Origin of the sequence: Streptomyces sp. NPDC006711, from assembly GCF_042869775.1 — a bacterium.
Lineage (GTDB): Bacteria > Actinomycetota > Actinomycetes > Streptomycetales > Streptomycetaceae > Streptomyces.
The window spans coordinates 1-111,426 of the sequence record NZ_JBIAGO010000006.1 but is presented as its reverse complement, the minus strand read 5'-3'; the positions used below and the strand labels follow the sequence as shown (position 1 = coordinate 111,426).

104 protein-coding genes, 1 pseudogene and 1 riboswitch are annotated in these 111,426 nt (G+C 72.0%); of the genes and pseudogenes, 46 read left to right on the top strand and 59 right to left on the bottom strand.

All coding sequences use genetic code 11. The features are described 5' to 3' along the window. Positions 1-15 precede the first annotated feature (15 nt). From ACFYM2_RS15030 to ACFYM2_RS15020, 3 genes are all read left to right on the top strand, one after another. Entirely contained in the window at positions 16-3,123 is a 3,108-nt protein-coding gene (locus ACFYM2_RS15030) for an amino acid adenylation domain-containing protein (protein WP_388836398.1), read from the top strand. 62 nt (positions 3,124-3,185) lie between these two features. Then, positions 3,186-3,851, top strand: a complete 666-nt coding sequence (locus ACFYM2_RS15025; protein WP_358999552.1) for a hypothetical protein — start codon at positions 3,186-3,188, stop codon at positions 3,849-3,851. A gap of 70 nt (positions 3,852-3,921) precedes the next feature. After that, positions 3,922-4,851, top strand: coding sequence for an SAM-dependent methyltransferase (locus ACFYM2_RS15020; protein ID WP_388836395.1), 930 nt, complete (start codon positions 3,922-3,924; stop codon positions 4,849-4,851). Here the strand turns inward: ACFYM2_RS15020 and ACFYM2_RS15015 are convergent. The 4 genes from ACFYM2_RS15015 to ACFYM2_RS15000 form a co-directional block, all read right to left on the bottom strand. Then, a complete protein-coding gene (locus tag ACFYM2_RS15015) occupies positions 4,844-6,058 on the bottom strand; it encodes an amidohydrolase family protein (RefSeq protein ID WP_358999547.1) in 1,215 nt (404 codons plus the stop codon). The two genes, ACFYM2_RS15020 and ACFYM2_RS15015, sit on opposite strands and share 8 nt — an antisense overlap. Before the next feature lie 83 nt (positions 6,059-6,141). Continuing rightward, the gene (locus ACFYM2_RS15010; protein WP_388457014.1) at positions 6,142-7,881 is read right to left on the bottom strand and encodes a flavin monoamine oxidase family protein; all 1,740 of its coding nucleotides are present in this window, start codon (positions 7,879-7,881) and stop codon (positions 6,142-6,144) included. A 134-nt stretch (positions 7,882-8,015) separates the two neighbouring features. Continuing rightward, entirely contained in the window at positions 8,016-8,669 is a 654-nt protein-coding gene (locus ACFYM2_RS15005; protein ID WP_358999541.1) for a hypothetical protein, read from the bottom strand. 496 nt (positions 8,670-9,165) lie between these two features. Further along, entirely contained in the window at positions 9,166-10,551 is a 1,386-nt protein-coding gene (locus ACFYM2_RS15000; RefSeq protein ID WP_388457017.1) for an MFS transporter, read from the bottom strand. A 125-nt stretch (positions 10,552-10,676) separates the two neighbouring features. Here ACFYM2_RS15000 and ACFYM2_RS14995 point away from each other — a divergent pair, with 125 nt between their 5' ends. Further along, entirely contained in the window at positions 10,677-11,570 is an 894-nt protein-coding gene (locus ACFYM2_RS14995) for a helix-turn-helix domain-containing protein (protein ID WP_388457018.1), read from the top strand. Positions 11,571-11,587: 17 nt separating this feature from the next. Here ACFYM2_RS14995 and ACFYM2_RS14990 read toward each other — a convergent pair whose 3' ends face one another. Both ACFYM2_RS14990 and ACFYM2_RS14985 read right to left on the bottom strand, forming a co-directional pair. Beyond that, on the bottom strand, positions 11,588-13,147 hold the full coding sequence (locus ACFYM2_RS14990) for a carboxylesterase/lipase family protein (protein WP_388836391.1): 1,560 nt from the start codon (positions 13,145-13,147) through the stop codon (positions 11,588-11,590). A gap of 87 nt (positions 13,148-13,234) precedes the next feature. Further along, complete coding sequence (locus ACFYM2_RS14985) at positions 13,235-14,200, bottom strand: MBL fold metallo-hydrolase (protein WP_388836388.1); 966 nt, start codon at positions 14,198-14,200, stop codon at positions 13,235-13,237. Positions 14,201-14,344: 144 nt separating this feature from the next. Between ACFYM2_RS14985 and ACFYM2_RS14980 the strand changes: the two genes are divergently transcribed. Further along, on the top strand, positions 14,345-15,241 hold the full coding sequence (locus ACFYM2_RS14980) for a helix-turn-helix domain-containing protein (protein WP_388836385.1): 897 nt from the start codon (positions 14,345-14,347) through the stop codon (positions 15,239-15,241). 68 nt (positions 15,242-15,309) lie between these two features. After that, positions 15,310-15,552 (top strand): annotated as a pseudogene (locus tag ACFYM2_RS14975) (hypothetical protein); the annotation flags it as partial. On the opposite strand, the gene ACFYM2_RS14970 reads toward ACFYM2_RS14975, so the two are convergent. Together ACFYM2_RS14970 and ACFYM2_RS14965 are read right to left on the bottom strand one after the other, a co-directional pair. After that, complete coding sequence (locus tag ACFYM2_RS14970) at positions 15,547-15,930, bottom strand: hypothetical protein (RefSeq protein WP_388836383.1); 384 nt, start codon at positions 15,928-15,930, stop codon at positions 15,547-15,549. The pseudogene ACFYM2_RS14975 and the gene ACFYM2_RS14970 overlap by 6 nt on opposite strands. Positions 15,931-15,936: 6 nt before the next feature. After that, entirely contained in the window at positions 15,937-16,218 is a 282-nt protein-coding gene (locus ACFYM2_RS14965; RefSeq protein ID WP_388836380.1) for a hypothetical protein, read from the bottom strand. 103 nt (positions 16,219-16,321) lie between these two features. Between ACFYM2_RS14965 and purB the strand changes: the two genes are divergently transcribed. Then, positions 16,322-17,764 carry an adenylosuccinate lyase gene (gene purB, locus ACFYM2_RS14960; RefSeq protein WP_388836377.1) on the top strand — a complete coding sequence of 481 codons (1,443 nt, stop codon included), beginning with the start codon at positions 16,322-16,324 and terminating at the stop codon, positions 17,762-17,764. A gap of 13 nt (positions 17,765-17,777) precedes the next feature. Then, positions 17,778-18,323 (top strand): G/U mismatch-specific DNA glycosylase, encoded by a 546-nt coding sequence (gene mug / locus ACFYM2_RS14955; protein ID WP_358999754.1) that lies wholly within the window; start codon positions 17,778-17,780, stop codon positions 18,321-18,323. 15 nt (positions 18,324-18,338) lie between these two features. On the opposite strand, the gene ACFYM2_RS14950 is transcribed toward mug, so the two are convergent. Further along, complete coding sequence (locus ACFYM2_RS14950) at positions 18,339-18,773, bottom strand: hypothetical protein (RefSeq protein WP_388457026.1); 435 nt, start codon at positions 18,771-18,773, stop codon at positions 18,339-18,341. A 230-nt stretch (positions 18,774-19,003) separates the two neighbouring features. Between ACFYM2_RS14950 and ACFYM2_RS14945 the strand changes: the two genes are divergently transcribed. Beyond that, on the top strand, positions 19,004-20,161 hold the full coding sequence (locus tag ACFYM2_RS14945; protein ID WP_358999519.1) for an ROK family transcriptional regulator: 1,158 nt from the start codon (positions 19,004-19,006) through the stop codon (positions 20,159-20,161). 83 nt (positions 20,162-20,244) lie between these two features. Here the strand turns inward: ACFYM2_RS14945 and ACFYM2_RS14940 are convergent, their stop codons facing one another. Beyond that, positions 20,245-21,009: a GntR family transcriptional regulator gene (locus tag ACFYM2_RS14940; protein ID WP_388836374.1), complete on the bottom strand. Its 765-nt coding sequence runs from the start codon at positions 21,007-21,009 to the stop codon at positions 20,245-20,247. Between the two features lie 384 nt (positions 21,010-21,393). Here ACFYM2_RS14940 and ACFYM2_RS14935 point away from each other — a divergent pair, with 384 nt between their 5' ends. The 4 genes from ACFYM2_RS14935 (at position 21,394) to ACFYM2_RS14920 (ending at position 26,233) form a co-directional block, all read left to right on the top strand. After that, the gene (locus tag ACFYM2_RS14935; protein ID WP_388836371.1) at positions 21,394-22,263 is read left to right on the top strand and encodes an alpha/beta fold hydrolase; all 870 of its coding nucleotides are present in this window, start codon (positions 21,394-21,396) and stop codon (positions 22,261-22,263) included. 491 nt (positions 22,264-22,754) lie between these two features. Next, positions 22,755-24,194 carry a GNAT family N-acetyltransferase gene (locus tag ACFYM2_RS14930; protein WP_388836368.1) on the top strand — a complete coding sequence of 480 codons (1,440 nt, stop codon included), beginning with the start codon at positions 22,755-22,757 and terminating at the stop codon, positions 24,192-24,194. A gap of 83 nt (positions 24,195-24,277) precedes the next feature. Then, positions 24,278-25,954 carry a DUF885 domain-containing protein gene (locus ACFYM2_RS14925; RefSeq protein WP_388836365.1) on the top strand — a complete coding sequence of 559 codons (1,677 nt, stop codon included), beginning with the start codon at positions 24,278-24,280 and terminating at the stop codon, positions 25,952-25,954. Positions 25,955-26,101: 147 nt separating this feature from the next. Next, positions 26,102-26,233 (top strand): hypothetical protein, encoded by a 132-nt coding sequence (locus tag ACFYM2_RS14920; RefSeq protein ID WP_358999504.1) that lies wholly within the window; start codon positions 26,102-26,104, stop codon positions 26,231-26,233. Positions 26,234-26,272: 39 nt separating this feature from the next. Here ACFYM2_RS14920 and ACFYM2_RS14915 read toward each other — a convergent pair whose 3' ends face one another. The 3 genes from ACFYM2_RS14915 to ACFYM2_RS14905 all read right to left on the bottom strand — a co-directional run bounded on the left by ACFYM2_RS14915 (position 26,273) and on the right by ACFYM2_RS14905 (position 31,287). Continuing rightward, complete coding sequence (locus tag ACFYM2_RS14915) at positions 26,273-29,290, bottom strand: AAA family ATPase (protein WP_388836361.1); 3,018 nt, start codon at positions 29,288-29,290, stop codon at positions 26,273-26,275. Beyond that, complete coding sequence (locus ACFYM2_RS14910; protein ID WP_388836358.1) at positions 29,287-30,441, bottom strand: exonuclease SbcCD subunit D; 1,155 nt, start codon at positions 30,439-30,441, stop codon at positions 29,287-29,289. Before ACFYM2_RS14910 ends, ACFYM2_RS14915 begins: the two co-directional genes overlap by 4 nt. A gap of 219 nt (positions 30,442-30,660) precedes the next feature. Further along, entirely contained in the window at positions 30,661-31,287 is a 627-nt protein-coding gene (locus tag ACFYM2_RS14905; RefSeq protein WP_388836355.1) for a YigZ family protein, read from the bottom strand. Positions 31,288-31,433: 146 nt separating this feature from the next. Between ACFYM2_RS14905 and ACFYM2_RS14900 the strand changes: the two genes are divergently transcribed. Together ACFYM2_RS14900 and ACFYM2_RS14895 are read left to right on the top strand one after the other, a co-directional pair. Next, complete coding sequence (locus ACFYM2_RS14900) at positions 31,434-31,841, top strand: CoA-binding protein (RefSeq protein WP_358999751.1); 408 nt, start codon at positions 31,434-31,436, stop codon at positions 31,839-31,841. Positions 31,842-31,939: 98 nt separating this feature from the next. Next, positions 31,940-32,803: an alpha/beta hydrolase gene (locus ACFYM2_RS14895; protein WP_358999492.1), complete on the top strand. Its 864-nt coding sequence runs from the start codon at positions 31,940-31,942 to the stop codon at positions 32,801-32,803. Positions 32,804-32,849: 46 nt separating this feature from the next. On the opposite strand, the gene fxsT is transcribed toward ACFYM2_RS14895, so the two are convergent. The 7 genes from fxsT to ACFYM2_RS14860 form a co-directional block, all read right to left on the bottom strand. Further along, positions 32,850-36,824, bottom strand: coding sequence for an FxSxx-COOH system tetratricopeptide repeat protein (gene fxsT, locus ACFYM2_RS14890; RefSeq protein ID WP_388457038.1), 3,975 nt, complete (start codon positions 36,822-36,824; stop codon positions 32,850-32,852). Further along, a complete protein-coding gene (locus tag ACFYM2_RS14885) occupies positions 36,817-38,163 on the bottom strand; it encodes a TIR-like protein FxsC (protein WP_358999486.1) in 1,347 nt (448 codons plus the stop codon). Before ACFYM2_RS14885 ends, fxsT begins: the two co-directional genes overlap by 8 nt. 194 nt (positions 38,164-38,357) lie before the next feature. After that, a complete protein-coding gene (locus ACFYM2_RS14880; RefSeq protein WP_388836352.1) occupies positions 38,358-40,784 on the bottom strand; it encodes an FxsB family cyclophane-forming radical SAM/SPASM peptide maturase in 2,427 nt (808 codons plus the stop codon). Positions 40,785-40,804: 20 nt separating this feature from the next. Then, complete coding sequence (locus ACFYM2_RS14875) at positions 40,805-40,996, bottom strand: hypothetical protein (RefSeq protein ID WP_358999483.1); 192 nt, start codon at positions 40,994-40,996, stop codon at positions 40,805-40,807. Between the two features lie 484 nt (positions 40,997-41,480). Then, complete coding sequence (locus ACFYM2_RS14870) at positions 41,481-42,053, bottom strand: XRE family transcriptional regulator (RefSeq protein ID WP_358999480.1); 573 nt, start codon at positions 42,051-42,053, stop codon at positions 41,481-41,483. A 123-nt stretch (positions 42,054-42,176) separates the two neighbouring features. Next, positions 42,177-42,920: an acyltransferase gene (locus tag ACFYM2_RS14865; protein WP_350229172.1), complete on the bottom strand. Its 744-nt coding sequence runs from the start codon at positions 42,918-42,920 to the stop codon at positions 42,177-42,179. 70 nt (positions 42,921-42,990) lie between these two features. Continuing rightward, positions 42,991-43,521: a gamma carbonic anhydrase family protein gene (locus ACFYM2_RS14860; protein ID WP_350229173.1), complete on the bottom strand. Its 531-nt coding sequence runs from the start codon at positions 43,519-43,521 to the stop codon at positions 42,991-42,993. Between the two features lie 148 nt (positions 43,522-43,669). On the opposite strand from ACFYM2_RS14860, the gene ACFYM2_RS14855 reads away from it, so the two are divergent. Then, entirely contained in the window at positions 43,670-44,113 is a 444-nt protein-coding gene (locus ACFYM2_RS14855) for an SRPBCC family protein (RefSeq protein WP_388836348.1), read from the top strand. Positions 44,114-44,387: 274 nt separating this feature from the next. Here the strand turns inward: ACFYM2_RS14855 and ACFYM2_RS14850 are convergent, their stop codons facing one another. The 4 genes from ACFYM2_RS14850 to ACFYM2_RS14835 form a co-directional block, all read right to left on the bottom strand. After that, entirely contained in the window at positions 44,388-45,623 is a 1,236-nt protein-coding gene (locus tag ACFYM2_RS14850) for an RICIN domain-containing protein (RefSeq protein ID WP_388836345.1), read from the bottom strand. 698 nt (positions 45,624-46,321) lie between these two features. After that, on the bottom strand, positions 46,322-46,969 hold the full coding sequence (locus ACFYM2_RS14845; RefSeq protein WP_358999471.1) for a DedA family protein: 648 nt from the start codon (positions 46,967-46,969) through the stop codon (positions 46,322-46,324). A gap of 74 nt (positions 46,970-47,043) precedes the next feature. Beyond that, positions 47,044-49,542 (bottom strand): beta-glucosidase, encoded by a 2,499-nt coding sequence (locus ACFYM2_RS14840; RefSeq protein WP_388836342.1) that lies wholly within the window; start codon positions 49,540-49,542, stop codon positions 47,044-47,046. A gap of 247 nt (positions 49,543-49,789) precedes the next feature. Then, positions 49,790-50,227 (bottom strand): DUF4442 domain-containing protein, encoded by a 438-nt coding sequence (locus ACFYM2_RS14835; RefSeq protein WP_350234465.1) that lies wholly within the window; start codon positions 50,225-50,227, stop codon positions 49,790-49,792. Positions 50,228-50,337: 110 nt separating this feature from the next. Between ACFYM2_RS14835 and ACFYM2_RS14830 the strand changes: the two genes are divergently transcribed. Together ACFYM2_RS14830 and ACFYM2_RS14825 are read left to right on the top strand one after the other, a co-directional pair. Continuing rightward, positions 50,338-51,378, top strand: coding sequence for a hypothetical protein (locus tag ACFYM2_RS14830; protein WP_388836339.1), 1,041 nt, complete (start codon positions 50,338-50,340; stop codon positions 51,376-51,378). A 59-nt stretch (positions 51,379-51,437) separates the two neighbouring features. After that, positions 51,438-52,742 (top strand): MFS transporter, encoded by a 1,305-nt coding sequence (locus ACFYM2_RS14825; protein WP_388457055.1) that lies wholly within the window; start codon positions 51,438-51,440, stop codon positions 52,740-52,742. Here ACFYM2_RS14825 and ACFYM2_RS14820 read toward each other — a convergent pair. The 3 genes from ACFYM2_RS14820 to tuf form a co-directional block, all read right to left on the bottom strand. Next, positions 52,704-53,495, bottom strand: a complete 792-nt coding sequence (locus ACFYM2_RS14820) for a spermidine synthase (RefSeq protein WP_388836737.1) — start codon at positions 53,493-53,495, stop codon at positions 52,704-52,706. The genes ACFYM2_RS14825 and ACFYM2_RS14820 overlap by 39 nt on opposite strands. A 65-nt stretch (positions 53,496-53,560) precedes the next feature. After that, positions 53,561-53,755, bottom strand: a complete 195-nt coding sequence (locus ACFYM2_RS14815; protein ID WP_388836337.1) for a hypothetical protein — start codon at positions 53,753-53,755, stop codon at positions 53,561-53,563. A 95-nt stretch (positions 53,756-53,850) separates the two neighbouring features. Continuing rightward, positions 53,851-55,035: an elongation factor Tu gene (tuf, locus tag ACFYM2_RS14810; RefSeq protein ID WP_388836335.1), complete on the bottom strand. Its 1,185-nt coding sequence runs from the start codon at positions 55,033-55,035 to the stop codon at positions 53,851-53,853. Positions 55,036-55,435: 400 nt separating this feature from the next. Between tuf and ACFYM2_RS14805 the strand changes: the two genes are divergently transcribed. After that, positions 55,436-56,149 (top strand): TVP38/TMEM64 family protein, encoded by a 714-nt coding sequence (locus ACFYM2_RS14805; protein WP_388836332.1) that lies wholly within the window; start codon positions 55,436-55,438, stop codon positions 56,147-56,149. A gap of 450 nt (positions 56,150-56,599) precedes the next feature. Then, complete coding sequence (locus ACFYM2_RS14800; RefSeq protein ID WP_388457058.1) at positions 56,600-57,472, top strand: undecaprenyl-diphosphate phosphatase; 873 nt, start codon at positions 56,600-56,602, stop codon at positions 57,470-57,472. 29 nt (positions 57,473-57,501) lie between these two features. Here ACFYM2_RS14800 and ACFYM2_RS14795 read toward each other — a convergent pair whose 3' ends face one another. Next, positions 57,502-57,879: a hypothetical protein gene (locus ACFYM2_RS14795; RefSeq protein WP_388836329.1), complete on the bottom strand. Its 378-nt coding sequence runs from the start codon at positions 57,877-57,879 to the stop codon at positions 57,502-57,504. 229 nt (positions 57,880-58,108) lie between these two features. Here ACFYM2_RS14795 and ACFYM2_RS14790 point away from each other — a divergent pair, with 229 nt between their 5' ends. The 3 genes from ACFYM2_RS14790 to ACFYM2_RS14780 all read left to right on the top strand — a co-directional run bounded on the left by ACFYM2_RS14790 (position 58,109) and on the right by ACFYM2_RS14780 (position 59,496). Further along, positions 58,109-58,285, top strand: a complete 177-nt coding sequence (locus tag ACFYM2_RS14790; protein ID WP_359005658.1) for a hypothetical protein — start codon at positions 58,109-58,111, stop codon at positions 58,283-58,285. Positions 58,286-58,442: 157 nt separating this feature from the next. Then, on the top strand, positions 58,443-58,643 hold the full coding sequence (locus tag ACFYM2_RS14785; RefSeq protein ID WP_388836326.1) for a hypothetical protein: 201 nt from the start codon (positions 58,443-58,445) through the stop codon (positions 58,641-58,643). 52 nt (positions 58,644-58,695) lie between these two features. Next, positions 58,696-59,496 (top strand): GNAT family N-acetyltransferase, encoded by an 801-nt coding sequence (locus ACFYM2_RS14780; RefSeq protein WP_359005664.1) that lies wholly within the window; start codon positions 58,696-58,698, stop codon positions 59,494-59,496. Positions 59,497-59,643: 147 nt separating this feature from the next. On the opposite strand, the gene ACFYM2_RS14775 is transcribed toward ACFYM2_RS14780, so the two are convergent. Continuing rightward, positions 59,644-60,429 (bottom strand): crotonase/enoyl-CoA hydratase family protein, encoded by a 786-nt coding sequence (locus ACFYM2_RS14775; RefSeq protein WP_388836323.1) that lies wholly within the window; start codon positions 60,427-60,429, stop codon positions 59,644-59,646. Between the two features lie 83 nt (positions 60,430-60,512). Between ACFYM2_RS14775 and ACFYM2_RS14770 the strand changes: the two genes are divergently transcribed. Further along, positions 60,513-60,992, top strand: a complete 480-nt coding sequence (locus tag ACFYM2_RS14770; protein ID WP_359005670.1) for a nuclear transport factor 2 family protein — start codon at positions 60,513-60,515, stop codon at positions 60,990-60,992. Between the two features lie 114 nt (positions 60,993-61,106). Continuing rightward, positions 61,107-62,678 (top strand): apolipoprotein N-acyltransferase, encoded by a 1,572-nt coding sequence (lnt, locus tag ACFYM2_RS14765; protein ID WP_388836320.1) that lies wholly within the window; start codon positions 61,107-61,109, stop codon positions 62,676-62,678. Here lnt and ACFYM2_RS14760 read toward each other — a convergent pair. Continuing rightward, positions 62,602-63,507: a Gfo/Idh/MocA family protein gene (locus tag ACFYM2_RS14760; RefSeq protein WP_388836317.1), complete on the bottom strand. Its 906-nt coding sequence runs from the start codon at positions 63,505-63,507 to the stop codon at positions 62,602-62,604. The genes lnt and ACFYM2_RS14760 overlap by 77 nt on opposite strands. Positions 63,508-63,657: 150 nt before the next feature. Between ACFYM2_RS14760 and ACFYM2_RS14755 the strand changes: the two genes are divergently transcribed. Both ACFYM2_RS14755 and ACFYM2_RS14750 read left to right on the top strand, forming a co-directional pair. After that, positions 63,658-64,185 carry a DinB family protein gene (locus ACFYM2_RS14755; protein WP_388836314.1) on the top strand — a complete coding sequence of 176 codons (528 nt, stop codon included), beginning with the start codon at positions 63,658-63,660 and terminating at the stop codon, positions 64,183-64,185. Between the two features lie 195 nt (positions 64,186-64,380). Further along, the gene (locus ACFYM2_RS14750; protein WP_388836311.1) at positions 64,381-64,827 is read left to right on the top strand and encodes a hypothetical protein; all 447 of its coding nucleotides are present in this window, start codon (positions 64,381-64,383) and stop codon (positions 64,825-64,827) included. Positions 64,828-64,904: 77 nt separating this feature from the next. Here ACFYM2_RS14750 and ACFYM2_RS14745 read toward each other — a convergent pair whose 3' ends face one another. The 7 genes from ACFYM2_RS14745 to ACFYM2_RS14715 form a co-directional block, all read right to left on the bottom strand. Beyond that, on the bottom strand, positions 64,905-65,369 hold the full coding sequence (locus ACFYM2_RS14745; protein WP_388457069.1) for a hypothetical protein: 465 nt from the start codon (positions 65,367-65,369) through the stop codon (positions 64,905-64,907). A gap of 197 nt (positions 65,370-65,566) precedes the next feature. Further along, the gene (locus ACFYM2_RS14740) at positions 65,567-66,250 is read right to left on the bottom strand and encodes a uracil-DNA glycosylase (protein WP_350229195.1); all 684 of its coding nucleotides are present in this window, start codon (positions 66,248-66,250) and stop codon (positions 65,567-65,569) included. Positions 66,251-66,389: 139 nt separating this feature from the next. Then, complete coding sequence (locus ACFYM2_RS14735) at positions 66,390-67,151, bottom strand: SDR family oxidoreductase (RefSeq protein WP_350229196.1); 762 nt, start codon at positions 67,149-67,151, stop codon at positions 66,390-66,392. Between the two features lie 17 nt (positions 67,152-67,168). Next, a complete protein-coding gene (fabG, locus tag ACFYM2_RS14730) occupies positions 67,169-67,930 on the bottom strand; it encodes a 3-oxoacyl-ACP reductase FabG (RefSeq protein WP_388457073.1) in 762 nt (253 codons plus the stop codon). A gap of 183 nt (positions 67,931-68,113) precedes the next feature. Next, entirely contained in the window at positions 68,114-68,497 is a 384-nt protein-coding gene (locus ACFYM2_RS14725) for a DUF3037 domain-containing protein (RefSeq protein WP_359005694.1), read from the bottom strand. After that, on the bottom strand, positions 68,494-69,408 hold the full coding sequence (locus tag ACFYM2_RS14720) for a HipA family kinase (protein ID WP_388457075.1): 915 nt from the start codon (positions 69,406-69,408) through the stop codon (positions 68,494-68,496). The genes ACFYM2_RS14725 and ACFYM2_RS14720 overlap by 4 nt, the downstream gene beginning before the upstream one ends. A 700-nt stretch (positions 69,409-70,108) precedes the next feature. Then, on the bottom strand, positions 70,109-70,333 hold the full coding sequence (locus ACFYM2_RS14715; RefSeq protein WP_388836734.1) for a hypothetical protein: 225 nt from the start codon (positions 70,331-70,333) through the stop codon (positions 70,109-70,111). A gap of 1,275 nt (positions 70,334-71,608) precedes the next feature. Between ACFYM2_RS14715 and ACFYM2_RS14710 the strand changes: the two genes are divergently transcribed. From ACFYM2_RS14710 to ACFYM2_RS14695, 4 genes are all read left to right on the top strand, one after another. Further along, positions 71,609-71,815, top strand: a complete 207-nt coding sequence (locus ACFYM2_RS14710) for a hypothetical protein (RefSeq protein WP_359005700.1) — start codon at positions 71,609-71,611, stop codon at positions 71,813-71,815. A gap of 230 nt (positions 71,816-72,045) precedes the next feature. After that, the gene (locus ACFYM2_RS14705) at positions 72,046-72,489 is read left to right on the top strand and encodes an NUDIX domain-containing protein (RefSeq protein WP_388836307.1); all 444 of its coding nucleotides are present in this window, start codon (positions 72,046-72,048) and stop codon (positions 72,487-72,489) included. Next, on the top strand, positions 72,486-73,019 hold the full coding sequence (locus ACFYM2_RS14700; protein WP_388457081.1) for an NUDIX domain-containing protein: 534 nt from the start codon (positions 72,486-72,488) through the stop codon (positions 73,017-73,019). The genes ACFYM2_RS14705 and ACFYM2_RS14700 overlap by 4 nt, the downstream gene beginning before the upstream one ends. Next, on the top strand, positions 73,016-75,049 hold the full coding sequence (locus ACFYM2_RS14695; RefSeq protein ID WP_388836304.1) for an ABC transporter ATP-binding protein: 2,034 nt from the start codon (positions 73,016-73,018) through the stop codon (positions 75,047-75,049). The genes ACFYM2_RS14700 and ACFYM2_RS14695 overlap by 4 nt, the downstream gene beginning before the upstream one ends. 22 nt (positions 75,050-75,071) lie before the next feature. On the opposite strand, the gene ACFYM2_RS14690 is transcribed toward ACFYM2_RS14695, so the two are convergent. Beyond that, the gene (locus ACFYM2_RS14690; protein WP_388836301.1) at positions 75,072-76,496 is read right to left on the bottom strand and encodes a sensor histidine kinase; all 1,425 of its coding nucleotides are present in this window, start codon (positions 76,494-76,496) and stop codon (positions 75,072-75,074) included. Next, positions 76,493-77,227 carry a response regulator transcription factor gene (locus ACFYM2_RS14685; RefSeq protein WP_359005714.1) on the bottom strand — a complete coding sequence of 245 codons (735 nt, stop codon included), beginning with the start codon at positions 77,225-77,227 and terminating at the stop codon, positions 76,493-76,495. Before ACFYM2_RS14685 ends, ACFYM2_RS14690 begins: the two co-directional genes overlap by 4 nt. A gap of 169 nt (positions 77,228-77,396) precedes the next feature. Between ACFYM2_RS14685 and ACFYM2_RS14680 the strand changes: the two genes are divergently transcribed. From ACFYM2_RS14680 to ACFYM2_RS14665, 4 genes are all read left to right on the top strand, one after another. Continuing rightward, positions 77,397-78,761, top strand: coding sequence for a ferredoxin reductase family protein (locus tag ACFYM2_RS14680; protein WP_359005789.1), 1,365 nt, complete (start codon positions 77,397-77,399; stop codon positions 78,759-78,761). A gap of 13 nt (positions 78,762-78,774) precedes the next feature. Next, positions 78,775-79,218: an FMN-binding protein gene (locus ACFYM2_RS14675; RefSeq protein WP_388457087.1), complete on the top strand. Its 444-nt coding sequence runs from the start codon at positions 78,775-78,777 to the stop codon at positions 79,216-79,218. Then, positions 79,211-79,978 (top strand): FAD:protein FMN transferase, encoded by a 768-nt coding sequence (locus tag ACFYM2_RS14670; RefSeq protein ID WP_388836298.1) that lies wholly within the window; start codon positions 79,211-79,213, stop codon positions 79,976-79,978. The genes ACFYM2_RS14675 and ACFYM2_RS14670 overlap by 8 nt, the downstream gene beginning before the upstream one ends. Before the next feature lie 162 nt (positions 79,979-80,140). Next, complete coding sequence (locus ACFYM2_RS14665; protein ID WP_388457090.1) at positions 80,141-80,605, top strand: Rieske (2Fe-2S) protein; 465 nt, start codon at positions 80,141-80,143, stop codon at positions 80,603-80,605. On the opposite strand, the gene ACFYM2_RS14660 is transcribed toward ACFYM2_RS14665, so the two are convergent. Beyond that, positions 80,592-81,242 (bottom strand): cysteine hydrolase, encoded by a 651-nt coding sequence (locus ACFYM2_RS14660; protein ID WP_359005726.1) that lies wholly within the window; start codon positions 81,240-81,242, stop codon positions 80,592-80,594. The genes ACFYM2_RS14665 and ACFYM2_RS14660 overlap by 14 nt on opposite strands. 136 nt (positions 81,243-81,378) lie before the next feature. Between ACFYM2_RS14660 and ACFYM2_RS14655 the strand changes: the two genes are divergently transcribed. Next, on the top strand, positions 81,379-81,855 hold the full coding sequence (locus ACFYM2_RS14655; protein ID WP_388836295.1) for a pyridoxamine 5'-phosphate oxidase family protein: 477 nt from the start codon (positions 81,379-81,381) through the stop codon (positions 81,853-81,855). 15 nt (positions 81,856-81,870) lie between these two features. On the opposite strand, the gene ACFYM2_RS14650 is transcribed toward ACFYM2_RS14655, so the two are convergent. Then, complete coding sequence (locus ACFYM2_RS14650) at positions 81,871-82,773, bottom strand: LysR family transcriptional regulator (RefSeq protein WP_388836292.1); 903 nt, start codon at positions 82,771-82,773, stop codon at positions 81,871-81,873. 74 nt (positions 82,774-82,847) lie between these two features. Here ACFYM2_RS14650 and ACFYM2_RS14645 point away from each other — a divergent pair, with 74 nt between their 5' ends. Beyond that, complete coding sequence (locus tag ACFYM2_RS14645; RefSeq protein ID WP_388836731.1) at positions 82,848-83,819, top strand: DMT family transporter; 972 nt, start codon at positions 82,848-82,850, stop codon at positions 83,817-83,819. Here the strand turns inward: ACFYM2_RS14645 and ACFYM2_RS14640 are convergent. Beyond that, on the bottom strand, positions 83,813-85,153 hold the full coding sequence (locus tag ACFYM2_RS14640) for an aminotransferase class I/II-fold pyridoxal phosphate-dependent enzyme (RefSeq protein WP_359005735.1): 1,341 nt from the start codon (positions 85,151-85,153) through the stop codon (positions 83,813-83,815). The two genes, ACFYM2_RS14645 and ACFYM2_RS14640, sit on opposite strands and share 7 nt — an antisense overlap. A gap of 35 nt (positions 85,154-85,188) precedes the next feature. On the opposite strand from ACFYM2_RS14640, the gene ACFYM2_RS14635 reads away from it, so the two are divergent. Then, positions 85,189-85,860 (top strand): pyridoxamine 5'-phosphate oxidase family protein, encoded by a 672-nt coding sequence (locus ACFYM2_RS14635; protein ID WP_388836288.1) that lies wholly within the window; start codon positions 85,189-85,191, stop codon positions 85,858-85,860. A 36-nt stretch (positions 85,861-85,896) separates the two neighbouring features. On the opposite strand, the gene ACFYM2_RS14630 is transcribed toward ACFYM2_RS14635, so the two are convergent. From ACFYM2_RS14630 to ACFYM2_RS14620, 3 genes are all read right to left on the bottom strand, one after another. Next, on the bottom strand, positions 85,897-86,907 hold the full coding sequence (locus tag ACFYM2_RS14630; RefSeq protein WP_388836728.1) for a DMT family transporter: 1,011 nt from the start codon (positions 86,905-86,907) through the stop codon (positions 85,897-85,899). Positions 86,908-87,097: 190 nt separating this feature from the next. Next, a complete protein-coding gene (locus ACFYM2_RS14625; protein WP_359005741.1) occupies positions 87,098-88,081 on the bottom strand; it encodes an EamA family transporter in 984 nt (327 codons plus the stop codon). A 133-nt stretch (positions 88,082-88,214) separates the two neighbouring features. Next, positions 88,215-88,733, bottom strand: a complete 519-nt coding sequence (locus ACFYM2_RS14620) for a Clp protease N-terminal domain-containing protein (protein WP_388457098.1) — start codon at positions 88,731-88,733, stop codon at positions 88,215-88,217. Positions 88,734-88,989: 256 nt separating this feature from the next. On the opposite strand from ACFYM2_RS14620, the gene ACFYM2_RS14615 reads away from it, so the two are divergent. After that, the gene (locus tag ACFYM2_RS14615) at positions 88,990-89,181 is read left to right on the top strand and encodes a hypothetical protein (RefSeq protein ID WP_359005744.1); all 192 of its coding nucleotides are present in this window, start codon (positions 88,990-88,992) and stop codon (positions 89,179-89,181) included. Positions 89,182-89,303: 122 nt separating this feature from the next. Continuing rightward, complete coding sequence (locus ACFYM2_RS14610) at positions 89,304-89,732, top strand: SRPBCC family protein (protein ID WP_359005747.1); 429 nt, start codon at positions 89,304-89,306, stop codon at positions 89,730-89,732. A 77-nt stretch (positions 89,733-89,809) separates the two neighbouring features. Here ACFYM2_RS14610 and ACFYM2_RS14605 read toward each other — a convergent pair whose 3' ends face one another. Beyond that, positions 89,810-90,415: a PadR family transcriptional regulator gene (locus ACFYM2_RS14605; RefSeq protein WP_388836284.1), complete on the bottom strand. Its 606-nt coding sequence runs from the start codon at positions 90,413-90,415 to the stop codon at positions 89,810-89,812. Positions 90,416-90,585: 170 nt separating this feature from the next. Between ACFYM2_RS14605 and ACFYM2_RS14600 the strand changes: the two genes are divergently transcribed. Then, positions 90,586-90,834, top strand: coding sequence for an SCO4226 family nickel-binding protein (locus ACFYM2_RS14600; protein WP_388836282.1), 249 nt, complete (start codon positions 90,586-90,588; stop codon positions 90,832-90,834). A gap of 170 nt (positions 90,835-91,004) precedes the next feature. Further along, positions 91,005-91,820, top strand: a complete 816-nt coding sequence (locus ACFYM2_RS14595) for a PhzF family phenazine biosynthesis protein (RefSeq protein ID WP_388836279.1) — start codon at positions 91,005-91,007, stop codon at positions 91,818-91,820. 67 nt (positions 91,821-91,887) lie between these two features. Here the strand turns inward: ACFYM2_RS14595 and ACFYM2_RS14590 are convergent, their stop codons facing one another. Next, a complete protein-coding gene (locus tag ACFYM2_RS14590; RefSeq protein ID WP_388836725.1) occupies positions 91,888-92,670 on the bottom strand; it encodes a CPBP family intramembrane glutamic endopeptidase in 783 nt (260 codons plus the stop codon). Positions 92,671-92,853: 183 nt separating this feature from the next. Between ACFYM2_RS14590 and ACFYM2_RS14585 the strand changes: the two genes are divergently transcribed. Beyond that, complete coding sequence (locus ACFYM2_RS14585) at positions 92,854-94,098, top strand: substrate-binding domain-containing protein (protein WP_388836276.1); 1,245 nt, start codon at positions 92,854-92,856, stop codon at positions 94,096-94,098. Here ACFYM2_RS14585 and ACFYM2_RS14580 read toward each other — a convergent pair. Then, positions 94,080-95,609 (bottom strand): glutamate--cysteine ligase, encoded by a 1,530-nt coding sequence (locus ACFYM2_RS14580; protein ID WP_359005760.1) that lies wholly within the window; start codon positions 95,607-95,609, stop codon positions 94,080-94,082. The genes ACFYM2_RS14585 and ACFYM2_RS14580 overlap by 19 nt on opposite strands. A 487-nt stretch (positions 95,610-96,096) precedes the next feature. On the opposite strand from ACFYM2_RS14580, the gene ACFYM2_RS14575 reads away from it, so the two are divergent. After that, on the top strand, positions 96,097-96,684 hold the full coding sequence (locus ACFYM2_RS14575; protein ID WP_359005763.1) for a hypothetical protein: 588 nt from the start codon (positions 96,097-96,099) through the stop codon (positions 96,682-96,684). Between the two features lie 330 nt (positions 96,685-97,014). Beyond that, on the top strand, positions 97,015-97,221 hold the full coding sequence (locus ACFYM2_RS14570) for a DUF5999 family protein (protein ID WP_275901355.1): 207 nt from the start codon (positions 97,015-97,017) through the stop codon (positions 97,219-97,221). Between the two features lie 118 nt (positions 97,222-97,339). On the opposite strand, the gene gcvP is transcribed toward ACFYM2_RS14570, so the two are convergent. After that, positions 97,340-100,225, bottom strand: a complete 2,886-nt coding sequence (gcvP, locus tag ACFYM2_RS14565; RefSeq protein WP_388836272.1) for an aminomethyl-transferring glycine dehydrogenase — start codon at positions 100,223-100,225, stop codon at positions 97,340-97,342. Positions 100,226-100,419: 194 nt separating this feature from the next. Further along, a riboswitch (glycine riboswitch) is annotated at positions 100,420-100,527 on the bottom strand. 136 nt (positions 100,528-100,663) lie between these two features. Between gcvP and ACFYM2_RS14560 the strand changes: the two genes are divergently transcribed. After that, positions 100,664-101,047: a PRC-barrel domain-containing protein gene (locus tag ACFYM2_RS14560; protein WP_350229226.1), complete on the top strand. Its 384-nt coding sequence runs from the start codon at positions 100,664-100,666 to the stop codon at positions 101,045-101,047. Here the strand turns inward: ACFYM2_RS14560 and ACFYM2_RS14555 are convergent. The 10 genes from ACFYM2_RS14555 to ACFYM2_RS14510 form a co-directional block, all read right to left on the bottom strand. After that, positions 100,957-102,597, bottom strand: a complete 1,641-nt coding sequence (locus ACFYM2_RS14555; protein ID WP_388836269.1) for a DNA polymerase IV — start codon at positions 102,595-102,597, stop codon at positions 100,957-100,959. The two genes, ACFYM2_RS14560 and ACFYM2_RS14555, sit on opposite strands and share 91 nt — an antisense overlap. A gap of 90 nt (positions 102,598-102,687) precedes the next feature. Then, positions 102,688-103,275 (bottom strand): MerR family transcriptional regulator, encoded by a 588-nt coding sequence (locus ACFYM2_RS14550; protein ID WP_359005773.1) that lies wholly within the window; start codon positions 103,273-103,275, stop codon positions 102,688-102,690. A gap of 224 nt (positions 103,276-103,499) precedes the next feature. Continuing rightward, positions 103,500-103,973: a bifunctional nuclease family protein gene (locus ACFYM2_RS14545; protein ID WP_006123076.1), complete on the bottom strand. Its 474-nt coding sequence runs from the start codon at positions 103,971-103,973 to the stop codon at positions 103,500-103,502. A gap of 53 nt (positions 103,974-104,026) precedes the next feature. Further along, positions 104,027-104,770 carry a MerR family transcriptional regulator gene (locus ACFYM2_RS14540; protein ID WP_359005776.1) on the bottom strand — a complete coding sequence of 248 codons (744 nt, stop codon included), beginning with the start codon at positions 104,768-104,770 and terminating at the stop codon, positions 104,027-104,029. Between the two features lie 20 nt (positions 104,771-104,790). Continuing rightward, complete coding sequence (locus tag ACFYM2_RS14535) at positions 104,791-105,735, bottom strand: FHA domain-containing protein (RefSeq protein ID WP_359005804.1); 945 nt, start codon at positions 105,733-105,735, stop codon at positions 104,791-104,793. Between the two features lie 82 nt (positions 105,736-105,817). After that, positions 105,818-106,627 carry a DUF881 domain-containing protein gene (locus ACFYM2_RS14530; protein ID WP_388836266.1) on the bottom strand — a complete coding sequence of 270 codons (810 nt, stop codon included), beginning with the start codon at positions 106,625-106,627 and terminating at the stop codon, positions 105,818-105,820. Positions 106,628-106,632: 5 nt separating this feature from the next. Next, positions 106,633-106,965: a small basic family protein gene (locus ACFYM2_RS14525; protein ID WP_003970459.1), complete on the bottom strand. Its 333-nt coding sequence runs from the start codon at positions 106,963-106,965 to the stop codon at positions 106,633-106,635. After that, positions 106,962-107,885, bottom strand: coding sequence for a DUF881 domain-containing protein (locus tag ACFYM2_RS14520; protein WP_359005782.1), 924 nt, complete (start codon positions 107,883-107,885; stop codon positions 106,962-106,964). Before ACFYM2_RS14520 ends, ACFYM2_RS14525 begins: the two co-directional genes overlap by 4 nt. 97 nt (positions 107,886-107,982) lie before the next feature. After that, entirely contained in the window at positions 107,983-110,478 is a 2,496-nt protein-coding gene (locus ACFYM2_RS14515) for a mannose-1-phosphate guanyltransferase (RefSeq protein WP_350229231.1), read from the bottom strand. Between the two features lie 114 nt (positions 110,479-110,592). After that, positions 110,593-111,201, bottom strand: a complete 609-nt coding sequence (locus ACFYM2_RS14510) for a CDP-alcohol phosphatidyltransferase family protein (protein WP_350229232.1) — start codon at positions 111,199-111,201, stop codon at positions 110,593-110,595. Positions 111,202-111,426 lie beyond the last annotated feature (225 nt).

Here is a 111,426-nt window from a genome sequence, read left to right as displayed (position 1 = left end):
CGAAAGGATCCGACCATGCCGCCGACGGCACAGACACCGAAAGGCGTCTCGCGGTCCACCCCCGCGTGTGACGCCACCAGCTCTGGCTACCCGCGTCACGCCCTGCTGTGCGACCTGTTCTCCGCGCAGGCCGAGCGATCTCCCGAGAGCGAGGCCCTGCGGTGGAGGGGCGGCCGCTGGACGTACCGGGAACTGCGCGGCCGGGTGCGACGGGCCGCGGCTCGACTGCGCGACCGCGGCCTGGGTGAGGGCGACATCGTCGCCGTACTCCTTGAGCGCTCCCCGCAGTTGGTGGTGACAGCGCTCGCCGTCCTGGAAGCCGGTGGCGTCTACCTCCCCCTCGATACTCACACGCCCCCAAGACGGCTGGCCTCCGTGGTCCGGGACGCGAGGGTCGCCCACTTCGTGACCGCGCCGGGTGTCGCCGTCCCTCCGGCTCCTGAACTCGTCCATGTCCTCACCCCTGAGCTGACGGGAGAGGAAACACCGCCGGAGTTGCCGTTCCGCACCCCGGCGCGCGCGGCGACCGATGCCGCCTACGTCATATACACCTCGGGCTCGACGGGCGCGCCGAAGGGGGTGCTGTGCAATCACCGCGGACTGGTCCGGTTCGTGACCGCGGACCACCCGGCGGTTCCCGGGCCCGGCGACCGCCTGCTCGCCACGGCGAACCCGTCGTTCGACGTCTCGTGTTACGAGCTGTTCTGCACCTTGCTCAACGGAGCGTGTCTGGTTCTGCCGGACCCCGACGACCTGCTCGACACCCGGGAACTGGCACGGCGCCTCCACCACGATGGCATCACCACTCTGTGGCTGAGCGCCGGCCTGTTTCACACACACGCGTACGCGGCGCCCCACATGTTCTCCGGCCTGCGGTGCCTGATGGTGGGCGGCGACTCCATCAGCCCCAAAGCGGTCCGCGCCGTACTGGCCCAGGGGCCGCCGGGCACCCTCGTCAACGGCTATGGACCGACGGAGAACAGCGTCATCAGCACCTCCTACACGGTCCGTGAACTGCCGGAGCACGCGGAACTCGTGCCCATCGGTACCGAGGTGGCCGCCACCACGGGATATGTGGTCCGGCAGGACGGTGGCCTGGCCGCCGCGGGAGAGGAGGGGGAACTCTGGCTCGGTGGGGACGGCGTGGCGATCGGCTACCTCAATGACCCGGAACAGACCGCGCGGCGCTTTGTGCCCGACCGCTTCGGGAACGACGCGCAAGGCCGTCTGTACCGGACGGGCGACATGGTGCGACGGCGGCCCGACGGGGTGCTGGAATTCCTGGGACGCAGGGACCGGCAGATCAAACTCCGGGGATTCCGGGTGGAGTTGGACGAGATCGAGGCCGTACTGTCCACGCATCCGGACGTGCGGCAGGCCGCCGTCGACGTACTGGGCGAAGGGCCGGGACAGCATCTTGGCGCGGCCGTGGTCTGCTCCCCGCACACGGACACCGCGGCTCTCGTCCCACACCTGCACGACCACGTTCGCGACCGTCTGCCCGCCCATATGGTGCCCAGCAGGATCGTGTGTGCCTGTGACCTGCCGCTGACCGTGAGCGGCAAGGCTGACCATGCCCGCCTCCTGGCCCGGCTTGCCCGGCCACGCCTCGATGTCCGGGAGGCCCGGACGCCGCGGGACGCGCACGAAATCGCCGTCGGACGGATCTGGTGTTCGGTGCTCGGTAGGGACACCGCTCGACGGGACGACGACTTCTTCGCCCTGGGCGGCACCTCGTTGATGGCGACCCACGTGGCGGCGGCCACGTGCCGCTCGTTCGGCATCGATCAAGCGCAGGGCGGGTCACTCATCCGCGCGCTGCTGAGCAATCCGACGCTCCAAGCGTTCGCCGTGCGATCACGTGAACTCGCCGAGCGGGGGCTCACACGGGCGCCACGTACCAGCACGGATTTCTACGCCGAGGCGCGCCTGCGGCAACCGGTGTCCCTAACCGGCCCGCTCCCCGCGACGGGTTGCCCGCGAACCGTGTTGCTCACCGGCGCCACCGGCTTCCTCGGCGTTCATCTCCTCGGCCGGCTGCTGCGTGCCGGCGTGGCACATGTCTACTGCCTCACCCGCGCTCCGGACGCGGAACGCGGCGCCGCCCGTGTCGCGGCCCGGATGCTGCGCTACGGGCTGGATCCACACCACATCGGCGACCGGATCACCGTGATACCGGGCGACCTGACAGCCGAGCGGTTCGGTGTGGACCGGAGTGCCTGGACACGGATGGCCCGGGACTGTGACCACATCGTGCACTGTGCCGCGCAGGTCAACTTCGCCTACCCCTACGATGCCCTGGCCCCGGCCAACGTCGGCGGCACCCGCACCGTCATAGAACTGGCGGCCGCGCACCGGCTCAAGCCCCTCCACCATGTCTCCACGATGGCTGTCATCGCGGGCTTCGGTCCCGCCGGGGTCCCCCACGTGACCGAGCGCACCCCGCTCGCGCACCCCGACCGGCTCGCACTGGGCTACACCGAGACCAAGTGGGTCGCCGAGCAGCTGGTGGCGGAGGCGTCACACCAGGGTCTGCCCGCGTCGATCCACCGGCCCTACGAGATCACGGGCACCCAGGACCGGGGCATCTGGAACACCGAGACCATGATGTGCGCGCTGTTTCGCACGATCGCGCAGAGCGGCGTGGCTCCGGACATGGCGTTCCCGCTGAACTTCGTCCCCGTCGACCACACGGCCGACGTCATCACCCGCGTGATCACCCACGAGAGGCACGACGGCCGCGTCTACCACCTCACCAATCCCCACGAGGCGCGGCTGTCCCTCCTGGTTGACCGTCTCCGGGCGATGTCCTACCGCGTTCGGACGGTCGGACTGCGGGAGTGGGTGGACGTGGTCATCGAGGCGACGAGCGAGGATCCCCGGCATCCGATGGCGCCCTACATCCCCCTGTTCGCCGAAGCCGCGGCCGGCACGGGCACCGCCCTCGTCCAGACGCACCTCGCCGGCGCCTTTCCCCGCTTCAGCCGCGACAACGCCGCCCGTGTGACAACGGACGCCGGCCTGACATGCCCACCTGTCGACGACCGGCTGATCGACCTGTATCTCGGCCACCTCCGGGAGAGCGGGTACCTGCCGCCGCCACAAACCGCCACAACGACCTGAACCACCTGCCAGCACATGGCCCGCCCGGGACGTTCGCGTCCACCACAGCAGAAGGGAATCCCATGAGCACACAAGATCACACCGATGCCACGGCTCTGGCCGACGTCGTCCAGCAGGCGCTCGCCGGACAAGCCCCCGGCAGCCCTCTCACACTGGCACCGGTGACGGGCCCCAGCGCCCTGGAACCGCTGCGGCGCCTGGTCGCCCTGGAGTATCAGGCGCACCCGGTGGAACTCACCGCGTACGGAAACCTGCTCTCCCGCTCTCCCCACGGGCAGGCCGCCGAACTGTGGCTGACCCTGGGACGTATCGTTCACGACGCGACGCCCAAGCTGTACCGGGTGGGTCAGGCGCTGGGGATGGACGAGGCCGACTTGACGCGGCCGGTGAACTCGGGATCGTACGCCTTCCACAGTGCCCTCTCCTGGATCGCGACGTCCGCGAGCCAGGCGGCGGCCGCCCTGGCAACCCACACCGACATGCAGGTCTATTACTCCGGCGCCTGCGCCGTCGCACGACGTCTGCGCGAGTCGGACCTCCCGCAGACCCGAGCGTTCATCGACTACTACGACGACGCCGGTGACGACGCGCTCAAGGAACTCGCCCTGGCGGTGGTGCAGGACGGTCTCGACCGCGGCGCCGATCCTCAGGAGGTGCTGTTCCACGCCCATCGCATCTCGGACGCTCTGCTGGACGTCTGGAAGACGGCGGCCGCTCCCCCGGCCTGACCCCTGTCCGGTGGCAGGGCAGGCAGAACAGCCGTGTACCGCAGAAATCCTCCGGAAAGGAAGGAAGTCCATGACCGGCGGCGACGATCAGAGGTATGAAGTACTCCCGAGCCATCGCGGTGACTCGTTCCGCGAACACGTCATCCGCGCCTACAAGGACTCCCCGGATGACTGGCGGAACGTCCTCGGCGACCAGTTGCACTTCCAGTGGGGCGTCTACGACCACCCGGACTCCCCCCGCCCCGTGTCACTGGACGAGGCCGGAGCGAGGCACCTGGAGCGGCAACTGGCCCTGGCCGGCGTCCTCGAACCGGGACACCCGGCCCCGCGGCGCGTCCTCGATGTCGGGTGCGGATGGGGAGCGGCGCTGCGGCATCTCGCACATGTCTTCCCCGACTGCCCGCGTCTGGACGGCATCAACATCAGTCCGGAGCAACTCGCCCACTGTGCGGACCTCGTGCGTGAGGCACACGAGGCGGAACGCATCCACCTGTATCTGTGCGACGCCGCGGACATCGCACAGCTACCGGACCAAGAGCCCTACGATCTGGTGCTTGTCCGAGGTGCCATCACACACTTTCCGCCGGACGTGTACGAAAATGCGACCGAGGCGCTGGCGCGGCGCATGGAGCCCGGCGGCCTCCTCGTCATCTCGGAGACGCTCTACAGCGAGGAGTTCCTGGCCTCCCAACCGCCCCTGCCCCCGGACACCGACCATCTGGCACTGGGACACCGCAAGTCACTTCGCTACGTCACGGACGTACTGGAGAACAGCGGGTTCCGCGTTCGCGACCAGCGCGTTCTGCCCTCTCCTGAGGAGGCGGCGCGCTGGGTCCTGGAGCTGAAGAGCAACATCGACTTCCACTTTCCGAAGGAGGCGAGTGCGCCCCTCGAAGCGATCCGCGCCATGGCCGTGGACCTCGCCGTCGCACTGCTCCGGAACGAGGCGTCAGTGCGCAGCATCATCGCTGAGCGCCGAGAGGATGGCCGCCTCATGTGATGAGGCGGCCCTCCTGGAGTACGTACCGGGGGCGGCTGGTGGCGATGATGTCCTGGAAAGGGTCGCCCTCAAGGGCGACCAGGTCTGCCGTGGCGCCCGGGGCGATGAGGCCAAGGTCGGGGCGGTTGAGGAGGTCTGCCGCAGTGCGGGTCGCGGCCCGCAGGGCCCGCAGGGCGGTGTAGCCGTGGGCCAGCATGGTGGGGAATTCCCGCCAGTTCTGGGCGTGCGGGAACATTCCGGCGTCGGTACCGAAGGCCGTTCTGACCTGGGTGCGGGCCGGCCGCAGGAGTCCTTCGCGCAGGGATTCGGCGTGTGTGCGGTAGTTCTGGCGGGTGGTGGCCGTGGAGCTGTTCCAGAAGCCGTCGTCGTCGAGCCGGTCGAGGAAGTAGGTCTGGGCGTAGTGGGTCGGCACCAGAAAGGTGCCGGCCTCTTCCATGGCCCGGTAGGTCGGTGCGGTGGCGAAGCAGCCGTGTTCCACGCTGCGCACTCCCGCGGCGACGGCGCGCTGAATGGCACGGTCGGTGAAGGCGTGGGTCGCACACGGCAACCCCAGGTCGTCGGCGGTCGCGACGATGATGTGCGTCTCCACGCGTGAGTAGGCGGCGCTGGTGGGGCTGTCCACGGGTGAGGAGAATCCGCCGCCGCCCGCGAACTTGATCCAGTCGGCTCCGGCGCGCGCCTGCTCGCGTACCGCACGGCGCAATTCCTCGACTCCTTCGGCCAGGGTGCCGATCTGGAGTCCGTAGCGCTGGGCGAGGGCTGGTTGCTTGTCCGCGTGGCCGCCGCGCGGGGAGAGGATGTTGGGGGCCGCGATGATGCGCGGACCTTCGATCAGGCCGTCCTTCACGGCTGTGCGCAGGGACACGTTGAGGGGCAGGTGGGCACTGCCGAGATCGCGGACGGTGGTGAAGCCGCTTCGCAGCAGGGCGCGCAGGACAGGGACGGCGGTGAGGGTCTGGTAGGCGGAGGGCGCGGTCTCCGCGTTCTCGTCGAGCAGGTGGACGTGGCAGTCGATGAACCCGGGCAGGAGCGTGCAGCCGGGCATGTCGACGATGTCCGCGCCGGGGCTGGGAGGAAGGTCGTGGGCGACTGCCGCGATCCGGCCTTCGCGTACGAGGACGGACAGACCGTCGACGGGCGTGTCCGCCACCGCGTCCCACACGCGGTCGGGTCGCAGCAGAAGGTCTCTAGCGGCGGATGCGGGCACGGATACCTCCGGGGTGGCGGTGGTGTGGGGGGCGTGCGGCGGGATGTCCGTCCGCACCCGGGCGCGCGGGGCCCGGTGCGGGGTCAGGCCGTGGTGAGCGGTGTGTAGTGGGGGTCGTTCCATACGTCGCCGGGCCCGGGGTTGCCCGGCTCGGGCCGCGCGCCGAGTTGGCGCAGGACGCCCCAGGCGGCGTTCAGGCCCGAGGCGAGGGCGTGGTTGAGCCAGCCCGGAGACCAGGAGGTGTCGTCGCCCGCCAGGTAGAGGGCGTTCGGCGGTTCGCCGGGTACGGCAGGTGTACCGGCGAAGTCCTTCATGAAATGGGCGAACAGGTCGCGCTGGTAGGGATGGTCGCCCGGGCAGGACCAGCGGCTCAGACCCCGGAAGTGCCGCTCGTTCTCCCAGGACACGGTCACCGCCTCCCCCGTGCGGGCGTGCGCGCGCAGCTCGTCCGCCACTTCGGGGTGGATGTCCGCGAGGTCGCGGACGAAGAGGGCGACCCGCTCCTTTGGAGTGGACGGGCTGATCTTCATGGCGTCCTGTGCCCAGGTGAAGCTGAGATCCAGCACGCCGCGTCGGCCCCCGGGTCCCCGCGCGGGCCCGTAGTCGACGGTGTAGGCGGCGCGCGGCAGCCGGTCGGTGAGCGTGACCCCGTCCATGGAGGTCTTGTCCCAGAACAGGTCGTCGACCACCAGGGCGGTTTTGGAGGACTGCCAGTAGTGCAGGCGGCGCACGGCCCGCCACAGCCGGGGACCGAGCACGGGCGTGTGAGCGACGGTGGAGCGTACCTCGACGCCGGTCTCCACAAGACGCAGCTGTGGGGTGAACACGGCGGCCGCGAACCGCTCGCTGCGCCCGTCCTCGCTGTGCACCACGACGCCGTGGGCGGCATCCGGCTCGATGTCCAGGGCGCGCACAGCGGGGCGCGGTGCTCCCCCATTGACCGCCTCGACACTGCACGTCCGTCCATGAGGATCGGTGGTGCGGTGGGACCAGAAGCCCTCCGCGAGCCGGCTGATGCCTTCAGGGGCGTACAGCAGGGAGCTTCCCTCGGTGCACAGCAACAGGCGCAGGATCTCCAACAGGCTGAGGTCGAAGAAGGAGTCCCACACGGCGGGCCCTACTCCGGCGGTGCCAAGGAGCCGTGCCTGGTCGTGGGTCAGGCCCGCACCGTCCGGGGCGCGCAGGAAACGGTAGAAGGACCACGGCTCGAAGCGGACCAGCACCTCGCGCCAACGGCGGCGCACCGCGGCGAGGTCGCGCGCGGCGACATCCCGCTGGATCTGGAAGAAGCCGATCCGGGCCAGCGCCTGCTGCCAGCGCGCGTGCGCCTCCCGGAAGCCGTCGCACCTGTCGTACAGGTCCTCGATCTTCCCGGCGGCATACTGTCGGCCGTCGACGTCCAACACGGTCAAGGGGGTGGTGGGGGCGGCGTAGTTGTCGCGGAATGGCTCCAGCCGGACGCCGAACGTATCAGCGTACTGGCGCAGCAGCCGGGCGGTCTCAGGAAAGCGCAGACAGCCCAACTCCACGACAGCGCTGTCCGCCTCTCGAAGGCGTCGGCTGTACATGCGCCCGCCCAGGCGCCGCCCTCCCGGTCCGTCCTCGCTTCGCTCGGCCTCGTACACCACGGGTTGGCAGCCGGCCCGCAACAGCTCGTAGGCGGCGGCCAGTCCGCTCCCGCCGGCCCCGATGACGGCGATGCGCGCTCCGGTGGCGGCCTCGGGCAGCCGCCCCATGCGCCGGCCTCCGCTGACATGGGCGGCATAGTCGAAGGGAAAGTCGACCTGTAGGTCACTGGCGGGAGGGGGTGTGTTCGCGTTCACGGCCGGCTCCAGGCTCCATACGGGGAAGGTGGGCGATTTCCAGGTGCGTGCGGGGCGGCTTCTTCGCGCGTCGCCCATGGCGCGGCGTCATTTCAGCGAGCCGCGTGGCGCCCGGGGCGCGGCGGGTGTGGGACTCAGCCGGCCGTGGCCACCGCCCGCCACCAGGACCGCAGCGCCGGTTCCATCCGCACCGCGCTGCGGGTGATCCACTCGTCCGGTTCGTGGTGCGCCCGGCCGTACTCGATGACCTGGAGCACACCGTCCGCCACCTCCGGCGGGTTCTCCCGGTAGGCGTTGATGTACTCCACCGCGGCCTCAGGGACGTGTTCCGCCTCGCGCAGTACGTCGGCCAGGACCGCGCAGGAGTTGCACCACAGAGTGAAGTCGGTGCGTGCCAGCAGGGCTGCCTCCGCCGCCCCTGCGTGCAGGGCCACCCAGGAGATGAACTCGGTGAACCGGCGTACCGGTTCCAGCCGGGGCGCCCGGCGCATCTCGTCGGGCGACATGCCCAGCGCGGGCGCGAGCCCGGACACCATCCGGTGGCGTGCCTGCATCAACTCGTGTGCCACAAAGGAGAAGAACCCGCCGGGCACTTCGTGCGGATACCGGGACAGCAGCAGGCCGTAGGCGGTGAACTCGGCCTCCTGCGACTGGAATTCGGCAAGCGCGAACCTCTGTAGATGTTTTTCCTCGATCATCCCCTCCCGGGCCAGCGACAGGAACTCGTTGGCGGCGAGGTGGTCGGGAATGTTGATCCCCACGGTGTCGATGAACTCGGTTGCAGGCACAGGGAGCCTCCTTCAGTCAGGGAACGCTGTGACCGGCGTCAGAAGCGCGACTGAGGGCTCTGCGGACAACGCCGAAGTGGCCGATGTGTCCACGCTCGCGATGCGGTCGTTGAGACGTTCGACTCGCGCAAGCACGAAGGTACCCAGCAGAGCCTTGTCCGGCACATGTGTTCGCCCATCACGCGGTCGGCGCATCGCTCACCGTGATCGGTCCCGCTCCGCCTGACAGCGCCGGGCCGCCACCTCCGGCCTGCGAGAATTCCCGCGACGTCAGCCGCGTCGCGGGCCCGCCCCGGCGGCCGCCAAGCAGGTGGCCGGTGTCCGGAACGTACATGGCACCGGCATCACAGCCGAAGCCTTCTCCCTCTCTGTCCACCTCCCGTCCCCCTGCCTCCACAGGAGAGCCGGATTTGCACCGGTTAAAGCAGCAAGTGCTGCGCCGACGGGTTTGCTTCCGGCTCTTTTACGAGGCACAGCCACGCTGTTCGAGGGGGTCTCAGTCACGGCCGCGCGGCAGCATGAGGGCCGCGGCCGTGGTGGCCATCAGCAGCACCGCCGCGACGCACAGGGCCACCCGCAGGCCACCGATGAACTCGCCCCGGTCCGCGACCAAGGCTCCGAAGACCGCCACGGCGAGCGCCCCGCCCGTCTGGCGGAAGGAGTTCAGGATCCCGGCGGCCATCCCGGCCCGTTCCGCGGCGATGTCGTTCAGCATGACGGCGGTCAGGGAAGGCACGAAGAAACCCAGGCCGAAGCCGACCGGGACGAGCATCGCCGCGATCACCGGCCTGCTGGTGCCCTCGTCGACCCAGAGCAGGCCGAACATCGCAAGGGCGAAGACCGCTTGTCCCACGGCGATCGGCATCCGCGGCCCAAAGCGTGCCGCCGCCCTGGCCGAGGCCAGGTTGGCTCCGGCGATCACGGCCAGCATCGGTAGGAACATCAGCCCCGCAGCCATGGCGGACAGGCGCAGAACGTCCTGAAAGAACAGGCTCAGCACGAACACCAGCCCATAGAACGCGGCATTGGCGACGAATCCGATCGCGACCGAAACCGTCACCGTGCGCGAACGGAAGAGGTCGAGCGGGACCAACGGCGCGGCGGTACGTGCCTCGATCATGATGAACGCCGTCGTCGCCGCCGCGGCGAGCCCCAGGCAGCCCAGCACCACGGGCTCGCCGAAGCCGTTCTCCCCTCCGTCGATCACCGCGAAGGTGAGCGCCGCGAGCGCGACGATCGCCGTGAGCTGGCCGTACGGATCGAGCGGCGCGGCACGGCGCGGCGAGCGCCCCACGCGGCTCAACACCGCGAGGGTGGCGAGGCCGACGGGCAGGTTGAAGACGAAGATCGCCCGCCAGCTCAGAGTGGTGGACAGCACGCCGCCGGCCACCGGGCCTGCGGCGACCGCGACGGCTCCGCAGGCGGTCCACAGCGCGATGGCCCGTGCCCGTTCGGCCGCGTCAGGGAAGGCCTGCCGGACGAGGGCGAGCGAGGAGGGCAGCATGATCGCCGCCGCGCTCCCCTGGGCCAGGCGGGCGGCGATCAGCGCGCCCGGTCCCGGCGCCAGTCCGCAGGCCGCCGAGGCGACCGTGAACACCGCGACGCCGGCGCCGAACGCGCGGCTCGCCCCGACGCGGTCGGAGAGCGTGCCCGCGGAGAGCAGCAGTGCGGCGAACATCAGCGTGTAGGCGTCCACGATCCATTGCAGTCCCGCCGTGCTGCCGCCGAAGGTCCGCCCGATCCCGGGCAGCGCCACGTTCATCGCCATGGTGTTGAGGTTGAGCAGAAAGATGCCCATGAACGTGGCCGCCAGGATCAGCTTCGGAGCGGCCGTGCGTTGCCGGGCATCCTGTGACGCGCGGGCTGGTTCAAGCGTGGTCATCCGTCCAGACTGGTGAGGCGCGCGAGAGCGAGGCAGACCGAGATCTTCCGGGGCGCGCCATAGGGGGGTGTGACAGGGCCAGGCTCCCGGCCGGCCCGTTGATCACACGCTGGCAGAATGACGCCATGACTGAGTTCGGGAAGTTTCTGCGCGCCCGCCGTGGGGACGTACGCCCGGCAGACGTCGGGCTGCCCGCCGGAACCGGCACGCGCCGCACGCCGGGTCTGCGCCGGGAGGAAGTGGCGGCGCTGGCCGGGGTGAGCATCGACTACTACGTACGTCTGGAACGCGGCAAGGAGACCCGTCCGAGCCCCGCCGTGGTCGAAGCGCTTGCCGACGCGCTCCGCCTCAACCCGGAGGAGAGCGGCTTCCTGCACGAGCTGGCGGCGCGGGCGGCGCGGCGTGCGCCCGAGCCCCGCCCCCTGCCGTCGCGCCGGGTCCGTCCGACCGTCACGCAGCTGCTTGAGACGCTTCGGCCCAACCCGGCGTACGTCGTGAGCCGCACCAACGACCTGCTGGCGGCCAATCCCGGCGGGCTGCGGCTGCTCCACGGCATCGCCGACTGGCCGGAGCGGCAGCGCAACACCGTCCGGTACATCTTCCTGCATCCGGCTGCCCGCGAGCTGTGGGCGGACTGGGAACAGAAGGCCAAGGGGTGCGTCGCCCAGTTGCGGGCGATCGCCGGCACCGATCCGGACGCCCCGGATCTCGCCGCACTCGTAGGTGAACTCATCGTCAAGAGCCCCGACTTCAACCGGCTCTGGGACCGGTACGAGGTGCACACGATCGGCGACGGCAAGAAGACGCTCCGGCACCCCGAGGTCGGCACGATGACGCTCTCGCACGAAGGGCTGTCCCTCAACCGCGCACAAGGCCAGCGCCTCATCATCTACATGGCGCCGCCCGGCAGCCCGGACCACGACAAGATGACGCTCCTCGACCTCGCCGCCTCCGGGCCGTCCGTCGGTTCCGGCGAGACGGCGCCCGTCTCCCCGCACGGAGGAGCGCAACACCGTTAGGCGATGCGTCGCCCGCCTCAAGCAGTGGCGCTGCCTCGGCCTGAATCCCCGAACTGTGGGCGCCCGTTGGGCGGTTGACCCTGGCTCGGAGACCGGCTCGTCGGCCTGCTCCTGTCTCCATCGAGGAATTCCACCGAGGGGCGCTCCGGGTCGTACGGAGCCCATCCGGGGTCGCCGGTGCGGGCGAACTCGACCCAGGCGCCGTGTACTTGGGCCGCCAGTCCGGCCGGGGCGGGGTCGGGGCCGAGCAGGCCGGCGTCTCCGTGCAGCCAGGGCTGGTCGGCGAGGTCGAACACGAAGGGCAGTTCGACGGTGTGGGCGGCGCCGAGACGCCCGTCCAGGGCCGTGGAGCGGTATCCGAACGAATAGCGGTGCGTGCGGCCGCCCGAGATCCGCGCGTGGGTTTGCGCCATGCGCGTCGTGCCCGCCTCGAACAGGACCTGACCGAGCAGGGCCGAGCGCAGCTCCCCCGGCGTCGCGTCCGGCCGTGCCGCGCGGTGTGCGGCGATGGCGGCCCCCGGGTCCGCATGCGTGCGGGCGGCGACGGCGAGCACGTCGGCCTGTGTGGTGGAGTCCAGGTTTCCGTGTGGTGCGAGATAGAGGTGCCCCTCGTGGAGGTTGGTGCCGATGAGCAGGTCGACGGCGCCGGCCGGGCCGTCGGCCAGTGCGTCCGCGGGCTGGACCGGCAGGACGAGGCTGAACGGGCTGAGTCCGGCCAGCGGATCGGTGGCGGTGTCGGTACGCAGGTCGAGACCGGCCAGTGCGGGCAGGACGGCCAGGAAGCGCTCGTCGGGGATCGGGGCGAATGCCTCGGCGGTCGCTTCGACGCCCAGTGCGGCGGCCGCCGCCGCGGTGACCTTTCGCGCTTGCTCCGGGGTGAACGCGCCGGTGCCGTTGCCGCTCTGGATGATGGCCCGCCGGAACAGACCCTTCGCCTGTGGTGTCGCGAGCAGCCCACCGACGAGCGTGGCGCCGGCGGACTGGCCGAAGACCGTGACGTTCTCGGGGTCGCCGCCGAAGACCGGGATGGTGTCGCGTACCCAACGGAGTGCGGCCAGCACGTCGAGCAGTCCGCGATTGGGCGGAGCGCCCGCCACGTCCAGGAAACCTGGGATGCCGAGCCGGTAGTTCACTGTCACCAGGACGACGCCGTCGCGGGCGAACGCGCTGCCGTCGTAGAGCGCCGCGCGATTCGAGCCGGTGACGAAGCCACCGCCGTGCACGAAAACCATGACGGGGTGTCTGCCGGGGGTGGTGCCGGTGCGGGTGCCGGTGCCGACGGCGGGCGTATAGACGTCGACGGTCAGGTATTCCTCCCCGGGCGCCCAGCCCGGGCCGAAGTAGGGGGTCATGTCGAGTCGGCCGAAGTCACGGTGGGGCTGGGGCGCGGTGGGTGAGGGCCGGGTGGCGTCGCGGACACCCGACCAGCCCCGGTGCGGCGAGGGCGGGGCGAAACGGCCGGCGCCGGTCGGTGCCGCGGCGTACGGGAGGGCACGGTAGCGCTCGCCGGATCCGTCGCGGACACCGCGCACGGCACCCGAAGGGGTCTCGACGCTCGGATCTGTGTGTCGGGGCACGGGAGCTTCCTCTGTGGAAAGGGCCGGGAAGGCAGGAGGCCGGGAAGGCAGGAGGCCGGGAAGGCAGGGGGCCGGGAAGGCAGGGCATCAGGAGATGCGGGAGAAGCCCGCCCACTCCTTGATCGCGAACTTCGAGCCGTCGCGCACGATCTCGGCGGCGCCGTGGCCCCCGAAGTGGGCCGGGAAGACGAGTGCGTTGTTCTCGCAGGCGCGGCCGAGCAGTTCGTGCCGGGTGGCGCGGGACCGCACCGGGTCCTCGCAGAAGCAGGAGTTGGTCTCCGGCTCCGCGATCTGAAGCGCGGTGTGCACCAGATCCCCGACGAACAGGGCCTGATCGGCGCCGGATTCGAGCGTGAGCACGGACGAGCCCGGGGTGTGGCCGGGAGCGAGGTCGAGACGCAGGTTCTTGTCGATCCGGTACGACCCGTCCCACAGCTGGGTCAGTCCCGCCTGGTGGACCGGCGTGACGCTGTCCTCGAAGACGTTCTGGTTCCCGCGGCCGAGCACGCTCTTGTTCCCGTTGGCGGGGTCCCAGAAGTCGAAGTCCCGCCGGGGCATCAGATACGTGGCGTTGGGGAAGGTCGGCACCCAGGTCCGGCCGTCGAGGCGGGTGTTCCAGCCGACATGATCGATGTGCAGGTGGGTGTTGACCACGATGTCCACGTCCTCCGGCCGCACCCCGGCGGCCGCCAGGTTGTCGAGGTAGTCCGTGTCCAGGCGGCTCCACACCGGTGCGTAGGGCCGGTCCTTGTGGTTGCCCACGCCGGTGTCGACCAGGATGGTGCGCCCCTCGCTGCGCAGCAGCCAGGACTGGATCGCCGTCTGGCACTCGTCCGTCCGCGGGTTCCAGAAGTCGGGCACGAGCCAATCACGGTGCTCGGTCCAGGAGTTGTCGAGGCTGTCCGGGAAGAAGGTGCCCGGGTCCATCCGGGCCGAGCCGTAGAACTCTTTGACACGGGTGACGGTCACATCGCCGAGGGTGATCTGTTGGGTGACGCGTGGGCTGAGCTGTTGGGTGACCTGTTGGGTGACCTGTTCGGGGTGTTGATCCATGTGGCGTGGTCCGTCCTTGGGCCTGGGGGTGCGTCGCCGGTCGGGAACGAGCTTGGACAGGCGGACGGACGCGCACCACTCCCGCTCTGTCCCACCCCTCGCAGGGTGTGGCTGGGGCCGGGCCGCCCACCCGATACTGGGGCGATGAACGCACCAGGCCCACTCGGCGCCTTCCTCCAAGCCCGACGGGCGCGGCTGCGGCCCGAGGACGTCGGCCTGCGCGACCTCGGGCCCCGAAGGCGGGTGTCCGGCCTGCGGCGCGAGGAAGTGGCGCAGTTGGCGGGCGTCAGCGTCTCGTACTACGCGCGGCTGGAACAGGGCCAGTCCCGCGGGGCCTCGGGCGAGGTCCTTGACGCGATCGCCCGCGCTCTCCTGCTCGACCCCCACGAACGCGAGCACCTGGAGCGGCTTGCCGGCGCCGCCCGCCATGTGCCAAGGCCATGCCGCCCCCGGCCCGAGACCCTTACCGACGAAACCCGTGACCTCCTGCGCGCCGTCGGCGGTGTCCCGGCGATGGTCCTCGGCCGCCGTACCGACGTGTTGGCCTGGAACCCCCTCGGGCACGCCCTCCTCGCCAGTCACCTGGACTTCCTGGACCCGGATGACCCGGATGTCCCGGTGCGACGTACGAACATGAGCCGGATGCTGTTCCTGGACCCGCGCTGCCGAGAGCTGTACGCCAACTGGAAGCGGAAGGCGCGCGCGGTGGTCGGCAACCTGCGCGTCGCCGTCGGCAGGCACCCGGAGGACCCGCTGCTCGCGGAGCTGATCGGCGAACTGACCCTGAAAAGCCCGGAGTTCACCGCCCTGTGGGCAGACCACCGCGTGGCACCGTGCGACGCCGCGTCCTACGAGCTGCGCCATCCCGTCGTCGGCACGGTGACAGTGACACAGCAGACACTGTCGATCGCCCGCTCGCCGGAACAGGTACTCATCGTGTGCACAACCCCCGCCGGCTCCCCTTCCGAAAGGGCCCTCGCACTCCTGGGCCGCGCAAGCGGCAGCGAACCCCGCGCGCGGGCAGAAGCGACGTACCGATGAGCCGGCGCGCCTCGGCCCAGCCGTGAGAACGGGCAGCGGCTGTCGACAAGCCAGTGGCGTCTCTACGGATGAGCCTCGTAGTTTGTGCGCTCATGACTGGTGACCCAAAGGCGCGTCCGAATCCACACGACCTCGGTCAGGTGTTCAACGCGGTCCCGGAGCTCTACGACCGGGTCCGGCCGGACTACGCCGACGAGCTGTTCGCGGATCTCGTCACCCTCACCGCCATGAACGAACGGTCGTCGGTGCTTGAGGTGGGCTGCGGAACCGGTCAGGCGACGCGGTCGCTGGCAGCGCTCGGATACTCAGTGACTGCCATCGAGCCCGGCGCGGCCATGGCCGCACTCGCTCGCCACCGGATGGCCTCCTTTCGCACCGTGGAAGTCGAGACGTCGATCGGCTGGCAGCGAGCGCACGACGTGCTCCGTCCCGGAGGGTGGATGGCGCTGCTCAGCCACGTCGTCGTCCGAGAACCGGGAGAGCCGGAGGTGTATGCCGAGACCGCCGATCTCCATGAGCGGTTCTGTCCCGGGAACCCTGACTGGGGTCATCCGCCACTCGAAGAAGACGTGCGCTCCGCTGACGAAGGCTGGGGCCTTGTCGACGATTCCGGCGAATTGTTCGGCCCTCCGGTCGTGCGTTGGTATCCAGCCGTCCAATGGTTTGACGGTGACGGCTTTGCGGATCACCTTCGCTCATTGTCGATGTACCGGAGGCTCGACCACGAGGTGCGCGAGCCGCTGCTCGATGCCATCGCCGAGCGCATCCGCACGCGGATGGGCGACCGAGCGGCACGTCGCTATCTGAGCGTCCTGCGTGTCGGACAGCGCGTCGGGTGCGGCCTCTCGCGTGCCGAGGGTGGCTTGGTTCAGATGGGCTCCGGGCTCTTTCCTAGTGCGGCGTTCGCGACGCCGCCGATCGCCCTCGTCGGCGTGCTCGGTGTGGAAGATCGGCCCGTCGCCGATGCCGGGCGCCATGGGGCAGACCAGGATGAGCCGCCCCGGCGCGCCGGACAGCCCGGGTTCCGGGATTCTATGGGGAGTGCGGAGGTCCCCCGGACAGACAGTAAACTCTGGCCACGTGACTGCTGTGTCTGCGAAGCCTCGCATCCCGAACGTTCTGGCCGGCCGCTACGCCTCCGCGGAGCTCGCCGTCCTCTGGTCCCCCGAGCAGAAGGTCAAGCTGGAGCGCCAGCTGTGGCTGGCCGTGCTGCGCGCCCAGAAGGACCTGGGGATCGAGGTGCCCGAGGCAGCGCTCGCCGACTACGAGCGCGTGCTCGACCAGGTCGACCTCGCCTCGATCGCCGAGCGCGAGAAGGTCACCCGGCACGACGTGAAGGCCCGCATCGAGGAGTTCAACGCGCTCGCCGGGCACGAGCAGGTCCACAAGGGCATGACCTCGCGCGACCTGACCGAGAACGTCGAACAGTTGCAGATCCGGCTCTCCCTGGAACTGATGCGGGACCGCACGGTGTCGGTCCTGGCCCGCCTCGGCAAGCTGTCCGGCGAGTACGCCGAGCTGGTCATGGCGGGGCGCTCGCACAACGTGGCCGCGCAGGCCACCACCCTGGGCAAGCGGTTCGCGACCGCCGCCGACGAGCTCCTTGTGGCGTACGGCCGGCTCGAGGACCTGCTCGCGCGGTATCCGCTGCGCGGCATCAAGGGCCCCGTCGGCACCGCGCAGGACATGCTGGACCTGCTGGGCGGCGACGCCTCCAAGCTCGCCGACCTGGAGCAGCGCATCGCCGGCCACCTCGGCTTCGCGCAGGCCTTCACCTCGGTCGGCCAGGTCTACCCGCGCTCGCTGGACTACGACGTGGTGACCGCGCTCGTACAGCTGGCCGCCGCGCCGTCCTCGGTCGCCAAGACCATCCGGCTGATGGCCGGGCACGAGCTGGTCACCGAGGGCTTCAAGCCCGGCCAGGTCGGCTCGTCCGCCATGCCGCACAAGATGAACACCCGCTCCTGCGAGCGCGTCAACGGCCTCATGGTCATCCTGCGCGGCTACGCCTCGATGACCGGCGAGCTGGCGGGCGACCAGTGGAACGAGGGCGACGTCTCGTGCTCCGTGGTCCGCCGGGTCGCGCTGCCCGACGCGTTCTTCGCCTTCGACGGCCTGCTGGAGACGTTCCTCACGGTGCTCGACGAGTTCGGCGCGTTCCCGGCCGTCGTGGCCCGCGAACTGGACCGTTACCTGCCGTTCCTCGCCACGACGAAGGTCTTGATGGCCGCCGTCCGCGCCGGGGTCGGCCGTGAGGCCGCGCACGAGGTCATCAAGGAGCACGCGGTCGCCTCCGCCCTCGCGATGCGCGAGCAGGGCGCCGAGCGCAACGAACTCCTCGACAAGCTGGCCGCCGACGAGCGGATGCCGCTGGACCGCGCCGGACTCGACGAGCTGATGGCCGACAAGCTGTCCTTCACGGGCGCCGCGGGCGACCAGGTGGCCGCGCTGGTCTCCCGTATCGAGGAGATCGTCAAGCAGCACCCCGAGGCCTCCGGTTACGCGCCGGGCTCGATCCTGTGATCGTTCTCCCGTGCTGACTCCCCAGGAACTCCAGGCCGCTCGCGACAGCGTCATCCCCGACGTGATCGCGGGCGGCCTGTCCGTGCTGTTCTGCGGCATCAATCCCGGTCTGATGTCGGGCGCCACGGGCCACCACTTCGCCCGCCCGGGCAACCGCTTCTGGCCGGTGCTGCATCGGTCCGGTTTCACGCCGCGGCAGTTGAAGCCCTCCGAACAGGACGAACTCCTCGCGTACGGTCTCGGCATCACCAACGTGGTGTCCCGCGCCACGGCGCGCGCGGACGAGATCGGCGCCGAGGAGTTCCGCGAGGGCGGGCGGCTGCTGACGGCGAAGGTGGAGCGGCTGCGGCCCGCCTGGCTGGCCGTGGTCGGCGTGACCGCGTACCGCACGGCCTTCGGCGACCGCAAGGCCCGCATCGGCCCCCAGGAGCACACGATCGGCTCGACCCGGGTGTGGGCCCTGCCCAACCCCAGTGGTCTGAACGCCCATTGGACGCTGGAGACCATGGCCGAGGAGTACGCCCGCCTGCGCCACGCGGCGCAGGGACCGGACGCGTAGCGGACTCCCAGCAGGCTAGGGCGGCGCCGTCTCCGTCACGGTGACGCTCAGGTCCCATCCCGGACCCCCCTCCTCCAGATCGAGACCCACCGCGATCCATCGGCCGTCCACGTGCCACAGGTGCAGGAACTCGAATCCGGCGGCGAACTCCGCCCAGGGCTCAGGTATGTCCTCGCCCGCGACGAGCCGCGCCTGCGCGCTCCACAGGCTGATCCACCGCGGCTCCCGCCAGCGCCGCGTGAGCTCCGCTATCAGGGCGTCGTGGTCGGCGACGCACTGCGCGCGCCGCTCAAGCCGTTCCGCCAGGTCCTCCCACTCCTCCTCGTCTGCGCTCAGACAGGCACTGTGATATCCGGGTCCGCTCACGTCCGTACCGCGGCGATCCCGCTCCGAGGGGAACGCCCGGGAGCGCAGCCGGTCAATGTGCTGGAGGTACGCGGCTGTGGTCATGTCGTCAGTAAACCGCCCGCCACTGACAATTGGCGGTGCGTCAGGCGACCGGAGCCGGCCCGGTCCTGGCCGACGCGCCTGTGCGGCCCGGACCGATGAGCCGGTGCGCCCCGAGCCGATGAGAGCCTGCGGGCCGGGCCGATGCGCCTCCGTTACGGGCCGCCGCTCGCCGTACGCCTGACCAGCGAGTACGATCCGGCAGACACGCGCACGAGCTGGGAGGACACACGTTGGGGCGGCTGACCGGCGGGGATCCCTCTCTGCTGCGGCGGATCAATTCCGCGGTGGTGCTGCATGCCCTGCGGGGCGCGGAATCTCCCACACTGACCGATCTGACCCGGATCACCGGTCTGTCCCGGCCGACGGTCGAGGGCGTGGTCGACGGCCTGATGGAGGCGGGGCTCGTCGTCGAGTCGGCGCCCGAGGAGGGCGAGGCCCGGCGTCAGGGGCGTCCCGCGCGGCGTTTCCGGTTCCGGGCCGAGGCGGGTCATCTGCTCGGCATAGAGATCGGCCCGCACCGGGTCGCCGCGCTGCTGTCCGGCCTCGACGGGCGGATCTTCGGCGCGGGCTCGCGCGAAGTGCCCGAGTCGGCCTCCGCCGACGAGCGCCTTGAGCGGGTCCGGGTGACCGTGGCCGACGTACTGCGCCGGGCCGGGGTGGCGCGCAGCTCCTTGCGGGCGGTCGGCGTCGGCAGCCCGGGCATCGTCGAGGCCGACGGCACGGTGCGGCTCGGCACCGCCCTTCCCGAGTGGACGGGCCTGCCGCTCGGCGAGCGGCTGCGGCGCTCGTTCCGCTGCCCGGTCCTGGTGGAGAACGACGCCAACGCGGCGGCGGTGGCCGAGCACTGGAAGGGTGCGGCCGTCGACTCCGACGACATGGTCTTCGTCATGGCCGGTCTGAGCCCGGGGGCCGGTTCGCTGATCGGCGGCCGGCTGCACCGGGGCTTCGGCGGGGCGGCGGGCGAGATCGGCGCACTGCATCTGCTCGGCCGCGACGTGACCCCCGAGAAACTGCTCTCGACCACGGACGAGCCGCTGCATCCGCTGGACGAGCAGGCGGTCGCCGCCGTGTTCGCGCTGGCCCGGCAGGGCGACGCGCGGGCGGGGGCGGCGGTGGAGCGGTTCCTTCAGCGCCTGGTGCACGACGTGGCCGCGCTGGTGCTCGCCCTCGATCCGGAACTGGTGGTCGTGGGCGGCTGGGCGGCCGGCATCGAGGGCGTACTACAGCCGCTGCGCGAGGAGTTGGCGCGCTACTGCCTTCGGCCGCCCCGTGTGGTGCTGTCGATGCTGGGCGAGGCCGCGGTGGCCACGGGTGCGCTGCGGCTCGCGCTCGACCACGTGGAAGAGGAGCTGTTCGCCGTCGAGGGCACGGTGACCGCCCGGCGCTGAGCAGACCGGAAGCCACCACGGCCCGCGCCTTCGCAAGGCGCGGCCGTGTTCGTTCGCGGGGCGCGACGGTGGGCGGCCGTGGGTCAGGAGGCCTGGCGCTGCTCGTCGGTGTGGCTGATCTCCAGGTCGCCCGAGTCGCCGAAGGTGAGGCGGCAGGTGTCGGCGCGGTAGGTGGCGACCGAGACGGCCAGGGTGCGGCCGTCCGCGAAGTAGCGGGTGGTCACGACGAGGACGGGCGCGCCGGGAAGCCGGTCGAGTTCCTTGGCGTCGTCGGCGCGGGCCGAGCCCAGTTCCACCGCGCGGTCCTGGCCCTCCAGTTCGAGGCGTCGCAGTTCGCGCAGGACGGCGCGGCCACGGGCAGGCCCCGGAGGAGCGTCGATGGCGGAGAGCTCAGGCACCGAGCCGACCGGGACGTACAGGAGCTCGGCCGCGACGGCCTGCCCGTGGGTCACCCGGATCCGGCGGACCACGTGCGTCTGCTCGCCGTCCTTCGTGCCCAGCAGCCGGGCCATCGCGGCGGGCGGCGTGGCGGCCGTGGCGTCGGCGGTCTGCCAGTCGTCCCCGGGCGCGCCCGGCCAGTCGTGCCGCGCGGTGGCGACCGGGACGGCGGTGCGCGGCGGGGCGACGGTGGTTCCGACGCCCCGGCGGCGCTGGAGCCGGCCTTCGAGTTCCAGCTGCTCGAGTGCCTGACGCAGTGTGGCGCGGGCCACCCCGAACCGGGCGGCCAGATCACGCTCGTTGGGCAGGATCTCGCCCACCGCGAAGTCCGAGTCCAGCGCCTCGCTGAGTACCGTCTTGAGATGCCAGTACTTCGGTTCCGGCACCGATTCCAGCTGCGTGGTCCCCACCCTGATCCTCCGCAATCGCCGTGTCCGCGGCGGCTTTCCGTGCCCTTGTTTATTAAAGGTTCCTGCACTAACTCTGCGACCATAGGGCGGCCCACTCCCTTGGTCAAGACCAATCCTCGTTCCATTACGGAGCGCACACGAGGGCTGTCGGGGAGCGTTCACACGACGTTCTCACCCCTGTGAGGACCGGCGGATCCGGCGAGTACGCGCACGGACGGCCCGGGGCCCGGGACCCGAGGCCCGCGAACCGCGACCCGAGCCCCATGGCCCGGGACCGGCGGGGCGCACCATGCCGTCCGGTATGTCTCTTGAACTCCCGGCTACCGGGCGGTAGTTGTTGCTGACATACCGTCTGAGCGCGGATCCCAGGACAGGGAGCAGCACATGACCGCAGAGGTCTCCTTCACGATCGACACGCCGCTCGGCCCCCGCTCCACCTCGGTCGTCTACCGCCGCCAGGGCTCGGGCGAGCCGCTTCTGCTGCTGCACGGCATCGGCCACCACCTTCAGGCCTGGGACCCGGTCTTCGCCCTGCTGGCCGCCGACCGCGACGTGATCGCGGTGGACCTGCCCGGGTTCGGCGCCTCACCGGGCCTGCCGGACGGCGTGGCCTACGACCTCGCCACCGTCGTCCCGGTCCTCGGCGCGCTGTGCGAGACCCTGAGCCTGGACCGCCCGCATGTCGCGGGGAACTCGCTGGGCGGCCTGCTCGCCCTCGAACTCGCGCGCGCCGGGCTCGTACGGTCGGTGACGGTGCTCTCACCCGCGGGTTTCTGGACGCCCGCGGAACGGCGGTACGCGTTCACCGTGCTGCGGACCATGCACCGGGTGGCGAGCGCGCTGCCGCTGCCGCTCATCGAGCGGATGTCCCGCACGGTGGCCGGCCGCACGGCCTTGACCAGCACCATCTACACCCGGCCCGGCAGGCGTTCACCGGAGGCCGTCGTCGCCGAGACGCTGGCGCTGCGCAACGCACCGGGCTTCGCGCAAACGCTTGCCGCCGGGCAGGACGTCCGCGTGAGCGCCGATGTGCCTGGCGTGCCCGTGACCGTGGCGTGGGGCACCAAGGACCGGTTGCTGCCGCGCCGCCAGGGCGTGCGCGCCAAGGCCGCGATCCCCGGGGCGCGCCTCGTCCGGCTGCCGGGCTGCGGCCACGTGCCCATGAACGACGACCCGGCGCTCGTCACCCGGGTCGTACTCGACGGGAGCCGCCCGGTCGGCGCGCCCCTGGGGGCGGTGGCCCTGGGCGCCTGAGCCGCGTACGGGCGCGCCGTCGCGACCCGGCCTCGGCCCGGCCCGGCCCGGCGGGGCTCCGGCACGGCTCAACGCGGGGCGGGGCTTGGCGCGACTTGGCGCGGGGCTGTGCCCGTACGCGGCGCCAGGCCCGGCGCGTGGCCAAGCCGCGCCGGACTACCACCGGACCACACCGCCGACACACCGCCGGACGCGCCACCCGACGCACTGCGGACGCGTCACCGGACCACCGCCGGATACGTCCGGACACACCCGCACACACCCGGACCCGCCCCCGGACGACGCGCCGCCCGACCCCTCGCCGCCCGAGCCCTCGCCGGCCACGCCCCGCCCCGCCGCTCGAATGCCCCGCCGGACACCACCCGCCACCGGACGCGGTCAGTCCACGCCACGCTCGGTGGAAAACAGCCAAAAGAGCATCAGAAGCGCACTTAACCCGTCGGTCACAAACCGTTCGTGATCACGCAACACCGCTCGGCCACAGTGGTGCCATGACGAATAAGCAGGCCACCCCTCCCGCGACCACCACCCCCGTGCGCCACACCCGGCCCCACCGTCACGCGTGGCGCCGCGACCTCGTCGAACTCGCCGCGGTCTTCACGGCCGTGGCCGTCGCCGACGCACTCGCCAACCTGGTCGCGCACGGCCCCGACGGGTCCTTCCTGCTGGTCGCCTCGGCGGCCGCCCTGATCGCGACGGCCGCGTTCCACACCTGGTGGGCACGGCGCCACAGCCACGCACCACCGAGCACGGTCACCGACGGCACCGGTGATGCCAGTGATACCGGCGGCGCCACGGGCCACGGCATCGCGGGCACCGGCGGCGAGGCGCGCGGGACGGCCCTGTGGCGGATGCGCACCACGGTGCGCGACGAGCCGGGCAGCCTCGCCGTGCTGTGCGCCGCGCTCGCCGGACACCGGGTGGACATCCTCACGCTCCAGACGCATCCGCTCGCCGACGGCACGGTCGACGAGTTCCTGCTGCGCGCGCCGGCCCAACTGTCGGCCGCCGCGCTGTCCCGGGCCGTCGCCGCGGCCGGCGGCGCGGACACCTGGACCGAGCGGGCCGACGCCCATGACCTCGTGGACGCCCCGACCCGGATCCTCGGCCTCGCCACCCGTACCGCCCTCGACGCCGCCGAACTCCCGCTGGCTCTAAGGCAGTTGCTGGGACGCTGCACCATCCACTCCCGGCCCTCCGTCTCCCTGACCGGCCGCGCCCAGGGCGAGCCGGCCCCCGTCGAGGGCGTACTGGAGGAGACCAGCATGCGGCTGCGCGACCCGGGCGGCGGGACCATCACCATCGACCGGCCCCATCTGCCGTTCACGCCCACGGAGTTCGCGCGGGCCCGCGCCCTGGTCGAGCTGGACGCCCTGCTCGGTCCGCGCGTGCCGCGCGGCGAGGATGTGCTGACCCTGCCCGAGGGCAACGAGATCACCGTGCGGCGGGCCGGGCCCGGCGATCTGGCGGCCGCCAAGGACATGCACGAGCGCTGCTCCCCGCGCACCCTGAGCCTGCGCTACCACGGCCCCGTCGCCGACGCCGACCGTTACCTCGGCCACCTCCTCAGCCCCCGCTACGGGCGCACCCTCGCCGTGCAGACCGCCTCCGGGCGCCTCGTCGCCCTCGGTCATCTGCTGTGGGACGGCGACGAGACCGAAGTCGCCCTGCTCGTCGAGGACTCCTGGCAGCGCCGGGGCATCGGCTCGCTGCTGCTCCGCCGTCTGACCGCCCTCGCCGCCGAGGCCCGCTGCGACAGCGTCTACGCCATCACACAGGCGTCCAACACCGGGATGGTCGCGGCCATGCGCGGGCTCGGGCTCCCCCTCGACTACCAGATCGAGGAGGGCACCGTGGTGGTCACGGCCCGCCTCGGTGAACCGGCGTCCCCCGGCGCGTCCGCGCTCCCCGGGCCCGTCGAGCGGCGCTGACCGGACGGCGTCGCGACGGTCGGACAGGTGCTCGCGGCACAATAGGTGGTGACGCGGAGCCCTCGCTCGGAGAGGATGTCCGCATGTCAGTCTCTTCCGGCAGCGCGCTGCCCCGCCAGGTCGCCGACGCCTATGTCGACGCACTCATCGAACTCGACCCGATCACCGGGAGCTACCTGGGCGTCAGGGCGAGCCACGCCCTCCTTCCCGACTTCTCCCCCGCAGGACAGTCGGCCCTGGCCGACCTGGCGCGCACGACGCTCGCCCTTCTCGACGAGGCCGAGCGGCGGCCAGGCGCCGACAGCGACGCCGAGCGCCGCTGCGGCCGGCTGCTGCGGGAGCGGCTGACCTCCGAACTCGCCGTCCACGAGGCGGACGAGGGCCTGCGCAGGATCAGCAACCTCAGCTCGCCCGTGCACGACATCCGGATGGCGTTCTCGATGACGCCGACGGAGACCGAGGAGGACTGGCGCGCCCTGGACGCACGCCTGCGCGCCGTGTCCGCCGCCATCGAGGGCTATCGCGCCTCGCTCGAACTCGGCCTGGAACGCAAGCTGTTCGGTGGCCCGCGCGCCACCGCCACCTTCATCGGCCAGCTCGGCGAATGGATCGACACCGGTTTCTTCGAGACCCTGGCCGCGCCCGGCCCCGAGTCGCTGCGCGAAAACCTCGACGCCTCGGCGGCCGAGGCCTCCGCCGCGCTCGGCGCCCTGCGCGACTGGCTGCGCGATGTGTACGCGCCGGCCATCGAGGGCGCGGGCGACACCGTGGGCCGCGAGCGCTACCAGCGCTGGTCGCAGTATTACAACGGCACCGCGCTCGACCTGGACGAGGCGTACGCCTACGGCTGGTCGGAGTACCACCGGCTGCTCGGCGAGATGAAGACCGAGGCCGCGAAGATCCTGCCCGGCGCCGGGCCCTGGGAGGCGCTGGCCCACCTCGACGAGCACGGCACCCACATCGAGGGCGTCGACGAGGTCCGCGACTGGTTGCAGTCCCTGATGGACGAGGCCATCGAAGCGCTCGACGGCACACACTTCGAACTCGCCGAGCGGGTGCGGAAGGTTGAGTCGCGCATCGCGCCGCCCGGTGGCGCCGCGGCCCCCTACTACACGGGCCCCTCGGAGGACTTCTCGCGCCCGGGCCGCACCTGGCTGCCCACGATGGGCGAGACCCGGTTCCCCGTGTACGACCTGGTCTCGACCTGGTACCACGAGGGCGTGCCGGGCCACCACCTCCAGATCGCGCAGTGGGTGCACGTCGCCGACCAGCTCTCGCGCTACCAGGCGACCGTCGGACACGTCAGCGCCAACGCCGAGGGCTGGGCGCTGTACGCCGAGCGTCTGATGGACGAGCTCGGCTTCCTCACCGACCCCGAGCGCCGCCTCGGTTACCTGGACGCCCAGATGATGCGCGCCTGCCGGGTCATCATCGACATCGGCATGCACCTGGAGCTGAAGATCCCGGCGGACTCGCCGTTCCACCCGGGCGAGCGCTGGACGCCGGAGCTGGCCCATGAGTTCTTCGGCTCGCACAGCAGCCGGCCCGCCGACTTCGTCCAGAGCGAGCTGATCCGCTACCTGTCGATGCCGGGTCAGGCCATCGGCTACAAGCTGGGTGAGCGCGCCTGGCTGCTCGGCCGCGAGAACGCCCGGGCCCGCCACGGCGACGCCTTCGACCCCAAGGCCTGGCACATGGCGGCCCTCTCCCAGGGTTCCCTCGGCCTGGACGACCTGGTGGACGAACTCTCCAAGCTCTGACCCACCCCCGGGGGCGGTCGTTGGACGGACCGCCCCCGCACCGCGTTCAGCGCTTGGCCAGGCGATGCCGGAGTCAAAAGGCGCGGTAAAGTCGCTGTTCGAGGCCCTGTCGCGTCCCCCGTCGGCAGGGCCGCGTCCCATGGTCCCATGGTCGCAGCAGGCAGGCCCTTGAAGGTGACGACCGCCCTGTCCGACCTGGGCAAGCCCATCGCGGTCACCGTTCCATCGGCCGACGAGACCGTCCCGGCCTCCGACTTCACGGGGATTCTCTCCGGCTGACATCCCGGCGGGCGGGTCCGGGTCCCTCCCGCGGTCCGTCTAGCCGCGGCTGCCTTCGATCCCCCTCACCCGCACCGACGACCCCGTGCGCCCCTTGACCACTTCCAGCTGGACCGGGATGCGGCGGCGCAGGTCGGCGACGTGGCTGACGATGCCTACGCTGCGGTCGCGTTCGCGCAGCGAGTCCAGTACGTCAAGGACCTCGTCCAGGGTCTGGTCGTCGAGGCTGCCGAAGCCCTCGTCGATGAAGAGCGTGTCGAGGCGGGTGCCGCCCGCCTCGTCGGTGACGACGTCCGCGAGGCCGAGGGCGAGGGCGAGGGAGGCGAAGAACGTCTCGCCGCCCGACAGCGTCGCCGTGTCGCGCTCGCGGCCCGTCCAGGCGTCCACCACGTGCAGGCCGAGGCCCGAACGCCCCCGGCCTCCCCTGGCGTCGGAGTGGACCAGGGTGTAGCGGCCGCCCGACATCCGCTGGAGCCTGGCCGTCGCGGCGGCCGCCACCTGTTCGAGGCGGGCGGCCAGCACATAGGACTCCAGGCGCATCTTGCGCTCGTTGTCCGCCGATGTGCCGGCGGCGAGGCCGGCCAGGCGCGCCACCCGCTCGTACTCCTCGCGCAGTGGGCCGAGCCCCCGGGTCTCCTCGGCGGCACGATCGCTCAGCGACCGCAGTTCCGTGCGGCGGGCGCGGGCCGCCGAGAGCGCCGAGGCGGCGTCGCGCAGGGCGCGTCCGGCTTCGGCCTCCTCGGCGGCGGCCTCGTCCGCGCGGGCGGGCGCGGCCCGGCCGGCCTCGGCGGTCTCCGGTTCGGCCAGGCGCGCGGTGACCGTGGCGTACTGGTGCTCCCAGGCGTCGATGCGGTGCTGGACGTCGCGGCGCGCGCGTTCCTCGATGAGGGCCGCCGACGCCGCGGCCGGGGTGTCGAACCCGGCCCGGAACGCGGCGTCCGAGAGCCGTCCGTCGGCTTCCTTCAACCGTTCGGCGCTGTCCTCGACGGCGCGGACCGCCTCCACCGCGTCGGCGAGGATGTCCGCCCGGTGTTCCAGCAGCTCCGCCTGCTCCGCGACGCTGGCGGCGCCCGCCCGGGCCTGGCTCAAGTCCTCCTCCAGCGCGGCCTGTTCGCGGTCCAGGGCTTCGCGGCTCGCGGTGTGGGCGGCGATGTTCCGCTGTGCCGCGCGCTGGGCGGCGAGGCGCTGCTCGTACTCCCGTTCCGCCGCCGCGAGCGCGAGCCGGGCCTCGTGGAGCCGGCCGGCCACGTCCCGCGCCTCGCCGTGCTCGCGCCGCAACTCGCCCTCCTCCAGGGCCAGTTCATCGACGCTCGCGCTTCCCGCCTCGGCCTGCGCGGCGGCGAACTCCTCCCGTACGAGGGTGAGCGCGGCCTCGGCCTCGGCCCGGGCGGCGTCGGCGTCCTGGTGGGCGCGCCGCGCGGCGTCCTCGGCGGGGCGGTCCACCTGGCCGGTGCCGGGGCGCGCGGGCGCGGGATGGTCGGCCGAGCCGCACACGGTGCAGGGCTCCCCCGGGCGCAGCCCCGCCGCGAGCTCCGCCGCGATCCCGCGCAGCCGCTCCTCGCGCAGCGCGAGCCAGTGCTCGTGGGCGTCGCCGGCGGCCTCGCGGGTCTCGGCGTGGCGAAGGCGCGCCGCCTCGAGCCGGTCGCGCAACGCGTCGCGGGTGCGGGCGGCCCGGAGGCGGCGCCCGGCGGGTTCGAGCCGGCCCGCGAGGTGTTCGGCGCGGGCGGCGGCCTCATGGGCGGCGTCGATACGCCGCTGGTGGCCGAGCCGGGTGGCCTCCCAGCCCGCGAGCCATCCGGTGGCGTCGCTCAGGACGTCCTCGTCGGCGCGGGAGCGCCGGTCGAGGCGGGCGCGCTCCTCCTGGATCTCTGCGCTGCGGTGTTCGGCCCTGCGGGCGGACTCCAGGGCGCCGAGGTCCTGACGCATCCTGCGCTCCAGGGCGGCGAGCTGGCCGGCGCCCGCCTCCGCGAGGTCGGGGTGCAGCCGTGCGCGGGTGCGGTCGCGGCGGGCGGTGGCCGCGTCATGGTCGCGCCGCGCCTGCTCCCACCATTCGAGGGCGGGCGAGACGAGATCCGCCTTGCGGGCCCGGTCGAGACGGCTGCGCAGCTCCTCCTGTTCGGGGCGGCGGGAGGCCAACTCGTCGGCTTCGGCGCGGGCTTGGGCGTAACGTTCCTGGAGGGCGGCGAGCCCGCGTGCCTGATCGGCGGCGCCCCGGGCCGCGGCGTGCCGGGCCTCGGCGGCGTCCACGGCGGCCGAGGCGATGTCGAGGCGTTCGGCCGCGTCCGCACGCGCGACGGCCGCCCACTCAAGGACCGACGAGGCGAGACCGGGGTCGCCGGGCCGCGCGGCGGGCACCGGCCAGGCGCGCGTGTCGGCGCTGGCACCGGCGGCCTGCGCCATCCGCTGGAGATGGGCGAGCAGCCGCTCGTCGCCCTCCTTGACCTGGCGTTCGGCGGCCTTGCGCAGCTCGGCGAGGCGGTCCTCGACGGCGGCGAACCTGCGGGTGTCGAAGAGCCTGCCGAGGAGCCTGCCGCGCGCTTCCGCGTCGGACCTGAGGAACTTGGCGAACTCGCCCTGCGGCAACAGCACGACCTGGCAGAACTGCTCCCGGCTCATCCCGATGAGCTGCCCGAGCTCTTCGCCGACCTCCTGGTGCGAGCGGCTGAGGGCGCGCCAGGCGCGTTCGTCCGGGTCGTACTCGCGCAGCCAGGTCTGTGCCTTCTCGGTGGTGAAGCCGCTGCCGCGCTTCTTGGGGCGGTCCTGCTGGGGGCGGCGGGTGACCTCCAACCGCCGTCCCCCGACGGTCAGTTCGAGCAGGACCTCGGTGAAGACGTCAGGCGCGGCATGGTCGCTGCGCAGCACGGTGCCCGGGCTCTGCCGGGCCCCCGGCACCGCCCCGTACAGGGCGAAGCAGACCGCGTCGAGCACCGAGGTCTTGCCCGCGCCGGTCTGCCCGTGCAGCAGGAAGAGGCCCGCTCCGGACAGCGCGTCGAAGTCGATGTCCTGGCTCGTCGCGAAGGGGCCGAAGGCCGTGACGCGCAGGCGGTGCAGCCTCACCTGGCCACCTCGCGCACGGTGTCGTCGACCCGTACGGCGTCGAACACCCCGCGCAGCACGGTCCGTTCGCGGTCGTCGGGGCCGCTGCCGCCGCGCACGTGCGCCACGAAGTCCTCCGCGATCTGCTGGTCGCTGCGGCCGCTGAGGCGCCGCGCGTAGGAGGCACGCGGGTCGCCGTCGGCGCGCTCGGGGTCGAAGGCCAGGCTCAGGGTGTGCGGGAAACGGGCGGCGATCTTGGCCATGGCGTCGGCGGGGCGCACCGCGTCGGTCAGCGTGGCCTCCACCCAGGCCTGTTCGTGCCGGGCCAGGGCCGGGTCTTCGAGGAGCGCGTCGAGGCGGCCCCGGATCCGGGCGAGGGGCCGGGGCACCGGGCAGTCGATCCGTTCGGCGCTCAGGTCCCCGTCGGCGGCGAGGTCCACGAGCCACATGGACTTGCGGTGGGTGGCCTCGGAGAAGGAGTAGGCGAGCGGCGAGCCCGAGTAGCGGATCCGCTCGGTGATGACCTGGCTGCCGTGGAGGTGGCCGAGCGCCACGTAGTCCACGCCGTGGAAGACGCCCGCCGGCACGGCGGCGACACCGCCCACGGTGATGTCGCGCTCGCTGTCGCTCGGCTCGCCCCCGGCCACGAAGGCGTGGGCCAGGACGACCGAGCGGGTGTCCGCGGGACGGCCCGCGAGGTCGGAGCGCACCCGTTCCATGGCCGCGCTCAGCACCGCTTCGTGACCGCCCTTCGGCGCGGCCAGCTCGTCGCGGACCAGGGCGGGCTCCAGATAGGGGAGGCCGTAGAAGGCCACGTCGTCGATCATCACCGGGGTGCCGCAGTGCGCCGGGTCGGTGCGCAGATGGATGCCGGCCCGCCGGATCAGTCCCGCGCCCACGCCGAGCCGGCGCGCCGAGTCGTGGTTGCCGGAGATCATCACGGTCGGCACCCCGGCGTCGGCCAGGGTGTGCAGGGCCCGGTCGAAGAGGTCGACGGCGGCCAGCGGCGGCACCGCGCGGTCGTAGACGTCGCCCGCCACCAGGACCACGTCCACGTCCCGGTCGCGCACGGTCGCCACCAGGTGGTCGAGGAACGCGGCCTGGGCGCCCAGCAGGTCGACCCGGTGGAAGGACCGCCCCAGGTGCCAGTCCGAGGTATGGAGAATCCTCAAGACGCCGCTCCGACCCGCATGCTTCCCGTCATCCTCTCCGGTGCCCCGCCGGCCCGTCACCGGGCCCGCCGTCCCACGGGCCACGTCGGCGCTCGCCGGTACCTGGCCCCTCACGGCCCTCAGTCTGACATCGCCCACCGGGGTGTCGTGGCCAAAGGCGTGATCACGGCCCGGATGACGGGGTGATCACGGCCCGGATCACGGCCTGGAGGGGGCGGCTCAGCCCTCCCCGTACGCCTCGCCGCCGAGCTCCAGCGTCGCGGTGCCGGCGGTGGCGTCGGCGAGCCAGTTCCGGAAGCCGTCGACGTCGGCCTCGGGCAGCCCGATCCCGATGGTCACGGCCTCCGCGTACCGCACCTCGCGCACGGCCCGGCCGGTCGCCCTCAGGTCGTTCTCCAGTTTGCCCGCGCGCTGGTGGTCGACCGTGACGGTGGCAAGACGAAAGCGCCGGCGCACGACCGTGCCGAGCTCGTCCAGGGCTTCGCCGACCACTCCTCCGTACGCCCTGATCAGTCCGCCCGCGCCGAGCTTGACCCCGCCGTAGTAGCGGGTGACCACGGCGACGACGTAGCGCACCTCGCGCCGGGTGAGCATCTGGAGCATGGGCACCCCCGCGGTGCCGCCGGGTTCGCCGTCGTCGCTCGCCTTCTGCACGGACGCGTCGGCGCCGATCACATACGCGAAGCAATGGTGGCTCGCGGCGGGGTGCTCCTTGCGGACGCGGGCGATGAACGCCTGCGCCTGTGCTTCGGTCGCGGCGGGGGCGAGCGCGCACAGGAAACGCGATCTGTTGATCTCGCTCTCGTGGACACCCTCGCGGGCGATGGTGCGGTACTGCTCGGGCATCCGCCCACCCTATGCGCCGCCGGGCGGGTGCTCCCCCGGCCGCCCCCGGCGTGGGGCCGGGCCCGGCTCCCCGCGGGCGCGGCGGCGGTGCGACCATGGCCGCCCAGCACCCCGCGACACCGCTCCAGGAGACCCCCGTGATCCCCGTGCACGCCGACCGGGCGACCATCGCCAAGATCCTCACCGCCACCGGCGACACCTGGGCCGTGGTCGGCCTCTCCGCCAACCAGGACCGGGCCGCCTACGGCGTGGCCCGCGTCCTGCAACGTTTCGGCAAGCGGATCGTCCCGGTCCACCCCAGGGCCCAGAGCGTCCACGGCGAGCGGGGCTACGCCACGCTGGCGGAGATCCCCTTTCCCGTCGACGTGGTGGACGTGTTCGTCAACAGCGGCCTCGCGGGCGCCGTGGCCGACCAGGCCGTGGCCATCGGCGCGAGGGCGGTCTGGTTCCAGCTCGGCGTCATCGACGAGGAGGCCTGCGCGCGCACCCGCGCCGCCGGGCTCGACATGGTCATGGACCGCTGCCCCGCGATCGAGATCCCACGACTGGGCTGAGGCGGCGCGACGGACCGCGCATTCGACGAGTGCGGCTCTGTACCCCTGAATCGCTCGCGCTCATACTGGCGCCAACCAGACCCACGGGGAGGCACCAGGTGGGGGAGCTGATTCGTACCAGGGACGGGCGCACCTTAGCAGTCGAGAAGTATGGAAACCCCCGGGGAAGACCGGTCTTCCTGCTGCACGGCACCCCGGGCAGCAGGCTCGGCCCGGCCCCGCGCAGCGCGGTGCTCTACCGCCTCGGGGTGCGGCTCATCACGTTCGACCGGCCGGGGTACGGCGACTCCGGCAGGCTGCCGGGGCGCCGCGTGGCGGACGCGGCGGCCGACGTCGAGGCGATCGCGGACGCGCTGGGCATCGACGAGTTCGCCGTGGTGGGGCGCTCCGGCGGCGCCCCGCACGCGCTGGCCTGCGCCGCGCTGCTCCCGGACCGCACCGCGCGGGCGGCGGCCCTGGTGGGGATCGCGCCGCGCGACGCGCAGGGGCTCGACTGGTTCGAGGGGATGACCGAGTCCAATGTGCGCGAGTACGTCAACGCGGCTGCCGGGCAAGGGCAGTTGGCGACCGCCCTTGAGATGCGTTCGATCACCATCCGCGCCGATCCGAGGCGTTCGGTCGACGACATGCGGCGCGGGCTGCCAAAGCCGGACCGCGGCATCGTCGCCGACGCGGGCATCCGGGTCATGCTGGAGCGCAACTTCGAGGAGGCGCTGCGCAGTTCGGCCGACGGGTGGATCGACGACGTGATGGCGTTCAGCACGGACTGGGAGTTCCGGCCCGAGGACATCAGCGCGCCGGTGCTGCTGTGGCACGGCGAGCAGGACGTGTTCGCGCCCGTGCAGCACACGCGCTGGCTGGCCGAGCGGATCCCCGGCGCCGAGCTGGTCGTGGAGCGCGGCGCGGCACATTTCGGGGCGCTGCGCGTGCTCACCCGCGTCCTCGGCTGGGCCACCTGGTGAACGGCGGGGAGTGCGGGGCCGGCCGGTCCCGCACTCCTCGCGTCGCTCACACCGGCTGGGGCTCCAGGTCCCGGTTGATCCGGCGCCAGGCGCGCGCCGCCTCGGCGATGGGGTGGTCCACGCCCAGTTGCTTGGCGGACGGCTCCAGGATGGAGGCGCGCAGCCGCTGGGCCTCCTCCTCGCGTCCGGCCGCCCGCAGGGTGATCGCGAGGTTGGACCGACAGGCGAGCACGTCGGGGTGGGTGGGGCCGAACCGCTCCAACAGGCCCTTCAGCGCGGTCCGTTCCCAGCGTTCGGCGAGGTCGGGGCGGCCCATGTCGCCGTAGGCGTTGGCGAGGTTGATCGCCGCGCACAGCGTGAACGGGTGGCGCGGGCCCAGGACTTCCTCAAGGGCGGCCCGCACGTCCTCCCCGCCCCGCGCCGCCTCCTCGGCGGCGCCGAGCCCGCGCTGGTAGATGTGGACGTTGTTGCGGCAGGCCAGCGTGAAGGGGTGTTCCTCGCCCAGGGTGCTCCGGTAGCCCTCCAGGGCCTGGAGGGCCAGGTCGAGCGCGGTCTGGCGGTCCCTGGTCGCGGAGAAGTCGGCGGCCAGGTTGAGGAGGCAGGCGAGGGCGTCGGGCGCCTTGGTGCCGTACCGGCCGCGATAGCGGTTGTACGTCTCCTCCGTCAGCCGTTTCGCCTCGTGCGGATGGCCCGCCTTGCGCAACGAGACCGCGAGACTCTTGGCGGTGCGCAGCGCCTCGGGCACGTCGGCGTTCAGGACCCGCTCGAAGGCGGCCACCACTTCCCGCAGCAGCTGTACCGAGGCCGTGTAGTCGCCGCTCTCGCGCAGGTCGCGCGCGAGGTGGCCCTTGGTGGTGAGGGTGAAGGGGTGGTCGTCGCCGAGCAGGGCGCTGCGCCGCTCCACGGTCTCCTCGTCGAGGCGGCGGGCCGCCTCGCTGTCGCCGCTGAGCCGGTAGTCGATGGCGAGGTTGTTCGCGGCGATCAGGGTGCGCGGGTGGTTCTCGCCGAAGATCTGCCGCAGTCCGTGGTAGATCCGCAGGTCACGGGTGAGCGCTTCGTCGAACCTGCCGAGCGCGCGCAGATCGGCCGCGAGGCTTCCGGTGGTGATGAGGATGCTGGGGTGGTCGTCGCCCGGGTGGTCCTTGTGCAGGACGCTGATCTGACGGGCGAGGGTGTCCTCGTCCATCGCCCGTGCCTCCTGGTACTTGCCCTGGGCGCGCAGGGCGTTGGCCAGCTCGAAGCGGATGTTGAGGGTCTGGAGGTCGTTCTCGCCCAGCTCGCGGGTCCAGACCTTGTTGAGCTGGGTGCCAAGGACCCGGGCGCTCTCCAGTTCGCCGCGCTTGAGCAGATACCGGATGCGGTCGACCATGAGCTGGCGGACCTTCTCCTCGTCGCAGTCGGCGATGCCGGACGCGCTCAGGTGCGGCCAGATCAGTTCGAAACTGGGCCAGCTCTTGGGGTCGTTGACGGGGTTGTCGCGGTCGACGCCCTCGACGGGGCGGGCCTCGGCGAGGATGCGGTGCACCTCGTGCTTGGCGGTGTCGGCCTCCTCGTCGCTGAGCCCGGCCCGCACCGCCGCCTGGACCAGGCGGTGCACCTGGATGCTGCTGTCCGCCGGGTCGACCTTGGCGAGCGCGAAACGGTTCAGGGTCTGGATGACCTTGCCCAGCATGTAGCGTTCGCGCAGGTCCGGGTCGTAGGGCAGCAGGGACTCGAACATCGAGTCGCTGCCGATGAGCCGCATCGAGATCGGTTCGGCGGAGAAGAACGAGCAGAGTTCGAGCAGGCGTACCGCCGCCTTGGACTCGTCGCGCAGCCGGCTGATGGAGATGTTCCAGGTCGCGCCGATCTGCTCCGAGTAGTCCTCGGGCTTGCCGAGCGAGAGCACCTTGGTGCTCTGTTCCCTGAGCTGATCCACATAGGCGTCGACCGGCGTCGCCGTCTCGGCGAGCCAGGCCGCCGCGACCTCCACGGCCAGCGGCAGGTCGCCGACCGCGTCGGCCACCCGGTCGGCGTCGGCGACCGGCAGCTTGGTCACCCGGCGGCACAGGTGCTCGATGCTCTCGGGCCGGGTGAAGACCTCCACCTCTATGGCCTCCACCTGCGTCGAGGCCGGCTTGTTGCGGCAGGTCGCCAGGATGTGGCCGTAGGTCTCGCCGGAGATGGGCTCGATGTCGTCGGGGAGCAGCTTCAGGGCCCGGTCGAGGTCTTCGACGTTGTCGAAGATCAGCAGCCAGCGGGAGTAGGGGGCGCCGCGCCGCAGGGCCTGCAACGCGGCGGCGGCCGCCTCGGCCACCACGTCACCGGCCCTGAGGTCCATCTCCTGGGCCAGCTCGGCGAGCGAGGAGACGACCCGGTCGGGCTGCTCGGCCTCGATCCACCACACCAGGTCGTAGTCGGCGCGGAAGCGGTGGGCGTATTCGCGGGCCACCTGGGTCTTGCCGACGCCGCCGAGGCCGTAGAGGACCTGCGGGAAGCGCTGGGCGGAGCGGCCGTCGCCGCGCAGCTGGTCGCGCAGCCGCTCCAGGACGGAGGTGCGGCCGGTGAACCAGGCGTGCCGGGGGCGTACGTTCCAGATCTTGGGCACGCTGCCGGGGTAGCGCGGTCCCGCGGGCCCGGCCGCGAGCGAGGTGGCGGCGTCGGCCCGGTCGAACGCCTGGAGCAGGGCGCCCGCCGCGTCGTTCTCGTCGAGGCGTACGAGATCGACGACGCCACGGCTGCTGAGCGGCGGGCCGAGGCGTACGTCGCCGACGCGGACGGGCAGGATCTGGCGCCGCCCGCCCCCCGGGTCGAGCCCGGCACCGCTCTCCCACAGGGCCCGGGCGCGCTCGGCGTTGAGGTAGGCCTGGGAGACCACCGGGATGACGCGGTAGCCGACGCCAGCGCTGAACTCGGCTTCCACCGCCGCCGATTGGGCCGCGCGGATGTCGACGGGCACGGTGTGGAAGCCGGCCGTGGTCAGCGCGTGGACCAGCCAGTCCGCCCACATCTGGTCCTCGGCGACATGGGTCAGGACCAGGTTGGACGCGGGCATGGGCCTGCGCCGGGTGTAGGCGGCGACGTGGGTGAGCCGGTCGGCCTCGTCCATCGGGGGCAGCGAGTTGACCATGCCGCCGGTCAGGACGGAGGTGAGCCGTTCGCACGCGCTGAGCATGGAGCTGCTGACGTTGGGCGCGTCGCCGAAGGTGGCCAGGATCTCCTCGTAGGCGTAGAAGGGCCGGTAGGGGACCTCGACCGTGCCCCAGTAGTTGCCGAGTTCGTCGGCGCCCAGGCCGCTCGGGAAGCCAGGGAAGCTCTCGCGGGCCAGGGCGCGCCCGGCGTCCGCCTTCTCCTTCTCGCCGTCGTCGATGCGCATCGGGACGGGCAGGATGCGGATGCGCCGGTCGTGGTAGCGCTCCTCGATGTCGCGGGCCACCGCGGAGGCGCCGTCGATGCTCTGGTCGCTCAACGTGAAGCAGACGACGAGGACTTCGGGCATCTGCACGGTGCAGATGTCGGCGATGTCGCTGAGGCCGGTGCGGCTGTCGATCAGGGTGTAGTCGTAGTGGCGCTGCATGTCCTCGCGCATGGCGTCGAAGAACTGGCCGCCGCCGAACCGCTCGTGGAAGTCGTCCCAGTCCATCTTTCCGACGATGGAGGGGTAGTCGCGGTTGCGGCGGCCCGCCGAGAGGAAGTCCAGGCTGCCGCCCTGGGGGAAGTTCCAGTTGAGGGAGGTGGCGTGGGGACGCACCCGGGCGTACTCGCGGTGCCAGTCCGGGTCGCGGTCGGCGGGGCGCCTGGCCTCGTCCTGGTAGTCGGTGATCAGGTTGATCAGGCCCGGGGTCGCCTCCAGGTCGGCGAGGTCGAGGAAGGGGTGGAAGAACCGGTGCAGGCCGGGTGCCTCCAGGTCCCAGTCGACGGCGAGGACCCGGTATCCGTTGGCCGCCAGGATCCACGCGCAGTTGGCGAGCGCCATGGTCCGTCCGGTGCCGCCCTTGTACGAGTAGAACGTGACGACGGTCCCGTTGCGGTTCTCAGTCATCTGATGAGCCCTCCGCCTTATCAGCGTGATTCTTGTCCTGGTCCGCGCTGTGACCTCGACCGCCGAAGGCGTTGACGCCGTAGCCGATCCCGCCCGGCAGCACGCGGGGCATGGGCCCGCCGCTGCCGGGCGGTGGATAGGTCGGCGCGTTGGCCTCGAAGTGTCTGACCGCCGCCTTCACGGCACCGGGAATCGCCTTGCTGAAGGCTTCCAGGCTGGGCAGTCCCGCGCTCGGCGTGCGGTGCCCGTCGCTCTCGTCCGCCCGGGGGGCCAGCACGGCGTCGGTCTCCCGTGCCAGGTCGTCGGCGCGGGCGTGCTCCTGCGGGTCGGCCGCGTTGCCGGGGATCATGACGCTGATCCAGGGCCTGCGGGTCGCGCACAGCCGCTCCACCAGCTCGCGTCTGCGCCGCGCGTCGAGGGCCCAGCGATCCAGCAGCAGCAGCCCGGGACCGGGGGACGCGGAGGCCAGCAGCCGCTGGGGTTCGGCCTCGAAGTCGCTGAGGTGCACCGCGTAGTTCAGATTGCGTACGACGTCGACGGTGTGGTCGGCGAGGGGGCGTGAGGAGACCGGATGGTAGGGGTTCCAGTCCAGGGCCTCGCTTCCGTAGCAGTCCGGGCCGCGCCCGGCGGGCAGGGTCGAGCGGGAGCAGGCGAGGACGGAGACCTCCATGTCGCGTGCGGGTCCGCCGGTGGGGCCGAAGGCGGGCGGCACCTTGGCGTAGTCCAGGTGCGGGTCGCCGGGTTGCAGCTCGGACTGCTGGGCCACGTTCACGATGCGTTTGGCGAGCCGGTAGACGGCGCGCTCGTACTGGTCGCGCAGGTAGTTGAGCTTGATGAGGCCGTAGAAGCCCTCGTCGGCGTACTCCTCGCCGAAGGTGGCGTGGTTGAACTGGAGCCGTTCGGCGGGCTGGGGCAGTTGCCTGGGGGGCACCGGAACCCACAGCGCGGGCACGACGCCGGTCACCGGGTTGCTGTTGTTGTAGCTGTTGCGGGTGTTCTGCGCGGCGGCCCGGCTGGAGAAGGCGAACCATTCGCGGCCGCACTGCTCGCTGAGGAAATACCTCGGTGAATACAGCGGAACGAACACCTTGCAGAAGGCCAGCGCCTCCGAGAGCCGTTCCTGCCACCCCTCTCCGGGCTGCATCTGCTGGTCCATGAAGCCGGCGCTGCCGGCCGGAAGGGGCGTCAGCTGCATCACGTGCGCGCAGAGGTCCCGGAAGAAGCGCTGGACCCAGAGGTTGGGGTCCTTGTCCTTGGGGTCGCTCTTGGGCGTGTGCGCGTAGCTGAGGAAGAAGTAGGGCTTCTGCCCGTCGTCACCGGCCCCCACTGATCCGTGCACCACTGTCTCCCCCGGTCCAAGTGGATGGGTCCTCAGTGTAGGAACGGAAGATTCTCCGGCGGAACAGAACGAACAAACCCAGTACGGCGGCGCCGCACGGAACTTCGATCAGATCATGACCGAAATCATGCGCCGCACCGCGAGTCGATCAATCAAAAGGTTGGTGAATTCCCGCGATTCGCGCGGGAATTCACTCAGCTCGTTCCTCCGAGGCGGGCCGTCCACTCGGCGCGGTGGCGCCGCGCGGACCGGTCGGCGGCCGCGCGCGCCGCCGCCGTGACGGGTTCGTCCAGCCAGCGCCCCACGGTCTCGCCCATGCTCGTGACGAACTCCCGCCCCAGGTCGCAGAGGGAGCCGGAGCCAAGCAGCTCCTCGACCGCCCGCGCCGTCTGCACACGCCAACGGGCGAACTCGGCCTCGGCGGCGACGCGTTGGGCCGCCCCGTCCGCCCGTTCGCGGCGCACCCGCCAGAAGTCGGTCACCGCGATGTGCGCGTACGTCCCCTGCAACAGGCCCGCCAGGGGGCGCGGGTCGGGGCGCCAGGGGGCGTAGTAGAGGGCGCGGTCCGCCGGGTCGTACAGGTCGACGGCGTCGAGAACGGCGGCGAGCTTCACATGCTGGAACTCGTGCACGATGAGCAGGGCCAGCTGGTCGGGCGATGAGGGCCTGGCCGCGCCGATCGCGCCCCACGCCTCCTTGCAGGCGGCGCTGACATTGCTGCCGGCCGGCGCGTGCAGGGGGGTGATCAGGCGCAGGCCCGCGGCCACGCCGTCGGCGTAGGCGGGCAGTTCGCGCCGGATGAGCGCCCAGGCGCCCGCGAGGTCGTCGGCCCACCGCTTGGCCTCGTCGGCCGCCGTCCGCCGGGCGACGGGCCACCTGTGGCAGTCGCGCAGCGGGTCGGTGTCCTCGATGGCGACGCTCCAGCCCTGCCCCTCGAAGAGGCGTACGGGCCGCCAGTGCGGGACGGGGCCGTCCAGGCCCTCGTGCCAGCCGATGTCGAGCCGCCGGTCACCGGCGCACACCGTGAACCCCTCGTATCCCGCGCTCACTTCGGCCAGGTCCGCCCCTTCGCCGAGGTGGACGCTGCCCAGTCCCGGCAGGCGCAGCACGCCGTCGCGCGGCGCGAGGCGCACGCCGCGATCGAGTCCGGCGCGCAGCACGGTGGCCGCCGCGATCTCGGCGAGGCCCTGGGCCGGCGCCGCGCGGCCCTCGAGCACGCTCAGCGCCCACGGCCGGGTGTAGGGGTGGGCGAGGACCGTGTCGAGCGCGGCGGGCACCTCGGCGTCCAGATCGGTCAGGAGCTCCCAGGCCGCCGCGCCCTCGCGGTCGGAGAGCGCGACGCGGCCGCTGACGGCGGCGAGCAGTTCCTGGTTGATCTCCAGCTGGGCGGCGGCCAGCCGCGCGATGGTGTCCGCGCCACCGAAACCGGCGGCGAGGTCGTCGAAGTCGCCCCGTGGCATGGTCAGTTCGGCGGCGGCGCGCGGCGGCGCGGGCACGGCCGCCTCGCGGTCCCTGATGGTGGTGATGAGCGCCAGGAGGTCGGGGCAGAACACGGACGGGTTGTCGAAGCCGTTTCGGGTGCGGTAGCGGTGGGCGTAGAGGCCGCCGCCGCAGGAGGCCACGACGGGGCACGCCCGGCACTGCGCGCACAGCTGCTCGATGCCCTGCTGGCGGGCGAGCATGCCGGGGTGGCGCAGGACGTCGTCGAGCGAGTGCGTGAAGACGTCCATGCCGGTGGCGGGGGCGCCGTCGTAGGACGTCTTGAGGCTGTCGGCCTGTTCGAAGGTGCCGTCGGTCTCGATCACCACGAGGTCGGCGGGGGCGAGCCCGAGCGATTCGGTGAGGCTGCTCTCGCCCCGCAGGGTGCGCAGTACGGAGTCGAAGACGCGGACCGGGACGGTGCGTCCCGCCGCGTCCCAGCGCCGGTAGACGGCGTCCAGCCAGTCGGCGTACGGGGTGGCGGAGCCCCGGGGGCGGGGCGGCGGGGTGTCCCAGGTGGCGTGCGGCAGCAGGAAGTCGATGCGGGGCGGGGCGAGTTCGACGAGCGCGTCGTACACCGCGACCGGGTCGTTCTCGATGTCGATGGTGCACAGCAGGCCCGCGAACAGGGGGCGGTAGCGCGGGCGGCTGAGCAGCTGGACGGCGCGGATGACCTTGTCGTGGCTGCTGCGGCCGTCGGCGTAGCGGCGGTGGCGGTCGTTGGAGACCTTGTCGCCGTCCAGCGACACCCCGATCCTGACGCCGAGTTCGAGGAACAGCTCGCAGAACTTCTCATCCAGGAGGACCCCGTTGGTGTGCATGCGCAGATCGAGCGCGCTCACCCCGCGCAGGGCCCGCCGCAGCTCCTCGGCGGCCCGTCGCAGCCGGTCGGGGCCGGCGAGCAGCGGCTCGCCGCCGTGCAGAACGACGTGGACGGTGGGGAGCCGGTGGCGCCGGGCGTGCTCGGCGATGCGGTCCGCCACCTGGGTGAGGATGGCGGCGGAGACGGCCATGGGCCGTCCGCGCCAGCTCGTGTCCGCGTGTTCGTAGACGTAGCAGTGATCGCACGCCAGGTCGCAGCGGCTGTGCACTTTCAGGACGAACTGCGACAGAGCGGGCTGGGTCGGCCGGTCCCGGTCCATGGAGGGTGTCGGTCCGCTCGTCAGAGTGCCGACTGGAAGGCCGAGACGCCGGGCACCCCGGGGGCGGCGCCGGCCGTCAGCACCCGGGTCAGGCTCGCGGGGGCGAGGCCGGCGCTCTGCGCCGCCGCCCGGCGCGTCAGCGGCAGCCGCCGGCCGACGGGCCGGTGCGGGGCGGGGCCGGGCCGTTGGGCCGCCGAGACGAGAGCTTCCACGTGAGCGCCTTTCGGATGGGAGCACCGTTCGCGCGGCGGGGGCTCAGCGGGTGCTGTGGGGTCGCTGCGCGAAACGCGGCTCGTGGGACGGTGCGGGCCTGGGGGGCGTCGCGCGACGCGACCGGGCGCCGCGCCCGTGGGCGCTCGCGCGCCACGGGCGACCGGTCCGGCCACGGCCGCCTCCTGGGACAGCCCAACGGCCCCGACCCGTGCCCGGGTTCGGCGTCGGCGCCGAAATCACCCGCATGAGTGGTTTCGGCACAGAGGGAAACAGAGGGAAGCGGCTCGCTCCACACCCCCAGCCGCGGGAGTGACGATAGTCACCCTCCACCAGGAGCGGGGCCGATTACCAGATACGGGCGGGAAATCATCCGAAACGTGCGGGTGAACCGGACGAAGTGCGTACGCGGATGGTCGCCGGGCGCGCCCCGCCTGCCCCTTGGCGCACGGAGCGCACGCCGCTCGCCCGTTCAGCGTTCAGCGTTCAGCGTTCATACGGAACCGATACCGCCATCGTCATCTCGACCGGCTCGGGCCCCTCATTGCCGTAGGTGTGCGCCGTGTTGGCCTCGAACGAGGCCGAATGCCCGGCCGGGATGCGGTGGTCGACGCCGTCCACCCGCAGGGTGAGCGTGCCCCGCGTGACATGGATGAGCTCGATGGTGCCACCCGGGTGGGGGTCGGAGGGGCTGGCGTCGCCGGGCTCCAGGTGCCAGTGCCACAGCTCGAGCGGGCCGGGCGCCTCGGTGCCGGCGAGCAGCACGCTGTGGCTGCCCCGCTCGCTCGACCAGAGCCGGACGGCCTGTTCGGGCGGGACGACGCGCACCATGGGGCCGCTCTCGTAGTCGAGCAGGGTGGTGATGCTCACGCCGAGCGCGTCACCGATCTTGACCACGGTGCCCACGCTGGGATTGGTCCTGGCCTGCTCGATCTGGATGAGCATGCCGCGGCTGACTCCGGCGCGGGCCGCGAGTGCGTCCAGGGTGAAGCCGCGCTCGGTGCGCCAGCGCTTGACGTTGCGGGCCAGTGACTGGGTCAGCAGTTCGAGGTCCGACACATTCCGTCCAAGGGGTGGGCCCGGGAAGGCCGTCCAGTACCGCGATGACGGAGTCCAATATATTGCACCATGCCCCGGTGCGTCCGCCGGTCCGTGACGACCGCCCCTCGTGCCGCCCGCCCCTCAGGCCTCTTCGGCCGTCAACTCCGCGACGGCCAGGAGCTGTTCGGGCGTGACGCCTTCCGGGATGGGCACCGGAGCCGGGGTCCGCAGCGGCGGCTGCCAGCCGTCGCGCTCGTCCCAGGTGCGCACGATCCTGGCGGGCGCGCCCGCCACCACCGCGTGGTCGGGCACCTCACCGCGTACGACCGCGCCCGCGGCCACGACCACATTGCGGCCGAGCCGGGCGCCGGGCAGCACCACCGCGCCCGTGCCGAGCCAGCAGCCGGGGCCGATCTCCACGGGCTCCATGCGCGGCCACTGCTTGCCCACGGGCTGGTGCGGGTCGTCGTAGCTGTGGTTGGTGGAGGTGATGTAGACGTACGGGCCGCAGTAGGTGTCCGAGCCGATGGAGACGGTCGTGTCGGCTATGACATGGCTGCCCCGCCCGAGCACGACCCCGTTGCCCAGGGTCAGGATCGGCTCGGCGCCGAGGTCGAGCCCCGGCATCATGCCGGCGGTCAGGGTGACCTGCTCACCGATGACGCAGTGGTCGCCCAGTTCGATCCAGGGCTCGCCGAACACCGTGCCCTGCGGGAAGGCGAGGCGGGTCCCGGGTCCGATCCTGCGAAAGCGCAGCCTGCCCGGGTGCTCGGCGGTGACCGCGCCCGCCTCCTTGATCAGGCCCCAACCGCCGTGGACCGCGCGGGAGGCGATCTCGCGCCGCCAGGCGGTCAGCGATGAGAACGTGTTTCTGTTCTTGGGCACCCGCTCACGGTACTCACCGCCGCCCCGGTCGCTCATCGCCGACACCTGTGATCTTCCGCTCAGCGCGGGATCAGCCGGCGTGCGCCGCGCGGTGGTCCTCGGCGAGGCCGACATACATCAGGGCGTTGACCTTGATCCCCTCGCGCTCCTCGTCGCTCAGCGCGCGCCGCACCTTCGCCGGTACGCCCGCGACCAGCGAGCCCGGCGGTACGTTCATGCCCTGCGGCACCAGCGCGTGCGCCGCGACCAGCGAACCCGCCCCGATCCGGGCCCCGTTGAGGACGGTGGCGCCCATGCCGACCAGGACGTCGTCCTCCACGGTGCAGCCGTGCAGGACCGTGTTGTGCCCGACGGTGACCCGCGCGCCGACCGTGACCGGGAAGCCCGGGTCCACGTGCACGGTGCAGTTGTCCTGGATGTTGCTCCCGGCGCCGACGACGATGGGCCCGCAGTCGGCGCGCAGCACCGCGTGGTACCAGACGCTCGCGCCCTCGGCCAGGGTCACCTCGCCGAGCACCACCGATGTGGGTGCGGTGAATGCGGTCGGGGCGATCTCGGGCGACTTGCCGCCCACGGCCCTGACCAACGCCTGCTCTGCCATGCGCCACTCCTTGTACGGATTGCATCGCGCCGCCCTCACGCTAGGCGACCGGGCCGGGGCCCTCGTGGCCGGGGCCCGCTCGGGCCGGACGCGGGGCACGGCGGACGGCCTGCGGCCCGCGCGCGCCTTGGCCGCTTACCATCGCGCGATGGCACTCTTCCAGATCGACCGCCGTACCCCGCTCGCCCCCGCCGAGGCGTGGCGGCGGCTCACCGACTGGGAACGGCACGGCGAGGGCGTCCCGTTGACGCGGATCGTCGTGCGCACCGCGCCGCCCACCGGCCCGGGCACGCTCTTCGTGGCCCGCACCGGTCCGGGGCGGCTGGGTTTCGAGGACCCGATGGAGGTCACCCGCTGGCAGCCGCCGGTCCCGGGCACCCCGGGCCGGTGCCGGCTGGAGAAGCGGGGCCGCGCGATCACGGGCTGGGCAGAGATCGAGGTGGGGGCGGCGGGGCCTGGGGCGTATGTGGTCTGGCGTGAGGAGCTTCGGGTACGCGGAGTGCCGCGCGCCCTCGATCCATTGATCGCGGTGGCGGGCCGCCTCGTGTTCGGCCGCGCCATGAGGATGCTGCTGCGCACCGGCCCCGCGTGAGGCGCCGACCAGCAGGGGCTCGGACTGTCTCACGCCGTGGCCGAAGGCTTCTGTCTCACAGCGGGTGGCATTTCCGCATGGCCCGTTCCGTGCTGGCCGGTCTGTGATCTGTCGGCGGGCAGTGCTCCAGACCCCTCCGACTCCTCGTCGCTCAGCGGAATTCGTGGCGGCTCAGCCTCGTCCGGAGAGCGATAGCGCCGAGGGTGGCAGGCAAGGGTGTGGCTCTGCGTACCTGACCCTCTGGCGGCCGGGCACACAGAGGCCGGGGGTGTTGTCAGCTGGTGGGGTGGAGGTAGAAGGCTTCGTTGTCGGCGGGGTAGGGGAGGGGGCCGTACTGCTGCTCGTACTGGATGACGGGGGTGCCGTCGGCAGTGCCGTTGCCGGCGACGTTCAGCAGGTACTCGGTCCTCTCGTCGGTGATGGTCGTCAGGTTCGGGAACAGCGGGAGCGGGTGTTCCAGGACGAAGTTCTGGGTGTCGGTGGTGGGGCCGTGGCGGTGGCAGTCCCAGATGTTCATCTGGGCGCCTTCCTTGCTGGCGGCGCCGTTGTCGACGTCCATGCACTTGCCGCTGTTCACGCTGACGATGCGGTTGGACCTGTTCTGATAGCCGTCGGGGCGCAGGGTCCATTGCTGGTTGGTGCCGTTGCCGGGGTGGTAGAGGATGATGTGCGTCCCATTGGCCTTGCGGGCCTGGTAGACGTCGAGGACGCTGCCGTTGCCTCCGTTGTCGCCGAGGGTGAAGCGGGCCGGGCCGGCGCCTGCGCGCAGCGCGGAGAACGTGATGGGCCAGTGGTCGCTGCCGCGGGGGTTTCCGCGGGCTGCCTGCCAGTTCTGGGTCAGGACGTTGGAGACGGCGTAGTCGAGGCGTCCGCCGCTGAGCTGGGTGGGGCCGCCGTTCTCGTAGATGTGTGAGTTGGCGGGGATGCCGGTTGTTCCGCCGACGGGCAGGGAGCGAGGGGCCCGGTTGAAGTCGCCGAGCACTACCCAGTTCGCGAGGGCGAGTTGGCGGCTGCGGGTGGCGACCCGGCGTACCAGGGAGGCGGCGTCGGTGCCGCCGCTGGCGCTGGCGTGGATGGAGGCGAACAGGGTGTTGTCCGCCTGCCGTACGACGCCGAGGGCGGAGCGGTAGACCCCGGGGATCTCCTCGACGCGGTTGGGGCGGAACGAGGTGATCATGGCGGGGTTGACGCCACGGGCGGGGTTGGCGCCCTGGTAGAGGATGTAGAGGAAGCGTTCACCGCGGGTGCGGGTGGCGGGGATCCGGTAGGCGTGGATGTTGCGGCCGATCCGGCCCAGCGACACCGACCCGGCGGGCGGGGTGACGGACGCCTCCTGGAGGGCCACGACGCTCGCGTTGTCCGAGAGGCCCAGGGCGTAGGTCCAGCGGCCGGAGGCGCGCTGCATGTTCCAGGTCGCCATCCGGTTGCTGTCCGGCGGCGCCGCTGCCGCGGTTCCCCCGCCGACCAGCAGGAAGGCGGCACACAGGGCACCCACCACCAGCGCGATCAAGCCCCTCCGGCCACTATCGCGCCGTAGGGCTGCTTCCTTTCGTACTTCTGGATGTTGCATGGACGCCACTGTCCTCCGGTCTCACCCATAACGGCAGGTGCTTTCAGGGCAGTTGCCCTGAACAGGCGGAATGCCCAGCAGCTGTAGGTTCTCGCCGGCTGACCACCAGCTGACGGAGCGCAGAACGCAAGCGGGGCGCCGGCCGGAGTGGCTGGTGCCCTGCTGCCGTGCCATCAGGCCGGTTCGGGTGTGGGCCTCTCGGTCCGGCTGTTGCTCAAAACGTCCACGATGCGGAAGTCGTCGCGCTCCAGGGCCTCGACGATAGCCACGGCCATGTTCTCAAGGCCCTCCGTGTCGGCAGGTAGGCCGCCGTGCGCCTTCCGGTGGCGACCATGGTGTCCACGATCCTGAGCACACCATTGATGTTCTCCGCGCTGCTCTGCATCACGCCTCCTGTTCGTCGTCGCTGTCGGCGTTGACCGCGCGGAGCCACCGGTGAACCTTGAACGTCTCCCCGGGTTCCGGCCAGTAGTTGGCGCAGATTCCGTAGCGGGGCGGCATCAGACCCCGCTCACCCACATGAGTGGTGGGCCTGACCTGCCGGTCTCAAACTCGGGCCAGACCTGCCGTCGCCAGGCCACCAAACGTGCGACTTGGCCGCGAAACCTGATCCCTGCACCCCCGCCCCGATGGTCCGCTCAGTCCCCGGCCGGCACGTTCTCGTGCGCGGCCTCGGCCTCTGCCATGGACTTCTTCGCCCGGTTCTTGACGACCAGCATCGAGGCGACCCCGATGAGCAGGGCCGCCACCAGGCCCAGGTAGGAGAAGTTCTTCAGCCAGGACTCGGCGACGATGCCGAGGTAGTAGATGACGGCGGTCGTGCCGCCGGCCCAGCAGATGCCGCCGAGCAGGTTGGCGATGAGGAACTTCCAGTACGGCATGTGCAGGACGCCCGCGAGCGGTCCCGCGAAGATCCGCAGGAGGGCGATGAAGCGGCCGAAGAACACGGCCCACATGCCCCACTTCTGGAAGGACCGTTCCGCCATGGCGACATGGCCCTCGCTGAAGTGCTTGGGGAACTTGCCGCCGAGCCAGGCGATGAGCGGCCTGCCGCCCTTGCGGCCGATGGCATAGCCGATCGAGTCACCGATCACGGCGCCGGCCGTCGCACAGGCCCCGAGCACCACCGGGTCGATGTGTCCCTGCTGTGAGGCCAGCAGCGCCGCGCTGACCAGGACGATCTCGCCGGGCAGCGGGATGCCGAGGCTTTCGACACCGATGACGAGCGCCACCAGGAGATAGACACTGACGGCGGGGATGTGCTCCAGCCACTCCTGGATGTGCAACGCGCTTCCTCCCGCTCGCGCCGGGCCAGAACCCGGCGTGCGCCCCCCTGGCGCACGCCGGGAAGCCTACCCGGTCAGGGCCTGGGGCCGGCCGCGCCCGATCGGACCTGGCCACGACCGGCCAGGCGCGTCTCGCGCGCGGAGACACCCACGCTCACCTCGCGTGTTCCTGTGCCGAGCACCCAGCCGTGCCGGTCCGGGTCCCAGGAGGAGAGCGAGCGGGCCGTGACGGGGACGGTCACCCGCTGGGCGGCGCCCGGCTCCAGTTCGAGGCGGCGGTAGCCGGCCAGGGTGCGCCGGGCCTGGGCCAGGCGCAGGTCGGGCGAGGGGCCGACATAGACCTGGGCCACCGTGACGCCCGCGCGGCGCCCGGTGTTGCGGACGGTGAAGATGACCGCGAGCCCGTCGCCGTCGGGCCGCACGCTCAGGCCCGAGTAGGCGAAGGTCGTGTAGGAGAGGCCGTGCCCGAAGGGGAAGAGCGGGGTCACGCCCTCGGCGTCGTACCAGCGGTATCCGAGGTGGATGCCCTCGGAGTACTCCTGGGTACCGTCGACGCCGGGGTAGCGCCGCGGGTCGCCGGCCACCGGGTGGTGCTCGTCGGACGCGGGGAAGGTCTGGGTGAGCCGGCCGCCGGGGTCGCAGTCCCCGAACAGGACGGCGGCGGTGGCATCGGCGCCCTCCTGGCCCGGGTAGTACATCTGGAGCACGGCGCCGACGCTCGCCAGCCACGGCATGGTGGTGCTCGACGAGGTGTTGAGCACCACCGTGGTGCACGCGTTGGCGGCGGTGACCGCCGCGATCAGCTCGTTCTGGTGGCCGGGCAGGGCGAGTCCTGCCCGGTCGGCGCCCTCGGTGGCGTCCTCGTATGCGAACAGCACGACGCTCGCGGCCGCGCGGGCCACGCGCACCGCGTCGGCGACGTCACCGGCGCGGGTGGCCCCGGTGGTGCGGCGCAGCCGGAAGAGCTGGCCCGCGGCGCCGCCCTTGGCCGTGATGGTGAGCCGGTGCTTTCCGGCGGTGAGCCGGAGGGTGCCACGGCGGACCTGGAGGCCGTCGGGTGCGGCACCCACCAGTCCCCCGCCGAAGAGTTCACCGAGGCCGGGGGCGGCCGGGAAGAGATCGGTGCCGTCCAGGACCACTTTGGGGCGCTCGCCCGAGTAGTGGATGACGAAGGTCCACTCGTCGGGCTCGGTGACATCGAGGGTGCCCTCGTAGGTCCAGGTGGCACCGGCGGCGACGCGCAGGCCCTCGAAGTCGGCGCCCGGCGATGTGGCGGGCAGGGGCTTGCCGTACAGGTCCTCCCCCAGCGCGTAACCGATGTCGGCGCCCTGTCCGGCCCGGGCGGTGAGGGCGTCCAGCGGGGTCCGCGCGCGGTCGGGCACGACGTGCGCGCTGCCGCCGCCGCCGATGAACGGGTAGATCGCGGTGGGGCCGATCACCGCGATGGCGCGGGTAGCGGCGCCGGTGAGCGGCAGGGTGGCCGCGCGGTTGTGCAGCAGGGTCGCGCCCGCCTTGGCGACCTTGAGCGCGACATCGGCCCCGGCACGTGGGTCGCGTCCGGGCCGGGCGGGCGGCTGCCCGTCGAGCAGCGAGAAGCGTTCCATGACGCCGAGCACACGGCGTACGGCACGGTCGACGAGCGCTTCGGTGACGCTGCCCGCGCTGATGGCCCCCCGCAGCGCGCCCCCGAAGTAGGTGCCGCTCGGCATCTCCAGGTCGAGTCCTGCGCTGAGCGAGGCGGCGGTGCTGTGCGCGGCGAACCAGTCGGTCATCACCAGGCCGTCGAAGCCCCAGCCATCGCGCAGGATGTCGTTCAGAAGTGGCTTGTTCTCGCAGGCCCAAGCTCCGTTGACCTTGTTGTACGCGCCCATCACGGCGCCCGTACCGGCGGTGACGGCCGCTTCGAAGCCGCGCAGCTCCATTTCGTGGAGCGGCTGTTCGGCGATCCGCACATCGATGGACGTGCGGTTCTGTTCCTGGTTGTTCAGGGCGAAGTGCTTGACGGTGGCGATCAGTCCCTGGCTCTGGATGCCCCGGATCTCCTCGGCGACCAGGTCCGCGCTGAGCAGGGGGTCCTCGGAGAACGTCTCGAAGTTCCGCCCGGCATAAGGGGTCCTGATGAGGTTGACCATGGGCGCGAGGATGACGTCCTGGCCGAGCGCGCGTCCCTCGCGGCCGAGCACTTCGCCGTACGCGCGGGCGAGCGCGGGGTCGAAGGCGGCGGCGAGCATCACCGGGGCCGGCAGGGCGGTGGCGTGCGCCTTGACGCGGACGCCTGCGGGGCCGTCGGCCAGCCGGAGCGGGGGGATCGCGAGGCGGGGCACGCCCGGCAGGTAGCCGGCCTGGCCGAGGCCGTGGGGGTCGCCGGCGCCGTGCAGGAGGGAGATCTTCTCGTCCAGGGTGAGGCGGCCGATCAGCGTCTCGATTCTGGGCGAGGCGTCGGGCGCGGTCCGGGCCCCGGGGAGCGCGACGGCGGGCGCGGGGGCGGCCAGGGTGCCGGTCGCGGCGGCCGCGACCGTGACGGCGCCGCCGAGCAGACGCAGTGCTGACCTTCGGGAAACCGGGTCGGACATGGACCGTCACTCCTTTGTGCGCGGGCACGCCGGGGAGGGCCGCGGCACGACCGGCGGTCTGTGTTCACTGGGTGAACGCACTATGCGTCACGACCCAGTTGACCTTCCGTCAGGCGCCACGAGGGCCACGCAAGCTAGGACCGTCCGGCGCAAGAACGGCGCCCGGGCGATTGGTCCCGGCGCGGAACGCGCGAAGGCGCCCCGGCGGTGGCCGGGACGCCTTGGGGATCGGGCCGCGCGCCGGTGGTCAGGAGTTGGGGCGCAAGGTCCACACGACGGTCATCTCGCCGGTGACGGCGCCGTCCGCGCGCTGGATCTCGATGTGGACCGGGAACTCGGGGCGCTGTCCCGCGTCGAGGTCGGCCACCACGTCGGCGATCGGGCGGCCCAGCGTGGCGGTCGCGGTGACGACGCCCATGGCGAGCTTCTTGTAGCCGATTTCCGCCTTGACGGCGAGCGGTACCGCGCGGCTCATCTGGTCGCCGAAGGCGGCGATGACGATGGCGCCGCTCGCGGACTCGGCGAGCGTGAACATCGCTCCGGCGTGCGGGCCGCCGACGTGGTTGTGGTAGTCGGGCTGGTCCGGCAGGCGCACCACGGCACGCTCGGGGGTGGTCTCGAGGAATTCCAGGTTGAGGGTCCTCGCCATGGGGACGGTGGCGGCGAGCATCTCGCCCACGGACATCTGATCAGCGCTCATGGGGCCCGATGTTACCCATGGGTAGCGACCGTTGGCCATCCCCCGTCGGGGGCGGCCGTGGCAGGTGTCGTACCGCCCCTCTATGGTTACTGGCCATGTGGCCAGGACAGCAGCCGCCCGGGGGCGAGCAGAACCCGCGGGATCCGAATCAGAACCCGTACCAGCAGCCGGGGTACCAGCAACCGAATCCCTACCAGCAGCCGGGACAGCAGCCCGCGCAGCCCGGGTATCCGCCGCAGGGTTATCAGACGCCCAACCCCTACCAGCAGCCGACGGTGCCGCAGTACCCCGTGGGCGGTCCGCCCGGGCCGCCGCAGCCGCCGCAGCCGCCGCAGAAGAACGACAAGAAGAAGACCACGGTCATCGCCATCGTGGCGGCCGCCGCCGTGGTCGTCGCCGCGGCCGTGACCGGCGTGGTGGTCCTCAAGGACGACGGCAAGAGCACCAGTCAGGCCGACGGCAAGGACAAGAAGTCGCCTTCGCCCTCCGGCCCGGCGGCGCCGTCCTCCGCCGCGCCCAACCCGCGCGGCGCGGGCAACGACGTCAAGCCGGTCATCGCGGGCTGGAAGGTCGTCGTGAACCCCAGCCGGGGCGACGCCTTCGACGTGCCGCCGGACTGGGAGGTCGCGAGCTCGGGCATGAGCGTCGGCTGGTCCGACAAGGCGGACCCCAACGGGTTCGGCGGCATGATGATGTCCGCGCCCGCCTACTACAAGTCCAAGTGGTGCACGAGCAAGAGCGACAGCGGCCGCGACGAGAACACCGCGCTCGCCAGCGTCGGCACCAAAGGCGCCAACGGCGCCAAGTCGACCGACGACGCGGCCGAGCAGGCGGACGACTGGCTGTACTTCGCCTACACCCAGCCGGACAAGGACCACATCACCTCGGAGAAGCCGGTCCCCTACACGACCAAGTCCGGTCTTCAGGGCAGCGTGGTTCGCGCCAAGACGACGGGCGTCAAGAAGACCGACAAGTGCTCCACCGACGGCCAGTCCGTGCTGTTCGGCTTCAAGACCCCCAAGGGCGACCTCGCGGCCTGGAGCCTCATCGCCAACACCGGTGTGCCCGACGCGGTCTCCGAGGACACCATCCAGAAGATCCTCAGCACCATCCGCCTGGTGCCCGCCTCCTCCTGAGGCGCCTCCTGGCAGCAAACCGTTTGGCCGCACGGGGCGGCGGAGGCGATAGTCCCTGAGTGACTTCCACTTCCGCCGTCCTTCCCTCGCGTCCGGGCCGCCCCTCCTGGGGCGGCCGCAACTACACCTTGCTGACCGCGGCGGCAGTCGTCACCAACCTGGGCAGCCAAGGGGCGCTGATCGCGGCCGCGTTCGCGGTCCTCGACTCCGGCGGGAGCGGCGGCGACGTGGGCCTGGTCGCGGCCGCCCGTACCGTGCCGCTCGTGCTGTTCCTCCTGGTGGGCGGCGCGCTGGCGGACCGGCTGCCCCGGCACCGGGTGATGGTCGCCGCCAACGCCCTCAACTTCCTTTCGCAGGGCGCCTTCGCGCTGCTCGTCCTCGCGGGAGAGCCCCGCCTGTGGCAGATGATGGCCCTGTCCGCGCTCGGCGGGGTGGGCCAGGCCTTCTTCGGACCCGCCTCCGAGGGCATGCTCATGTCCACCGTGCACGGCGAGGACGCCGGGCGGGCGTTCGCGTTCTACCGGATGGCGATGCATGGCGCGGGCATCGGCGGTGCCGCGCTCGGCGGCGCCCTCATCGCGGTCCTCGGCGCGGGCTGGGTGCTCGCGATCGACGCGGTGGCCTTCGCCGTGGCGGGCGCGCTGCGGGCCTTCCTCGACGTGAGCCACATCCCGGCGCGCGCGGCGGGCGGCGGGATGGTCTCCGATCTGCGCGAGGGCTGGCGCGAGTTCGCGGGCCGGCCCTGGCTCTGGTCGATCGTGGTGCAGTTCGCGGTGGTCAACGCCGTGGTCGCGGCGGCCGAGGCGGTGTACGGACCGCTGGTGGCGCGGGACGAGCTGGGCGGGCCAGGGCCGTGGGGGTTCGCGCTCGCGGCGTTCGGCGCCGGCACGCTGGGCGGCGCCTTCCTGATGACGCGCTGGAAGCCGCGCCGGCTGCTGCTCGCGGGCAGCCTGTGCGTCTTCCCGCTTGCCCTGCCCTCGGCCGCGCTCGCGGTGCCGCTGCCGGTGCCCGCGCTCGCGGGGGTCATGCTCCTGACCGGTCTCTCGGTCGAGGTCTTCGGCGTCTCGTGGATGACCGCGCTCAGCCAGGAGATCCCGGAGGAGAAACTGTCGCGCGTCTCCGCCTACGACTGGCTCGGCTCGATCGCCATGGTGCCCCTGGCGACCGCGCTGGCCGGCCCCGCCCAGGACGCGGTGGGCCGCACGCCCGCGCTGTGGGGCTGCTCCGCGCTGGTCGCGCTGCTCACCGCCGCCGTCCTGTGCGTGCCGGACGTACGCCGTCTGACCCGCCGCACCACGACGGTGACGGCCGGCGCGCCGCTCGGCTCAGCCGACGCTGAAGGCACCGTCGGGCGGCTCGGGTGAGGGCCGCGCGTCCGCGTCGGTGACCGGCTGGGCATCCCCGACGAATCGGCGCAGGGACGCACCGTGCTCGACCCTGGCAGGGAAGGCGTCCCCCGCCGTGCGCCGGGCCAGCGCCGCCACGCCCAGGGGGCGCGCCGAGGCGAGCAGCACCGCGTTGCCGAAGCGGCGCCCGCGCAGCACCGACGGCTCGGCGATCAACGCGACGTCCGCGAACACCGCCTGGAACGTGGCGAGTTGGGAGCGCAGGAAGGCGAACGGCGCGCCGTCGGCGAGGTTGGCGGCGTACAGACCACCGGGCCGCAGGACTCGCTCGGCCTCCCTCGCGTACGCGAGGGAGGTGAGGTGCCCCGGCACCCGCGAGCCGGTGAAGACGTCCGCGACGAGCAGGTCCACCGAGGCGGCCGGCGCGCGCCCGGCCCACTCTCTCGCGTCCATCGCGTGCAGCGTGATCCCGGACCGTGGCGGAAGGGGCAGGTGTTCGCGGACGAGCCGGACCAGCGCCCGGTCGGCGTCCACCACGTCCTGGCGCGAGCCGGGCCTGGTCGCGGCGACATAGCGGGGCAGGGTGAGCGCGCCGCCGCCGAGGTGCAGCACGTCCAGCGGCTCGCCCTCGCTCCTCGCGCAGTCCACGACGTGCGCGAGGCGGCGCAGATACTCGAACTCGATGTACGTGGGGTCGTCGAGATCCACGTACGACTGCGGGGCGCCGTCCACGGTCAGCAGCCAGGCGCGCTCGCGGTCGATGTCCGGCATCAGCTTGGCGGTGCCGCCGTCGACCTCCCGGACGACGGGTATCGGCTCGGCGCGCGGGTCGTCGTTCACCGTCCCATTGTGCGCCCGGCGGCCCGGCGGGGGCGACGGACCCCGGCCTCGCCCCACAGCGCCTTGACCGCGTCGGCGTGCGCGGGCGCCTGGTCCGGACCCGCGCGGGCTGCGCGGGCGCACCGCACGGGGCCGAGGGCGCCGCGCCCGAAGCTCTTCTTCGCGGCGGCGTCGGGGGGGGCTGGCACCACCCGGACCCCCTCGGCGGCGAGCCCGGCCGCCCGCGCGGCCGGCGACTCCAACGGCCCGCCGCCACCAAGGGGTTGGTGGCGGGCGGACCGGGGGCTCACAGGACCGTGGCGATCGTCCCGGCGCCGACGGTGCGGCCGCCCTCGCGGATGGCGAAGCCGAGCCCCGGCTCCAGCGGGGTGTCACGGTCGAGCTCCACCGTCATGGTGACCGTCTCACCGGGCCGCGCGACGGCGAGTTCACCGAGGTCCACGTCGCCGGCCACGTCCGCGGTGCGCAGGTAGAACTGCGGGCGGTAGCCGGTGGCGATCGGCGTGGAGCGGCCGCCCTCGCGGGTGGACAGGACGTACACCTGGGCGGTGAACCTGCGGCTCGGTGTGACGCTGCCGGGCTCGGCGACCACGTGCCCCCTGCGCACCGCGTCGCGTGGCACCCCGCGCAGGAGCAGCGCGACGTTGTCGCCCGCCTGCGCGCGGTCCATCGGCTTGCCGAACGTCTCAAGGCCGGTGACCACCGACTCCACGTCGGCGCCCAGGACGTGGACCCGGTCCCCGACCCGCACCGTGCCGCGTTCGACGGCGCCGGTCACGACGGTGCCGCGCCCGGTGATGGTGAGCACGTTCTCGACCGGCAGCAGGAACGGCGCGTCCACATAGCGCTCGGGCAGCGGCACATAGGTGTCCACGGCATCGAGCAGCGCGCCGATCGCCTCCGTCCACCGCGGCTCGCCCGCCAGGGCCTTGAGGCCGGAGACGCGCACGACGGGCACAGCGTCGCCGCCGTAACCGTGGGCCGAGAGCAGGTCGCGCACCTCGAGCTCGACGAGGTCGGTGAGCACCGCGTCCTCGCCGTCGTCGACGGCGTCCGCCTTGTTGAGCGCCACCACGATGTGGTTCACGCCCACTTGGCGGGCGAGCAGGACGTGCTCGGCGGTCTGCGGCATGACGCCGTCGAGCGCCGACACGACGAGGATCGCCCCGTCGAGCTGGGCGGCGCCCGTGACCATGTTCTTGACGTAGTCGGCGTGGCCCGGCATGTCGACGTGCGCGTAGTGACGGGTGTCGGTCTCGTACTCGACGTGCGCGAGGTTGATGGTGATGCCGCGGGCGGCCTCCTCCGGGGCCCGGTCGATGCGGTCGGACGGGACGAACCGGGTGGCGCCGTCGCGCTCGGCGAGGACTTTGGTGATGGCGGCGGTCAGGGTCGTCTTGCCGTGGTCGACATGGCCCATGGTGCCGATGTTGAGGTGGGGCTTGGTGCGTACGTATGCCGTCTTGGGCATGGCTGAGTGTCCCTCGCGTGGTCGCGGAGCTGAGCTGGGACCCCTGGGTCCGGCCGACCCTCCCCGTGCGGGGTCCGCCGGAATGTCCGGGAAGGGTCAGCTTCGGGCGCAGCCGTGGGGCGCTGCGGACGCGACGGCGTCGATGGCCGTGAGCACGGCAGCCTTCGGCGCGTCCGCGATCGCGGACGGCACTGCGAGGAAGGCGTACCTGGACATGTCGCCGATCATCCCTGGTGGGCGGCGCCGCGTCGAATGGTTTTCCCCCGGCGGGGAGTTGGGGCGCGGAGCCCGGCATCCCAGGTTTCCGTCTGGAGTGGTGAGGTCGAGATGCCGGACGACGGGCGGCGGGATGGGACGTCGCTTACGGCGGGCGGGCGCCCGGGTCGGTTACTCTCCCCGGATGTTCGAGCCCGCTGCCCGACCCCTGTCCGGCCTCGCCGTCCGCTGCGGCAGAGCCCTGCTCTCGCCCTGGTCGCGGTTCGCGCTGCTCGTGCTGGTGCTCGCGGCCGCCGGGTCCGCCGTGCTCGTCCTCCAGCCGCAGCGGCTGCTCGCCGACGGCTGGCCGCCGCACGTGGGCGGGGCGGGCGCGATGGCGCTCTTCGCGGTGGCGTACGGGCTGTGCACCGCCGCGTTCGTGCCCCGCCCTCTCCTCAACCTGGCCGCCGGCGCCCTCTTCGCCACCCAGGCCGGACTCCTCTGCGCGCTCGCGGGCACGGTGCTCGGCGCGGGCATCTCCTTCGGCCTGGTCCGGGTGCTGGGACAGGACGCGCTGCGCCCACTGCTGCGCGGACGCTGGCTGACGGCGGCGGACGGCCAGCTGTCGCGGCACGGGTTCCGTTCGATGATGGCGATCCGCCTGTTCCCCGGAGTCCCGTTCGCCGCCGCCAACTACTGCGCGGCCGTCTCACGCATGGGGTGGACGCCCTTCCTGCTGGCGACCGGGCTGGGCTCGGTGCCCAACACGCTGGCGTACGTGATCGCGGGCAGCAGCGCGTCGTCACCGACCTCGCCCGCGTTTGTCATCGCGATGGGCTTCATCGTCCTGAGCGGCGTGGCGGCCGCGGCGGTCGCCTGGCGCAAACGACACGGGCTGCGGCGGCGCGGGGTGGAGTGACGCGGCAGGCCACGCGGTCACGCCGGACGCGGTGACGCGGTGACGCCGGGCGATGTCGGAGTGGTGACGCCTCGGGTGTGATGTCCGGGGCGGCCTCGCAGGATCCGGCGCGGCCTCGCAGGAGGGGGGCCCGGGTTCGCCCCAGCAGGCGTGGCGCCGGGGGTTACGTCGCCGAAACGGCGTCCAGTTACGTCGCCGGAGCGGCGGCCAGGTCACCCCTCCGGAGACGTGAGGCCCGGGTCATCCCGGCGGACGTGGCGCCCACGCGCGCGCCCCGCACCCCCCATTCCCCCAAGACGCTGCCGCACGGCAACCGCGCGTTCACCCGCTGTCGTTACCGTGCCCCTCGATCCGCGCGAGATCACCGGCGCGGCCACGCGGGCGCCCCGGCCGGCCCGGTGGTGCCAGGCCGACTCTCGCCCCGACCCCTCTTGGATGGCGCAGCAACCCATGTCTTGGTTCGAATCGTTCATACTCGGGCTCGTCCAGGGTCTTACGGAGTTCCTGCCCATCTCCTCCAGCGCCCATCTGCGCCTGACCGCCGCGTTCGCCGGCTGGCACGACCCGGGTGCCGCGTTCACCGCCATCACCCAGATCGGCACGGAGACGGCCGTGCTCATCTACTTCCGCGCGGACATCGCGCGCATCGTCTCCACCTGGTTCCGCTCGCTCACCAACCGTTCGCTGCGCGGTGACAGCGACGCGCGCATGGGCTGGCTCGTCATCGTGGGCTCGATTCCGATCGGGGTGCTGGGCCTCGTCCTGAAGGACCAGATCGCCACTTCCTTCCGCGATCTGCGGGTGATCGCGACCACGCTCGTGGTGATGGGTGTCGTGCTGGGCGTCGCCGACCGTCTCGCGGCGCGTGACGAGTCCGGCGGGCGCCACCGCGCGGCCAGGGAACGCAAGTCGCTGAACGAGCTCAGCACCCGCGACGGCCTGATCTACGGAGTGTGCCAGGCCATGGCGCTCATCCCCGGCGTCTCCCGCTCCGGCGCGACCATCAGCGGCGGTCTCCTGATGGGCTACACCCGTGAGGCGGCGGCGCGTTACTCCTTCCTGCTCGCCGTCCCGGCCGTCCTCGCCTCGGGCGTCTTCGAGTTGAAGGACGCGGGCGGGCCCGGGCAGGCTCCGATGCTTCCCACCCTGTTCGCGGCGGTCATCGCCTTCGCGGTGGGCTACGCGGTCATCGCCTGGTTCATGTCCTTCATCTCCAGCAAGAGCTTCATGCCGTTCGTGCTCTACCGCATCGTGCTGGGCGTCGCCCTGTTCGCCCTCATCGGCGCCGGACTGCTCGACCCGGACGCGGGCGGCGGGCTCTGAACAAGCCGCCCGATCACGGTGGTTGGGCCTCAGCCGGTCGCGGTGCCTGGGCCGTCCCCCTTCAGCTCCTCCGCGCGCAGCGCCAGGTCCTGGAGCACATCGGCCGACGACACCTCCTGCCGACCCGAGTCGTGGACCTCGGCGAGGGCCACGAACGCCAGGCTGAAGGCGCCCACGAGCTGGCGGATGGCGCCGCCCACCTCGCGCGCCATGAGCGTCGCCATCTCCTGCGGGGTGGCCTCGGCCGGGATCTCGACGCGCGGCATCGTCTCGTTGAGCAGGGCGGTGACGATGCCGACCTCGGTGTCCCGGCCGCCCCGTTCGCCGTTCTCCTCGATGCGGCGGCGGTAGTCCCCCGCCTCGGTGAGGATGCCGATCACGCGCTTGAGAACCTCGCTCTGCTCCATGCCGCGAGGATAGGCGGCGCCCGCCGCCCCAGCACTCGGCAACGCCTCGCACGCGCCGCCCAGTTGAGCCGCCCCGCCCACGGTCTGTCCGGATCATGCCCCCACCCCCCTTTTCCTGCGCCCCTTCACCTGGCTTGCACCTGGCTTTCACCTGTCTCAACGCAGATTTGCTGGCTGAGAGTTCCCACTCCGTGGCGCTGGGTCACCTCATGGCCGTAGGCTTGGGCCCATGCCCCCGACTTTCGACCGCCGCTGCTTTCGCCCTGCCGACGTGGTGAACACGGAGATCCGCTCACTGTGGGAGCAGTCCGACGGGCGCCTCTCGCCCGACGAGGAGGAGCGCTACCGGCGGCTCCTGATCGAGTGGGCCGCGGCGGTACGGAGCGACGCGGCGCGGGCGGCCTGACCTCGCGCACGAACGGCTCGATCATGAGCCCGCGTGGCCTGATCCCGACCCCCCAAACACCCCAAAGGCTGTGATCTTGACCACCCCCGGCGCCTGTCACCTGCGCTTTGACACAAACGCGCCTCCGAAGCCGCGGCCCGGCCCGTAGCCTGGTCGCATGTCTTACTCCCCCGACCGGCCCGGCACCACGCCGACCGACGCGGATGCCGCCAACGACGCCATCCGCGCGCTCGTCGACGGCGCGGACGGACAGTGGCCGGCCGAGGAGTACGAGCGGCTGCTCGCCGACTGGGCGGCGGCCGTGGGCGACGGCGCCCCGCTCCCCGCCACGGTCACCCCCGCACGCGCCCAGGCCTGAGCCGCGCGCAATCCGGTTGCCGCGGCCGTAACCCCGGTGCTGGAGTGACCGGATGCACACCGACTCCCTGAACAGTGCCCCGCGCGACGACCTGCTCGCCGTCTTCGACCGGCAGTTGCGGCAGAACGCCGGGCCCGACGGGCGCAGCGCCCGGGTCGAGCGCGTCGGCCGCGTCGTACGGCAGGTGGGCCCCGCCCCCGTGTGGAACGGCGTCATCTGGTCGGACCTGACGGCGGCCGACGCGGACGCCGAAATAGCCGCGCAGGTACGCCACTTCGCGTCCCTGGGGGTCGAGTGCGAGTGGAAGCTGTACGCCCACGACCGGCCCGCCGACCTCGGCCGGCGTCTGTTGGCGGCCGGTTTCGAGGCGGAGCCCGAGGAGACCGTCATGGTCGCCCGCGTCGCCGGCCTAGCCCTCGACGTGACGCCGCCCCCGGGCATCACACTGCGCCCCGTGACGGACGCGGCGGGCGTGGACCTGATGACGGCCGTCCGCGACGCCGCTTTCGGCGGTGACTCCTCCTCCCTCAGGGAACGGCTGCTCACCCAGCTCGCCGAGGCCCCCGACACCATCGCCGCGGTCGTGGCCATGGCCGGGGACCTGCCCGTGAGCGCGGCCCGCATGGACTTCCACACCGGCACCGAGTTCGCCAGTCTGTGGGGCGGCGGCACCCGGCCCGAGTGGCGCGGCAAGGGCGTCTACCGCGCCCTGGTCGCCCATCGTGCGCGTATCGCCGCCAAGCGCGGCTACCGCTACCTCCAGGTCGACGCCTCCGACCAGAGCCGCCCGATCCTGCGGCGCCTCGGCTTCGTCCCGCTGACGGTCACGACGCCGTACCTCCTGCGCCCCTAGGTCGGGTCTTCAAAGTCCCGTCTGGCTCGGGCCGGCCCGCCATCCGCCGGCCCCGCCGTCCGCCGGCCCCGCCGTCCGCCGGCCCCGCCGTCCGCCGGAGCCGGCGTGCCCGCGTGCCCGGGGCCGGCCCGCGCGAGTCGGCGCCGTTCAGGCCGGCTCATCGAACGCCCCGTGGCGCCCCGCGCCCGCCGCGAACCGCGCCGCCCCATCGGCCGCGTCCCGCAGCGCGTGAAAGCCGTGGCGCACCTCGCCGAGGAGTGCTTCCCGCTCGCCCAGGCCCTCCTGTTCGAGCAGCGACATCCGGTCGTGGCGCAGACACGTCTGCGGGAAGGCGGCGATCTCTTCGGCAAGCCGCTGCGCCGCCGCCCGTGCCGTGCCGGTGGGTACGACGCGGTCGGCGAGGCCGATGGCCTGGGCCTCCGCCGCGTCCACCGGGCGCCCGGTGAGGATCAGGTCCATGGCGCGGCCCACCCCGATGAGGCGGGGCAGCCGCACCGTGCCGCCGTCGATGAGCGGGACGCCCCAGCGCCGGCAGAAGACCCCGAACACGGCGTCCTGCTCCACCACCCGCAGATCGCACCAGAGCGCGAGTTCGAGCCCGCCCGCCACCGCGTGCCCGGCGACGGCCGCGATCACCGGCTTGGACAGCCGCAGCCGGGTCGGGCCCATCGGGCCGTCGCCGTCCTCGGACACCGTGTTGGCGCGTTCGGTGCCCATCGCCTTGAGGTCGGCGCCCGCGCAGAACGTACCGCCCTCGCCCCACAGCACCGCGACCGCCGCGTCCTCGTCTGCCTCGAAGGCGCGGAAGGCGTCGGCGAGCGCCCGCGCGGTGGGACCGTCCACCGCGTTGCGCGCGCCGGGGCGCGACAGCACCACCGTCGTGACCGGGCCGTGCCGTTCGCTGCGTACCGCCGGGGGGCTCGTGTCCGTCATGACGCCACGGTTAACACGGCGCGCCAACAAGCCACAAGCGCGGAGCTCTTGGACTTGTCGGCCGGGAGGCGGAGACTGATCCGATGACGCAGCGTGTGGATCTCGGGACCCTCTTGGACCGGCTGGCCATCGACGAACTCATCACCGGATACGCCGCGGCCGTCGACGACGGGGACTGGACCGCCTACCGCGCCCTGTTCGCCGCCGACGGCCGCGCCGACTACCGCGCGGCGGGCGGCATCGAGGGGCCGGCCGAGGAGGTGGCGCGCTGGCTCGGTGAGACGCTGCGGCTCTTCCCCGTCCGCCAGCACCTGATCACCAACCGGCGGCTCACCCTTCAAGACCTCGGCGGCTATCCGGGCGACCGGGCCGAGCTGCGCGCCGACTACCTCAACCCGATGTGCCGCGGCGCGAAGGACGGCGCCGCGCCGCCCGCGCCCGACTTCGAGGCCGGCGGGCGTTACGCGTTCTCCCTGGTCCGCACCGAGGGGGGCTGGCGGCTGCGGGCCGTGACCGTGCACGAGAAGTGGCGGCGGACCTCGGATGCGTTCGCCGGGGCGTAAAAGGCGGGCGGAGCGCGCGGGGCCGCCGCGCCCACCTGTGCGCGGCCGCCGCTCTGCCCCACACTGGCGGGAGGACGACACGACGGAGCACGGGGGTCGGCAAGGAGGCGCGGTATGCGGTTCGCGGTCGGCCGGCACGGTCCCCGTCTGGACTCGGCCTGGTGGCGCGGCGGCGCCGCCCTGCTCGCCGGCGCGCTGCCCGCACTCGCGTTCCCCGCGCCCGCGCTGTGGTGGTTCGCCTATGTCGCCCTCGTACCGTTGCTGCTGCTCGTCCGTGGCGCCGCCGGCGTCCGGCGGGCCGCGCTGGACGGATGGCTCGGCGGCACCGGGTTCATGCTCGCCGTGCATCACTGGCTGCTGCCGAGCCTCAATGTCTTCATCGTGGTCCTCGCGGGGCTGCTCGGACTGCTGTGGGCGCCCTGGGGGGTCCTGGTCCGCGCGACGCTGGGAGGCAGGCCCTCGGCGGTGCGCGCCCTGGTGGCAGTGGCGGTGGTGCCCTCGGGCTGGCTGATGGTTGAGCTCGTCCGCTCCTGGCAGGGGCTCGGCGGGCCGTGGGGGCTGCTCGGCGCGAGCCAGTGGCAGGTGACGCCCGCGCTGCGGCTGATGTCGGTGGGCGGGGTGTGGCTGGTGAGCCTGCTCGTGGTGGCGGTGAATACAGCCATCGCCCTGGTGGTGGCGCTCCCCCATGTGCGTACCGCGATGGTGTCGGCCCTGGTGGTGTGCGCGCTCGTCACGGGCGCGGTGTGGATGTGGGCCCCGCGCCCCAGGCCGGAGGGCAGTCTCAGGGTCGCCGTCGTACAGCCGGGTGTGGTCGAGAACGCCGACGCCCGGTTCGCCCGTGGCGAGGCCCTGACCCGGGCCCTCGCGGGGCAGCGGGTGGATCTCGTCGTGTGGGGCGAGAGCAGTGTGGGGCAGGACCTGGCCGCCCGTCCCGATCTGGCCGCGCGGATCGCCAGGCTCTCCCAGGTGGTGGGCGCGGACATCCTGGTGAATGTGGACGCGCGCAGGTCCGACCAGCCGGGCATCTTCAAGAGTTCGGTGCTCGTGGGACCCCAGGGCCCCACCGGCCTGCGCTACGACAAGATGCGTCTGGTGCCGTTCGGCGAGTACATCCCGGCCCGCTCACTGCTCGGCTGGGCGACCTCGGTCGGCAAGGCGGCCGGCGAGGACCGGCGGCGCGGCACGAAGACCGTCGTGATGACCCTGCCCTCCAAGGTGCGGGTGGGGCCGCTGGTGTGCTTCGAGTCCGCGTTTCCCGACGTGAGCCGTCATCTGGTGCGCGACGGAGCCCAGTTGCTCATCGCGCAGTCCTCGACCTCGTCCTTCCAGGGCACCTGGGCCCCCGCCCAGCACGCCTCCCTCGCCGCGCTGCGGGCCGCCGAGACGGGCCGCCCGATGGTCCATGCCACCCTGACCGGCATCAGCGCGGTCTACGACGCCGACGGCGGCCGTGTCGGCCACTGGCTCGGCACATCGGCCAGCGCCTCCCAGGTGTACGACATCCCCCTTACCACCGGCACCACGCCCTATGTGCGCTTCGGCGCCTGGGCGGTGTACTGCGCGCTGGTGGTGCTCGCCGTGTTCTGCGCGGCCGAGGGGGCGCGTGCGCTCAGGAGGCCTGCTCAAGGGACTCCCGCACGATCCGCTCGCACAGCTCATGAGTCGCCAGCGCGTCCCGGGCGCTGAGCGTCGTGTGGGCCCGTACCGCGTCGAGGAAGGCAAGCACGCACTGCTCGATGCCGCGCTGGCGGGCGACCGGCACCCAGTCGCCGCGCCGTCGCAGGGTCGGCTGCCCCTTGTGGTCCACCACGTCGGCGAGGTTGAGCACCTGGCGCTTGGTGTCCTGCCCTGAGACCTCGAGGATTTCCTCGGTGGAGCCGTTCAGCCGGTTCATGGTGCCGATCGCGGTGAACCCGTCGCCGGAGAGCTGGAGGACCACGTGCTCCATCAGGCCCGCGCGGATCCGGGCCCGCACGACGGTGTGCTCGATGGGTCCCGGCGCGAGGAAGCGCAGCGTGTCCACGACGTGGATGAAGTCGTCCAGTACCAGGGTGCGCGGGTCCTCGGGCAGGCCCACCCGGTTCTTCTGCATGAGGATCAGCTCGCGCGGGTGGTCGGCGCACTGCGCGTAGCCGGGGGCGAGCCGTCGGTTGAAGCCCACCGTGAGACTGACGCCGCGCTCTTGGGCGAGCTCCACAAGCCGCTCGGACTCGGCCAGTTCGTAGGCGAGGGGCTTGTCGACGTATGTCGGTACGCCGGCTTCGAGCAGCCGCGTGACGATCTCCGGGTGCACGGCGGTCGGCGCGTGCACGAACGCGGCGTCCAGACCCTGGGCGAGCAGCGAGTCGAGGTCGGCGTGGGCCCGTGCGGCGGGGATGTGGTGGGCGCCGGCCACCTTGGCGAGGGTCGCCGGGCTACGGGTCTGCACGTGCAGTTCCGTGTCGGCGAGCGACGTCAGCACGGGCAGATAGGCCTTCTGCGCGATGTCCCCGAGTCCGATGCATCCGACCTTCACGGGGTCTCCCTGTCGCCGAGTGGTGTCCTGCTCCGTTGCCTGGTCAGCATACGTGCGCGGGAACGGCGGCCGATCGTGGGGCGCGGGCGGGGCCGGCGCCGCCGCTGATATCCACTGGCCCCGAGCGCCGCCGGCGGTCAGGATGACCCGATGACGACCTCCGAAGTACCGTCCGCGCAACGCGCCGAGCCCGCCCTTGACGCCTCCGAGCGGGCCATGCTCGACGGCTGGCTCGACTACCACCGCCAGACGCTGGTGGAGAAGTGTTCCGGGCTCACCGACGACGAGCTCAAGCGCACCTCCGTACCGACCTCCGAACTCACGCTCCTCGGGCTGCTGCGGCACATGGCCGAGGTGGAACGCTGGTGGTTCGTCACGGTCTTCGCGGGCGGCACGGACGAGGGGGTGTACGGGACCGACGAGGACCCGGACGGCGACTTCCACTTCGGCCCGGACGACACCTTCGCCGAAGCCCTCGCCACCTGGCGCACCGAGGTCGCCGACGCGCGGGCCCGGGCGGCCGGACGCGGCCTCGACGAACTCAGCACCGGCACGGCGCGCGACGGGCAGCACTTCAATCTGCGCTGGGTCTACACCCACATGATCGAGGAGTACGCCCGCCACAACGGCCACGCGGACCTGCTCCGCGAGGCGATCGACGGCGCCACGGGAGCCTGACGGCCCCGGGCGGCCGGGCATGCGGGTGGCGCGGGGCGCCGGGGCTCCGGCGGTGGAGTGCGGGGCGCTCCGGACGCGGAGGGCTCGCGGGCGGGCGGGCCCGGCCACTCCAGTGGGTGCGCCGGGTGTCACTCGTGCGGGCCATTGTGGCGTCCCGGCTCGCCCAAAACCCGCCGGGGCCAGGAGAGTTGTCCGATGCACCGAACCAGCAACGCGCTGCGTCTTCTGATGTCCGTGACGGCCCTGGCCGTCTGCGGCTGCGTCACGGGCTGTGTCTCCGTCGAGGCGGGGCCCCCGCACTCCCCGCCGCCCACACCGCCCGGCCGCCAGCGGAGCCACCCGCTCCCGCAGGTCGTGCAGCCACCGGCCCGTGAAGCCCTGGAGGCGGTGGATCCCACGGACTCTCCGGCCCCCGCCCCGCCCCCGCCGCCCGGGACGGGCCCGCCCAGGGCGGTCCGTCATGTCCCGCGTCACCGCGCCGAGCAGCCCGCGCCCCGACCCGCCGCCCCCAGGGCACGACACCCCAGGACCGCCCCCGCGGTGCCCGCGCTCGGCGACGTCTGCGCACTCGGCCAGGGGTACGGCGGGTGGCGAGCCGACAGTCCTGAGGCACGCATCTGCCGTGAGACGTACGGGAATTGACGCCACGTCAGCGATCCATGGGCCCGGCGGCAGCTGTGCGCGGGCCGGGCGCCAGATGTGCGTCCAGGAACGGCTGCTCACACGGCGTCCAGCTCTCGTTCGAGGCGGCGCAGTGCCTCGCGGATGTCATTGCCGTAGGCGTCTCCGGACAGTGCGTCCAAGGCGGCGTGGGCCCGGCCGAGGTGCAGCCGGGCCTCCTCGGGGCGGCGCAGCTTCAGATAGTCGGCGGCGAGGCTGAGGTGCAGCGAGGGGTAGAAGGCGCGCACCGCGAGCGAGGCGTGGCGCGCCGTGCGGCGGTCCCGGCTCAGGGTGTCGGCGGCCGCCAACGCCCGCAGGTCCCACGCCAGTTCGTCCCGCGCGTCGTCCTGGGCGTCCGCCATGTAGTGGGCCAGGGTGCAGCGGTGCAGCGCGTCGCCGTCCTCACCGATCTCCGACCACAGGGCCCCGAAGCGGTTGCGCGCCTCCTCGCGGTCCCCGCCGTGCAGCAGCATCGTCACTTGCCCGATCCGGGTCATCACGATGTCCCCCGGGGCGTCCCGCATGTCCGTCAACGCTGTCTCCGCCGGTCGTCACGTAAGTCGAACGGTTTCGACGCTAGCCGCCGCCACTGACAATCGGCCTCAGGCTCGGGCGGGGGCGCCGGCCTGTCAGCCGGACGCCGCCACACGCCCGGGCCACCGGCGCCGTCACGCGCCCGACCCGACGCCCCGGCCCGCCCGCCCGCCCCGCGCCGGGTGGCTCAGCCCAGGTTCGGGATGCGCCAGTCGATGGGCGCGTGGCCCTGCGCCGCGACCGCCTCGTTGATCTGCGTGAAGGGGTGCGAGCCGAAGAACTTTTTGGCCGAGAGCGGCGAGGGGTGCGCGCCCTTGACCACGACGTGCCGCTCCTCGTCGATGAGCGGGAGCTTCTTCTGCGCGTAGTTGCCCCACAGCACGAAGACGGCGGGGTCGGGGCGCGCGGCGACCGCGCGGATCACCGCGTCGGTGAACTTCTCCCAGCCCTTGCCCTTGTGCGAGTTGGCCTCGCCCGAGCGCACGGTAAGGACCGCGTTGAGCAGCAGCACGCCCTGCTGCGCCCAGGGCATCAGATAGCCGTTGTCCGGGATGTCCAGACCGAGCTCGTCGCGCATCTCCTTGTAGATGTTGCGCAGCGACGGCGGTGTCCTGACGCCCGGGCGCACCGAGAAGCACAGGCCGTGCCCCTGCCCCTCGCCGTGGTACGGGTCCTGACCGAGGACCAGGACCTTCACCCGGTCGTACGGCGTCGCGTCCAGGGCGGCGAAGACCTCCTCGCGGGGCGGGAAGACAGGCCCCTTCTCCCGCTCCTCCTCGACGAAGGCGGTGAGCTCCTTGAAGTAGGGCTTGTCCAGCTCCTCGCCGAGGACGCCCTGCCAGGACTCGGGCAGCATGGCGATATCGGTCACGTCAACAACCTCCGTGGGACATTCGGTCGCACACTCTCGGTGCGCGGTTCAGAACCTACCCGCCGCCACTGACAACGCGGCCCGCCCCGTCTCCGGCGGTGGCCGGGGACGGGGCGGGCGCGCCCTCGCGGGGTGTGGCTCAGTGCGTTCCGGCGTTCAGGAAGAGCCCGCCGTCCACGAGCAGGGTCTGTCCTGTGACCCAGGCCGACTGCTCGGAGGTGAGGAACGCGGCGGCGCCCCCGATGTCGGAGGGCACGCCGAGCCGGCCCATGGGGTAGGCGGCGGCCGCCTCCGCCTCACGGCCCTCGTAGAGCGCCTGGGCGAACTTCGTCTTGACCACCGCCGGGGCGACCGCGTTGACGCGTACGGCGGGCGCGAACTCGTGCGCCAGTTGCAGCGTCAGGTTGATCATGGCCGCCTTGCTCATGCCGTACGCGCCGATGAAGGGCGAGGCGGAGACGCCGGCGATGGAGGCGATGTTGACGATCGCCCCGCCGTTCTCCTTCTGCCAGGCGGCCCAGGTCCGTTGGGCGAAGCCGAGCGCGGAGATCACGTTCGTCTCGTACACCTTGCGCGCCACGTTCAGGTCCAGCTCGGCCATCGGGCCGAAGACGGGATTGGTGCCGGCGTTGTTGACCAGGAAGTCCACCCGGCCGAACGCCTCCATGGTGCGCTCGACGGCGGCGGCCTGGTGGGCCTCGTCTGCGGCCTTGCCGGCCACCGCGATGACCCGGTCGGGGCCGAGCCTGTCGACGGCCTCCTTGAGGGCGTCCTCGCCGCGCCCGGTGATGCAGACGCGGTCGCCACGGGCGACCAGCGCCTCTGCGACGCCGTAGCCGATGCCCCGGCTGGCCCCGGTGATCAGGGCCACGTTGCCGGAGAGTTCGGGAAGTTCAGTCATGTCGCGCGCACCTGGCCTCAGTTGAGCGGGCCGCCGGCCACGTACATGACCTGGCCGGAGACGAAGCCCGCGTCGTCGCTCGTGAAGAAGGCGATCGCGTTGGCGATGTCGGCCGGGTGACCGACGCGCTGGACGGGGATCTGGGTGGCGGCCGCGGCCTGGAACTCCTCGAAGCCCATGCCGACCCGGGCGGCGGTCTGCGCGGTCATCTCGGTGACGATGAAGCCAGGGGCGACCGCGTTGGCGGTGATGCCGAACTTGCCGAGCTCCTTGGCGAGGGTCTTGGTGAAGCCCTGGAGGCCGGCCTTGACGGCGGCGTAGTTGGCCTGGCCCCGGTTGCCGAGCGCGGAGGACGAGGACAGCGACACGATGCGGCCCCACTTGGCGTCCACCATGTGCTTCTGGCAGGCCTTCGCCATCAGGAACGCGCCCTTGAGGTGCACGTTCATCACGGTGTCCCAGTCCGACTCGCTCATCTTGAAGAGGAGGTTGTCGCGGAGCACCCCGGCGTTGTTGACGAGGATGGTCGGCGCGCCGAGCTCGGCCGCGACGCGGGCCACGGCGGCCTCCACCTGGGCGCTGTCGGACACGTCGCAGCCGACCGCGATGGCCCGGCCGCCGGCCGAGGTGATCGTGTCGACGGTGTCCTTGCAGGCCGCCTCGTCGAGGTCGAGTACGGCGACGGCCCGGCCCTCGGCGGCCAGCCGGACGGCGGTCGCGGCGCCAATGCCCCGCGCCGCCCCGGTCACGATGGCGACACGCTGCTCGGTGGTGGACATGCTGTTCTCCTCGCCTGGGATCCGCGGCCCTCAGTCACTGAGCAACCGCTTAGTAGCTTCAGCAGACGAGACGCTAGAAGCCCTGGCACGCGGTGTCAACGGCCCCCGGGCCGCTCGGCGCATGTCACACCCGCGAAAGGGTGGTGACCGGCGTGGTGAGCAAGGTGGTGATCAGCGTGGTGATCAGCGCACCAGGAGGTCGAGCAGCCGCTCGGTCTCGGCCGCCGGATCGGTCGTGAGACCGGTGTGCACCGGGCCCGGCTGGACGACCGTGGAGCGCGGCGCGATCAGCCAGCGAAAGCGCCGGCCCGCGTCGTCACCCGCCGCCTGCCCGGCCTCGTCACCGCCGCCGCAGACCCCCTCGACGGCGCGCAGCGCGGCCCGTACGCCGATCACGTCGGCGGCCGGGTCGAGCGCCCTCAGCTTGGCCTCGTCCAGATGGGTGCGCGCCGCGACGTAGGAATGGGCGCGGCAATAGACGAGCACGCCCGCGTTGAAACATTCGCCGCGCTCGACGCGCGGCACCACGCGCAGCAGCGCGTACTCGAAGACATCGCGCTTGCTCAACGGTCGGCGTCCTTCTGGGGGTTCGCGGTGTTGTCGGGGTTCGCGGGGCTCTTGCCGGAGCTCGTGGGGCTCTTGCCGCTGTGCTTGGTGGGGTGTGGCCACGGTTTGCTGGGCTCGGTGAGCCAGCCCGGTGCCCGCGAGGGCCTGGTGGCGGTGGGGGCGCCGAGGGTGATCCGCTCGTGGATGGTCGCGGCGCGGGTCAGCAGCGGCTCGACATAGGCGCGGCGCAGCGCGGCGGTGGTCTCGAATCCGGGCTCGTCGACCAGCCACTCGTCGGGCACCAGGTCCGTGACCTCGCTCAGCAACTCCTCGGTGACCAGGGGCGCGAGGGCGGCTGCGGCGGCGGCGATGTCCGGGCCGAAGGGCGCGAGCGCGTGGTCGGAGGCGTTGTAGGGCTTGGCGGCGGAGGCGGCGGCTCCCGGCCAGTTGTGGTGCCAGATCATGGTGGCGCCATGGTCGATGAGCCACAGATCGCCGTGCCACACCAGCATGTTGGGGTTGCGCCACGAGCGGTCGACGTTGTTGATCAGCGCGTCGAACCAGACGACCCGGCCGGCCTCGGCCGCGTCCACCTGGTAGGCGAGCGGATCGAAACCGAGCGAGCCGGGCAGGTAGTCCATGCCGAGGTTGAGCCCACCGCTGGCCTTCAGGAGCTCCTGCACCTCCTGATCGGGCTCGGACAGCCCGATGACCGGGTCCAGCTGCATGGCGACGAGCTCCGGAACCCGCAGCCCGAGCCGCCGGGCGAGCTCCCCGCAGATGACCTCGGCCACCAACGTCTTACGCCCCTGCCCGGCCCCGGTGAACTTCATGACGTACGTTCCGCAGTCGTCGGCCTCGACAATGCCGGGGAGCGAGCCACCCTCACGCAGCGGCGTTACATAGCGGGTCGCAACGACCTCATTCAACATTTTCCCAGGCCATCCATCTCTTCAGCCTTGTAATCAACGGTCCACTCCCGCAAGGCCCACCAGGGGGATCACCCCTCGACATCCCTGGGGAGAATCTGGGGCGGTCTGGGGCAGTACGCCCCTCGCTCCCCGCCTCGGGCATGAAGTAAGCATCGTAACCGGGGGTGATCGCCGGGGAGAGGTGTCCGAGCCCCACGCCAAGGTCACGACGGACTCTCCGGTGTCCAGCATCAGCGAGGCGCAGATATGCCGCAGCACGCGGAAGCCGCCACCTGCGGCGCCGCCGCCCAAGGCCAGCCCTCAGCCCCCTTCCCCCGCGGCGGGATAACGCCGGCCGCAGCCGAGGCGGGCTCCCAGATGTAGGCGTTTCACGTGTTCACCGCGACAGCGCTACCGAAGCGCGTAGTAAGCAGCAGCGAGAACTTCCTCCCCCCTGCCCCTCGGGCATGGATCGCCTGGACTTGGCGCCGGACATGAAGCACGCCCCGCGCGTAGTCGATGTCCCCAGGGCTCAACCCGCCCAGCTCGCCCTGCCGGAGACCGCACCCCAGACCGACCACGACAGCTATCCGGTTGCGCGGGTTGATGACGTCACGGACTCGCAGCGCCCTCTCCAAGGGCCAAGCTTCGCGCCGCTCCAACGGTGCCTTGGGCCCACCGCACGGACTTGACGTGCATGAGGTTGCTGGCGAGCCGCCTGTCATCGACGGCCGCCCCCAAATGGAGGAGAGCTCGGACAGGATGTCGCGCTGGAGTCGACCGAGGCGACGGTCATCCCCAACGCGGCTACGTACGCGCGCAGATCCGCCGCCGTGATGCTCCTGAGCGGGAGCTGACCCAGGGGCGGAATGATGCGAAGTCGCGCCCTCCGCTCTTGATCGTCCCAGGTCTTCGGAACTCTGCCTCTGCCCGACGCCCAGTGCATCGCGATGTAGTCAGCTAAGGCGATGGACCCGTCGCGCGGGTCCACGAACTCGCCTCGCTCCTCCTCCGTGGCTGCCCGACGGAGCCACGCCTCGGCATTCTCCAAGACGCCGAAGGATCGGTCCCGCACTCGGGGCACGCCGGCGACCTTGTACCACTGCCTTTGCCGTAGCCCAGTCCTCCCCGCCGACCAGGGGTTTTCGCGAGGAATGGGCTCCGTCACGGCCGTCCGGCAGGTTCCATATGTTCACGGGCGGACGCATCCCTGAGGTCAGCGACGGTGGAAGTCTTGGCGCCGGGCGGCAAATCCAGCGTGGACGTGGCCAGTTCAGGAGTGTCGGCGGCGGCTGGTGTCGGAGCGGTCAACGGGTCAGAGCGACGGCGGCCAGTAGCGCCACGGGCTGGAGTCGGTCCGTATGACGCCGCAGGATTCTTGCAGACACTCGGTGGCCCCTGCTCAGCATGAACCAGGACCTGGCCATCCTGGACCTCGCGGTCATCCTCATCGCCGACCCCGATGCGATCCACGCCCGGCGGGAAGAACGCGGCACCCACACCGCTTCGAACTCGGCCCCCAAAAGCACCCTGCGTGAACCTCGGCCGTCTCGGCTACCGCACCACGACGATCGATACCACGCGCCTCACCCCAGAGGGCGTCGCGCAGGCGATCGCCCACGCCGTACCCAGCGCCGGCGCTACCGTCAAAACGACTCTCCCACAGCCGAGTTAGAGAATCCGAGACCATGAGCGACACCAGCACCTCCCCTGTCACGGCGCCCATCACGGACGTCCACGTCATCGTCCGCAACGGGCAGGAAATCCTGCTCTCCCAGCGCGGCGGCGCTGACGGCTACGGCCAGTGGCACCTGCCCTCCGGCAAGCTCGAACGCGGACACAACGACACCCCCCGCCCAGGCGGCGTCCCGCGAGCTTCTCGAAGAGACCGGCCTCGAAGCCGACCCCGAGACCATGACGCTTCTCCACACCGTCATGCACCACCAGGGCGACGGCACACCCGACCGCATCGGCCTCTTCTTCGAGACCACCAAGTACGCGGGGGGCGTGACCAACCGAGAAACCCGTCAAGTGCCTGGCACTGCGCTGGTTCGCCGAGCACCAGCTGCCCGACAACCAGATCCCGTACCCCGCCGCGGGCCTGACCGGCAGCCTCACTCAGCCCGGTGGCCTCACCTACCACAACTGGCCGGAGGAGTAGAGCCAACGGTGCCTCGTTCCGCCTGAGACACGCGGACTGAGCCTGGAATTCCACCGGCTCATGGTCGGCGACATCCACGACCTGGGGGGCAAACCCGGCAAGGTCGTCGTGTTCTGGGCACGGTGGGACGGTGACGCTCACGCGCTCCCGCTGACCGAAGGGATCATGCCGCACTGGTTCCCCGCCGCAGTCGTCCCGAAGCTGGTCACCGCCCCGGGAACAGAAGAGGCCATCGCGCGGTACGAGGCATGCCGAGCGAGTCGTTGATCCCCGCCACAGCCCCCTCGCGATCAAGGAAACGCAATCACCGGATCGGGTGGCCGGGCCCCCAGGAGTGATTCGAACCCAAGATCACGGTGCCATGGCCCGGCACTACCGGCCGCCAGAGCCCTATAGAACGTTCGAGCGAGTATTCGCTCCGCTCTCACCGTTACGCATGACCGGCACAGCGAGTTTTCCGAGCACCTGTCCGCACTGATGCCACCGGAGGAGCCCCCGTGCGAACCCAGCCCAACATCGTCGGCGTACACCTGCTGTTCGAGCAATCCGGACACGTCCTGCTTCAGCGGCGCTCCCCCGAGTCCCCGTTTGCCCCCGGCTCCTGGCACGTCCCCGCCGGAGATCTCGAAGAGGAAGCGGCCACCGCCTGCGCGGTGCGGGAATCTGAAGAGGAACTCGGCGTCAAGATCGACCCGCAGGACCTGCGCCTCGTCCACGTCCTGCACTACCGCGACGCCGTCGCCGGCGTTCCTCGCATGCAGCTGTTCTTCCGTGTGCTGTCGTACAGCGGGACGCCGCGGATCTGTGAACCGGACCGGCACACGGCCCTGGAGTGGCACCCCTACGCGGCCCTGCCCTCGCCGCTCGTCGACTACACCGCGGTAGCTCTGACCTCCATCGCTGCCGGGCGCCCGTTCGCCGCCATGGGGTGGGCGGCATGAAGGCGATCAAGCCCGCACGCGTCATGGTCGGCTCAGCCTCCGCGGCCTTCATCCAGCGCCCTGACAACCACGTGCTGCTCGTTCACCACGCCGGAACCGGCCACTGGGTCATGCCCGGCGGCAAGGCCGACGACGGTCCGCTTGGGGGTGAGACACCGCGCGAGTGCTGCGAGCGCGAGGGCCGTGAGGAAACCGGCGTCACGGTCAGCGCGGGCCGGCTTCTCGTCGTGCAGTGGCTGCCCCTTGGCCGCAACGGCGCCTATGCCCACACCCCGTTCGCCTGCCACCTGTTCGTCTTCGCCGCCACCATCAGTCCCGACGCTCTCGACGACATCCGGGTGCCCGAAGGCGAACTCCTCGACTGGGCCTGGTGGGACCCGGCGGTCGCCACCGCCACGCCGGGGGTGATGGACGCGACCAACGGCCGCTTGCTGACCGCCGCCGCCCGGGCCGCGGCGGGCATCGAGGCAGCCCCCGCCTACCTGGAAGAGCTGCCCGCTCCGCGTACGACTGGGGGTGTCGGACGGTGAAGCTCAAGCGGAAGCAGAAGGCCCTCGACGGGCAGCCGTTGTCCTCGTCGGAGGAGGCTCTGTTCGGCGGGTCGTTACGGTACGACCTGGGCTGGAACAAGCACGACGAGGCGTTCCTCGAACTCGACCTGCGGGCCATGCTCGTGCGGCTCCCCCGGCTGATCGCGCTCACCGTGAAGCTGGCCTGGCAGGCCGACCGGCAGGCGCTGCGTCTGGTGGCCGGAGCCGAGATCGGCCGGGGTATCTGCCAGGCCATCGGTCTCATCGCCGTCAACCAGGCCCTGGCGCACCTCCTCACCGGCGGCACCACGGCCCAGCGTCTCACCTCGGCGAGCGGTGCGATCATCGCGGCCGCCGCCACCGCCGCGGTGGGCGCGGTGCTGCGGGCGGCCTCCACCGCCGGGACCGGGCGCCTGGAGCCGAAGGTCGAGCGGGTGGCGACCGAGCAGTACCTCCAGCACACGGCGGCGGTCGAGCTGGCGGCGATCGAGGATGACGAGTTCCACCGCCTCCTGGACAGCGCCTCCTATGGGGCGGGCTCCGCGCGGCGTCTGGTGAAGTACGTGCAGAACATCGTCTCCGGCCTCATGTCCCTGGTCGCCGCCGCCGGCGTACTGGCCGTCCTGCACCCGCTGCTGATCGTCCTGCTGATCGCGATGACGGTGCCCAGTTCGTGGGCGGCCCTGACCGTGGCCCGGCGTCGTTACGCCTCGTTCCAGACCTGGGTCCAGCACTCGCGGGCCGGGCAACTGATCAGCCGCCTGCTCATGTCCAACGAGGCCGCCGCCGAGATCCGGGTCCACCACGTCGGCCCGTATCTCCTGCACCACTTCCGGCAGATGTCGATGGACCAGGAGGCGGAGCAGCACCGGCTGGCCCATCTCGCGGCGCGCACCGGGCTGATCGCCGCCGGCTGGACGGGCCTTGCCACCGCCGCCGCCTATGCCACGCTCGGCTGGCTGCTGTGGACCGGGACGATGCCGCTGTCCGTCGGCGGTACGGCGATTTTGGCGATCCGCGCCGGGTCCGCCAGCCTCTCCAACCTCGTCCTCCAGATCAACTACTGCCACGAGGAGAGCCTGTTCGTCGCCGACCTGCATGAGCTGTGCGCGGAAGCGACCGCGCGGGCCATCCCCGTCGGCGGGCAGGCGCTGCCAGAGAAGCCGCGCGAGATCCGCTTCGAGAACGTGGTGTTCACCTACCCCGGCAAGGAGGACTCCTCGGGGGCGGAGCCCTCGGCGGCGGAGCAGGGCAAGCGGGCGCTCGACGGCGTCGACCTGACCATTCCCACCGGGAAGATCGTCGCGCTGTGCGGGGAGAACGGCTCAGGTAAGTCAACGCTGGTGAAGCTCCTTGCGGGGCTCTACCAGCCCGACACCGGCCGAATCCTGTGGGATGACGTGGACACCCGCGCTGCTGACCGCCAAGAACTTGTCTCCCGTATCGCCATGGTCAGCCAGGACTTCTACCGCTGGCCCTTCACCGCCGAGGTCAACATCTGCATCGGCCGCTCCGACATCCCCGCCACCCCCGAGCGCCGCGACCGCGCGGCCCGTTACGCGGGCGCCGAAAAGGTCGTCGCCGAACTGCCCAACGGCTGGAAGACCCTCCTCGCCCGGGGTTACAAAGGCGGACACAACCCCTCCGGCGGCGAATGGCAGCGCCTCGGCATCGGCCGCGCGCACTTCCGAGGCGGAGAAGTCCTGATCGTCGACGAGCCGACCTCCGCCCTGGACGCCAAGGCGGAGCAGAAGCTGTTCGACGAGTTCCGCAGCCTCGCCGACGAGGGCCAGACCGTCATCCTCATCACCCACCGCCTCGGCTCGGTGCGCACCGCCGACCTCATCCACGTCCTCGACCAGGGACGCGTCGTCGAGAGCGGCACCTTCACCGAACTGCTCTCCGACCAGGGCCCGGGCGTCTTCCGGAGCCTGTACGAACTCCAGGCCGCCCAGTACCGGCCGACCACGACGGGCGACATCCCCCGCCCTGCGGCGCACGCGAACACCGAGGAGGCCGCCCCGTCATGACGAAGAGACATGGCCCTGCTGTTCAGCTGGGGAGGGTCATGCGGAAGGCGGTGTGGCCGGGGCGGCTGGTGACGGTGATGGTGCCACCGTGGGCCGTGGTGACGGCGTGGACGATGGCGAGGCCCAGGCCCGTGCTGCCGGTGGTGCGGGAGCGGGCGTGGTCGGCGCGGACGAAGCGGCCGAAGACCTCCCCCAACAGGGCCTCGGGGATGCCGGGTCCGTCGTCGGCGACGGTGAGCGAGACCTCCTGGGGGCCGGCCGTGAGGGTGAGGGTGACCGAGGTGCCGGGCGGCGTGTGGGTGCGGGCGTTGGCGAGGAGGTTGCCGATGGCCTGCTGGAGGCGGTGGGCGTCGCCGGTGAGGACGACCGGGTCCTCGGGCAGGTCCAGGAGCCAGCGGTGGCCCGCGCCGGTGGCCCGCGCGTCGTCCACGGCCGTGAGGATCAGGAGCGTCAGATCCACCTGTTCCTGTTCCAGGGGGCGGCCCGCGTCGAGGCGGGCCAGGAGCAGCAGATCGTCCACGAGGCGGGTCATGCGCAGGGATTCCCCGTCGATGCGCTCCAGGGCGTGGCGGACCTCGTGCGGCAGGGGACCGTGGTGGCGCAGGGCGAGTTCGGCGTGGCCCCGGATGTTGGCGACGGGGGTGCGCAGTTCGTGGCTGGCGTCGGCGGCGAAGTTGCGCAGCCGCTGCTCGCCCGCCTGCCGGCGCACCAGGGCGTCCTCGACGTGGCCGAGCATGTGGTTCAGCGCGCTGGCGACCTGGCCGACCTCGGTGTCCGGGTCGGTGTCCGCGAGCGGTGCGGGCATCGCGATGTCGCCGCTGGCCAGCGGCAGTCCGGCGACCTCGGCGGCGCGTGCGGTGACCCGTTGCAGAGGGCGCAGCCGGACGCGTACCCACAGGGCCGCCGCGACGCCCGTCACCAGGAGCGCGCCGCCGAACAGCGCGGCCTCGACCGCTTCGAGACGGTGGACCGTCTCTTCGACGGGGTGCAGGGGCAGGCCCGTGATGAGGACGTCCTGGTCGTCGCCCCGGAACGCCATGACGCGGTAGGCGCCGACGGCGGACAGGCGCAGGCTGTGTCCGTGGCCGTCCGGCGCGACGGCCGCCAGGGCGCGGCGGTCCTTGGCGGTGAGGGGCAGCGATCGGTCGGTGGCGTTGTCGACGATCCCGGCCTGGGTGACGTGGCCGTCCAGGAGCCGGGCGCCGAAGGTGGCGTCGGCCTGCCCCCGGGTGTCGGGCCGGTTGTCGGCGTCGGGGGTGGCCTCGTGTTCCAGGCTCGCCGCGAACCGGCCGCCGGATGCGGTGAGTTGTTCGTCCAGGCGGCCCCGCAGGAACCCGCGCAGGGCGAGCGCGGTGGTGACGCCGACGGCGAGACAGGCGAGCGCGAGCAGGACGACGAGGCCGGCGGTGAGCTGGCCGCGCAGGGTGCGCGGCGGCAGCCGCCTCATGGGGTGTCCGGCTTGAGGACGTAGCCGACGCCCCGCACGGTGTGGATCATCGGCGTGCGCCCGGAGTCGATCTTCTTGCGCAGGTAGCTGATGTAGAGCTCGACGATGTGGGCGCGGCCGCCGAAGTCGTAGGCCCAGACCCGGTCGAGGATCTGGTCCTTGGAGAGCACGCGGCGCGGGTTGCGCATCAGGAAGCGGAGCAGTTCGAACTCCGTACGGGACAGCTCCACCGGGACGCCCGCCCGGTGGACCTCCCGCGCGTCCTCGTCCATGACGAGCTCGCCGACGGTGAGCTGGTGGGTGCTGGGCTCGGCGCTCATGCCGGCCCGCCTGAGCAGGCCGCGCAGGCGGGCCAGCACCTCTTCGATGCTGTAGGGCTTGGTGACGTAGTCGTCGCCGCCCGCCGTGATGCCGGCGACGCGGTCCTCGACGGCGTCGCGGGCGGTCAGGAACAGCACGCACACCCGGGGTGCCTCGCGGCGCAGGGCGCTGAGGACGCGCAGCCCGTCGAGGTCGGGCAGCATCCAGTCGAGGATCACCGCGTCGGGCCGGAAGTCACGAGCGGCGGCGAGCGCGCTCATGCCGTCGGCGGCGGTGCGTACCTGCCAGCCCTCGCCGGTCACGACGGCCGCCAGTACGTCGGTGACATCGGGTTCGTCGTCGACGACGAGGATCCGCACGGGCTCGCCGTCGGGGCGGTGCAGCGGGGATGGGGTGCGCGATGGGTCCATGGTGTCTCCAGCATCTCCCGGCGCGGCCCTGCGCCGGGGCGCCCGTTTCTCTGAGTTTCCTCTGAATCGCCGCTGAACAGGGCTTTGAGGGCCGATTCAGAGGATCCACAGAGGTTGGGCTGTGAGGCTGGCCGCCGCCCGCCCCGACGGGCCCGACTGGGAGGTGCGGATGACGACCGCGATCACCGGCTCCGCGCGCACGAGCCACCGGACCGATCACCGGCGCGCCCGCCGCGGCGCGCTGCCCGTGGCGGTGGTGGCCCTGATCGGGGCCGGCGCCGCCGGGGTGCTCGCGCTGTGGTGGAGCGACACGAACGCGGTGGTGGGCCCGGCGGGCTGGCTCACCGGCGCGGGCCGCATCACGGGTCTGCTGGCCGGCTACGCCTGCGCGGTGCTGCTCGCCCTCATGGCGCGTGTGCCGCTGCTGGACCACACGGTCGGCACCGACCGGCTGGCCCGCTGGCACGCGCTGGGCGGGCGCTGGACGGTGTCGCTGATCCTCGCCCACACCCTGCTCATCATCTGGGGGTACGCGCTGGCCTCGCACACCGATGTGGTCAGCCAGACCTCCTCGCTCGTCCTGAGCTACCCCGACCTGCTCAAGGGCACCATCGGCTTCCTGCTGTTCGTGGCCACCGGGGTCCTCTCGGCGCGTGCCGCCCGGCGCCGGATGAGCTACGAGACCTGGCACTACCTCCATTTCGCCACCTATCTGGCCGTCTTCCTCGCCTTTGGCCACCAGTTGTCCAACGGGGCGGACTTCGTGGCCAACCGCTCCGCCCAGCTGGCCTGGTACGCGCTGTTCCTCGGTGTCGCAGCCCTTTTGGCCTGGTACCGGTTCGTGGTTCCGGTGCGGCGCGGGCTTCGCCACCGGATGCGGGTCACCGCCGTCGTTCCCGAGGCCCCGGGCGTGGTCTCCGTCCATCTCACGGGTGAGCACCTGGACGAACTGGGCGCCCGGCCGGGCCAGTTCCTGCGCTGGCGCTTCCTTGCCCCGGGGCTGTGGTGGACCGCGAGTCCCTACTCGCTCTCGGCCCCCGCGCACCCCCGGCAGCTGCGCATCACCGTGAAGAGCGCCGGGGGCCACAGCGCCGCTCTCGCCCGGCTCGCGCCCGGCACCCGGGTGTGGGCGGAGGGCCCGTACGGGAGTTTCACCGCGAGCCGTCGCACCGCGCCGAGGGTGCTGCTGCTCGCCGGGGGCGTCGGCATCACGCCGCTGCGGGCCCTGTTCGAGACGCTGCCGGGCGAGGTGACCCTCATCTACCGGGCCCGGCGCGCCGACGATCTCGCCCTGCGCGCCGAAATCGACGCGATAGCCGCCCACCGGCGGGCGGTCGTCCATTACGTGGTGGACGAGCCGGCCGGCTGGGCGTCGCCGCTGACCGCCCGGGCGCTGAGCGCCCTGGTCCCGGGTCTCGCCGCGCACGACGTCTATGTGTGCGGGCCGCCCGCCATGACGCGGGCGGCGACCGGCGCCCTGCGCGAGGCCGGTGTGCCGGCCCGTCGCATCCACCACGAGTCGTTCGCGTTCTGAGGAGGACCACGCCATGCGCCGCGCCATCGTCGCCGCCACCGGGACCAGCGCCCTGATCGTCACGCTGCTCGCCCTCAAACCCCACCAGAACGCCCCCGTCGGCGCGCTGGCGCGCACCCCGTCGCGTGCCGTGGCCACGGCGCCCGGCCCGTCGGGCGCGACGGCGGGAGCGCCCACCGGGACGGGCACCTTCACCGGGGACCCCGTCGACACCGAGTACGGACCCGTGCAGGTCGCCGTCACCCTGGACAAGGGAAGAATCACCGCCGTCGACGTGCTGCGGGCGCCGGACGGCAACGGCCGCGACCAGCGCATCGCCGCCTACGCGCTGCCGCGCCTCACCCAGGAGGCGATCGGCGCCCAGAGCGCGGCCATCGACGCCGTCTCGGGCGCGAGTTACACCAGCCAGGGATACATCCAGTCCTTGCAGAGCGCCCTGGACCAGGCCCATGCCTGACACCCCGGCCGGGCTGCGCCATGTCGAGCACGTGATGGGCACCGTGTTCTCCTTCGACATCAGGGACCGCCCGACCCCGGCCATCCGGCGGGCGCTGGCCGAAGCCGTACGCCGGCTCCACCGGGTGGACGCCGTGTTCTCGCCCTACCGGGCCGACAGCCACATCAGCCGGCTCGGCCGGGGCGAGACGGCCCTCGAGGACTGCCCGCCCGAGGTCCATGAGGTGCTGGCCCTGTGCGCGCGGGCGGAGCGCGAGAGCGACGGCTACTTCAGCGTGACGCCCGCCGGCTCCCTCGACCCGTGCGGGCTGGTCAAAGGATGGGCCACCGAGGCGGCGGCCCGGCTGCTGCGCGCGGCGGGGGCGCGCCACACCTGCGTCAACGGCGGCGGCGACCTCGCCATCAGCGGCCGGGCGGCTCCCGGCGCGCCGTGGCGCGTCGGCGTCGCCCACCCGTTGCGGGCCGGGGAACTCGCCACCGTCGTGACCGCCCACCACGACCTGGCCGTGGCCACCTCCGGAACGGCCGAGCGCGGCGCCCACATCGTCGATCCGCACCGGGGCGTCCCCGTCACCGCGTTCGCCTCCCTCACCGTCGTCGGCCCCAGCCTGACCTCGACCGACACCTACGCCACGGCCGCCTTCGCCCGGGGGCACGGGGCCCGGGAGTGGCTGGAGGGCCTGGAGGGGTACGAAGCCCTCGCGGTCCTGCCCGACGGCGAGCGGTGGCAGACCTCGGGTTTCGCGAGGTACGGGTCATGAGGCACGGCGCGGCTGTCCGCCGGCCCCGGTCCGGCCGGCGTCCGAGGCACGCCCCCCGGCCGGCCGGGCCGCCGGGAACGTCACCCCCGCGCTGAACGCCCCGCGCCCCACTCCCGTACTCCCCGTCGCAGTCACGCGTCGTACGTCGAGAGGACAGTCAGCATGAGCACCCCATCGCAGTCCGTACCGGGCCAGGTACCGGCGCGCCGCACCGTCATCGCCTGCGTCGGAGCCGCCGGGCTCGCCGCCGCGCTCACGGCGTGCGGCGGCTCGGACAGCGCGGCCAAGGACAGCGGGGCCAAGCCCGCCGGGGACGGCGGCGGCCAGGCAGGCGGCAGCGGGAGCGTCCTTGGCAAGACGGCCGACATCCCCCAGGGCGGCGGGAAGATCTTCGCCAAGGAGGGCGTCGTGGTCACCCAGCCGAGCGCCGGACAGTTCAAGGCGTTCTCGGCGAAGTGCACGCACCAGGGCTGCGCCGTGTCGTCCGTGTCCGACGGCACCATCAACTGCCCTTGCCACGGAAGCAAGTTCGGCGTGGCGGACGGCAGCGTGAAGGCCGGCCCCGCGCCGTCCCCGCTGCCCGCCGCCGCGATCTCGGTGGAGGGGGACTCGATCAGGCTGGCGTGACGCGGCCCGCCGCCCGGAGGCAGCCCAGGATGTCGTCGGTGGTGGTCACCGCGGCGACCAGGGCCAGGGTGTGCCGGATCATCGCGGGGGTGTAGTCGGCCGGCACCCCCGCGATCGCGTCGGCGGGGACCACGGCCGTGTAGCCGAGGTTGACGGCGTCGAAGACCGCGTTGGGGATCGCCACGTTCGCCGAGACGCCCGCGACGATCAGGGTGCGGCAGCCGAGATTGCGCAGCAGGGCGTCCACCTCCGTGCCGGACACGGGCGACAGACCGTGCAGCCTGCGTACGACGATGTCCTCGTCCGCGACCTCGATGGGCTCGGCGACGCGCACCGCGCGGGAGCCGGCGTACTGCTGCACGGGCAGTCGTTCGGCGGCGCGGAACAGGGGGGCGTTGCGGCCGGACCCACGTCCGTCGGGGCGGCGCTCGGCCACCGCGTGCAGCACTTGGACGCCCGCTTCGTGTGCGCCCGCGACGAGCCGCGCCACCTGCCTAAGTGCCCCCGACTGCCGTGCCTGCGCCGCGAGTTCGGGCAGCGCGCTGTCCGGCCCGACCACGCCCTGCTGGCACTCGACGGTCAGCAGTGCCGTGGAGGCGGGAGCGAGGAGCCGTGCGAGGAGTTCCTTCGTCGCCATGGCGCGGGAGGCTAACGGCCATTGCGTGAGGGGGGAAGGGCCATTGCGCGCGGGGGGAAGGGCACGCCATCATTTCTGACGCACCGTCAGTATGCCTGTCGGAGAGCGCCGTTGGGCGCGCACAAGGGGAGGCGTCATGACCGCCGCACAGCGCAGGGGCCGCCGGATCATGATGACCGACGAGGAGCGCGACGCCTTCCTCGCCGAGGCGCGCACCTGCCGGGTCGCCACCGTCTCGCCCGACGGCAGGCCCCATGTCGCGCCGCTCTGGTACGTCTGGCAGGGCGGCTCGCTCTGGCTGTACTCGATCACGCGCAGCCGCCGCTGGGCGCAGCTCGGCAAGGGCCCGCGCGTCGCGGTCGTGGTGGACGACGGCACGGAGTACGGACAGCTGCGCGGTGTGGAGCTGAGCGGCAGCGTCGTCCCGGTCGGCGAGGCGCCGCGCACCGGTCTTCCGTGCCCCGAACTCACCGAAGTGGAGCGGCTGTTCGCGGTGAAGAACTTCGGCCTTGCGGAGATGGTCCACGACGGGCGGCACGCCTGGCTGCGGCTGGCCCCGGACACCATCGTGTCCTGGGACTTCCGCAAGCTGGGGGGCGCGTTCCGGCGGTAGCCCGGGCGCGCGGGGTCAGGCCAGCCGCTCCCCCGCCGCGACCAGCGCGTCGACCGCCGCCCTGATCGAGGGCCTGCGGTCGGCGTCGGCGCGCCAGACCGCGTACACATGGCGGCTCATGGCGTCCCGTACGGGCACCAGGCGCACCCCGTCGGGCACGGGGCCCCGGCCCAGACGCGGCGCGACACTGACCCCCAACCCGGCCTCCACCAGGGCGAGTTGCGTCGCGTGTTCGCGGGCCACATGCGCGACTCTCGGCTCGATGCCCTTGCCGCGCAGCGTGAACATCAGCCACTCGTAGCAGAACTCACCCTCGGGCCAGGTGATCCACTCGTCCTCGGCGAACTCTTCGAGGCCCACCGCGTCGCGTCCGGCGAGCGGGTGGTTCGCGGGCACGGCGACGTCCGCGAGGTCGTCCAGGACCGCCCGCTTGGCGAGCCCGGGGGGCAGCGGGAGCGGTTTGTTGTACCAGTCGAGGACGAGCGCGAGGTCGAGATCGCCCAGGAGCACGCTCCCCACCGACTCCTCGGCCTCCTGCTCCTCGGAGCGGACGGCGAGGTCGGGGTGTGCGGCGCGCAGCGCGGCGAGGGCGGCGGGAAAGAGGCCACGGGCGGCGGTGGCGAAGCCGGCGATCCTGAGCTCGCCGACGACCCGGCCGCGCTGCTCCTCCAACTCGGCCTGGGCCACCTGCACTTGGGAGAGGATGCGGGCGGCGTGCTCGGCCAGCAGCCGGCCGGCGTCGGTGAGGCGCACCCCGCGCCCGTTCTTCGCGAGCAGCGGCTGGCCCGCCTCGCGCTCCAGCTTGGCGAGTTGCTGGGAGACGGCCGACGTGGTCACGTGCAGGGTGCCGGCGGCGCCGCCCACCGAGCCGTGCCGGGCCACCGCGTCGAGGGTGCGCAGGCGCTCCAGATTCAACATGTAAGCGATGCTAACCGATCACCGTGATGAAATTTCGCTTGTACTACGCGGTCCTGGGCCTCATCGTGGTCGTCATGAGCACCGCCACGCCGCCTCGCCCCTCCTCCGCTTCCCTCGCCCCACGCCACGCCCCGGCCTCCGCGCCGGGGCGTGGCGCCGCGCTCGACTGGCGCGTGCGGTTCGCCGCGCTCTCGCTGATCTGGGGCTTCAGCTTTCTCCTGATCAAGGTCGGCACCCAGGGCTACGCACCGTTCCAGGTCACCTTCGGCCGGCTCCTCTTCGGCACCCTGGTGCTCGCCGCGGTGATGGCCGTCAAGCGCGAGCGGCTGCCGCGCGGGCGCCGGACCTGGCTGCATCTGACGGTGGCGGCGCTGTTCCTGAACGCCGCGCCCTTCTCCCTGTTCGCGTACGCGGAGCTCACGATCCCCTCGACCCTGGCCGGCATCTGCAACGCCACCTCGCCCCTGTGGGGCATGGCCCTGTCCCTGGTCGCGCTCTCCGAGGACCGTCCGACCCGCCGCCGGGTCGCTGGCCTCGGCCTCGGCTTCCTCGGGGTGCTCACGGTCCTCGGCGCCTGGCAGGGCTTCAGCGGTCTGGACGCGCGCGGCACGGCGATGGCGCTGCTCGCCTCGCTCTGCTACCCGGTCGGCTGGATCTATGTGCGCCGCACCCTTGCGGGCAGCGGATACTCCAGCCTGTCCCTGACGGGACCCCAGCTCGGTCTCGCCACGCTCCAACTCGCCCTGGTCACCCCGCTGTTCGCGGGCCTTCCGAGGTCCTTCCCGCTCGTGCCGCTGCTCGCGGTCGCGGCCCTCGGCGCGCTCGGCACGGGGCTCGCGGTGCTCCTCCAGTACGGCCTGGTCACCGAAGTCGGTCCGACCACGGCGCAGATGGTCACCTACTTCATCCCGGTGATCGCCACCGCCGCGGGCGTCGCGGTCCTCGGCGAACACCTCAGCTGGAACACCCCCGTCGGCGCGGCCGTCGTCCTGGCGGGCGCGGCCCTGACCCAGAGCCGGCCGCGCGCGCGGCGACGGGCTCAGTAGCGGGAACGGGGTCCCGAACCCGGCCCGATCGCGGCGGCGACGGCGTCCGCGAGGGGCCCGATGTCCTCGGGCTCCAGACGGGACACGGTGAGCCGCACCCCGGGCTCGGACGCCATGCGGAAGCGGGCCCCGGGAGCCACCGCCCAGCCGGCGTGCAGCAGCCTGGCCACCGCCCCCGTCTCGTCGGGCACCGGCACCCACACCACGAAGCCGCTGCGGCCGCGCGCCGCGACCCCGCGCTCACGCAGCGCCCGCAGCAAGCCCTCGCGGCGTTCGCGGTACGAGCGCGCGACCCGCTCCGGATCGACGGCGCCCGACGTCCACAGATCGACGAGGGCCCCCTGGAGCAGCCGGCTGACCCAGCCGGGCCCCAGCCGCTGACGGCCGCGCACCCGGTCCAGGGTGACGGCGTCCCCGGTGAGCAGCGCGAGCCGCAGATCGGGACCGTAGGCCTTGGCAACGGAGCGCACGAACGCCCAGTGTCCGGTGGCGGGGGCGACCGGGTGCAGGGGCAGATCCACCATCCCGTGGCCGTGGTCGTCCTCGACGAGCAGTACGCCGGGGTGGGCGGCCAGCACCTCGCGCAGGGCCCGGGCGCGGGCCGCGCTCACGGCCGCGCCGGTCGGATTCTGGGCGCGGCAGGTGATCACCACCGCCCGCGCGCCCGCCGCGACGGCGCGTTCGAGCCCTTGGGGCAGGGGGCCCTCGTCGTCGAGCGGCATGGGTTCGGGCCGCAGTCCGAGCGCGGGGACGAGATCGAGCATCGCGCCCCAGCCGGGGTCCTCGATCGCCACCGCGTCACCGGGTTTGAGGTGCGCGGTGAGCACGCGCTCGATGGCGTCGAGCGAACCCGAGAGCACGCCGATCGGCCCGTCCGGCACGCCGCCCTCGTCGAAGGCGGCGCGGGCGAGCCGGGCCAGGTCCTCGACCACGGGCTCCTGCCCGTACAGGTAGCGGCCCGGCTGTCGCGCGTTGTGGCGGGCGGCGGCGGCCAGCGCGTCGCCGAGCGGCGGCAGCAGCGCCGGATCCGGGTTGCCGTCGGCGATGTCGCGTACGCCGTCGGGCACATGCACCCGGATCAGGTCGCGGGCGCTGCTCGCGGGCCTCGGCCTCACCCGGCTGCCGCGCCGGCCCGCCGTCTCGATCACCCCCCGGTCGCGCAGCAGCCGGTAGGCGGCCGCGACGGTATTGGGATTGACGCCGAGCTCGGTCGCCAACTCCCTCAGCGGAGGCAGCAGTTGACCCGGTTCGAGCTCGCCGGCGCCCACCGCGAGCTCCACGCTCTCGGCAATCTCCGATGCGCGACGTCCTGTGATCCGATATTCTCCTAGCACAAACGACATTATGCACTAGTGCAATGGAGAACGCCATGGCGGACAGCCCGGCCACCGCGCCCTACGCGTCCACGGACCGCACCGTACCGGCCCGCTACCGGGACCGGACCTCCTACGACCGCGCCCTCGTGCACGGCATCCTCGACGAGGCGTACGTCTGCCACCTGGGGTTCGTCCGTGACGGGGCCCCCGTCGTGCTGCCCACGCTCTTCGGCCGGGTCGGGGAACGGCTCTACATACACGGCTCCACCGGCTCGCGCCCGCTGCGCGCGGCGGGCCAGGCCGGCCCCGGCCTGGAGGTCTGCCTGACGGTCACGCATGTCGACGGCCTGGTGCTCGCCCGGTCCGCCATGCACCACTCGATCAACTTCCGCTCGGTCGTGGTGCACGGCACCGCCCACGAGGTCACCGACCCGCAGGAGCGGCTGACCGCGCTCGACGCGCTGGTGGATCACGTCGTACCGGGGCGCTCGAGCGACACGCGCCCGCCGAACGCGAAGGAACTGGCCGCGACGGCCGTGATCAGCCTCGACCTGAACGAGGTCTCGGCCAAGGTGCGCGCCGGTGGCCCGAACGACGACGCCGAGGACCTGGGGCTGCCGTACTGGGCCGGGGTGCTGCCGCTCGCCCCGGCCTACGGCGCGCCCGTCCCGGCGGACGGCCTCGACCCCGCGGTGGCCGTGCCCGGTTACCTCACCGCGCGCTGAGTCCCCCGGCTCACCCCGGGGCCCGCCTCGCGCCCCTCACAGCGCCACCGTCTCGCGGCGGTCCCTCGCCGCCTGCCTCGTCTCGGCCGCCGCCAGCCCGATCACCGCGAGGAGCAGCAGCGCGGTGCCCGCCGCCGTCGCCGCGGTGACGCGTTCGCCGAGCACCGACACGGCGATCACGGCCGCGCTGACCGGCTCCAGGAGCATGATCACCGAGACGGTCGCGGAACGGACGACGGCGGCTCCCGCGAAGTAGAGGGCGTACGCGAGCGCGGTCGGCACGGCGGCCACGTACAGAAGCAGGACGACGACGCGCACCGGCTCCCCGGTGTGCGGCAGCAGGCCCTCCCCGGCCGCGAACGGCAGCAGGCAGAGGGCGGACACGCCGAAGGCCCACGCCGTGGTCGCCGACGGGTCCCCCGCGCCGCCCTCGCGGCCGAGCCACCTGGTCAGCAGGGTGATGGCGGCGTATCCCGCGGCCGACACCAGGGCGAGGAGGACCCCGGCGGGCCTGACCGTGCCGCCGCCGTTGCCCACCCACAGCACGGCAAGCCCGGCGAGCGCCCCGGCGACGGCCGCGACGCCGGGCCCGCCGATCCGCTCGCCCAGGACGAGGCGGGCGCCGAGCGCGATGAGGACGGGGCCCGCGCCGAGCGTCACCACGGTCGCGACGGCGAGACCGGTCGCCTCGACCGCCGCGAAGTAGGCGCTCTGGAAGATCATCAGGCCGATGCCGCTGCCGAGGACACGCAGGAGCCGACGGCGTCGGGGGTCGCGCGGGGTCGCAGGCGTGGCGGATATGGCAGCGGCGGCGGACACGCCGGGGCGTGCGGGTGCGGCGGGGCGTGCGGGGCGACGGCGCAGGGCCATCGCGCCGAGCAGCAGGACAAGACCTCCCGCGCAGCGCCAGAAGGACAGGGCGAGCGGTCCGAGGTCGCTGGCGCCGAAGACCAGGGCTGCGGCGGCGCCCGCCGTGCCCCAGGCGAATCCGGCGAAGGCGAGGTAGAGGAGCCCGCGCCCGACGGGCAGCGGGGTGGAGGGGCCCATGGCGGGGCCCGTCGACGAGTTCGACACGTACGTACTCCGATGAGGAAGACGGCTGGCTGGTCGCGGCATCGGGTGCGCGGGCAGCGACGAGCCGCTGGGCGACAGCCCCAGCAGGGTCTTCGTCAGGAGGTGCGGCCGCCCGCGTTACGCGGCGGGAGGCGGCAGTACGGTCATCGGCATGATCGCCACCCTAGGCGGCGGAGCGCCCGGCCGACAACTCCCCCTCGGCCCCGGCCGGCCCGCCGCACGCGATCGGCCCCGAGGGCGCCTTGGGCGTAGAGGACTGGGCGATGAAGGCGCCGCACAGCACCACCGCGCCACCTGCGATCTGCGGCGCGCCCAGGTGCTCGCCGAGCAGGACCCAGGCGAAGACGGTCGCGATCACCGCCTCAAGACAGGCGACGACACCGGCCACCTGCGGGGAGAGCCTGCGCACGGAGACGACGCCGGTGACGTACGCGAGCACGGTCGCGATCAGCACGATCCAGGCCAGCAGCAGCGCGGCGGGAACCGGGGTGCCGTTCATGTCGGCGTCCGCGCCAAGGACGGACCACTTCATGCCCCAGGGGCGGGCGAGGACGGTCAGAAGGAGGGAGCCGACGAGCAGGCCGTAGGCGATGACGCCGATGGGGTCGGGCGCCTCCTCGTCCGCGCCGCCCTGGTCGGACAGGACGAAGTAGCCGACCTGGCAGCACGCGGCGCCGAGGGCGAGCAGCAGTCCGAGCGCGTCGAAACTCAGCCCGGACCAGATCTCCACGACGCTCGCGAGGCCTGCGGCGGCGAGCACCACACCGACGGCGGCGGCCCGGGTCACGGGCCTGCGCTGCACGAACCGGACCCAGCCGAGAACGAGCGCGGGCGCGAGGTATTCGACGAGCAGGGCCACGCCCACGGGTATGCGGGAGAGCGAGGCGAAGTAGCAGGCCTGGACCCCGGCGACGGCCAGCAGTCCGAATCCGGCGAGCAGCGCGGGTCTGCGCAGCACCAGGGCACGGTGGCGCCAGGCCACCGGGAGCATCACCAGCGCGGCCCCGGTCACCCGCAGCCACACCACGTGCAGCGGGTCGAGCCCCGCTTCGATGAGCGGCTTGGCCGCCACACCGGAACCACCGAATGCGAAGGCCGACCCCAGGGCGAGTCCCAGGCCGGCGCTTCTCCCCTGAGACGCGTGCATCGGCACATCATGGCAGCCCGGGTCAGGACCGTCATCCTCATGACACCTGTCGAGACGCACCCCCGCGCCGGGTCCGGTACGGGGCTCGGACCGAGGGGGCCCGCCTCTGCGCCGGGGCGTTCGGCGGGGTGCCTCAGGGCCGCCGGCGCGGGCCGTCCAGGCGGGTGGCGAGCCACGCGGCCTCCACCCCCGCGTGGTCGAGGACTTCGACCGCCCGGCACCCGGGGTCCGCGGCGAGCGCCGCCAGCAGGTCGCGCCCGTCGGCCCGGTCGTCGCCCCTGGCCCGGGCGCGTCGCGACGCGTGGTCGAGGGCCGCGAGCGCGCTCGGCGACCAGCCGGGCTGCGTGATGAGCGGCACCGCTCCCGAAGCCTCCACCGATCCCTGCCAGCGCAGCCCATAACCAATGCTGCGCTGCACCAAGTACCCCAGCACACGCGCGACTTGGGGCCCGCCTTCGAAGGCCGCCCGTACATCGGGATCGCTCTCCATCAGCGAGTGCAGCAGATGCGCGGTGTCCAGCTGCCGGTCACCGTCGCGCAGCGCACGCCTGCGGGCACCCGCGACCACTGAGGCGAGCTCCGCGGTGAGCCGGCCTTCGATGTCTGCGGGGGAAGCGGCCTGGTGCGGCGCTGGGGGAATCGGGCTGTGCACTCCTCCACCTCATCAGGCGCCGGGGCGCGGAACATCCCCGTGGGGGAGCATTCGCGCCTCCGACAGAAGGTGGGCACGGATGACCGGGTTCTCCTCCTTACGGAGGAGATCTCGTAAATCTCCCCCTCCGGGGCAACCCACGGCCGCCGTGCGCGAGACCGGCCGGGGCGCAGCGCCCGCGACGCAACCGCGCCACCGTCGAATCTCGTCCTTCCCGCATGACACAGCCGTCCCCACCACCGCCGAGGGAGCGCCGATGTGCTGGATGGTCGCCCTCCTTGCCGAGGACGGGATGCAGTACGTATACCGGGTGTACGCGCCGCGTGAGGCGCTGCCGGGTGATCTCTTCTGGGCCGCCTTCCACTGCCACGACGAGTCGGCGCGGCCGCGCGCCTGCGACCTGTTCGACTCCGCCGAGATCTGGGCGCTGGAGACCTTGCGGATCTGACCTCGCGATCTGACGGTTCATCAGTATTGAATGTTCACCCCGCTGCCGCTACGTTCCGCGACACGTTCCCCGTCCTGTGAAGTCCCGTGAAATCCCATGAAGTCCCATGAAGGAGTGGTCGCATGGCCGAGGTCAGCGCGGAGGCACGTATCGACGCTCCGGCCGAGAAGGTGTGGGCACGGCTCACCGACTTCTCCTCGTACGGGGAGTGGAACGCCACGCACACCAGCTTCCCCACCGGCGGCCCCGAACGGCTGGAGCTCGGCGCGACCTACACGGAGAACATGAAGCTGATGGGCTTTCCCGCCGAAGTGGCGTGGACGGTGGACGCGTTCGAGCCTGGCCGGGTGTTCGGCGTCCAGGGCAAGGGCCCGATGGGCGTGAACGTCACCAACCGGTACTCCGTCGTCCCGGACGGCGCGGCCACCACGGTGCGCATCGACGGGGAGTTCACCGGCGCGGCGGTCTCACTCATGGCGGGCAAGCTGAAGGACTCGGCGACCGCCGCGCTCAATGAGTCGCTGCGCAGGCTCGCGGGGCTGTGCGCCTGAGCACCCGGCGCCCCGCGCGCCCGAACCGGCGAGAGCCCCGCAGCCGTTGGCTGCGGGGCTCTCGCCGTGGATGAGGTTCAGTCCTCGTCCGCCAGGATCAGATAGAGCCTCTTGCGGGCGTCGTTGATGACGGCGAGCGCCTTCTCGCGCTGACCGGCCGAGCCCGTCTTCCAGACCTGACCGAACGCCTCCATCAGACCGAAGCCGGCCTGCCGGATCTCGTGCATGGCCTCCCAGTCGACTCCGCGCCCGGCGTCCTCCCAGGGTGCGTCCGCCCCCGATTCGGCCTCGGTGCGCCCGGTGTCGGTGAGCGTGAACAGCTTCTTGCCGCCCTCGCTCCGGCTGGCGATCAGGCCCTCGTCCTCCAGGAGCTGGAGGGTGGGGTAGACCGAGCCCGGGCTGGGCTTCCAGGCCCCGCCGCTGCGCTCGCCGATCTCCTGGATCATCTCGTAGCCGTGCATCGGCCGGTCCTTGAGGAGGGCCAGGATCGACGCGCGGACGTCGCCGCGCCGCGCCCTGCCCCGGGGTCCGCCCCGGCCGCCGCGACCGGGCCCGAACGGCCCGCCGCCCCACGGCCCCCCGCCGAAACCGGGGCCGAAGGGCCCGAAGGCGGCGCGCCGGCCCTCGAAGTCACCCCGACCGCGATGGCCGGGTCCTTGCTGTCCGTATCCATGTGAACACATGGTTCGTTCCTTCCATCGTTGAACTGTCGCGATGCCTCAACGATATATCGGCGACATTCGTTGAGCAACCCCCTTTCCTCCGATGGCCCGGGCCACCGTCCGGGCGCAGGCTGGAGGGAGCGGAGCCGGGAGCGAACGCCCCCGGGGAGCGCGGAAGGGGGTGCGACGCCATGTCCCGGTTCATGGACGTCCACCACGGAATGACGGGCATCACAGCCGACCAACTGGCGCGGGCACACCAGGCCGACCTGGCCATCGAGAACGAGGAAGGCGTCCACTTCGAGAAGGCGTGGGCGGATCCGGCGTCGGGCACGGTGTACTGCCTTTCGGAGGCACCGTCGGCCGACGCGGTGCGGCGCGTCCACGAACGCGCGGGCCACCCGGCGGACGAAGTCCACCCGATCCCCCTGATGGTCTGATACCCGACCCGGCGAGGCCCGGACGTCGCCTCTTGCCGCGCCGCTCTGCCCGCGCGGCGCGGCACCGCGTGCCCTGGCGGGCCCGCCAGGGCGCCGGGTCGCTCAGCACCGGGCCAGTCATCGCGCATTGGCCTTGGCCCGGGCCGATCCCGGCCCCGTACGGTGCGGCCATGCGCATCCGAATCGTCGACGCCTTCACCGCCCGGCCCTTCGCCGGAAACCCCGCCGGGGTCCTCCTCCTGGACGCCTTTCCGTCGGACGGCTGGCTCCAGGACGTGGCCCGCGAGGTCAACCACGCCGAGACCGCCTTCGCCCACCCCCTGCCGCCCGGCGGCGACGCGGACTGGGCACTGCGCTGGTTCACCCCGGCCACCGAGGTCGACATGTGCGGACACGCCACTTTGGCCACCGCGCACGTCCTGCGCTCCACCGGCGCCCTGACCACAACCGTCCGTTTCACGGCACGCTGCGGCATCCTCACGGCCACCGCCGCCGACGACGGCGCGATCACGCTCGACTTCCCCACCTCCCCGCTGGCAGAGGAGCCGGTTCCCGACGGCCTGGCCGAGGCCCTGGGCGCGGCGGTCGTCTCGGTCCACGACACGTCCCCCGACATCGGCGACCTCGTGGTCGAGCTGCCCGACGAGGGGGCCGTACGCGCCCTCGCGCCCGACCCGCGCGCCCTGGGCCGGCACTCCGCGCGAGGCATCATCGCCACGGCCGCCGCCGAGGATCCCGCCGCCGGCTACGACTTCGTCTCGCGCTGCTTCTTCCCCAACGTCGGCATCGACGAGGACCCCGTGACGGGCAGCGCCCACACCGCGCTCGCCCCGTTCTGGTCGGCGCGCCTGGGACGTACCTCGCTGACCGGCCTTCAGGCGTCGCCGCGCTCGGGCCTCGTCCGCACCGAGGTGCGCGGCCCACGCACCCTGCTGACCGGGCACGCGGTCACCGTCCTTGACGGCGAGCTCCTGACGGCACCTTAAGGTCGCGCCACAACGGCGTAAGGGGCGTACGCAATAGCCGTACGCCCCTTACCGTTGCCCCGCCCCCTCACATCGTGGGCAGCCAGCTCACCTTGCCCGCGAGCAGCGCGTACCCGACGAAGGCCCCGATGTCGAGCAGCGCGTGCGCCACCACGAGCGGACCCACCCGCCGCCAGCGCCGGTAGAGCAGGACGAACACCACGCCCATCACCATGTTGCCGAGGAAGCCACCGACCCCCTGATAGAGGTGGTAGGAGCCGCGCAGCACGGCGCTCGCGGCGAGCGCGGCGGACGGCGACCACCCCAACTGGCCGAGTCTGCGCAGCAGATACCCGACCACGATCACTTCTTCGAGTACGGAATTCTGGAGCGCCGAGAGAATCAGTACGGGGTACTTCCACCACACACCGGGCAGCGACTCGGGCACGACGGTCAGATTGCCGCCGGCCGCCCGCGCCACCAGGTAGAAGGCGAGTCCCGCGCTGCCGATCCCGGCGGCGATGAGCACGCCCCGGCCGAGGTCCGGCCACGGCCGGGTCCGGTCGAAGCCCAGCACCCGCAGCCCGCCGGCCCGCTCCCGCACCAGGAGGTGCGCCACGAGCGCGACCGGCACGAGCGCCGTCGCGATGCCGAAGAGCTGCCAGGCGAGATCGAGCCAGGGGCGCCCGGGAGCGTAGGAGGCGTTGAGGTGTGCCGCCTGGTGCGCGAGGCCGCCCGGTCTGGTCAGCGAGCCGACAAAGCTGATCAGGGCCGACACCCCGCTCGCGCCGAGCGAGAGCGCCAGGACGAGAACGGTCTCGGACCGCAGGATTTTCGGTGAACACCCCTGCTCGGGAAGGGAATCAGCCACCCGCTCGGCCTCCACCTGCACACCTGCCTCCAGTTGATGAATCCCGGTCCATCCCCACCGCCGCCCCGCTAGGGTCTCGAAGGACAAGCTGAGGATCGCGCGCGACAGGCCGGGGACGGCCGCCATCGCGATGGCGGCCGTCCCCTGTTCCTTGTTCACCATTCAAGGAGGGGCACCACCGCCATGGGACGTCACAGCTTGCCCGACGACGCCACGGGGGCGAGCGGCGGGGCCGCCCGGGTGGCCGCGCCGGCGCGCACGGTCGCGCTCGCCCTCGCTCTCGTGCTGGCCGTCGCGGCGGGCACGGCCGTCGCCGTCCAGCGCGGGCTGCTGTCCTTGCGCCGCTCCTGCGCGGCCACCGCCGTGCGGCTCGATCTGGTCGCGTCGCCCGATGTGGCGCCCGCCGTCCGGGCCGTCGCCGACCGGGCCCGCAGGGAGAGGATCACCTCGGACGGCTCCTGCATGGACGTACGGGTGAGCGCCCGCGACTCCTTCGAGGTCGCCGCTTCGTTCGCCTCCCCCGCCAGACCCGACTTCTCGGTGTGGATCCCGGACGCCTCCCTCTGGGTGGACCGGGCCAAGGACGCCTCGGCGAACGTGCTCACCGCCGGACACATCGCCACCTCACCGGTCACCCTCGCGGCGGTGCCCGCCGCCGCCGTCCCGCTCGGCTGGCCGGCGAAGACCTACAGCTGGGCCGAGCTGGCCACGGCCACCACACGGGACGCCGCGCCGCGCCTCGGCATGGCCGACCCCACGCGCAGCGCCTCCGGGCTGCTCGCCCTGAGCTGCGTCGGCAAGTCGGCGGCGAGCACGGGCCACGGCGGTGGCGCCCGGGCGGCCGCCCTCGCCGCGCTGCTCGCGCGACGGGTCTTCACGGGTGACGCCCAGGCCGTGCGGACCCTTGGCAAGGGCGGCTCCGGGGACAGCCAGGCGCTGGTCGTCTCCGAGCAGGCGGCGTTCGCGTACAACACCGCGCACGGCGGGGACCGGGCGCTGCGCCTCTTCTATCCGACGGACGGCGCGCCGCAGCTGGACTATCCCTACGCCATGGTCCGCGAGACCCGGATGAGCACCGACGAGAGCCGGGCCGCGATGCGTTTCATGACGCTTCTCGGCGATCCCGAGTCCACGCGCGTCCTGGCCGCACAGGGCTTCCGTACGCCCGGCGCGCCGGTGGACGGCCCGCTCGCGGCCGAGGCCGAAGCGAACTCCCCGCAGCCGTACGCGAGCGCGAGCGCGCAGCCGCCGTCGGCCCAGGACCTCCAGGACGCGCTCGGCATGTGGGCGAGCACCGTGCGCGGCGCCCGCCTGTCGACGGTGGCGGACGCCCCGGGTCCGATGGCCATGCCGGCGCCTGGCGCGGGCGATCGCACCCGGCGTGCCCCTCTCCGGCGCCCGGTGGAAGGTCAGCCTCGCCGCGCCTGAGGGCCCTGAAGGTCCGGACAGCCCGTCGGCCAGGTGTGCACCGGCTCGCCCGCGAGCATCAGTTCGCGGTAGCGGCGGGTGGTGGCGGCGAGGGCCGCCTCCCTGCCGAGCCCCGCCGCCAGCGCCTCGTGGTAGGTGTCGACCTGCCAGGACGCGCCGTTGACGCGCCGCCTGCACCGTTCCTCGATGATGCCGAGGTAGTGGTCGCGGTCGGCCGGCGCCACGCCCCACGCGTCGAGCCCGGCGGCGGCGAGCGGCAGCAGTTCCTCGCGGACGAGCTTGATCGCGGGCACCCGGGTGACGCCGCCGCCCCGCCTCGGCGCCGGCCACAGCAGCTCGGCGTCGATGCCGTAACGGCAGGCGGCGTCGAAGTTCGAGGCCGCCGACGCGAAGGGGAGCCGGGTCCACACGGGCCTGCTGTCCTCCGCGAGGGCCCGCACCAGACCGTAGTAGAACGCCGCGTTGGCAAGGACATCGCTGACGGTGGGCCCGGCCGGCAGCACGCGGTTCTCCACCCTGAGGTGCGGCACGCCGTCGGCGATCCCGTACACCGGCCGGTTCCAGCGGTAGATCGTGCCGTTGTGCAGCACCAGCTCCTTCAGCTGCGGCACCCCGCCGTCGGCGATGACGCGCAGCGGTTCCTCCTCGTCGCAGATGGGCAGCAGCGGCGGGAAGAACCGCAGGTTCTCCTCGAAGAGTTCGTACGCGGACGTCACCCAGCGCTCCCCGAACCAGGTGCGCGGGCGCACGCCCTGGGCGCGCAGTTCGGCCGGCCTGGTGTCGGTGGCCTGCTCGAACAGCGGCGGCCGGGACTCCCGCCACAGCTCGCGCCCGAACAGGAAGGGCGCGTTGGCGCCGACCGCGATCTGCACGGCCGTGACCGCCTGCGCCGCGTTCCACACCGCGGCGAACCGCGCCGGTGTCACCTGCAGATGCAACTGCACGGAGGTGCAAGCGGCTTCTGGGGTGATCGAGGCGGAGGTGCAGACGAGCCGTTCCACGCCTTGGATGTCGAGGGTGAAATCCTCTCCGCGCGCGGCCACTATCTGATCGTTGAGCAGGGCGTAGCGGTCGACGTCGGAAAGGTTCGCCGATACCAGGTCGTCCTGGTCCAGGGTTGGCAGAATTCCGATCATGAGGATGCCGGCGTCGACCTCGGCGGCCTTGCGGTCGGCATACCCGAGCCCGGTGCGCAGCTCCTCCGCCAGTTGATCGAATACGCGGCCACCGAGCCGGTGCGGAGCTATGTTCACTTCCAGATTGAACATTCCGAGCTCGGTCTGGAAATCCCGGCTCGCGATGCGTTCGAGCACTTCGGCATTCATCATGCGCGGCATACCGTCGGGACCCGCGAGATTCAGTTCGATCTCCAGCCCCATCAGGTTCCTGGGGCGGTCGAACCGCTTCTGGTCCAGCAGCAACCCCAGTCCCTCGAGGCACTGCCGCAGCTTCTCCCGGTAGCGGTGCCGATCGGACAGGTCGAATCCGCCTGCCACGACCTTCTCCCCCATCTAAGGGTCCCTCCTCGAATGGGCGGCCGGCAGCACCGGCCGCGCGCGTCACGGTCGATAATGCCCAGGCAGACTGATCCATAACGCCTGCGCGCCAAGCGCCGGGAGAGTAGTGTCGGATGCCACGGCCCGCGGCACATTCATCAGGCATACGGCAACGTGCAGTTACCGCCTTCTTGGTTCTGGTGAAAAACACCGACGAGTTTCGGCCGACCCCCGGCGGGGCACCTTTCCAGGTTGGAGATCCGGGGAGGGCATTTCCCCGGGTTAATCCACCACCCAGAAGGACCGGGAACCGACTTGCCGGCAATATCGCCGACAGCTAGCCGAAACACTGTGTGAACACGTGTCGTATAAACTCTGCAAACGAGGCAGAGAGGCGGCGCTCCGGCCCCCGTTCGCCGGCCCCCTCTGACCCCGCACCGCACACACCGCCGTCCGCACCGCCCACGCATCACCGTGTCTCCGAAGTGAGAGGCGACCCACCATGCCGCTGCATGTCCCCCCGGCCCCCGCGCCCGCCCTGCGCAGCGTCCTCGCGGCACTCGGTTCCCCCACCGCCGTCCGCGAGGCCCGTACCCCGGCCCTCCGCTCCGCCCCCGGTCCGCTCACCCCCGAACTGCCCCTCCCCCTCCACGTGCTGGACGGGATCACCTCGGGCGGCCGGACGGCGCGCAGCCGCCTCGCCGGATGGCGCTTCCTGATCAGCGACCGCGACCATCCCGTCGCCGCCGCCGACACCCGCCTCACGCCGGACGGCTGGACGTTCTCGCACTTCTTCGAAGGCCCCTACATCGCCTCGACCCAACGTGCCCTGCGCCAGGCCGAACTCCTCGCCACGCCCTTCCAGCCCCGGCTCCTCTCGGTGCCCGAGCTGTACATGCTCACCCTGTGGCTGCACGGCGACACCGGCGCCGACGGCGCCTCGGGAGCGCCCGCGCCGCACGATCTTCTGGTGCCGCTCGCGCCCGCCCCGCCCGGCATCTGCTCCCACCGCCCGCTGCGCGTCAGCGAACTCCTGCCGGTCCTGACCCTGCGCCTGGCCCCGGCTCCCCTGCTCGGGCAGCCCGCCTGACGTCCGTGTGACCGCGCGCGAAAAAATGTGCCCCGCGACCGGTGCGGTCGCGGGGCCTCGTGTGTCTATGCTGCGTACGCGCTCCTGCGCCATACGGGCTAGTCCCGTCGGGTCAGGCCGAACCACCCGAAAAGACAGGCCAGTTGAGCTGAACCGTCCGCACGGGTGATACGTCCTTGAGCATAAGGAAGCGCTGCCGCGAAATCCCTGCGGATTGACTCCCGTGGGGCAACACTGGGATCGGACCGACCGACTTACTACCGGGGGGCGGCCATGAACAACGCACCGAGCCGCAGCACACTCACCACGACGCAGCGAAAGAACGCATCCATGTGCCAGCACAAGCCAGCCTGTCCCACAGCCTTCTCCGCCGACCGGGAAGCCGCGCAGCCCGTGGCACACCACCCGGAACAGGGCTGGAGCCTGCTGTGCAACGGCGTCCTGCTCTTCGAGGACACCGGTGAGCTGTTGCCGGACGGGCAGATCATCGCCCCGCACCGGCCGCTGACGGCGGAGCAGGTGGCCACGGCGGCTTAGCGCGCCGCGCACCAGCAGTACCCGTACCGACCGGTCGCGCCGCGGCCCCGTCCGGTACGGACACCCAAGGGCCGGCCCGGGGAGAACGCCCCGAACCGGCCCTTACGCATGGGTGCGATCAGTGGTCGTACTCGTCGAGCGGCGGGCAGGAGCAGACCAGGTTGCGGTCGCCGAAGGCTCCGTCGATACGGCGCACCGGCGGCCAGTACTTGTCGGCGGCCGACACCCCGGCGGGGAAGACGGCCTCCTCGCGGCTGTAGGCGTGGTTCCACTCGCCGCCGAGCGCGGCCGCGGTGTGCGGCGCGTTGGCCAGCGGGTTGTCATCGGCGGGCCAGACGCCGGAGGCGACCTTCTCGATCTCGCCCCGGATCGCGATCATCGTGTCGCAGAACCGGTCGATCTCCCCCAGGTCCTCGGACTCGGTGGGTTCGATCATGAGCGTGCCGGCCACCGGGAACGACATGGTCGGCGCGTGGAAGCCGTAGTCGATCAGGCGCTTGGCGATGTCGTCGACGCTGACCCCGGTCGCCTTGGACAGCGGCCGCAGGTCCACGATGCACTCGTGCGCGACGAGACCGGCCGGGCCCGTGTAGAGCACCGGATAGTGCGGCTCCAGGCGCTTGGCGATGTAGTTCGCGGCGAGCACGGCGACCTGGGTCGCCCGCTTGAGCCCTTCGCCACCCATGAGACGGACGTACGCCCACGAGATCGGCAGGATGCCGGCCGAACCCCAGGGGGCCGCCGAGATCGGGCCGACGCCGGTGGCCGGTCCTGCCGTCGGCTGGAGCGGGTGGTTGGGCAGGTAGGGCGCGAGGTGGGCGCGCACGCCGACCGGGCCGACGCCGGGGCCGCCGCCGCCGTGCGGGATGCAGAACGTCTTGTGCAGGTTGAGGTGCGAGACGTCGCCGCCGAACTTGCCCGGCTTGGCGAGGCCCACCAGCGCGTTGAGGTTCGCGCCGTCCACGTACACCTGGCCGCCGGCCTCGTGGACCTGGGCACAGATGTCGGCGACGTGCTCCTCGAACACACCGTGCGTGGACGGGTAGGTGATCATCAGCACCGACAACTCGTCGCGGTACTGCTCGATCTTGGCCCGCAGGTCGGCGGCGTCGACCTCGCCGTCGTCGGCGGTCTTGACGACGACGACCTTCATGCCGGCCATCACGGCGCTCGCGGCGTTGGTGCCGTGCGCGGAGGAGGGGATGAGGCAGACGGTGCGCTGGGTGTCGCCGTTGGCGCGGTGGTAGGCGCGCACCGCGAGCAGGCCGGCGAGCTCGCCCTGGGAGCCGGCGTTGGGCTGGATGGACACCGCGTCGTACCCAGTGACCTCGGCCAGGCGCTCCTCCAGCTCGCGGATGAGGGTGAGGTAGCCGGCGGCCTGCTCGACCGGCGCGAAGGGGTGGATCTGCCCGAACTCGGGCCAGGTCACCGGCTCCATCTCGGTCGTCGCGTTCAGCTTCATGGTGCAGGAGCCGAGCGGGATCATGCCGCGGTCGAGCGCGTAGTCGCGGTCGGCGAGCTTGCGCAGGTACCGCAGCATCGCGGTCTCGGAGCGGTGCTGGTGGAAGACCGGGTGGGTCAGGAAATCATCGGTGCGCAGCAAGGCGTCCGGCAGGGTGTCCGCGGCCGTGGCGTCCAGCGCGTCCACATCGGCGCCGGTCCCGAACGCGCCCCAGACGGCGGCCAGTTGGGCCCGCGTGGTGGTCTCGTCACAGGAGAGGGAGACGGTGTCCGCGTCGACCTGGTGGAGGTTGACCCCGCCTTCGCGGGCGGCGGCGACGGCCTTGGCGGCGCGGCCGGGCACGCGCACGGTCAGGGTGTCGAAGTAGGCCTCGTGGACGACGTCGACGCCGGCGGCCCGCAGGCCCTCGGCGAGCAGCACGGCGTAGCGGTGGGTGCGCCGGGCGATCTGGCGCAGACCGTCCGGGCCGTGGTAGACGGCGTACATCCCCGCCATGACGGCGAGCAGCACCTGCGCGGTGCAGATGTTGCTGGTCGCCTTCTCGCGGCGGATGTGCTGCTCGCGGGTCTGCAGGGCAAGGCGGTAGGCCTTGTTGCCGTCGGCGTCGACGGAGACGCCGACGAGACGGCCGGGCAGGCTGCGGGCGAACTTCTCCTGGACCGCCATGAATCCGGCGTGCGGGCCGCCGAAGCCCATCGGGACGCCGAAGCGCTGGGTGGTGCCGACGGCGATGTCGGCGCCGAGGGAGCCGGGCGAGGCGAGCAGGGTGAGCGCGAGCAGGTCGGCGGCGACGGTGACGATCGCGCCCAGCTCGTGGGCGGCGTCGATGACCGGCTTGAGGTCGCGGACCTGGCCGGAGGCGCCGGGGTACTGGAGCAGCACGCCGAAGACACCGCGCTCGGCGATCTCGGCGGGGATGCCCTCGCTCAGGTCGGCGACGACGACCTCGACGCCGGTCGGCTCCGCGCGCGTCTGGATCACGGCGATCGTCTGCGGCAGGGTGTCGGCGTCGATGAGGAAGACACCGCCCTTGACCTTGCCGACGCGCCGCGACAGGGCGAGGGCTTCGGCCGCCGCGGTGCCCTCGTCGAGCAGCGAGGCGCCGGAGGTCGGCAGGCCGGTCAGCTCGGCGACCATGGTCTGGAAGTTGAGCAGCGCCTCGAGGCGGCCCTGCGAGATCTCCGGCTGGTAGGGCGTGTACGCCGTGTACCAGGCGGGGTTCTCCATCACATTGCGCAGGATGACCGGCGGCGTGAAGGTGCCGTAGTAGCCGAGGCCGATCATGGGCGCGAGCACCTGGTTGCGATCGGCGAGCCGGCGCAGTTCGGCGAGCACTTCGGCCTCGGTCCGCGCCTCGGGCAGGCCCAGCGCCTCCGTGCTCTTGATGACGTCGGGGACGGCGGCGGCGGTCAGCTCGTCGAGCGAGCCGTATCCGACCTGGGCGAGCATCTTGGCCTGGGCCTCGGCGTCGGGCCCGATGTGGCGCTGCTCGAACGGAATGCCACGCTCCAGCTGGCTGAGCGGAATGCGGTTGGCGGTCATTACGAAGGCCTCCTGGTCGCACGACCTGCGAGGGGTACCACGGCGCGGGTACCCGGACGGCCTCCCCCTCTGTCATCTCAACCTGAGAGCTTCACCGGGACGCATGGGGGCGACCCGGTTTTCACCGTCGGTGAGGAAAGGATGTGCCCGGGCAGTGGTGCCCGCGCGTTCCCCGTCCTGCTTTCCAGAGTGACCTCGTCCGTGCGGTCCGTGGGCCTGAGAGATTCCGGGGAGGATTTGCTCCTTCGGCGCCCACCGGGCGACTCGTCGAGTACGCCGGAGGGCTCTCCCGCACGGGGTCAGCAGCCGTTCGCCAGCCTACCAGCGCGCTCCGAGCCGATTCTTTGTTCAACTGCCTCGAGTGGCCAACCCTCGCGATGTGCACTTTTGTAGTGCTTATGGAGCAGTTGTCACCGGTTGCGACCAGTTGGAGGGACCGTGCAGACCGATATCGATCCGCGCAGCCTGATCGGCCGCAAGGCGTACGACCGCAATGGACGCAAGATCGGAACGGTGGACGAGGTCTACCTCGACGACGCGACGGGCGCACCGGAGTGGGCCGCCGTGCGCACCGGCCTGTTCAGCCGGGACGCCTTCGTCCCCCTGGACCCCAGCACCCTGGTCGACGAGGCGCTGCACGTCCCCTTCGAGCGCAGCCTGATCAAGGAAGCGCCTGACTTCGGCGTGGGCCGCCACCTCTCCCCGGAGCAGGAACTCCAGCTCTACCACCACTACGGTCTGGACATCTCCGCCCCCTCCCCCGATCCCGGCCCGCCGCCCTCCGACCGCGACTTCGGCCGGCTCGCGGGAGGCGACATCTGACCCCTCCCGCCGCTGTCCTCGGGCGGGGGCCCGCTTTCGCGCCGGGACCCGCTCTTGGGCCGGGGTCCCTCCTCGGTCCGGGGTCCCTCCTCGGTCCGGGGCCCGCCCTCGGTCCGGGGCCCGCTCTTGGGCCCAGGCCCGCCCTCGGTCCGCCCGTCGGGGCCGGGGAGAGCCGGCCCGTCCGGGGGGTGCTGCGAGGTCTCCGCCGGCTCCACCAGGGCCAGCGGCTCCCCGGCTGTGAGCCCGGGATCGTCCACCCTGAACGTCCGCACCCGCCCCGGTGCCCGTGACGTGGGCGTCTCGAAGCGCACGGTGACGCGCCCCACACCGCTGCCCTGCACCCAGCCCGGTCCGTACTCGCTGTGCCGCACGTCGTGCCCGGCCAGCCAGCGGCGCTGGGCCGGGTCCTCCACGGTCTCCGTCTCGGCGGCGGCCGCCGCCTCCTCCCGCTCGGGCTGCTCCTGCGCCGCTCGGTCCCCCGCCGCCTGCGCGAAAAGGTCCTCCTGCGTGAAGTCGGCGAGGCCGGTCACCCCCACCCCGAGCAGCCGCACCCCGCCCGTGGTGTCCACCGAGTCGAGCAGCCGCCCGGCCGCCTCCCGCACCACCGCGAGGTCGTCCGTCGGCCCGCGCAGCGTCTCGGACCTCGTCAGCGTCGAGAAGTCGAAACGTCTGACCTTCAGCACGATGGTGCGCCCGGAGTGGCCGGAGGCCCGCAGCCGGCCCACGCACCGCTCCGCGAGCCGCCCCACCTCGGTCGTGATCCGCACCCGGTCGTGCAGGTCCACGTCGAAGGTGTCCTCCACCGACACCGATTTCGCGTCCCGCTCGGCCACCACCGGCCGGTCGTCGTAGCCGGAGGCCATCCGGTGCACGGAGGCTCCGTGCGCCTTCCCGAGCAGCCGTACGAGCTCGTCCTCGCCCGCCTCGGACAGGTCGGCAACCGTGGTCATCCCCGCCCGGCGCAGATGCTCGGCGGTTGCCGGGCCCACGCCCGGCAGGGTGCGCACCGGCATCGGGGCGAGAAGGGCTCGCTCGGTGCCGGGCTCGATCAGGAACAGCCCGTCCGGCTTGGCCTCCTCGGAGGCGATCTTGGCCAGCATCTTGGATCCGGCGAGCCCGACAGACCCGCTGAGCCCGGTGACCGCCCTGATGTCCCTGCGCAGCCGCTCACCGGCCTCGCGCGCCCCCGCCGCGTCATGGGCCACCCCGCCCGCCTCCAGGTCCACGAAGGCCTCGTCCAGGCTCAGCGGCTCGACCAGGGGCGACAGCCGCCCCAGCAGCTCCATCACCTGCTCGCTGATCGTGCGGTAGAGCTGGAAGCGCGGCACCAGATACGCCGCGTTCGGACACAGGCGCCGGGCCTGGGCCATGGGCATCGCCGAGCGCACCCCGAACACGCGCGCCTCGTACGACGCCGTGGAGACCACCCCGCGCGGCCCGAGCCCGCCCACGACGACCGGCTTTCCGCGCAGGCTGGGCTTCGACGCCTGCTCCGCTGCGGCGAAGAAGGCATCCATGTCCAGATGCAGGATGGTCGGCGCGGCTCTCACATCACTGATGCTGCCGTACGCCACTGACAATCGGCCCAGCGGCGCCGACGGATCCGGGGCCGGGGCTGCCCGCCCGGCCCCGAAGAGGCGTCAGACGGCGCGGTTGCGGCGCCTGGCCAGCTCGTCGGCCGGGTTGTGCCCGACCAGCGTCTCGCCGGTGTCCACGCGCTCACCGTGCAGCTGCGAAAGGGCCGACTCGACGTCCCGCCACACCACGCCCACGGCGATCCCGAAGATCCCCTGACCGCCCTGGAGCAAGGTCACGACCTCGTCGGGCGACGAACACTCATAGACCGTGGCCCCGTCGCTCATCAGCGTCATCCGCTCAAGATCGCGATCTCCGCGCGCCCGCAGATGCTGGACGGCGGCGCGGATGTTCTGGAGGGCGACACCGGTGTCGAGGAAACGTTTGACGATCTTCAGGACGACGACGTCACGGAAGCTGTAGAGACGCTGGGTGCCCGAGCCGTAGGCCGGACGCACACTGGGTTCGACCAGGCCGGTACGGGCCCAGTAGTCGAGCTGGCGGTAGGTGATGCCCGCCGCCGCGCAGGCGGTGGGTCCCCGGTAGCCGATGGTGTCGGTGCCCGGATCGGCCGCACCGCCGTGAAGCGGGTACGGCCCGGTCTCTCCTGGACTTCGTCCGGGAGCGCCCCCTGCCGTACCGTCGCCGCTCATTCTCACGCCGACCCTCCGTCCTTGACCTGCCCACTCGACGGTAGGCAGTCACCCGGGGTGCGTCAACGATCGCCACACTCGGCACGCCGAGTGATAATCACCCTGAGAGTGGTTTCCCGTGTCCCGCTCGCGGGAAAAGCTTCTCGAATGCGCCGAAACTCCACCGGCACACACGCCGCGCGCGGCATCACTGACAGGGCCGCCGGATCACCTGTGCCCGGTGCTCACTGGCTGTTGGTGCCGAAGTCCTCCGGCGAGATCTGGTCGAGGAATTCGCGGAACTTCTCCACCTCGTCCTCCTGCTCGTCCGGAATGGCGATGCCGGCGTCGTCCAGGACGCCGTCACTGCCGTAGATCGGCGTTCCGGTACGCAGGGCCAGCGCTATGGCGTCGGACGGCCTGGCGCTCACCTCCACCCCACTGGCAAAGACCAGCTCCGCGTAGAAGACGCCTTCGCGCAGGTCCGTGATGCGGACCTCGGTCAGCTCCTGGCCAACGGCCTCCAGCACGTCCTTGAAAAGGTCGTGCGTCAGCGGCCGCGCCGGCGCCATCCCCTGCTGGGCGAAGGCGATCGCGGTCGCCTCCCCTGGACCGATCCAGATGGGGAGGTACCGGTCGCCTCCCACTTCACGCAGGAGCACGATCGGTTGGTTGGAGGGCATTTCCACCCGGACACCCACGACGTCGAGCTCGTTCACACAGCAACCCTAGGACGTGCTCGGCAGGTTTGGGTAGTCGGGCACCCACAAGATCAGTGAAGCCGGACACCCAGGGCGGTCTGCACGAGTGCCGCGTGCAGGCGTACGGAGAGCGCGGCGAGCTCCTTGGTGGTGGCCTCGGCATGGGCCCTGGTCTGCGGATTGCGGTGCAGGCGCAGGGGCGCCACGACCTGCTCGACCAGGCCCGCCTCACGATCCGCAGCCGCCTTCATGGCCCGCAGATGACGCGGTTCCAAACCGAAGCGCCCGAGGTCCGCCACCAGGCGCGCCACGTTCACCGACTCCGCGTCGAAGCCGCCCTCGGGACCTGGCGTGACCAGGCCGTACGACTCCCACTCGGCCAGCTCCGCCTCGCTGACCTCGGCGGCCGCCATGAGCTCCGCGCGGCCCACCCGGGCGGCGGTGGGCCGTTCGGGGTCGGGCTCGCCCCAGGAGCCCGGCAGCTCCCGGGAACCCCCAGGAGCGGGCAGCGAGGGCTGCTCGCCCCTGCTGAGCGCGTCCAGGTGCTCGCGGATGACCTTGAGCGGCAGATAGTGGTCGCGCTGCATCCGGAGGACCTGAGCCAGCCGCTCCACGTCAGCGGCGGTGAATTTGCGGTACCCCGACGGCGTACGCCGGGGCTCGACCAAACCCTCGGACTCCAGAAAACGGATCTTCGAGATCGTCACCTCGGGAAATTCCTCGCGCAACTGATGGAGCACGCCGCCGATGCTCATCAGCCGGCCGCCCTCGGCGGCGGTGCCGGAACCGGCACCGCCCGTCGGTGTATGCAGCATGGACCTTCCCTGGCTGGATCTCAGAGAGCGCGCTGGCTCGCGTAGAAGACCAGCCGGTACTTCCCGATCTGGACCTCGTCGCCATTGGCCAGGTCGACGGCGTCGATCCGCTCGCGGTTCACGTACGTACCGTTGAGGCTGCCGACGTCGGAGACCGTGAAGCGCCCGTCGGGACCGCGCCGGAACTCCACGTGGCGGCGGGAGACCGTCACGTCGTCCAGGAAGATGTCGCTCTGCGGGTGCCGGCCGGCCGTGGTCAGCTCGCCGTCGAGCAGGAAACGACTTCCCGAGTTGGGTCCCCGGCGCACCACCAGGAGCGCCGAACCCAGCGGCAGCGCGTCCACGGCGGCCTGGGCCTCCGGGGAGAGCGAGGGCAGCTGCGTCTGGCCGGTCACCTCGGCGTCGTACGCCTCGAGACCCGAGATGGAGATGGTCGAGGTGGTCTCCGAAGCGCGCTCCGGAACCACACCCGGGCGCAGCGGGGCGCCACAGTTGGAGCAGAAACGGCTGGCTGCGGGGTTGCTGTGCCCACACCTCGTACAAACAGGCAAGCCCGACATCGACGGATCCTCCTGCCGCGGCGGCACCGCGTGGGCACTGGTGGCATACGGGTCGGAGCCAAACCCTCCACCCGTACCTGAGGTTGACGGTTCCCCGAAACCTATGCGCCCCGCGCCCGCGGGGTCAACAGACGACGCGCCCGGAATGTCACCCCCGGAACCGCCCACCTCATCACGGAACAGCGGGCGCTCGCCGCCCCGCTCCTCCGTCCCTTCGGCGCGCTGAGCACGGTGCCTGGCGGCGCTGCCGCCGTCCTGGCGTGCGCTCTTGCCGAACAACTTCGCAAACAACTTCACGGGCGATTCCCCTTGACCGAAATAGACCCGCCCGTGGGGCAGGACGAACCCAGAATCAACACACCTGCCGACCCGGACATCCTCACAACGTCCGTATCCGCCAAACAGTTTCCACCACGTACCACTGTTACAGAGCGGCGACCCCCCGCAACCGCCTGCGCTTGTGCGACGGCTGCCACCCCCGTCCCCATCAGTGCGGGGACGACTGAGCGTAGTCAGGCCGCTTCGCGACCCGCAAGGCGTTCACGACGATCTTCTCCGAGCGGGCGACGGTGGCGGTGGCCTGCTCCTTCTCCAAAGTCTGCACCACTCCGCCGGGGATGTTGAGCGCCGGCTCCAGATCCTGCGGCCTGCCGATCACCTTGAAGACGTACGGCGCGCTCACCTTCTTGCCGTCCACCCCGATGCCGCCGGCCTCGTCGGAGAAGTACGTACTGGCCACCACACGGACATCGTTGACCTGGATCGCCTCCGCCCCCGCCGCACGCAGTTCCTGCACCGTGTCAAGCACCTTGTCGGCCTCGACGGCGCCCTTGGGGTCACCGATCGTCAACGTGATGCCAGGACCTTGCGCCGCGACCGTACCGGCCAGGATGCCGAGCTGCCGCTCCTTCTCCACGGTCTGCTTGCGCGCCTCCGCCGCCTGATTGGAACTCGTCTCCAGCTCCGTACGTTGGCCGTCCAGGCGCTGCTTCTCATCCTCAAGACGCTTGGTACGCGAATCGAGTTCATCCAGGATGCGCACCAGATCCTCCTGGCGGGCCCCGCGCAGCGCGCTGTTGTCGCTGTTCGAGCGGACCTGGATGGCAAGCCCAAGCCCCAGGACGAACAGGAGCAGCGCCACGATGAGCTGCGCGCGGCTGACCCTGGGCGGCCACAAGCCTGCGGCGAGCCGCTGGCGCCCCGTCAGGGCCGGCTGGTCCGCGCCGGATTCGCCCGGGGCGGCAGGGGGCCGCTGCTCGTCGCCGTCACCCTGCCCGGTGTTGTGCACCTCGCTCATCGGCCTCAGGCCCTGAAGACGTGACGGCGGATGGCGGCGGCGTTGGAGAAGATCCGGATGCCCAGCACCACGACCACGCCGGTCGAGAGCTGCGCGCCGACGCCCAGCTTGTCGCCGAGGAAGACGATGAGGGCCGCGACCACCACGTTCGACAGGAAGGAGACCACGAAGACCTTGTCGACAAAGATGCCGTCGAGCATGGCGCGGAGTCCGCCGAAGACCGCGTCGAGTGCCGCGACCACGGCGATCGGGAGATACGGCTCGACCACCGCGGGCACCTCGGGCCGGACCAGAAGTCCGACCACCACGCCCACGACGAGGCCAAGTACGGCGATCACGATGTGCCCTTCCCTGTGTCGGCCGCGCCCGGAGCGGCGCCTGTGGCCCATGGCTGTGCTGTACGAACGGTCAGGCTCGGCGCCGCGGGGAGCCGCACGTCGGACTGCGCCGCGATGCTCGACCTGATCCCGTAATTCTGCTCCAGCACGTGCAAGTACTGGCCGTCCGCGCTGTCCTGGAAGGCCGTGCCGAGCTGTTTCCCGTCCCCCACGGCGAGCACCGTGTACGGCGGCACCAGCGGCCTGTTGTCGACCAGTATGGCGTCGCCCGCCGCTCGGATCGCCGAAAACGATGTCAGACGCTGCCCATTGATGGCGATCGCCTCCGCGCCGGCCTGCCAGAGGCCGTTGACCACGCGCTGCATGTCGCGGTCCCGGACCCGGCCCGTGTCCGCGAACGTCGTGCTCTCACGCGGGCGGCTTCCGTCGCCCTGAGCGGTCTCCTTGGCGTCGTCGACGACCAGCTTCACTCCCGGGCCGTGCACCTCGGTCGCACCGGACAGGAGCGCCACGAGCTCCCCCTGGTCGCCGCCGTGCTTCTCCAACGCCTTGCGCTGGCGGTCCCCGACCTCGGTGCGCAGCCCGTCCACGTCGTCCTGGAGCTTGTCGGCCGCCTTGGTCTCCGACTCGACGCGGTCGATCAGCTCCTGGCGCTCCTTGGCCACGACCGGCGCGGTGACGCGGGCCTGCGCGGCCCCGACCGTCACCACGAGGGCGGCCAGCACGAGGCCGCCCGCGAGCGCGAGTTTGGCCCGCAGGGTGCGCGGCAGACCTGCCCCGCCCTCCGCCTCACGACGGGCGGTCGCCTCGGCGTACCCGTCGTCGAGCGCGTGGTCCATGACATTGGTCAGCAGCGACATCGACGCGTCGGGGCGCGGGGGCGGAGACGACGTGCTCCGAACGGGGGGCTGCTGCGGCATGCCGCACATCGTCGCATGTCGGCGCCGCTACCGCCGAATGGCCCCACCGGTGTGCCGGGCCGCACCTCCCAGGCCGGCCCGGCACTCCATCACGGCGTCAGTGACCCGCGCTGTCGACCACGGCGGCCCATTCGTCGAGCAGCGCCTGAGCGGACACGTCGTCCGGCCCCTCGGCCCACAGATGGGTGACGGCCTCGGCCGGGTCGGGCAGCACCATCACCCAGCGCCCGTCGGCCTCCACGACCCGTACGCCGTCGGTCGTGTCCACGGACCGGCCGGCGGCCGCCTCCACGACCCGGCGCATCACCATGCCCTTGACCGCCCACGGCGTCGGGATGTCCCGCCGCAACACGTGGGCCTGCGGGATGCGCGCGTCGATCTGGCTGAGCGTGAGCTGGGTGCGCGCGACAAGACCGAGGAGCCGCACGAACGCGGCCGCTCCGTCGAAGACGCTGCTGAACTCGGGCACGATGAACCCGCCGCGGCCGTCGCCACCGAAAATGGTGGCTTCCTCACGGCCGACCCGGGTCAGATCATCGGGTGACGTCGTCGTCCAGTCGACCTGGGTGCCGTGGTACGCCGCGACCTGCTCGGCGATCCTGGTGGTCGTGACGGGCAGCGCGACCCGGCCGCTGCGCCGCTCGGCCGCGACCAGGTCCAGCATCACCAGCAGGGCCCGGTCGTCCTCCACGATGCGGCCTCGCTCGTCCACGAGCGAAAGACGCTCGCCGACGGGGTCGAACCGCACGCCGAAGGCGGCGCGCGCCGAGGCGACGATCTCCCCGAGCCGCACGAGCCCGGCCCGTCGGCCCTCCGCCGTCTCCGTCGGCCTGGACTCGTCCAGACCCGGATTGATGACCAGCGAATCCACCTTGAGCCGCCCGAGCAGGCTGGGCAGCACCAGGCCGGCGCTTCCGTTGGACGCGTCGACGACGACCTTCAGGCCGGCCTCCGCGATCCCGGTGGTGTCGGCCTTGCGCAGCAGCGAGCCGGTGTAGGAGTCGAAGACGCTGGAGGGGAACTGCAGATCGCCGATCTCACCGGGGAAGGCCCGCCGGTACTCCTGGCGCGCGTAGACCCGGTCGAGCTTGCGCTGCCCGGCCTGCGAGAGGTCGGCGCCCCGCTCGTCGAAGAACATGATGTCCACGGAATCCGGCACACCCGGCGACGTACGGATCATGATGCCGCCGGCGGTGCCCCGCGCGGTCTGCTGGCGCGCGACGGGCAGCGGTACGTTCTCCAGGTCCCGTACGTCTATGGCGCTGGCCTGGAGCGCCGAGATGACGGCACGCTTCAGCGCGCGGGCGCCTCGGGAGTGGTCGCGCGCCGTGGTGACGGTCGACCCCTTCTTGAGCGTCGTGGCGTACGCACCGGCGAGGCGGACCGCGAGCTCCGGTGTGATCTCCACGTTGAGGATGCCGGAGACTCCCCGGGCGCCGAACAGATGCGCCTGGCCTCTGGACTCCCAGATCACCGAGGTGTTGACGAACGCTCCGGCCTCGACGGTCTTGAAGGGGTAGACCCGGACGTTGCCCTGGACGATCGACTCTTCACCGACCAGGCACTCGTCACCGATGACGGCGCCGTCCTCGATCCGGGCGGCCCGCATGATGTCGGTGTTCTTGCCGATGACGCAGCCGCGCAGATTGCTCTGCTGGCCGATATAGACGTTGTCGTGCACGACGGCCTTGTGCAGAAAGGCCCCGCTCTTGACGACGACGTTGGATCCCACGACGGTGTGCTCGCGGATCTCCGCGTCCGCTTCGACCTTCGCGTAGTCCCCGATGTAGAGCGGACCTCGGAGCACGGCATCGGGGTGGACCTCGGCGCCTTCCGCCACCCATACGCCCGGGGAGATCTCGAAGCCGTCGATGTCGACGTCCACCTTGCCTTCGAGTACGTCGGCCTGGGCCTTGACGTAGCTCTCGTGCGTGCCGACGTCCTCCCAGTAGCCTTCTGCGACATAGCCGTAGATCGGCTTGCCTTCCTTCATCAGCTGCGGGAAGACGTCACCGGACCAGTCGACGGACTTGTCCGCCTCGACATAGTCGAACACCTCGGGCTCCATCACATAGATGCCCGTGTTGACGGTGTCGGAGAAGACCTGTCCCCACGTCGGCTTCTCGAGGAAGCGCTCGACCTTCCCCTCCTCGTCGACGATGGTGATGCCGAATTCCAGCGGATTGGGCACACGCGTCAGACAGACCGTGACGAGCGCGCCCTTCTCCTTGTGGAAATTGATGAGGTCGGTCAGGTCGAAATCGGTGAGGGCGTCACCCGAAATGACGAGGAAGGCATCGTCCTTAAGGGCTTCCTCGGCATTCTTGACGCTGCCCGCAGTACCGAGGGGCTTCTCCTCGTTGGCGTAGGTGAGCTCCATTCCGAGCTCTTCCCCGTCACCGAAGTAGTTCCTGACCAGCGACGCCAGGAACTGCACGGTGACGACGGTCTCATTGAGACCGTGCCGCTTGAGCAGCCGCAGCACGTGCTCCATGATCGGCCGGTTGACGACCGGCAGGAGCGGCTTGGGCATGCTCGAGGTCATGGGACGAAGGCGTGTGCCCTCGCCACCAGCCATCACGACGGCCTTCATGTCGGAAGCGTCCTCCTTGAAGAGATAACGATCTTGCCGACTTCGCCCTGCGGGCAGTCCCTGTGACACCTCGCGCTGCGGCCGGCTCTACGCCGGGGCTCGCGGGCGCCGAGCTCAGTCGGCCTGTGTGTCCGCCTTCACGAGTCGGCGGACCTGAACCACATAGAGGATTCCTGCCCACCAATACAGAGTTGTACCCCATCCGGCGAACGCCCATCCGAAAATCCTCGCGAGGGCGGGGAGCCAGCCGCTTCCGTCGCTGAGCAGCAGCAGCGGGAAGGCATACATCAGGTTGAACGTCGCGGCCTTGCCCAAGAAGTTCACCTGGGGCGGCGGATAGCCGTGCCGGCGAAGGATTCCCACCATCACCAGAAGCATCAACTCGCGGGCCAAAAGGGCAGCGGTCAACCAAATCGGCAGGATCTCGCGCCACGTGAGACCGACCAGGGTGGAAAGGATGTACAACCGGTCGGCAGCGGGGTCGAGCAGCCGTCCCAGACTGCTGATCTGGTTCCAACGACGGGCCAGCTTCCCGTCCAGGTAGTCGCTGACTCCGCTCAGCGCCAACACCAGCAGAGCCCAGCCATCGCTGTTCGGCCCGCCAAAGACGGGGCGGAGAATCAGCCACAGGAAGAGCGGAACGCCGACAAGGCGCGCCATGCTGAGAATATTGGGGATGGTGAGCACCCGGTCCGTCTGAACGCGAGTCTCCTGGACCTCCACCCGGGGGCCTCCTGTGGGAAATGTGCCGACGATGCCCCCTGACCCTACCGTCAGCGCGGGCCAACGGGTGCACAGGGGGTACGGACCTGAGCACGGCCCAACCCCGCCAAAACGCCCGAAAAGCGCCCGGCAAACGCGAAAAAGCCCCGCACCGTCGACCGTATTCCTACGATCGGGTGCGGGGCTTTTCCCACAATTTGTTCGGCGGCGTCCTACTCTCCCACA

Excerpts from the sequence above, each read along its gene's own strand:
- ACFYM2_RS14905 (WP_388836355.1), bottom strand. The coding sequence starts at position 31,287 with ATGCCCGAGCAGTACCGCACCATCGCCCGCGAGGGTGTCCACGAGAGC.
- ACFYM2_RS15000 (WP_388457017.1), bottom strand. The coding sequence starts at position 10,551 with ATGACCACGCTTGAACCAGCCCGCGCGTCACAGGATGCCCGGCAACGC.
- ACFYM2_RS14540 (WP_359005776.1), bottom strand. The coding sequence starts at position 104,770 with ATGCTGCATACACCGACGGGCGGTGCCGGTTCCGGCACCGCCGCCGAG.
- ACFYM2_RS14930 (WP_388836368.1), top strand. The coding sequence starts at position 22,755 with ATGACGAATAAGCAGGCCACCCCTCCCGCGACCACCACCCCCGTGCGC.
- ACFYM2_RS14575 (WP_359005763.1), top strand. The coding sequence starts at position 96,097 with ATGCCGCTGCATGTCCCCCCGGCCCCCGCGCCCGCCCTGCGCAGCGTC.
- tuf (WP_388836335.1), bottom strand. The coding sequence starts at position 55,035 with ATGCCCAAGACGGCATACGTACGCACCAAGCCCCACCTCAACATCGGC.
- ACFYM2_RS14820 (WP_388836737.1), bottom strand. The coding sequence starts at position 53,495 with ATGCCGGACATCGACCGCGAGCGCGCCTGGCTGCTGACCGTGGACGGC.
- ACFYM2_RS15025 (WP_358999552.1), top strand. The coding sequence starts at position 3,186 with ATGAGCACACAAGATCACACCGATGCCACGGCTCTGGCCGACGTCGTC.
- ACFYM2_RS14605 (WP_388836284.1), bottom strand. The coding sequence starts at position 90,415 with ATGTGTTCACATGGATACGGACAGCAAGGACCCGGCCATCGCGGTCGG.
- ACFYM2_RS14595 (WP_388836279.1), top strand. The coding sequence starts at position 91,005 with ATGCGCATCCGAATCGTCGACGCCTTCACCGCCCGGCCCTTCGCCGGA.
- ACFYM2_RS14610 (WP_359005747.1), top strand. The coding sequence starts at position 89,304 with ATGGCCGAGGTCAGCGCGGAGGCACGTATCGACGCTCCGGCCGAGAAG.
- ACFYM2_RS14935 (WP_388836371.1), top strand. The coding sequence starts at position 21,394 with ATGACCGCAGAGGTCTCCTTCACGATCGACACGCCGCTCGGCCCCCGC.
- ACFYM2_RS14790 (WP_359005658.1), top strand. The coding sequence starts at position 58,109 with ATGCCCCCGACTTTCGACCGCCGCTGCTTTCGCCCTGCCGACGTGGTG.
- ACFYM2_RS14685 (WP_359005714.1), bottom strand. The coding sequence starts at position 77,227 with ATGGACCCATCGCGCACCCCATCCCCGCTGCACCGCCCCGACGGCGAG.
- ACFYM2_RS14660 (WP_359005726.1), bottom strand. The coding sequence starts at position 81,242 with ATGGCGACGAAGGAACTCCTCGCACGGCTCCTCGCTCCCGCCTCCACG.
- ACFYM2_RS14840 (WP_388836342.1), bottom strand. The coding sequence starts at position 49,542 with ATGTCCGACCCGGTTTCCCGAAGGTCAGCACTGCGTCTGCTCGGCGGC.
- ACFYM2_RS14795 (WP_388836329.1), bottom strand. The coding sequence starts at position 57,879 with ATGGAGCAGAGCGAGGTTCTCAAGCGCGTGATCGGCATCCTCACCGAG.
- ACFYM2_RS14570 (WP_275901355.1), top strand. The coding sequence starts at position 97,015 with ATGTGCCAGCACAAGCCAGCCTGTCCCACAGCCTTCTCCGCCGACCGG.
- fabG (WP_388457073.1), bottom strand. The coding sequence starts at position 67,930 with ATGTCCACCACCGAGCAGCGTGTCGCCATCGTGACCGGGGCGGCGCGG.
- ACFYM2_RS14530 (WP_388836266.1), bottom strand. The coding sequence starts at position 106,627 with ATGAGCGAGGTGCACAACACCGGGCAGGGTGACGGCGACGAGCAGCGG.
- ACFYM2_RS14625 (WP_359005741.1), bottom strand. The coding sequence starts at position 88,081 with ATGCACGCGTCTCAGGGGAGAAGCGCCGGCCTGGGACTCGCCCTGGGG.
- ACFYM2_RS14665 (WP_388457090.1), top strand. The coding sequence starts at position 80,141 with ATGAGCACCCCATCGCAGTCCGTACCGGGCCAGGTACCGGCGCGCCGC.
- ACFYM2_RS14720 (WP_388457075.1), bottom strand. The coding sequence starts at position 69,408 with ATGTTGAATGAGGTCGTTGCGACCCGCTATGTAACGCCGCTGCGTGAG.
- ACFYM2_RS14755 (WP_388836314.1), top strand. The coding sequence starts at position 63,658 with ATGACGACCTCCGAAGTACCGTCCGCGCAACGCGCCGAGCCCGCCCTT.
- ACFYM2_RS14920 (WP_358999504.1), top strand. The coding sequence starts at position 26,102 with ATGGTCGCAGCAGGCAGGCCCTTGAAGGTGACGACCGCCCTGTCCGAC.
- ACFYM2_RS14785 (WP_388836326.1), top strand. The coding sequence starts at position 58,443 with ATGTCTTACTCCCCCGACCGGCCCGGCACCACGCCGACCGACGCGGAT.
- ACFYM2_RS14650 (WP_388836292.1), bottom strand. The coding sequence starts at position 82,773 with ATGTTGAATCTGGAGCGCCTGCGCACCCTCGACGCGGTGGCCCGGCAC.
- ACFYM2_RS14520 (WP_359005782.1), bottom strand. The coding sequence starts at position 107,885 with ATGCCGCAGCAGCCCCCCGTTCGGAGCACGTCGTCTCCGCCCCCGCGC.
- ACFYM2_RS14965 (WP_388836380.1), bottom strand. The coding sequence starts at position 16,218 with ATGGCGCCCGGCATCGGCGACGGGCCGATCTTCCACACCGAGCACGCC.
- ACFYM2_RS14515 (WP_350229231.1), bottom strand. The coding sequence starts at position 110,478 with ATGAAGGCCGTCGTGATGGCTGGTGGCGAGGGCACACGCCTTCGTCCC.
- ACFYM2_RS15020 (WP_388836395.1), top strand. The coding sequence starts at position 3,922 with ATGACCGGCGGCGACGATCAGAGGTATGAAGTACTCCCGAGCCATCGC.
- ACFYM2_RS14675 (WP_388457087.1), top strand. The coding sequence starts at position 78,775 with ATGCGCCGCGCCATCGTCGCCGCCACCGGGACCAGCGCCCTGATCGTC.
- ACFYM2_RS14770 (WP_359005670.1), top strand. The coding sequence starts at position 60,513 with ATGACGCAGCGTGTGGATCTCGGGACCCTCTTGGACCGGCTGGCCATC.
- ACFYM2_RS14995 (WP_388457018.1), top strand. The coding sequence starts at position 10,677 with ATGACTGAGTTCGGGAAGTTTCTGCGCGCCCGCCGTGGGGACGTACGC.
- ACFYM2_RS15030 (WP_388836398.1), top strand. The coding sequence starts at position 16 with ATGCCGCCGACGGCACAGACACCGAAAGGCGTCTCGCGGTCCACCCCC.
- ACFYM2_RS14805 (WP_388836332.1), top strand. The coding sequence starts at position 55,436 with ATGTTCGAGCCCGCTGCCCGACCCCTGTCCGGCCTCGCCGTCCGCTGC.
- ACFYM2_RS14860 (WP_350229173.1), bottom strand. The coding sequence starts at position 43,521 with ATGGCAGAGCAGGCGTTGGTCAGGGCCGTGGGCGGCAAGTCGCCCGAG.
- ACFYM2_RS14775 (WP_388836323.1), bottom strand. The coding sequence starts at position 60,429 with ATGACGGACACGAGCCCCCCGGCGGTACGCAGCGAACGGCACGGCCCG.
- ACFYM2_RS14735 (WP_350229196.1), bottom strand. The coding sequence starts at position 67,151 with ATGACTGAACTTCCCGAACTCTCCGGCAACGTGGCCCTGATCACCGGG.
- ACFYM2_RS14600 (WP_388836282.1), top strand. The coding sequence starts at position 90,586 with ATGTCCCGGTTCATGGACGTCCACCACGGAATGACGGGCATCACAGCC.
- ACFYM2_RS14585 (WP_388836276.1), top strand. The coding sequence starts at position 92,854 with ATGGGACGTCACAGCTTGCCCGACGACGCCACGGGGGCGAGCGGCGGG.
- gcvP (WP_388836272.1), bottom strand. The coding sequence starts at position 100,225 with ATGACCGCCAACCGCATTCCGCTCAGCCAGCTGGAGCGTGGCATTCCG.
- ACFYM2_RS14680 (WP_359005789.1), top strand. The coding sequence starts at position 77,397 with ATGACGACCGCGATCACCGGCTCCGCGCGCACGAGCCACCGGACCGAT.
- ACFYM2_RS14830 (WP_388836339.1), top strand. The coding sequence starts at position 50,338 with ATGTGGCCAGGACAGCAGCCGCCCGGGGGCGAGCAGAACCCGCGGGAT.
- ACFYM2_RS14750 (WP_388836311.1), top strand. The coding sequence starts at position 64,381 with ATGCACCGAACCAGCAACGCGCTGCGTCTTCTGATGTCCGTGACGGCC.
- ACFYM2_RS14880 (WP_388836352.1), bottom strand. The coding sequence starts at position 40,784 with ATGGACCGGGACCGGCCGACCCAGCCCGCTCTGTCGCAGTTCGTCCTG.
- ACFYM2_RS14780 (WP_359005664.1), top strand. The coding sequence starts at position 58,696 with ATGCACACCGACTCCCTGAACAGTGCCCCGCGCGACGACCTGCTCGCC.
- ACFYM2_RS14800 (WP_388457058.1), top strand. The coding sequence starts at position 56,600 with ATGTCTTGGTTCGAATCGTTCATACTCGGGCTCGTCCAGGGTCTTACG.
- ACFYM2_RS14835 (WP_350234465.1), bottom strand. The coding sequence starts at position 50,227 with ATGTCCGTGGGCGAGATGCTCGCCGCCACCGTCCCCATGGCGAGGACC.
- ACFYM2_RS14580 (WP_359005760.1), bottom strand. The coding sequence starts at position 95,609 with ATGGGGGAGAAGGTCGTGGCAGGCGGATTCGACCTGTCCGATCGGCAC.
- ACFYM2_RS14710 (WP_359005700.1), top strand. The coding sequence starts at position 71,609 with ATGGTCGGCGACATCCACGACCTGGGGGGCAAACCCGGCAAGGTCGTC.
- ACFYM2_RS14670 (WP_388836298.1), top strand. The coding sequence starts at position 79,211 with ATGCCTGACACCCCGGCCGGGCTGCGCCATGTCGAGCACGTGATGGGC.
- ACFYM2_RS14855 (WP_388836348.1), top strand. The coding sequence starts at position 43,670 with ATGGCACTCTTCCAGATCGACCGCCGTACCCCGCTCGCCCCCGCCGAG.
- lnt (WP_388836320.1), top strand. The coding sequence starts at position 61,107 with ATGCGGTTCGCGGTCGGCCGGCACGGTCCCCGTCTGGACTCGGCCTGG.
- ACFYM2_RS14980 (WP_388836385.1), top strand. The coding sequence starts at position 14,345 with ATGAACGCACCAGGCCCACTCGGCGCCTTCCTCCAAGCCCGACGGGCG.
- ACFYM2_RS14985 (WP_388836388.1), bottom strand. The coding sequence starts at position 14,200 with ATGGATCAACACCCCGAACAGGTCACCCAACAGGTCACCCAACAGCTC.
- ACFYM2_RS14635 (WP_388836288.1), top strand. The coding sequence starts at position 85,189 with ATGGCGGACAGCCCGGCCACCGCGCCCTACGCGTCCACGGACCGCACC.
- ACFYM2_RS14745 (WP_388457069.1), bottom strand. The coding sequence starts at position 65,369 with ATGCGGGACGCCCCGGGGGACATCGTGATGACCCGGATCGGGCAAGTG.
- ACFYM2_RS14655 (WP_388836295.1), top strand. The coding sequence starts at position 81,379 with ATGACCGCCGCACAGCGCAGGGGCCGCCGGATCATGATGACCGACGAG.
- ACFYM2_RS14715 (WP_388836734.1), bottom strand. The coding sequence starts at position 70,333 with ATGCACTGGGCGTCGGGCAGAGGCAGAGTTCCGAAGACCTGGGACGAT.
- ACFYM2_RS14700 (WP_388457081.1), top strand. The coding sequence starts at position 72,486 with ATGAAGGCGATCAAGCCCGCACGCGTCATGGTCGGCTCAGCCTCCGCG.
- ACFYM2_RS14690 (WP_388836301.1), bottom strand. The coding sequence starts at position 76,496 with ATGAGGCGGCTGCCGCCGCGCACCCTGCGCGGCCAGCTCACCGCCGGC.
- ACFYM2_RS14615 (WP_359005744.1), top strand. The coding sequence starts at position 88,990 with ATGTGCTGGATGGTCGCCCTCCTTGCCGAGGACGGGATGCAGTACGTA.
- fxsT (WP_388457038.1), bottom strand. The coding sequence starts at position 36,824 with ATGACTGAGAACCGCAACGGGACCGTCGTCACGTTCTACTCGTACAAG.
- ACFYM2_RS14950 (WP_388457026.1), bottom strand. The coding sequence starts at position 18,773 with ATGACCACAGCCGCGTACCTCCAGCACATTGACCGGCTGCGCTCCCGG.
- ACFYM2_RS14925 (WP_388836365.1), top strand. The coding sequence starts at position 24,278 with ATGTCAGTCTCTTCCGGCAGCGCGCTGCCCCGCCAGGTCGCCGACGCC.
- ACFYM2_RS14550 (WP_359005773.1), bottom strand. The coding sequence starts at position 103,275 with ATGAGCGGCGACGGTACGGCAGGGGGCGCTCCCGGACGAAGTCCAGGA.
- ACFYM2_RS14630 (WP_388836728.1), bottom strand. The coding sequence starts at position 86,907 with ATGGGCCCCTCCACCCCGCTGCCCGTCGGGCGCGGGCTCCTCTACCTC.
- ACFYM2_RS14645 (WP_388836731.1), top strand. The coding sequence starts at position 82,848 with ATGAGCACCGCCACGCCGCCTCGCCCCTCCTCCGCTTCCCTCGCCCCA.